The 115343-nt window shown below is 62.4% G+C and carries 82 protein-coding genes, 2 tRNA genes and 8 pseudogenes (1 of these 92 running past the window's edge); 61 read left to right on the forward strand and 31 right to left on the reverse strand.

The genetic code is table 11. The annotated features are described in order from the left end of the window. The 3 genes from M2343_RS15095 to M2343_RS15105 form a co-directional block, all read right to left on the reverse strand. Nucleotides 1–369, reverse strand: the 5' portion of a protein-coding gene (locus M2343_RS15095; RefSeq protein ID WP_264577264.1) for an MFS transporter. It extends 933 nt beyond the left edge of the window; the window shows 369 of its 1302 coding nt (coding positions 1–369); its start codon is at nucleotides 367–369; its stop codon lies beyond the left edge, outside the window. A 110-nt stretch (nucleotides 370–479) separates the two neighbouring features. Beyond that, the gene (locus M2343_RS15100) at nucleotides 480–845 is read right to left on the reverse strand and encodes a hypothetical protein (protein ID WP_264577265.1); all 366 of its coding nucleotides are present in this window, start codon (nucleotides 843–845) and stop codon (nucleotides 480–482) included. An 89-nt stretch (nucleotides 846–934) separates the two neighbouring features. Then, on the reverse strand, nucleotides 935–1765 hold the full coding sequence (locus M2343_RS15105; RefSeq protein ID WP_264577584.1) for an alpha/beta hydrolase: 831 nt from the start codon (nucleotides 1763–1765) through the stop codon (nucleotides 935–937). A gap of 368 nt (nucleotides 1766–2133) precedes the next feature. Here M2343_RS15105 and M2343_RS15110 point away from each other — a divergent pair, with 368 nt between their 5' ends. The 14 genes from M2343_RS15110 (at nucleotide 2134) to M2343_RS15175 (ending at nucleotide 15279) form a co-directional block, all read left to right on the forward strand. Then, entirely contained in the window at nucleotides 2134–3423 is a 1290-nt protein-coding gene (locus tag M2343_RS15110; protein ID WP_181558533.1) for an adenylosuccinate synthase, read from the forward strand. A 304-nt stretch (nucleotides 3424–3727) separates the two neighbouring features. Beyond that, nucleotides 3728–4390 (forward strand): ATP phosphoribosyltransferase, encoded by a 663-nt coding sequence (gene hisG, locus M2343_RS15115; RefSeq protein WP_264577266.1) that lies wholly within the window; start codon nucleotides 3728–3730, stop codon nucleotides 4388–4390. Next, entirely contained in the window at nucleotides 4380–5669 is a 1290-nt protein-coding gene (gene hisD, locus M2343_RS15120; protein ID WP_264571891.1) for a histidinol dehydrogenase, read from the forward strand. The genes hisG and hisD overlap by 11 nt, the downstream gene beginning before the upstream one ends. A gap of 81 nt (nucleotides 5670–5750) precedes the next feature. After that, nucleotides 5751–6200, forward strand: a complete 450-nt coding sequence (gene nusB / locus M2343_RS15125; protein WP_264571892.1) for a transcription antitermination factor NusB — start codon at nucleotides 5751–5753, stop codon at nucleotides 6198–6200. A gap of 1 nt (nucleotide 6201) precedes the next feature. Continuing rightward, the gene (thiL, locus tag M2343_RS15130; RefSeq protein ID WP_264577267.1) at nucleotides 6202–7122 is read left to right on the forward strand and encodes a thiamine-phosphate kinase; all 921 of its coding nucleotides are present in this window, start codon (nucleotides 6202–6204) and stop codon (nucleotides 7120–7122) included. A gap of 449 nt (nucleotides 7123–7571) precedes the next feature. Beyond that, nucleotides 7572–9683 (forward strand): sodium-translocating pyrophosphatase, encoded by a 2112-nt coding sequence (locus tag M2343_RS15135; RefSeq protein ID WP_264573750.1) that lies wholly within the window; start codon nucleotides 7572–7574, stop codon nucleotides 9681–9683. 139 nt (nucleotides 9684–9822) lie between these two features. Then, nucleotides 9823–10965, forward strand: coding sequence for an 8-amino-7-oxononanoate synthase (locus M2343_RS15140; protein WP_264577268.1), 1143 nt, complete (start codon nucleotides 9823–9825; stop codon nucleotides 10963–10965). After that, nucleotides 10962–11609, forward strand: coding sequence for a dethiobiotin synthase (bioD, locus tag M2343_RS15145; protein WP_181558540.1), 648 nt, complete (start codon nucleotides 10962–10964; stop codon nucleotides 11607–11609). The genes M2343_RS15140 and bioD overlap by 4 nt, the downstream gene beginning before the upstream one ends. After that, nucleotides 11606–12877 (forward strand): adenosylmethionine--8-amino-7-oxononanoate transaminase, encoded by a 1272-nt coding sequence (locus M2343_RS15150; RefSeq protein ID WP_264577269.1) that lies wholly within the window; start codon nucleotides 11606–11608, stop codon nucleotides 12875–12877. The genes bioD and M2343_RS15150 overlap by 4 nt, the downstream gene beginning before the upstream one ends. 79 nt (nucleotides 12878–12956) lie before the next feature. Further along, the gene (infA, locus tag M2343_RS15155) at nucleotides 12957–13208 is read left to right on the forward strand and encodes a translation initiation factor IF-1 (RefSeq protein WP_181558542.1); all 252 of its coding nucleotides are present in this window, start codon (nucleotides 12957–12959) and stop codon (nucleotides 13206–13208) included. 50 nt (nucleotides 13209–13258) lie between these two features. After that, nucleotides 13259–13831, forward strand: a complete 573-nt coding sequence (locus tag M2343_RS15160) for a Maf family protein (protein WP_264577270.1) — start codon at nucleotides 13259–13261, stop codon at nucleotides 13829–13831. Next, nucleotides 13818–14855 (forward strand): ribonuclease, encoded by a 1038-nt coding sequence (locus M2343_RS15165; RefSeq protein ID WP_264577585.1) that lies wholly within the window; start codon nucleotides 13818–13820, stop codon nucleotides 14853–14855. Before M2343_RS15160 ends, M2343_RS15165 begins: the two co-directional genes overlap by 14 nt. Then, nucleotides 14845–15045 (forward strand): DNA gyrase inhibitor YacG, encoded by a 201-nt coding sequence (locus M2343_RS15170; protein ID WP_264573745.1) that lies wholly within the window; start codon nucleotides 14845–14847, stop codon nucleotides 15043–15045. Before M2343_RS15165 ends, M2343_RS15170 begins: the two co-directional genes overlap by 11 nt. A 158-nt stretch (nucleotides 15046–15203) precedes the next feature. After that, a tRNA-Phe gene (locus M2343_RS15175) sits at nucleotides 15204–15279 on the forward strand. Between the two features lie 50 nt (nucleotides 15280–15329). Here M2343_RS15175 and M2343_RS15180 read toward each other — a convergent pair. The 4 genes from M2343_RS15180 to M2343_RS15195 form a co-directional block, all read right to left on the reverse strand. Beyond that, nucleotides 15330–16298 (reverse strand): hypothetical protein, encoded by a 969-nt coding sequence (locus tag M2343_RS15180; RefSeq protein ID WP_264577271.1) that lies wholly within the window; start codon nucleotides 16296–16298, stop codon nucleotides 15330–15332. Between the two features lie 96 nt (nucleotides 16299–16394). Then, complete coding sequence (locus M2343_RS15185) at nucleotides 16395–17585, reverse strand: PepSY-associated TM helix domain-containing protein (protein ID WP_264577272.1); 1191 nt, start codon at nucleotides 17583–17585, stop codon at nucleotides 16395–16397. Between the two features lie 8 nt (nucleotides 17586–17593). Further along, nucleotides 17594–19717, reverse strand: a complete 2124-nt coding sequence (locus tag M2343_RS15190) for a TonB-dependent siderophore receptor (RefSeq protein ID WP_264577273.1) — start codon at nucleotides 19715–19717, stop codon at nucleotides 17594–17596. 125 nt (nucleotides 19718–19842) lie between these two features. Next, the gene (locus tag M2343_RS15195) at nucleotides 19843–21231 is read right to left on the reverse strand and encodes a spinster family MFS transporter (protein ID WP_264577274.1); all 1389 of its coding nucleotides are present in this window, start codon (nucleotides 21229–21231) and stop codon (nucleotides 19843–19845) included. A 213-nt stretch (nucleotides 21232–21444) separates the two neighbouring features. Between M2343_RS15195 and M2343_RS15200 the strand changes: the two genes are divergently transcribed. Beyond that, nucleotides 21445–21990, forward strand: coding sequence for a MarR family winged helix-turn-helix transcriptional regulator (locus tag M2343_RS15200; RefSeq protein ID WP_264577275.1), 546 nt, complete (start codon nucleotides 21445–21447; stop codon nucleotides 21988–21990). Here the strand turns inward: M2343_RS15200 and M2343_RS15205 are convergent. The 3 genes from M2343_RS15205 to M2343_RS15215 form a co-directional block, all read right to left on the reverse strand. Further along, entirely contained in the window at nucleotides 21983–22468 is a 486-nt protein-coding gene (locus tag M2343_RS15205) for a DUF3237 domain-containing protein (RefSeq protein ID WP_181558549.1), read from the reverse strand. The genes M2343_RS15200 and M2343_RS15205 overlap by 8 nt on opposite strands. Before the next feature lie 77 nt (nucleotides 22469–22545). After that, a complete protein-coding gene (locus tag M2343_RS15210; protein WP_264577276.1) occupies nucleotides 22546–24207 on the reverse strand; it encodes an FAD-dependent oxidoreductase in 1662 nt (553 codons plus the stop codon). Between the two features lie 913 nt (nucleotides 24208–25120). Continuing rightward, entirely contained in the window at nucleotides 25121–25765 is a 645-nt protein-coding gene (locus tag M2343_RS15215) for a tyrosine-type recombinase/integrase (RefSeq protein ID WP_264577277.1), read from the reverse strand. Nucleotides 25766–25914: 149 nt separating this feature from the next. Here M2343_RS15215 and M2343_RS15220 point away from each other — a divergent pair, with 149 nt between their 5' ends. The 10 genes and pseudogenes from M2343_RS15220 (at nucleotide 25915) to M2343_RS15260 (ending at nucleotide 56918) form a co-directional block, all read left to right on the forward strand. After that, entirely contained in the window at nucleotides 25915–27222 is a 1308-nt protein-coding gene (locus M2343_RS15220) for an EAL domain-containing protein (RefSeq protein ID WP_264571907.1), read from the forward strand. A 226-nt stretch (nucleotides 27223–27448) separates the two neighbouring features. Continuing rightward, nucleotides 27449–28816, forward strand: a complete 1368-nt coding sequence (locus M2343_RS15225) for a TolC family protein (protein WP_264577278.1) — start codon at nucleotides 27449–27451, stop codon at nucleotides 28814–28816. A gap of 548 nt (nucleotides 28817–29364) precedes the next feature. Continuing rightward, nucleotides 29365–30138 (forward strand): annotated as a pseudogene (locus M2343_RS16735) (ABC transporter transmembrane domain-containing protein); the annotation flags it as partial. Nucleotides 30139–30375: 237 nt separating this feature from the next. Beyond that, nucleotides 30376–31071 (forward strand): annotated as a pseudogene (locus M2343_RS16740) (ATP-binding cassette domain-containing protein); the annotation flags it as partial. Further along, nucleotides 31068–32279, forward strand: a complete 1212-nt coding sequence (locus M2343_RS15235) for an HlyD family efflux transporter periplasmic adaptor subunit (protein WP_264577280.1) — start codon at nucleotides 31068–31070, stop codon at nucleotides 32277–32279. The pseudogene M2343_RS16740 and the gene M2343_RS15235, both read left to right, overlap by 4 nt. A gap of 55 nt (nucleotides 32280–32334) precedes the next feature. Further along, entirely contained in the window at nucleotides 32335–36705 is a 4371-nt protein-coding gene (locus M2343_RS15240) for a putative Ig domain-containing protein (protein ID WP_264577281.1), read from the forward strand. A 100-nt stretch (nucleotides 36706–36805) separates the two neighbouring features. Then, a complete protein-coding gene (locus M2343_RS15245) occupies nucleotides 36806–38926 on the forward strand; it encodes a putative Ig domain-containing protein (RefSeq protein ID WP_264577282.1) in 2121 nt (706 codons plus the stop codon). A gap of 100 nt (nucleotides 38927–39026) precedes the next feature. Then, the gene (locus M2343_RS15250) at nucleotides 39027–53849 is read left to right on the forward strand and encodes an Ig-like domain-containing protein (protein WP_264577283.1); all 14823 of its coding nucleotides are present in this window, start codon (nucleotides 39027–39029) and stop codon (nucleotides 53847–53849) included. Between the two features lie 12 nt (nucleotides 53850–53861). Further along, complete coding sequence (locus tag M2343_RS15255; protein ID WP_264577284.1) at nucleotides 53862–56291, forward strand: tetratricopeptide repeat protein; 2430 nt, start codon at nucleotides 53862–53864, stop codon at nucleotides 56289–56291. A 66-nt stretch (nucleotides 56292–56357) separates the two neighbouring features. After that, a complete protein-coding gene (locus M2343_RS15260; RefSeq protein WP_264577285.1) occupies nucleotides 56358–56918 on the forward strand; it encodes a helix-turn-helix domain-containing protein in 561 nt (186 codons plus the stop codon). An 89-nt stretch (nucleotides 56919–57007) separates the two neighbouring features. Here the strand turns inward: M2343_RS15260 and M2343_RS15265 are convergent, their stop codons facing one another. Together M2343_RS15265 and M2343_RS15270 are read right to left on the reverse strand one after the other, a co-directional pair. Then, nucleotides 57008–57682, reverse strand: coding sequence for a tyrosine-type recombinase/integrase (locus M2343_RS15265; RefSeq protein ID WP_264577286.1), 675 nt, complete (start codon nucleotides 57680–57682; stop codon nucleotides 57008–57010). A gap of 315 nt (nucleotides 57683–57997) precedes the next feature. Then, complete coding sequence (locus M2343_RS15270; protein WP_264603902.1) at nucleotides 57998–58636, reverse strand: ankyrin repeat domain-containing protein; 639 nt, start codon at nucleotides 58634–58636, stop codon at nucleotides 57998–58000. A 75-nt stretch (nucleotides 58637–58711) separates the two neighbouring features. Here M2343_RS15270 and M2343_RS15275 point away from each other — a divergent pair, with 75 nt between their 5' ends. The 3 genes from M2343_RS15275 to M2343_RS15285 are packed head-to-tail and all read left to right on the forward strand — an operon-like array spanning nucleotide 58712 to nucleotide 60475. Then, entirely contained in the window at nucleotides 58712–59359 is a 648-nt protein-coding gene (locus tag M2343_RS15275; RefSeq protein WP_413715150.1) for an SCO family protein, read from the forward strand. Then, complete coding sequence (locus tag M2343_RS15280) at nucleotides 59356–59781, forward strand: YcgN family cysteine cluster protein (protein ID WP_264577288.1); 426 nt, start codon at nucleotides 59356–59358, stop codon at nucleotides 59779–59781. Before M2343_RS15275 ends, M2343_RS15280 begins: the two co-directional genes overlap by 4 nt. After that, nucleotides 59762–60475 carry a M48 family metallopeptidase gene (locus M2343_RS15285; protein ID WP_264577289.1) on the forward strand — a complete coding sequence of 238 codons (714 nt, stop codon included), beginning with the start codon at nucleotides 59762–59764 and terminating at the stop codon, nucleotides 60473–60475. The genes M2343_RS15280 and M2343_RS15285 overlap by 20 nt, the downstream gene beginning before the upstream one ends. Before the next feature lie 80 nt (nucleotides 60476–60555). Here M2343_RS15285 and M2343_RS15290 read toward each other — a convergent pair whose 3' ends face one another. Both M2343_RS15290 and pdeM read right to left on the reverse strand, forming a co-directional pair. Continuing rightward, nucleotides 60556–63432, reverse strand: a complete 2877-nt coding sequence (locus M2343_RS15290; protein ID WP_264577290.1) for a TonB-dependent receptor — start codon at nucleotides 63430–63432, stop codon at nucleotides 60556–60558. Between the two features lie 138 nt (nucleotides 63433–63570). Next, nucleotides 63571–64296, reverse strand: a complete 726-nt coding sequence (gene pdeM, locus M2343_RS15295) for a ligase-associated DNA damage response endonuclease PdeM (protein ID WP_413716029.1) — start codon at nucleotides 64294–64296, stop codon at nucleotides 63571–63573. Nucleotides 64297–64414: 118 nt separating this feature from the next. Here pdeM and M2343_RS15300 point away from each other — a divergent pair, with 118 nt between their 5' ends. Then, a complete protein-coding gene (locus tag M2343_RS15300; protein ID WP_264577291.1) occupies nucleotides 64415–65263 on the forward strand; it encodes a rhodanese-related sulfurtransferase in 849 nt (282 codons plus the stop codon). Here the strand turns inward: M2343_RS15300 and M2343_RS15305 are convergent. From M2343_RS15305 to M2343_RS15330, 6 genes are all read right to left on the reverse strand, one after another. Continuing rightward, on the reverse strand, nucleotides 65219–66277 hold the full coding sequence (locus M2343_RS15305) for a retroviral-like aspartic protease family protein (RefSeq protein ID WP_264577292.1): 1059 nt from the start codon (nucleotides 66275–66277) through the stop codon (nucleotides 65219–65221). The genes M2343_RS15300 and M2343_RS15305 overlap by 45 nt on opposite strands. Nucleotides 66278–66355: 78 nt before the next feature. After that, on the reverse strand, nucleotides 66356–68779 hold the full coding sequence (locus M2343_RS15310; protein WP_264577293.1) for a ligase-associated DNA damage response DEXH box helicase: 2424 nt from the start codon (nucleotides 68777–68779) through the stop codon (nucleotides 66356–66358). A gap of 49 nt (nucleotides 68780–68828) precedes the next feature. Further along, nucleotides 68829–69032 (reverse strand): hypothetical protein, encoded by a 204-nt coding sequence (locus M2343_RS15315; protein WP_264571926.1) that lies wholly within the window; start codon nucleotides 69030–69032, stop codon nucleotides 68829–68831. A 276-nt stretch (nucleotides 69033–69308) separates the two neighbouring features. After that, the gene (pgmG, locus tag M2343_RS15320) at nucleotides 69309–70691 is read right to left on the reverse strand and encodes a phosphoglucomutase/phosphomannomutase PgmG (RefSeq protein ID WP_264577294.1); all 1383 of its coding nucleotides are present in this window, start codon (nucleotides 70689–70691) and stop codon (nucleotides 69309–69311) included. Between the two features lie 42 nt (nucleotides 70692–70733). Continuing rightward, nucleotides 70734–71162 carry a molecular chaperone DnaJ gene (locus M2343_RS15325; protein ID WP_264577295.1) on the reverse strand — a complete coding sequence of 143 codons (429 nt, stop codon included), beginning with the start codon at nucleotides 71160–71162 and terminating at the stop codon, nucleotides 70734–70736. Between the two features lie 3 nt (nucleotides 71163–71165). Further along, nucleotides 71166–71966 carry a division plane positioning ATPase MipZ gene (locus tag M2343_RS15330; protein WP_264577296.1) on the reverse strand — a complete coding sequence of 267 codons (801 nt, stop codon included), beginning with the start codon at nucleotides 71964–71966 and terminating at the stop codon, nucleotides 71166–71168. Between the two features lie 110 nt (nucleotides 71967–72076). On the opposite strand from M2343_RS15330, the gene panC reads away from it, so the two are divergent. Beyond that, a complete protein-coding gene (gene panC / locus M2343_RS15335) occupies nucleotides 72077–72919 on the forward strand; it encodes a pantoate--beta-alanine ligase (RefSeq protein WP_264577297.1) in 843 nt (280 codons plus the stop codon). 110 nt (nucleotides 72920–73029) lie between these two features. After that, entirely contained in the window at nucleotides 73030–73326 is a 297-nt protein-coding gene (locus M2343_RS15340; RefSeq protein WP_264577298.1) for a hypothetical protein, read from the forward strand. A gap of 6 nt (nucleotides 73327–73332) precedes the next feature. On the opposite strand, the gene M2343_RS15345 is transcribed toward M2343_RS15340, so the two are convergent. From M2343_RS15345 to M2343_RS15360, 4 genes are all read right to left on the reverse strand, one after another. After that, nucleotides 73333–74478, reverse strand: a complete 1146-nt coding sequence (locus M2343_RS15345; protein WP_264577299.1) for a GNAT family N-acetyltransferase — start codon at nucleotides 74476–74478, stop codon at nucleotides 73333–73335. 157 nt (nucleotides 74479–74635) lie between these two features. Further along, a complete protein-coding gene (locus M2343_RS15350) occupies nucleotides 74636–75103 on the reverse strand; it encodes a RidA family protein (RefSeq protein WP_264577300.1) in 468 nt (155 codons plus the stop codon). Nucleotides 75104–75145: 42 nt separating this feature from the next. Beyond that, nucleotides 75146–75784: an HAD family hydrolase gene (locus M2343_RS15355; protein ID WP_264577301.1), complete on the reverse strand. Its 639-nt coding sequence runs from the start codon at nucleotides 75782–75784 to the stop codon at nucleotides 75146–75148. Next, nucleotides 75781–76050 carry a DUF3572 domain-containing protein gene (locus tag M2343_RS15360; protein ID WP_264577302.1) on the reverse strand — a complete coding sequence of 90 codons (270 nt, stop codon included), beginning with the start codon at nucleotides 76048–76050 and terminating at the stop codon, nucleotides 75781–75783. Before M2343_RS15360 ends, M2343_RS15355 begins: the two co-directional genes overlap by 4 nt. 83 nt (nucleotides 76051–76133) lie before the next feature. Between M2343_RS15360 and M2343_RS15365 the strand changes: the two genes are divergently transcribed. Further along, entirely contained in the window at nucleotides 76134–76517 is a 384-nt protein-coding gene (locus tag M2343_RS15365; RefSeq protein WP_181558572.1) for a response regulator, read from the forward strand. Between the two features lie 124 nt (nucleotides 76518–76641). On the opposite strand, the gene rpmG is transcribed toward M2343_RS15365, so the two are convergent. Beyond that, the gene (gene rpmG, locus M2343_RS15370; RefSeq protein ID WP_181558573.1) at nucleotides 76642–76809 is read right to left on the reverse strand and encodes a 50S ribosomal protein L33; all 168 of its coding nucleotides are present in this window, start codon (nucleotides 76807–76809) and stop codon (nucleotides 76642–76644) included. A 278-nt stretch (nucleotides 76810–77087) separates the two neighbouring features. On the opposite strand from rpmG, the gene M2343_RS15375 reads away from it, so the two are divergent. Both M2343_RS15375 and M2343_RS15380 read left to right on the forward strand, forming a co-directional pair. Next, on the forward strand, nucleotides 77088–77405 hold the full coding sequence (locus M2343_RS15375; RefSeq protein WP_264577303.1) for a hypothetical protein: 318 nt from the start codon (nucleotides 77088–77090) through the stop codon (nucleotides 77403–77405). Between the two features lie 162 nt (nucleotides 77406–77567). After that, nucleotides 77568–78059, forward strand: coding sequence for a Dps family protein (locus tag M2343_RS15380; RefSeq protein ID WP_181558575.1), 492 nt, complete (start codon nucleotides 77568–77570; stop codon nucleotides 78057–78059). Nucleotides 78060–78163: 104 nt separating this feature from the next. On the opposite strand, the gene M2343_RS16695 is transcribed toward M2343_RS15380, so the two are convergent. Continuing rightward, nucleotides 78164–78979 (reverse strand): cold-shock protein, encoded by an 816-nt coding sequence (locus tag M2343_RS16695; RefSeq protein ID WP_319799413.1) that lies wholly within the window; start codon nucleotides 78977–78979, stop codon nucleotides 78164–78166. Between the two features lie 268 nt (nucleotides 78980–79247). Here M2343_RS16695 and M2343_RS15395 point away from each other — a divergent pair, with 268 nt between their 5' ends. From M2343_RS15395 to rpoN, 5 genes are all read left to right on the forward strand, one after another. Then, on the forward strand, nucleotides 79248–79865 hold the full coding sequence (locus tag M2343_RS15395; RefSeq protein ID WP_264577304.1) for a ribonuclease D: 618 nt from the start codon (nucleotides 79248–79250) through the stop codon (nucleotides 79863–79865). Then, the gene (gene lptC / locus M2343_RS15400) at nucleotides 79858–80547 is read left to right on the forward strand and encodes an LPS export ABC transporter periplasmic protein LptC (protein WP_181558578.1); all 690 of its coding nucleotides are present in this window, start codon (nucleotides 79858–79860) and stop codon (nucleotides 80545–80547) included. Before M2343_RS15395 ends, lptC begins: the two co-directional genes overlap by 8 nt. A gap of 11 nt (nucleotides 80548–80558) precedes the next feature. After that, nucleotides 80559–81101 (forward strand): LptA/OstA family protein, encoded by a 543-nt coding sequence (locus M2343_RS15405; RefSeq protein ID WP_264574928.1) that lies wholly within the window; start codon nucleotides 80559–80561, stop codon nucleotides 81099–81101. A 173-nt stretch (nucleotides 81102–81274) separates the two neighbouring features. After that, nucleotides 81275–82042 (forward strand): LPS export ABC transporter ATP-binding protein, encoded by a 768-nt coding sequence (lptB, locus tag M2343_RS15410; protein WP_264572359.1) that lies wholly within the window; start codon nucleotides 81275–81277, stop codon nucleotides 82040–82042. Nucleotides 82043–82083: 41 nt separating this feature from the next. Continuing rightward, the gene (gene rpoN / locus M2343_RS15415; protein WP_264577305.1) at nucleotides 82084–83583 is read left to right on the forward strand and encodes an RNA polymerase factor sigma-54; all 1500 of its coding nucleotides are present in this window, start codon (nucleotides 82084–82086) and stop codon (nucleotides 83581–83583) included. 9 nt (nucleotides 83584–83592) lie between these two features. Here rpoN and M2343_RS15420 read toward each other — a convergent pair whose 3' ends face one another. After that, on the reverse strand, nucleotides 83593–83778 hold the full coding sequence (locus M2343_RS15420) for a DUF1328 domain-containing protein (protein WP_264577306.1): 186 nt from the start codon (nucleotides 83776–83778) through the stop codon (nucleotides 83593–83595). Nucleotides 83779–84003: 225 nt separating this feature from the next. Here M2343_RS15420 and M2343_RS15425 point away from each other — a divergent pair. The 9 genes and pseudogenes from M2343_RS15425 (at nucleotide 84004) to M2343_RS15460 (ending at nucleotide 94554) form a co-directional block, all read left to right on the forward strand. Then, nucleotides 84004–84094, forward strand: a tRNA-Ser gene (locus M2343_RS15425). A gap of 154 nt (nucleotides 84095–84248) precedes the next feature. Next, nucleotides 84249–84539: an Arm DNA-binding domain-containing protein gene (locus M2343_RS15430; protein ID WP_264577307.1), complete on the forward strand. Its 291-nt coding sequence runs from the start codon at nucleotides 84249–84251 to the stop codon at nucleotides 84537–84539. 192 nt (nucleotides 84540–84731) lie between these two features. Then, nucleotides 84732–84908, forward strand: coding sequence for a phage integrase central domain-containing protein (locus tag M2343_RS16745; protein ID WP_413716055.1), 177 nt, complete (start codon nucleotides 84732–84734; stop codon nucleotides 84906–84908). A 61-nt stretch (nucleotides 84909–84969) separates the two neighbouring features. Continuing rightward, nucleotides 84970–86113: pseudogene (locus tag M2343_RS15435) on the forward strand (IS3 family transposase). 737 nt (nucleotides 86114–86850) lie between these two features. Beyond that, complete coding sequence (locus M2343_RS15440) at nucleotides 86851–88212, forward strand: glycosyltransferase family 2 protein (RefSeq protein WP_319799414.1); 1362 nt, start codon at nucleotides 86851–86853, stop codon at nucleotides 88210–88212. A 4-nt stretch (nucleotides 88213–88216) separates the two neighbouring features. Next, nucleotides 88217–89035, forward strand: coding sequence for a DUF5672 family protein (locus M2343_RS15445; RefSeq protein ID WP_264577309.1), 819 nt, complete (start codon nucleotides 88217–88219; stop codon nucleotides 89033–89035). A 3-nt stretch (nucleotides 89036–89038) separates the two neighbouring features. Continuing rightward, entirely contained in the window at nucleotides 89039–89989 is a 951-nt protein-coding gene (locus M2343_RS15450; protein WP_264577310.1) for a phytanoyl-CoA dioxygenase family protein, read from the forward strand. Between the two features lie 202 nt (nucleotides 89990–90191). Continuing rightward, the gene (locus M2343_RS15455; RefSeq protein WP_264577311.1) at nucleotides 90192–94103 is read left to right on the forward strand and encodes a rhamnan synthesis F family protein; all 3912 of its coding nucleotides are present in this window, start codon (nucleotides 90192–90194) and stop codon (nucleotides 94101–94103) included. A gap of 271 nt (nucleotides 94104–94374) precedes the next feature. Beyond that, nucleotides 94375–94554, forward strand: coding sequence for a hypothetical protein (locus M2343_RS15460; RefSeq protein ID WP_264577312.1), 180 nt, complete (start codon nucleotides 94375–94377; stop codon nucleotides 94552–94554). A 118-nt stretch (nucleotides 94555–94672) separates the two neighbouring features. Here M2343_RS15460 and M2343_RS15465 read toward each other — a convergent pair. After that, nucleotides 94673–95816, reverse strand: a pseudogene (locus M2343_RS15465) (IS3 family transposase). 64 nt (nucleotides 95817–95880) lie between these two features. Between M2343_RS15465 and M2343_RS15470 the strand changes: the two are divergent. From M2343_RS15470 to M2343_RS15510, 9 genes and pseudogenes are all read left to right on the forward strand, one after another. Then, nucleotides 95881–96003, forward strand: a pseudogene (locus M2343_RS15470) (IS5/IS1182 family transposase); the annotation flags it as partial. A gap of 83 nt (nucleotides 96004–96086) precedes the next feature. Beyond that, on the forward strand, nucleotides 96087–96503 hold the full coding sequence (locus tag M2343_RS15475) for a hypothetical protein (RefSeq protein ID WP_264577313.1): 417 nt from the start codon (nucleotides 96087–96089) through the stop codon (nucleotides 96501–96503). Nucleotides 96504–96574: 71 nt separating this feature from the next. Then, nucleotides 96575–97340, forward strand: a pseudogene (locus tag M2343_RS15480) (IS5 family transposase). A 216-nt stretch (nucleotides 97341–97556) separates the two neighbouring features. Next, nucleotides 97557–98324 carry a glucose-1-phosphate cytidylyltransferase gene (gene rfbF, locus M2343_RS15485; RefSeq protein ID WP_264577314.1) on the forward strand — a complete coding sequence of 256 codons (768 nt, stop codon included), beginning with the start codon at nucleotides 97557–97559 and terminating at the stop codon, nucleotides 98322–98324. Then, nucleotides 98324–99412, forward strand: coding sequence for a CDP-glucose 4,6-dehydratase (rfbG, locus tag M2343_RS15490; protein ID WP_264577315.1), 1089 nt, complete (start codon nucleotides 98324–98326; stop codon nucleotides 99410–99412). The genes rfbF and rfbG overlap by 1 nt, the downstream gene beginning before the upstream one ends. After that, nucleotides 99412–100650: a class I SAM-dependent methyltransferase gene (locus tag M2343_RS15495; RefSeq protein WP_264577316.1), complete on the forward strand. Its 1239-nt coding sequence runs from the start codon at nucleotides 99412–99414 to the stop codon at nucleotides 100648–100650. Before rfbG ends, M2343_RS15495 begins: the two co-directional genes overlap by 1 nt. Further along, nucleotides 100647–101177, forward strand: a complete 531-nt coding sequence (locus M2343_RS15500) for a dTDP-4-dehydrorhamnose 3,5-epimerase family protein (RefSeq protein WP_264577317.1) — start codon at nucleotides 100647–100649, stop codon at nucleotides 101175–101177. Before M2343_RS15495 ends, M2343_RS15500 begins: the two co-directional genes overlap by 4 nt. Beyond that, nucleotides 101174–102079 carry an NAD-dependent epimerase/dehydratase family protein gene (locus M2343_RS15505; RefSeq protein WP_264577318.1) on the forward strand — a complete coding sequence of 302 codons (906 nt, stop codon included), beginning with the start codon at nucleotides 101174–101176 and terminating at the stop codon, nucleotides 102077–102079. Before M2343_RS15500 ends, M2343_RS15505 begins: the two co-directional genes overlap by 4 nt. A 306-nt stretch (nucleotides 102080–102385) precedes the next feature. Next, the gene (locus M2343_RS15510) at nucleotides 102386–109138 is read left to right on the forward strand and encodes a glycosyltransferase (protein WP_264603903.1); all 6753 of its coding nucleotides are present in this window, start codon (nucleotides 102386–102388) and stop codon (nucleotides 109136–109138) included. A gap of 484 nt (nucleotides 109139–109622) precedes the next feature. Here M2343_RS15510 and M2343_RS15515 read toward each other — a convergent pair whose 3' ends face one another. Continuing rightward, nucleotides 109623–110570, reverse strand: a complete 948-nt coding sequence (locus M2343_RS15515; protein ID WP_264577320.1) for a polysaccharide biosynthesis/export family protein — start codon at nucleotides 110568–110570, stop codon at nucleotides 109623–109625. A gap of 353 nt (nucleotides 110571–110923) precedes the next feature. On the opposite strand from M2343_RS15515, the gene M2343_RS15520 reads away from it, so the two are divergent. The 3 genes from M2343_RS15520 to M2343_RS15530 all read left to right on the forward strand — a co-directional run bounded on the left by M2343_RS15520 (nucleotide 110924) and on the right by M2343_RS15530 (nucleotide 113531). Next, complete coding sequence (locus M2343_RS15520; protein WP_264577321.1) at nucleotides 110924–112087, forward strand: capsule biosynthesis protein; 1164 nt, start codon at nucleotides 110924–110926, stop codon at nucleotides 112085–112087. Between the two features lie 71 nt (nucleotides 112088–112158). Beyond that, nucleotides 112159–112887, forward strand: coding sequence for an ABC transporter permease (locus M2343_RS15525; protein ID WP_264577587.1), 729 nt, complete (start codon nucleotides 112159–112161; stop codon nucleotides 112885–112887). Further along, nucleotides 112884–113531, forward strand: a complete 648-nt coding sequence (locus M2343_RS15530; protein WP_264577322.1) for an ABC transporter ATP-binding protein — start codon at nucleotides 112884–112886, stop codon at nucleotides 113529–113531. The genes M2343_RS15525 and M2343_RS15530 overlap by 4 nt, the downstream gene beginning before the upstream one ends. A 76-nt stretch (nucleotides 113532–113607) precedes the next feature. Here M2343_RS15530 and M2343_RS15535 read toward each other — a convergent pair. Further along, a pseudogene (locus M2343_RS15535) lies at nucleotides 113608–113730 on the reverse strand (IS5/IS1182 family transposase); the annotation flags it as partial. A 64-nt stretch (nucleotides 113731–113794) separates the two neighbouring features. On the opposite strand from M2343_RS15535, the pseudogene M2343_RS15540 reads away from it, so the two are divergent. Then, nucleotides 113795–114454, forward strand: a pseudogene (locus M2343_RS15540) (IS5 family transposase). Nucleotides 114455–114558: 104 nt separating this feature from the next. On the opposite strand, the gene M2343_RS15545 reads toward M2343_RS15540, so the two are convergent. Next, on the reverse strand, nucleotides 114559–115335 hold the full coding sequence (locus M2343_RS15545; RefSeq protein WP_264577323.1) for a helix-turn-helix transcriptional regulator: 777 nt from the start codon (nucleotides 115333–115335) through the stop codon (nucleotides 114559–114561). Between the last annotated feature and the right edge of the window lie 8 nt (nucleotides 115336–115343).

The raw sequence follows: 115343 nt of genomic DNA on the forward strand, positions 1-115343 counted from the left end.
CACGTCCTGAATGGCGCCGCCGGAGAAGATCAGCACGCCGAGCACGGTGATGAGGCCGAGATCCTGCGGCCCCGGTGCGGCAATCGCGGCGACGGTGAGGCCGATCAGGATGACGGCCTGTGATCCGATCAGCCAGGCGCGTCGCCGCCCCATTGGCAGATAGGCGTAACGATCCATCAGCGCCGCGCCGATGAACTTGAAGCTCCACGGCAGATAGGCGGTCGCCACCAGCGAGGCGATGGCGGCAGGCGGCATCTGGTTAGAGGCAAGCCAGGCTGCCACCGCCGTCAGGAAAAGGCCGAGCGGCAGCCCTTGCGCCACATAGAAGGTCATCATGCTGCCGATGCGCAGCCGCTTGCTCTCGCTCAATATCAGGCTGATGACGCGTCCCCTGCGGCTTGATTGTCCGGCCGCTCAGGATGCTAGAGACTCATCGGCAAAGTGCAATGGCCTGGCTGACGACCCTGCCGGCAGGGCGGTCAGCGAGTGGGGCGCGACATGACCTGCGCATTGCCGTCCGGCTGGACCATGATGAGATGAGCATCACCCTGATCGCACTGGGCGCGCCAGGTGGGCACGCCGCCTTCCGGCTCGAGCCGCTCGACCTTCGTGACGTCGCGGCAGGAAATATCGGCATCGCGAATGGCGCGCAGGAAGACCGCCTGCTGCTGCGTTTCGGAGAGATTTTCGATGGCCGCGACATGGTCGATCGCGTTGGCGGCGTTGTCCATCGCATTGCGGGCCAGCGCGGCATTGTTGGCTGCGCCTGCGCTATTCTCTTGGCTGGCGCCGCCGCCACAGGCAGCGAGCGAGAGCGTGGCCAGGCCGATCAGGAAAACACGCATGGGTCTATCTCCGGGGCGTTCTTGCTGGGGCGGGCATGATAGGCCGGCGCAACCGCGATTGCGACCCTTATCGCCGGCTTATGGCGCGCTCAGCGCGCGAAGAGCGCCTTGAGCCACTTGTCGAGCACCGGCGTGGCGGGATAATCCGGGTCGCCCAGCCGACGATTGATTTCCATGTGGCCCTGCAGGCCTTTGCCCTCGAACCGGTCGATCTGCACCGGCGTTCCGGCCTTGCGCAGAGCTTCGGCCAGCGCGCGGGCCTGCGCGGTGCCATCCTCGCGGTCGACATGGAAGATGAGGAAGGCCGGCGCATTGGGTGCGGCGGCGTGCAGCGTCGGAGAGAGAGCCTTCTGCCGGGCCGGATCGTTGCCGAAGGCCTCCGTGTAGGTCTTGCCCATGATGCGCGGCCCGGACTTCATTTGCGCCGGCACGTCATATGCGGCGCCATCCAGCGCCACGATGCCGGCGGCTGCATCTGGTGCCAGACCGGCCTCGCGCAGATAGCGAGGGTCCGTGCCGACCAAAGCAACGAGATGCGCGCCCGCGCTATGCCCCATCAGCACGATCCGCCGGGGGTCGATGTTCAGCTTGTCCGCGTCGGCGATGACATAGGCGAGGGCGCTGGCGACATCCGCCGCTTGCTGCTCGACCGTCGCCTGCGGCACCAGCCGGTAGTCGATGGAGGCGAGCGCATAGCCCTGCGCCGTCAGATGCGCGACCTTGCGCTGGCCCGTAGCATTGGTCTTGTTGCCATGCTGCCATCCGCCGCCATGCACGAAGAGGACGAGTGGCACCGGCGCGGACTTCTGCCCAATAGCGGGCCAGAAGGCGAGGGTCTGCGCCGGGTCGCGTCCATAGGCCATCTCGCGCCCGTCCACCGTCTTGTCGGCTGCGATATCCTGCTGCATCCGCCCGGCCATGCGCTCGCGGATGCGGTCGCGCAGGCTTGCATCGGCGGGCAGGCTGGTGACGCCGACCGTGGCCGCGATTGCGGCGATGAGGGTGACGCCATGTAAATGAGAGCGAATCATGAGCCTGACTTTCGAAAACGCCAGGCCTTTTGATCGGGAACTTTGCCTTACAATGCGATGAACGGAAGTTTGCTGCTGGTGAATGGTCCCATCTCCTGACATGCCTGCTCGCCGCACCTGCCTTGACGGAAGGTCCATCGAGCGGCTAACGGGCGCCCCGGACCGGGTGCGATGGCGCGCCCGCTTTGATCCAGTCCGACCACCGAGTCCTGTCGAAGGGTGGTCGCGATCCGCCTGGCAGGCGGAGACGTGTATCCATGGCAAATGTAACCGTGATCGGCGCCCAGTGGGGCGATGAAGGCAAAGGCAAGATTGTCGATTGGCTGGCCAGCCGCGCCGATTGCGTCGTGCGCTTCCAGGGCGGTCACAATGCCGGGCACACGCTCGTCGTCGGCGAGCAGGTCTACAAGATCAGCCTCGTGCCTTCGGGCATCGTCACGGGTACGCTCTCCATCATCGGCAATGGCGTGGTGCTCGATCCCTGGGCGCTCAAGGCCGAGATCGAGAAGCTGCAGGGTCAGGGCGTGCATGTGACGCGCGACAATTTCGCCGTCGCCGACAATTGCCCGCTCATCCTGCCGATCCACCGCGACCTTGACGGCCTGCGCGAGACGGCCGCCGGCAAGGGCAAGATCGGCACCACGGGCCGTGGCATCGGCCCGGCTTATGAAGACAAGGTCGGCCGCCGTGCGATCCGGGTCTGCGATCTCGCTCATCTTGATTCGCTGGAGCCGCAGCTCGATCGGCTCTGCGCCCATCATGATGCGCTGCGCGCCGGCTTTGGCGAGCCCCCCATCGATCGGGCCAAGCTGATCGCCGATCTGCGCGAGATCGCGCCCTTCGTGCTGCAGTTCGCCGAGCCGGTGTGGAAGCGCCTGCGCGATGTGCGCAAGGGCGGCAAGCGCATCCTGTTCGAGGGCGCGCAAGGCGTTCTGCTCGACGTGGACCACGGCACCTACCCGTTCGTCACCAGCTCCAACACGGTGAGCGGCACGGTCGCCTCGGGCTCCGGCATGGGGCCGAGCGCGGCGGGCTTCGTGCTCGGGATCGTGAAGGCCTACACCACCCGCGTCGGCTCCGGCCCGTTCCCGACCGAGCTGGTGGACGAGACCGGCGAACGCCTCGGCCAGCGCGGCCATGAATTCGGCACCGTCACAGCCCGCAAACGCCGCTGCGGCTGGTTCGATGCGGTGCTGGTCCGCCAGACCTGCGCGCTTTCCGGCGTCACCGGCATTGCCCTCACCAAGATCGACGTGCTCGACGGGTTCGAGACGATCAAGATCTGCACCGGCTACCGGTTGAATGGCGAAATCATCGATTATCTGCCCGCGCACGCGGCCGATCAGGCAGCCGTTGAGCCAGTGTATGAAGAGATGGATGGCTGGGAAGGCACCACCGTCGGCGCCCGCTCCTGGGCGGACCTGCCGGCGCAGGCCATCAAATATATCCGCCGCATCGAAGAGCTGATCGAATGCCCGGTCGCCAGCGTCTCAACCTCGCCACAGCGTGAGGACACGATCCTGGTGCGCGATCCGTTCGAGGATTGAGGACAGGCGGGGCGCGCGTTGGCGCGCCAGCATGCTTTCGCAAGGAAAAAGGCGGATCGACGCCGGACGGAGCTTCCTGTCCGGCATCGGTCCGCCTTCGCGGTCTTCGGGTCAGAAGAGCAAATAGAGCAGGATGATGATGGGAATCGGGATCCCGATCAGCCACAGCAAGATGCCTTTACCCATGTCATCAGTCTCCTTCTTGTCTCCTTGACCAATGCCTCGCGCGCCAATCCGTTGCCTTGATGGGCGAATGCGGCCCGCAATTGCAGTTTCGCGCGTGAGGGCCTAAAGCGCGCCGGCTATGAGCCGCTCCATCACATTCGCCATTCCCAAGGGACGCATTCTCGAAGAGGCCCTGCCGCTGCTGGCGCGCGCGGGCATCGAGCCCGAGGCGGAATTCCACAAGAAGGAAAGCCGGGCGCTCCGGTTCGCGACCAATGTTGAGGGCCTGTCCATCATCCGCGTGCGCGCGTTCGATGTTGCGACCTTCGTTGCGCATGGCGCGGCCCAGGTCGGCATTGTGGGGTCGGACGTGATTGCAGAGTTCGGCTATTCCGAGCTTTATGCGCCGGTCGATCTCGATATCGGCCATTGCCGCCTGTCCATTGCCGAGCCGGCCGATGCGATCCCCGAGGTGCCGGGCGCGGCCAGCCACGTCCGCGTCGCGACCAAATATCCCCACCTCACCCGCGCGCATTATGAGGCGCTGGGGGTACAAGCCGAGTGTGTGAAGCTGAACGGCGCGATGGAACTCGCGCCCTCACTGGGGCTGGCGCGGCGGATCGTCGATCTCGTCTCGTCCGGCGCGACGCTCAAGGCCAATGGCCTCGTTGAAACCGCGAAGATCATGGACATTTCCGCGCGGCTCATCGTCAACCGGGCGGCGATGAAGATGCGCGCTGCCGAGCTGGTGCCAATGGTCGAGCGCTTCCGCGCTGCCGTGGAGGCCAGCCGTGCCGCTTGAGTTGGATGCCCGTGATGCGGGGTTCGCTGCGCAGTTCGAGGCGCTGGTCAACGCCCGGCGCGAGGCGGATGAGGATGTCGCACAGGCTGTGCGCGATATCGTCCGGCGCGTGCGAGGCGAGGGCGACGCAGCGCTGGCCGACCTGACCGCGCGGTTCGACCGCTTCGATCTTAATGCGCAGGGCTGGTCGATCAGCGCCGAACAATGCGCGCAGGCCTATGCGCAGATCGATGCGCCGCTGCGCGATGCGCTCAATCTCGCCGCTGAGCGGATCGCCACCTATCACGCAAAGCAGAAGCCGGAAGATGCCGGCTGGACCGATGAGGCCGGCGTGCGGCTCGGCGCGCGGTGGAACGCCGTGGAAGCGGCGGGCATCTATGTGCCGGGTGGGCTGGCTGCCTATCCCAGCTCGCTGCTGATGAATGCCATTCCAGCCAAGGTCGCCGGGGTCGAGCGCATCGTGATGATGTCGCCGACGCCGGGCGGGCAGCTCAATCCCGCCGTGCTGGCGGCAGCGCATATTGCGGGCGTGAGCGAAATCTGGCGCGTCGGCGGTGCGCAGGCGGTGGCGGCGCTGGCCTATGGCACGGCGCGGATCAAGCCGGTGGACGTCATCGTCGGGCCGGGCAATGCCTGGGTCGCAGAAGCCAAGAGGCAGGTTTACGGCGTGGTCGGCATCGACATGGTGGCGGGGCCGAGCGAGATCGTGGTCGTCGCGGACGGCAAGAACGATCCCGAATGGATCGCCGCTGATCTGCTCAGCCAGTCCGAGCATGATGAGACCAGCCAGTCGATCCTGTTCACTGACGATGCGGCCTTTGCCAAGGCCGTGGCTGCATCGGTCGAGGGCTGGCTCAATCGGCTCGAGACCGGCGCCCGGGCGCGGGTGAGCTGGACCAACAATGGCGCGATCATTCTGGTGCCGGACCTGGAGGCTGCGCTGCCGCTGGTCGACCGGCTGGCGCCCGAGCATCTCGAACTGGCCGTAGACGATCCGCAGCCGCTGTTCGACAAGGTGCGCCACGCCGGATCGGTGTTCATGGGCCGGATGACGCCCGAGGCAATCGGCGATTATGTCGCGGGGCCGAACCATGTGCTGCCGACCGGGCGGCGCGCGCGCTTCTCCTCCGGCCTCTCCGTGCTGGACTTCATGAAGCGCACCAGCTTCCTGCAACTCGATGCGCGCGCCATCGGCGCCATCGGCCCTGCGGCGCTGGCGCTGGCGCAGGCGGAAGGCCTGCCGGCCCACGCGGCCAGCGTGGCGGTGCGGCTGAAATAGACAGACCCGATGCAGGGGCGCGCGGAACGGGATGGTGAAATCCCGTATCCATCGCGCGCCCGAACCGATATGAAGGACGCAATGAAGCCAACGAAATCAAAGTCCCGCTCTGCGGCGCGGCTGGCGGCCGTGCAGGCGCTCTACCAGCAGGAGATGGAAAGCACGCCGCTGCCGCTGCTGCTCCATGAGTTCCATCAGCACCGCCTCGGCGCTACCATTGAGGACGTGACCTATCACCCCGCCGAACAGGCTTTCTTCGATGATGTGGTGAAGGGCGTGGATGCGCGCCGCGACGAGATCGACCAGCATATCATCGATCGGCTGGCCAAGGGCTGGTCGATGGAGCGCCTCGACAAGCCCATGCGGCAGATCCTGCGCGCCGGCACCTATGAGCTGCTCGCCCGCGCGGATGTGCCGACGGCCAGCGTCATCAGCGAATATGTCGATGTCGCCCACGCCTTCTACGACAAGCGCGAGGCCGGCTTCGTCAACGGTCTGCTCGACGGCATCGCCAAGAGCGTGCGCAGCTAAGATGAGCGCGGAGGCGGACCTTCTCCGCCGTCTGCGCGCCATGGCGAGCGACCCCGCGGCGCGCGGCCTGATGGACGATGTCGCGGTGATGCCCACCATGGGGCAGCAACTCGTCATCACCAGCGACACGATGGTCGAAGGCGTGCATTTCCGCGCCGACGATCCACCCGAGACGGTCGGCTGGAAGCTGGCGGCGGTCAACCTCTCCGATCTCGCCTCCAAGGGCGCGGTGCCTGTTGCCTGCCTGCTGAACTACGGGCTGACCGGTCAACCCGGCTGGAACGAGGGGTTCCTTGACGGGCTGGGGCGGGCGCTGCGCAGCTTCGGGATGCACCTCATCGGCGGCGATACCGTAAAGCTGCCGGCGGGTGCGCCGCGCGTGCTCAGCCTGACTGCCATGGGCGAGGTGCCCGCCCATGAACAGGTGCCGGCGCGCACCGGCGCACGACCGGGCGACCGCTTGTTCGTTTCCGGCCCGATCGGCGATGCAGGGGCTGGGCTCGCTCTGCTCGATGAGGGGTTGAAGGAGCCGGCGGAACTGATCCGTGCCTATCGCGTGCCCACGCCGCATATCACGCTCGGGCAGACGCTCTCGTCGCAGGCGCATGCGATGATGGACGTCTCCGACGGGTTGCTGATCGACGCGCAGCGCATGGCGCTGGCCAGCGATTGCGCGGTGGAAATCAATCAGGTGCCGCTGTCGGACGCCTATGTGTCGCTGCGCGGGAACGGCATCGAGGCGCGGCTGGCTGCTGCCACGGCCGGCGATGATTATGTGCTGCTCGTTGCCTTGCCCGGCACGCTGGCGCCGCCGCGCGGGCTGCTGGAGGTCGGGCGGTTCAAGCATGGCGAGGGGTTGACGCTGCGCCTTGATGGCAAGGCGGTGCCGTTGCCGGCGCGGCTGGGCTACGAGCACGGCTGATGGTCGCGCTCCAGGCTTCCGTTCCTGCTGAGTAGGCTCTGAGTAGCGCCGTGGCGCGTATCGAAGCGCCGTATCGAAGCATCGCGCCGCGAGCGGTCCTTCGATACGCCATTTCGGCAGGCTCAATGGCTACTCAGGACGAACGGATTAGGAGGTGGACGCGGCCGCTGGGCCGATTGCAAGGCCGATGCCCCGTTCGTGTCGAGCCCTTCGACTGCCCGCAGGGCGGGCGCTCAGGATAAACTTCAGCCGTAAGCTGAAGTCGAGACACCCCGCCCAGCGGGCGGCGCTTGCGGCATCTCGACTTCGCTCGATGCGAACGGACGCATAGTCCCGATCCCGCCCCCTCCTTTTAACCGCTTGACGGCACGGGAGAGCGCTTTACCTTCCGCTCCAAAGCCGAACATGGGCGGTCAACGCCCGGACACCGTCACAGGGGAGAACGCGATATGACCTCGGTCTTGATCGCCATTGGTTGCGGCCTGCTTGCCGTGATCTATGGTCTGGTGACCAGTCGCCAGGTGCTGAGCGCGCCGGCCGGTAGTGCCAGGATGCAGGAAATTGCGGGTGCCATTCAGGAAGGCGCCAAAGCCTATCTCGGGCGACAATATACCACCATCGCTATCGTCGGCGTCATCGTCGCCATCATTCTCTTCTTCACGCTCGGTCTGCTCTCCACCGTCTCGTTCCTGATCGGTGCGGTGCTCTCGGGCGTCGCCGGCTATGTCGGCATGAATATTTCCGTGCGGGCCAACGTCCGCACCGCGCAGGCTGCGAGCGAATCCCTGCAGGGCGGGCTGACGCTGGCCTTCCGGTCCGGCGCGGTTACCGGAATGCTGGTTGCCGGTCTCGGCCTGCTCTCGATCGCTGGGACGTTCTGGTATCTGACCGGTCCGGGCGGCCTCGCGCCCAATGATCGCTCGATCATCGCCGCGCTGACCGCGCTGGCTTTTGGCGCCTCGCTCATCTCCATCTTCGCGCGTCTGGGCGGCGGCATCTTCACCAAAGCGGCCGATGTGGGCGCCGATCTCGTCGGCAAGGTCGAGGCCGGCATTCCCGAGGACGATCCGCGCAATCCGGCGGTCATTGCGGACAATGTCGGCGACAATGTCGGCGACTGCGCCGGCATGGCCGCCGATCTGTTCGAGACCTATGTGGTGACGCTCGGCCTCACCATGGTCTCCATCGCGCTGCTGGTCGATGCGCCTTCTGCGCAACTCATGGCGCTGATGTCACTGCCGCTGGTCGTCGGCGGCATCTGCATCATCACCTCGATCATCGGCACCTATTTCGTGCGGCTGGGCAAGTCGCAGAACATCATGGGCGCGCTCTACAAGGGCTTCTGGGTGACGGCGGGCCTCTCGGTGCTCGGGATCTATTATGTCACCAACCGCGTGCTGGGCGACATGGATATGGCGATCGGCGCGGGGCTGGATGGCACCGGCGGCTATACCGGCATGGCGCTGTTCTGGTGCATGCTGATCGGCCTGATCGTCACCGGCCTGCTGGTGTGGATCACCGAATATTACACCGGCACCAACTATCGGCCGGTCAAGTCCATCGCCAAGGCGAGTGTCACCGGCCATGGCACCAATGTGATCCAGGGTCTGGCGATCAGCCTGGAATCGACGGCACTGCCCACGCTGGTCATCACCATCGCGGTGATCGCGACCTACCAGATCGCCGGGATCATCGGCGTGGCCTTCGCGGCCACATCGTTGCTCGCGCTGGCCGGCATGGTCGTCGCGCTCGATGCTTATGGTCCGGTGACCGACAATGCCGGCGGCATCGCGGAAATGGCGGGCTTGCCCGATGATGTGCGCCACCGCACCGATGCGCTCGATGCCGTGGGTAACACCACCAAGGCGGTGACCAAGGGCTATGCCATCGGTTCGGCGGCGTTGGCGGCGCTGGTGCTGTTCGGGGCGTACACAGCCGATCTCGAAATCTACTTCCCGGACATCGCGGTCGATTTCTCCCTGAGCAATCCCTACGTCATCGTGGGCCTGCTGCTGGGGGCGTTGCTGCCCTATCTGTTCGGCGCATTCGGCATGACTGCCGTGGGCCGGGCAGCGGGCGCGGTGGTCGAGGACGTGCGTGAGCAGTTCCGCAGCGATTCGGGCATCATGGCCGGCACGTCCCGGCCCAATTATGCCCGAACCGTGGACATCGTGACCAAGGCGGCGATCAAGGAAATGATCATTCCCTCGCTGCTGCCGGTGCTGACGCCCATTGCGGTCTACTTCATCATCACCGCCGTGGCCGGGCAGGCGCAGGGCTTCGCGGCGCTGGGCGCGCTGTTGCTTGGCGTGATCGTTTCTGGGCTGTTTGTCGCGATCTCGATGACGAGTGGCGGCGGCGCCTGGGACAATGCCAAGAAATATATCGAGGATGGCCATCATGGCGGCAAGGGCTCCGAGGCCCACAAGGCTGCCGTGACGGGCGACACGGTCGGCGATCCCTACAAGGATACGGCCGGCCCGGCGGTCAACCCGATGATCAAAATCACCAATATCGTGGCGCTGCTTCTGCTCGCCGCACTGGCGCACGGGGCGATGTAAAGATCCCGGCGCACATCCCGGAAACGGGAGAGGAGGAAAGCCCGTCCGGATCTTGTCCGGGCGGGCTTTTCACGTCTTGGCCGATGGGCCCTCTCCGCGATGCTGGCGAGCCGGAGGCGCCGACGCTATAGCGCCCGCCATGTCTTCTGCGCTTGCCTCCTTCCAGTCCCAGCTTGACGCTTTGGAGCGTCGCGCGCGCCGGCGGCGCCTTATGCCGCGCGCGGGCCATGATTTTGCATCTAACGACTATCTCGGCCTTGCTAGCGACCCGGCGATTGCGGCTGCGGTGGCCGATGCGCTGGCGCGGGGTGTGCCGGTCGGGTCGGGCGGGTCGCGGCTGCTGCGCGGCAATGCGCCGGAGCATGAGGCGCTGGAGGCGCAGGCCGCGCAGATATTCGGCAGCGAGGCGGCTTTGTTTCTGGCCAATGGCTTTGCCGCGAACATCGCCATTCTTGCCGGCCTGCCGGGGCCAGGCGATCTTGTCGTCGCGGATTCGCTCATTCATGCCAGTGCCCATGACGGGATGAAGCTCGGCAAGGCCCGCTCCGTGCTCGCGCAGCATAACGATGCCGACGCCTTTGCCGACTCCATTGCCGGCTGGCGGCGCGAGGGGGGCACTGGGCGGGTGTGGATCGTCGCCGAAACGCTCTATTCCATGGACGGTGACAGGGCGCCGGTCGATGACCTTGCTGCCGTCGCTGCGCGGCATGATGCGATGCTGGTGCTGGACGAGGCGCACGCCACCGCCGTTCACGGGCCGGGCGGGCGGGGCCTGGGCGCGCATCTTGAGCCGGCGGAAAATGTCATTGCGCTCCACACCTGCGGCAAGGGGCTGGGCGCGGAGGGGGCGCTGGTGACGGCCGCCCGGCCGATCATCGATCTGCTGGTCAATCGCGGGCGCAGCTTCGTCTTCTCGACGGCGCCATCGCCGCTGATGGCGGTTGCGGTGCAGGCCGCGCTGGCGCGCGGTCTGGAGGGCGACGATCTGCGCGCGCGCCTGAGCGATCTGATCGACCATGCTGCGCAGCATTTATGCGCGCCGCTGGGGCTTCCCGCGCCTGCCAGCCAGGTCCTGCCGATCGTGCTGGGGGACGATGCGCGGACGATGCAGGTTGCGGCCTTGCTGCAGCAGGCCGGGTTCGATGTGCGCGGTATTCGCCCGCCCACGGTGCCGCGCGGCACCGCGCGCCTGCGCGTGTCGCTCACGCTGAATGTCGATGAGCAGATCATCGCAGAACTGGGGGAAGCGTTGCAGCAAGCGCTCGGACAGGTGCCGGCATGAGCGGCGCCCTCATCGTCTCGGGCACAGATACCGGCATCGGCAAAACGGTGGTTGCGGCCGGTCTCGCTGCGGCTCTGGGCGCTTCCTACTGGAAGCCGATCCAGGCCGGCACGGCCGATGGCACGGACAGTTCGGATGCGGTGACGCTCGGCGTTGCGCCGGGCCAGTGCCTCCCGGAGGCGTATCGGCTCGCGCTCCCGGCCTCGCCGCATCTGGCCGCCGAGCGGGAGGGGCTTGTGCTGGACCCGTCCCGTCTAACCCTCCCACCTGCGCGTCCCCTGATCGTCGAGGGGGCCGGGGGCCTGATGGTGCCCGTCCGCCGCGATCCGTCGATGCTGATGATCGACCTGTTCGCGGGCTGGGGCGCGCCGGTGTTGCTCGTCGCGAGGACGGGGCTCGGCACGATCAACCACAGCCTGCTGAGCATCGAGGCGCTGAAAGCGCGGTCCATCGCCATTGCCGGGCTGATCTTCGTCGGGGAGGTACATCCTGATAATGAGGCGATCGTGCCGGCGCTGACGGGCGTGCGCAGCTTCGGCCGTCTGCCGATGCTGGACCCGCTCGATGCGGCGCATCTGCGGCAGGCCATGCACGCGCATATCGATCTGGCTGCCGTGCGGATGGCCCTGGGTGGGCCGTCATGACCTCCCCGGTCTGGCATCCCTTTACCCAGCATGGGCTTGGCGAGCCGATCCCGCAGATCGTCTCGGCCTGCGGCGCGTGGCTGACCTGCGATGACGGCCATCGGCTGCTCGACGGCATCTCAAGCTGGTGGGTCATCACCCACGGCCATTGCGAACCGCGCATCGCGGCGGCCATCGCGGCGCAGGCGGGCACGCTCGATCAGATGATCTTCGCGGGCTACACCCATCCGCAGGCGGAGGCGCTGGCCCGGTCGTTGGTGGCGCTGACCCCGCCCGGCCTCGACCATGTATTCTTCTCGGACAGTGGGTCGACGGCTGTCGAGGTGGCGCTCAAAATGGCGCTCGGCCATTGGCACAATCGCGGCGAGGCGCGGCACCGCCTGCTGGTGCTCGAGCATAGCTATCATGGCGACACGATCGGCACGATGTCGGTGGGCGAGCGCGGCGTGTTCAATCGTGCTTATGCGCCGCTGTTGTTCAACGTGGAGACGGTGCCCTTTCCCGCGCAAGGGCAGGTGCAGGCCAGTCTCGATGCACTGGAACGGCTGTGCCGGACGGGCGAGAAGCCCGCCGCGTTCATCGTCGAGCCGCTGGTGCTCGGGGCCGGCGGGATGCTCTTCTATCCACCCGAAACACTCCGCGCCTTTGCCGAAATTTGTGCGCAGCATGATGTGCTCTTCATCGTGGATGAAGTGATGACCGGCTGGGGCCGCACCGGCACGCTCTTTGCCTGCGAACAGGCCGGCGTGGCGCCGGATATCCTCTGCCTGGCGAAGGGGCTCACCGGAGGCGCAGTCCCATTGGCGGCGACGTTGGCCAGCGCAGCAATTTTCGAGTCGCACCGCAGCATGGACCGCGCGACGATGTTCTTTCACTCATCGAGTTTCACGGCCAACCCGGTCTGCTGCGCGGCGGCCAATGCCAATCTGGCGATCTGGCGAGACGAGGATGTGCCGGGGCGCATCGCCGCGCTGGGCTTGGCCCTTGATGAAGGGCTGGCAACGCTCGCCGGCCATGGCCGCCTGCACAACCCCCGGCGGATCGGTGCCATTGCGGCCATCGACATGGTGGTGCCCGATGGCGGCTATCTCTCGGACGTCGCCCCCCGCTTGCGGGCGCATGCGCTGGCGCAGGGGCTCTTGCTTCGGCCGCTCGGCAACACCATTTATCTCATGCCGCCTTATTGCACGACGCCGGCCGAGATTGCGCAGGCTTTCTCCGTCATTGCGGACGCGGTGGATACCCGCCCGAACTGGCACACGCGCTGAAATTCACCGGACGGCTCAATCGCTTCCCAATCCGCGCTTTTGCGGCTATGGGGCGCCATTCGCGAAAAACTGGAAGATTATGGCCAAAGAAGAACTCCTCGAGATGCGCGGGCAGGTGGTTGAACTGCTGCCCAACGCCATGTTCCGCGTCCGTCTGGAAAATGATCACGAAATCCTCGGTCACACCGCAGGCAAGATGCGCAAGAACCGCATCCGCGTGCTCGTCGGTGACGAAGTGTTGGTCGAGCTGACGCCCTATGACCTAACCAAGGGCCGGATCACCTATCGCTACATGCCCGGCCGCGGCGGCCCTGGCCCCGGCCAGCCCTGATCGGCAGCGCGGCGGCGCCTCCGCCCCGCGATAGCCGGACAGGCGACTCCATGCGCCTCATTCTCGCATCCGCCTCGCCGCGCCGACTGGACCTTCTCGCCCAGATCGGCGTGACGCCCGATGGCGTGGACCCTGCCGACATCGATGAAACGCCGCGCAAGACCGAACTGCCGGCGCCCTATGCCGCGCGCATGGCCGCGCAGAAGGGCGCGGCGGTGGCGGCACGTCATCCCGGCGCGCTGGTGCTGAGCGGCGATACGGTGGTGGCCTGCGGGCGGCGCATTCTGCCCAAGGCGGAGGATGAAGCCACGGCGCGCGCCTGCCTGACGCTGCTTTCCGGTCGGCGGCATCGCGTGCTGAGTGCGGTCACGCTGATCGATGCCGAGGGCAAGGCGCGCCACAAGCTCTCGACCAGCACCGTCACCTTCAAGCGCCTGCACCCGCAGGAGATCGACGCCTATCTCGCCAGCGGCGAGTGGGACGGCAAGGCTGGTGGCTACGCCATTCAGGGACGCGCGGCGGGACTGATCCGCGCCCTCTCCGGCAGTCCGTCCGGCGTGATTGGCCTGCCACTTTACGAAACGCGCACGCTCCTCCTTTCAGCAGGCTATTCTTGTGACTGATACACCCACGACGCTCCACTGGCTCTATGAAGAGGGCATTGGCGAGGCCCGCGCCGCGCTGGTGAGGGGCGGGCGGATCGTCGAGGCGCAGATCGAGCGGGAAGACAAGCGCGCCCGCGCTGGCGGCATTCATTCCGGGCGGCTGGTGCGCACGCTTATCGCCCGCAAGCGCGGCATCGTGCGGCTGGATAGCGGCGAGATGGTGCTGATCGAGCCGATCCCGCCCAAGGTGGCGGAAGGCGCGCCGGTGCGCGTCGAGGTGCTGCGTGAGGCCATAGCCGAGCCGGGTCTGGATGAAGCGCGGGAGAAGTTGGCCAAGGGACGCATCGCCCAGCCCGGCGTGCAGGCTGGCCACGGCCCGAGCCTGCTCCAGCGCTTGCAGGCGAGCGGCGTGCCCATCGTCCCGTGCCCCGCGCATGAGGCCGACCGGATGGAAGCGGCCGGCTGGAGCGAGTTGCTGGCCGAGGCGATGAGCGGTGAGGTCGGCGCCGAGGATGCCGCGTTGCGCATCTTCCCGACGCCGGCGATGACGCTCATCGATGTCGACGGCGCCGCGCCGCCCGCACAGCTTGGCCCCAAAGGCGCCAAGCTTGCCGCACAGGCGATTGCGCGCATGTGCATCACCGGTTCGATCGGCATCGATCTGCCGACGATGAACAATAAGGACGAGCGCCTGATTGCGGCGGCGCAGATCGACAAATATCTGCCCCAGCCGTTCGAGCGCACGGCGGTCAACGGCTTTGGCTTCGTGCAGATCATCCGCAAGCGCGAGCGGCCCTCGCTCATGGAACTGCTGCGCGCCGATCCGGTCCGCGCGGCGAGCATGGCGGCGCTGCGCGCGGCCGAGCGGCAGGAGACTGCTGGCGGCGGAGGCGGGCCGGTCGTGCTGACGGTGCCGGCTGCGGTGGCCAAGGATATCCGCACTCATCCGGACTGGATCAAGCTGCTGGAGCGCCGGCGCGGCGGGTCGCTGGACCTGCGCATCGACGACGCCCTGGCGCTGGGGGCGCACCATGCCCATTAAGAATGTCTGCCCCTTGTGCCGTCAGCCGAGCGTGCAGGAATTTCGCCCCTTCTGCTCGCGCGGCTGCCGCGACCGTGATCTGATCGGCTGGATGGACGAGGGCTATCGTGTCCCCGTCCGCACCGATGATGATGAGGATGGCGAAGGCGGCAGCGCCGGCCCTGCCAATGAGGACGGTTCGCGGGGCTGACCGGCGCGCAAGGCCCGCCAAATGCGGGCGGAATGCGCTTCTCCGTCTCCCGTCACGCTCTTGAGCGGAAAAGGTCGAAACGGGGCTGGACATGTCCCCGCGACCATGCTTATAGCGCACGCTCTTTCGCCGGGTCTTGCACCAGAGGCGATCCCCGTGCCCGGGTAGCTCAGTTGGTAGAGCATGCGACTGAAAATCGCAGTGTCGGCGGTTCGACTCCGTCCCCGGGCACCACTTTCCTCAGCATTTGAAAGTCTGGTGACCGTCGCAAGCGGGCGCCGGCGCTATTGCAGGTTCTTCTGCCGCACGACCCAGCGCGGGTTGCGGCACAGACCGCAATCGGCGCCGACGAACATGGCGCGCGCCTGTGGATCGCCCTTGAGGCGCCAGTCGAGCCAGGCGACGGCGACCTTGCCGAACTCGCCGCCATTCTTCTCCCAATAGGTGCCCTCATGCGGGGTCTGCTTGCGATAGGCGCGCAGGGCCGGGATGTTCGGCAGGTGGGCGAAGTCGTCATTCGCGTTGGGGAAGGCGACATCCATCTCATCGCCGCTGATATAGGCGACCGCACCGTGCAGCTTGGCCAGATCGGCCTTGACCAGCGCCTTGCCGCCGGCGGTGGCATTGAGGCCGGACTCGTCAGGGAACAGGCCCATATTCCACACGACGGTGGTGGTTACGCGCCTGTCGGCGCCCGCCTCGATCGCCTGCACGCCGCCGCAGGACATGCCCATCACTGCGATGTTCGCCGTGTCGATGCGGCCCTGATAGGGGCTGCCGGCGCGGCTGTTCTCGGCGATGGCCCAGTCGATGGCGGCAATCAGCTGCCGGGCCGATGTCGGGGCGGGCGGCGCCGTTGCCGGATCGGGCGGGCCCTGGTTGGGCGCAGGCTCGGGTCGCCAGCTTTGATCCTCCAGCGCGCCGATCTTGCCGTTCGACACCACGAGATAGCCGTGGGAGGCGACCTCGCTGAGGAACCAGCGGAACCACGTGCCCTTGTCCAGACAGCCGCCAACGCCCCACACGACGATGGGGAGCTTCTGCTTTGGCGGGGTGCGTCCACGCAGGGGATCGTAGATCGTGTGATCGGGGAGGCGCGCATCGGTGGACGGGGTCACCGGAAATGGGCCGGAGCCCAGCGGAGTCTCGTTCGACACTGCCTTTGGCAGGCCACTGGTCGCGCAGGCGCTGAGGCTGGCCACGCCGGCCAAAGCTATCATGCCCGAGAGGATGATTTTCCGAACAGCCTTCACCCGCAACGCCCTTGTCCTCACGATCTTCATAGGGCGCACAGTGCCGCGCGGGGCGGGCATTGGCTACATAAAATTGTTAGGCAATGCAGGTCGTCTTCAGCTTGCGCCGCCGATTGCTCCGGGCGTCAGCACTAGCGCCAGCAGGATGAGCGCGGTGGCGATATAGGCCCAGACGCCCATGCCGGCCCAGGCCGCGCGCAGGGCGCCGCCCTCCATGTCGTCGGCCTTCTGCAGCCGGCGGGCGTAGATGATTGTCCCGGTGACCGACAGGCCGGTCATCAGCACGCCGAACAGGAACCAGACGAGCTTGGTCGGCAGGCCGCCGAGGTCGCCAAAATGGAGCGGGTCGGCCATCTCCGAGATGCGCTGATGGACGTTGAGGTCGCGCCCATCCAGCAGGGCGGTCACGCGGCCGGTGGAGGGATCGACGGCGACGCCATTGGCGCGGTCCCGCACCAGCCAAGCCTGATCCTGCCCGAGGAAGATGACGCCATTGTCAGGGGTGAAGCGGATTTCCCTGATCGAGAGTGTCGGCTTGGCCGCATGGGCGACCGCGACCAGTCGATTCAGCGCGGCACCGGTCGGCGGCGGCGCAGTGGCGGCGGCGATCTCGGGCAGTTCCGGCACCGGCGCCCGACCGCCGAGCGTTTCGACCAGATACCAGAGCCCGGTTAGCGTGATGAGCGCGACGAACCACAGGCTCCACAGGCCGGCAAGGCGGTGCAGGTCGCCATGGAAGCGTCGTGAGTCCCCGCGTCTTGGCGCGCGGAAGAAGCCGCGCCACCATTTCTTGTACGTCACGATACCCGTGACCAGCGATGCCAGCAGCAGCAGCGAGAGCGCGCTGACGATGGGAATGCCGATCTTGGTCGGCAGCATGAGGTGGCGATGCACTTGCCGCAGGAAGCGGTGGACATTGGCCCAGCCCTGCGTGCCGGTCACCTGCGCCTCCCAGGGATCGACATAGACGCGGCGGGGCGAACCCTCGCCCATGTCCACCCACGCTTCCGCCGCGAACCACGGGTCGAGCGGAGCATGAACCATCTGCAGCCGCCCGTCCGGCTCCGCGCGGGCGGCCGCCTGCGCAATCGCACCCCAGCTTGCTACGGGCCCATCCTGCTGGGTGACGCGCATGGCTGGAGTCACCAGCCAGTCGATCTCATGCGCGAACACCGCCAGCGTGCCGGTCGCCAGAATGAAGGTCAGGAAAATCGATAGCTTCAACCCCGCCCAGCTATGGACACGCCACCAGATCGAGCGGGGTTTGGGTTGCCGGGCGGGTTTCATCGAGGGACTTAGAACTTGAACCGCAACTCGGCGAGGAAGGTGCGCGGCTCGCCCGGGAAGTGCCCGCTCTGCGCGCTGAAGCCCGAGGCGGCGTAGACCGTGTCGAAGATGTTATCCACCCGCAGCAGCACCTCTGCAAAGCCCAGCCCCTTGGTGATCGAGGCGTCGAAGATAGTGTAGGGCTTCACCGTCTGCCCCGATAGGCTGATGCGGCGCGAGACATGTTCGCCACCGAAAGCGAAGGCGGTGTCGATGACGGGCAGCTGATAGCGCGTCCAGAAGCCGACCTTGTGACGCGGGGCATTGGCGAACCGCGTGCCAAAGGCGTTGGTGATGGCTTGTTTCTCGGCTGTGCGGGTGATCCGGGCATCGTTATAGCCATAATTGACCAATAGCACCCAGTTCGGCGTGATGTCCGTTGCGAGGTCGATCTCGAAGCCCTTGCTGGTCACTTCGCCAATGGGGACAAGTTGATCAACGCCGTTCTTTGGCGGAAGGCCGGTGTCGACCTGCAGGATGTTACGCCGCACGATCCGATAAACAGCGGCATTGGCCTGAACCCGCCCGTCGAACAGCGCGGTCTTGATGCCGCCCTCGATTTGATTGCCGGTCACCGGTGCGAAGGGGCCACCTGCATTGGCATTCTGACTGGCGCCGCTCTGCGGCTCGAAACTTTCCGACCAACTCACATAGGTAGAAATGTCTGGACGAGGCTTGAAGATTACGCCTGTGCGGAAGGTGAGGGCGCTGTCTGTGTAAGATGATCGTTCCGTGTCGGTGCCCTTAGTGGTGGTCACCTTATCTTGGAACCAGTCGTAGCGCATCCCGCCAACCAGCAGGAATGCGTCGGTCAAGCTGATCTGGTCTTGAAAATAGGCGCCGCGCCGTTTCGAGCGTGTGTCGCTTATGTCGAAATTAAGCAGCGCGGCGCGGGCGGCGTCACCCTTGCCTGCGCCGTAGACCGGGTTCGAGAGGCTGAGGGAACTGATGCCGGTCTGCAGGATGCGGGAGTTGAGGATGTTCGTCTCGTTATACCAGTCGGCGCCTGCCTGGAGCTTATGTTCCATGCCGAACAGATCGACGCGCGCGGTGGCATTGGCCATGAAGGACAGGCCATCGACCGGGCGGATCTGGTCGCGGAACTCGCGCCGGACAAGATTGCCGGCGACGAGGCCCCGCGGCTCATGATATTGCTGGACCTCGCGCGCGGTGAAGTAGCGCACGCCGGCATCGAAGGTGACCCGCTCGCCGATCGCGGTTTGATAGCGCGCCTGATAGGCTTCGCTCGTCAGGTGCAGGAAGTCGGTCGGCTCATTGGCGTTCCAGCGAATATCGGTGAGGAAGTTGCCGGCATTATCGACGAGAACACCGCGCAGGCGATTGGCGCGCAGCTCATTGTCATAGATGGTCGCCTGAAGCGTCAGCTTGCCGCCTTCATTGGTCTTGATCGCGATGCCGGCGTCGGCAATCCGCGCCTTGTTCTGGGTGTTGAGCCGGTAAGGGTCCATGGACTCATAGAAGCCACCCACGCGATAGGTGACGATGCCCTCGGCATCGATCGGCCCGGTCGCCTCGGCGGAGATGCCGACGCGGTCGTAATTGCCGCCGGTCACGACCATGCGCAGCCCGCGCCTGTCGGACGGCGTCTTGGAGACATAGTTGATGATGCCGCCCGGCGAACCGGGGCCGAAGAACAGGCCGGATGGCCCCTTGAGCACTTCTACGCGCTCGATGTTGAACAGTTGCGGCACGGAAAAGCCGATGAACGGGTTGCCGCGCTGGCCATCGTAGAAGGACTGGTCCTGACGAAAGCCGCGGAAGGTGACGCCGGCATAGCTGAAGGCGCTCACGCCGGAGATGTTGCGATAGATGTCGGTCGCATCGCGCGCGCCCTGATCGGCAAACAGCTCGGACTTGATGACCTGCAGGGCCTGCGGGATGTTCATGGGGTCTTCGGCGGCCTTGCCGACCGTCGTCTCATCCGCGCGGTAGAGGCGCTGGACGCGGCCCGTCACGATGATCGTGTCTTCGCCACCCGCACCAGCCTCCGCCGGGGCGCCTTCCATCTGGGCCATAGCCGGGGCAGCGGACAGCGCGACGGACGCGAGCAGAACGGATCGGAAAAAAGACAAGACAGCCCCCTGAATGAATCGATAATGCGAGTAAGTCGCAACTATGTCGATTGTTCGGGCGATGCAATCCCTTGCCGGAAGAAAAGGAGGATTGCGCTCGGTTCAGGATTTAGGGCTACGTCCGATCAGGCCGATAGGCTGGCGTCCCGCTTCAGCGCGCAGGCCGCGCGCCAATAGTGGAAGGCAGCCAGCGCATAGAGCGCGATGCTTGCCAGCAGGGCGTGGCGCACACCCCAGGCCGAGGCTGTCGCGCAGGCGCCGGTGAGGCGGGCGTCTGTACAGACGCTCTTGAAGCCGGGCATTGCAAGACCCGCGAAGATGTCGCTCGCCAGGCCGATGATCGGCGGGCCGAGGCCAACGCCAACGAGTGTTGCAATGAAGAAATAGATGAAGGCCGCCGTCGTCCGCGCGTTGGGCGCGACGAGGTTCTGCAGGGCGACCAAGGTCGGCACCGAATAGAAGAACAGGAAGACACCGGCCACGGTCAGGCAGACGAGCGCCGGCAGCGGGCTGCCCAGCGAATAGCCGATCAGATAGAGCGGCACGCTGGTGGCGATGCCGCAAAAGGGCAGCAGCGCATACCAATGCTGTCCGCGCCGGGCGATGAAGTCGATCCCGACGCCGCCCAGCACCATGCCGGCCGTGGCCGCCGTGGACGAGATGATCGCCACATAGACGCCGGCCTGCGTGATCGACAGATCATGGACGCGCATGAAGAACGGGGCCGTGAAAGCGCCGCCAGCATAGAGCGCCATGCTGGAGAGGGCGAGGCCGATGAGCAGATTGCGGAACACCGCCTTGCGCGCCATCATGCTCATCACCTCTCCCATCGGCGGGGGTGGCGTCGCGGCCTTGCTGGTCGGCGGGGCGCCGTTGCTCAGGCCATCGCTTAGCCCGTCGCTCAGGCCTCTGGGCGGATCGCGCAGCAACAGGCGGAAAAGGAGGGCGACGATGAGGCCGGGGCCGCATACCGCGATCATCGCGGTCCGCCAGCCATGGTCCTTGGCGATCCACACCGCCGCCAGCGCACCGATGAACGAGCCGAGCGGGGAGCCCAGCCGCATCATGGTGATTGCAAAGCCGCGCTGATGCGGTGGGAAATGATCGCCGATGAGCGACGTGCTGGGTGCCTGCACGCCTGCCTCGCCGATGCCGACGCCGATCCGGCACAGGAAGAGCTGCCAGAAATTCGCGGATAGCCCGCACAGCGCGCTCATCAGCGAGAACAGCCCCACCGAGACGGAAATGATCGTGATCCGGTCGCGTCGTTCCGCAAGGCGCGCGATCGGCAAGCCCAGCGTCGAATAGAGAATGGCAAAGCCGAGCCCGCCCAGCAGCCCGAGCTGGAAATCGGTGAGGCCAAGATCCTCCTTGATCGGCTGGCCCAGCGTCTGCACGATCACCCGGTCGATATAGGCGAAGGCGGCGACCAGCATGATCAGCGCCAGCAGCATGGCGCGATAGCCGGGGCCATAATGTCGCTGTTGTGGAGGTGTCGAGGCGTCGTCGGTCATGGGGCCTGCGCAATAGGGGGTGGAACGAAGGGCGCTTGCCGGCGCGCAGACGGTATAGACCGGCCAGTCGGCGACGCAAGACTGTTGATGACTCAATGAATTGCTTTTGGCGCGCAATTGTTGCAGTGGTAGGGTTTCGCGACGTGGCTTGGGGGGGCGTAGCCCGCAGCTTGACCGCTGGGGCGTGGGCCGGGCAAGGGGGCAGCGATTGTAATGATGAGCGATGAGAAAGTGCAGTCGAAGGTGAGCGGTCGTAAAGCAGGCCCGGCGGACGAGGTCCAGCTCCCCGGCTGGAATCTTGATGAGCTGAACTATCCGACGTTCCGGATGACGCTGATCGCCAAGATCATGGATCGCCTGACCATTCGCAATCTCGCGGAGATTGAGGACATCACCTATGCGGAATGGCGGGTGATGGCGCGGCTCGCCACGATGCACCAGGGGGGAACGGTGCGGCAGGTGGCCGAGATGGCCTGGGTCGATCGGGCCGAAGTCAGCCGCGCCGTCAGCACCCTTGAAGAGAAGGGCTATACGCTGCGCATGGAGAACCCCCATGACCGGCGGGCGCCCATTCTCAAGATGACTCCCGTGGGGCTGGAGCGATACCGCGCGGCGCTGGCCGAACGGAAAGCCTTCCACGAACTGCTGACCGCGAAACTCTCCGACAAGGAGTGCGAGACGCTCAACCAGCTGCTCGCCAAGATCGGCGAGCAGCTGGTCGTGCTTTCGCAGCCGGTGTCGGCCGACGCGGTTAAATGATCGCGTAATAGCGGAACAGCGAATGGTCCGGCGCGTCGTCGGGCGTCAGTTTCGGGCGACGCTGCCCAACGCCGACGATCACGGTGCGGTTGAGCCAGCCATGCGGCCCGTCCGGCGCGCGGAAATAGGGCGTGCAGCGGAAGTAGGACGATGTCTTGGTGCCGTCCGGCAAGTCCAGCGGACCATGCACATAGCCAAGGTTGCGAATATAGATCAGCGCGCCGTCATCCGCCTCGATCATATAATGGGCATTGAGCTCCACCACCTTGTCGGTGCGGACCACCGGCCAGTCGGCGCCGCTATAATCGACCAGCTTGCCATTGAGGCGCGGCCCCTCGACGGTGCTGCCTTCGCCTACGGACGTGTAGCCGTGATTGGGGCCGCCCGCATGGATGGCGCCAGTCGCCCAGCGCTTGTCGAAATTGATGCGGATGTCGAAGACATGATCGTAGCGAAGGGCGAGGGGATCGTCAGTCATGGATGTCCTTGCGGCTTGTGTTGATAGATCAACTTATAGAGCAGGCGGGCGACAGTGCGACCCCTTAAGGTCGCGCTTCACGCTGCCACTCGTGCGCCGCGCAGCAGATCCACGAGCGAGGCTGCATCATCGATGGCATCGCCGCGCCATGCGACATGGCCGTCCGGCCGGGCCAGCAGCATGCGGTGCCGGTAAACCTCCGGCACGTTATCGAGCGCGCGATCCACGGTGAGGACTGTGAGCGGCATCCCGCAAACACGCGCCGCCGCAGCCAGCGGCTCGACGTCCGGCGCGGCCTCACCCTCGTCCTCAATGCAGATCAGCGTGTAGCCCGGCCCGCAGAGGTCGTAGAGCGAGCGCCCGTCCGCGAGGAAGAAATGCGGCACGCGGCACCCTGGCGCGGTCGACGGCGTATAATCGTGCATGGTGTAGGCCGGCGCGGCTTCGCCATCATAAGCGATGATCGGCGAAGCATCGTAGAAGTAGCCGTAGTTCAGCCCGGCGCAGGCATATTGCTGGACATTGAGCGCATAGGCAGCCGCGCCGACGGCCCGGCGCGCCGCCTCGCCTTCGGGCGTTTCGTCCTCGATCTCCGGCGGCAGGGTATTGCGCTCCTTGATGGCGCCGCTGGCATGGCCCATCGCAAAGCGGGAAACCTGTTCGGTAATGGGCTTGCGCTCTGCGACATAGGCGTCGAGGATTTCCTCGGGCGCCCAGCCCTGCAAGGTGGCGGCGAGCATCCAAGAGAGGTCCATGGCATCGGCAATGCCGGCGTTCATGCCATAGCCGGCATAAGGCACCCACAGATGCGCGGCATCGCCGGCGATGAAGACACGGCCTTGGCGGAAGCGGTTGGCGACCAGTCGCCGGCCGATCCAGTCCTCGTTGGAGAGTTGCGTGAAAGGGAAGTCCGGCCCGACGCCCAGGATGTGCCGAATGCACCGATCCCGGTCGACCTCCTCGAACGTCTCCTCATCGGGCCGCAGATAATTGTGGACGAGCCACCGCCGCTCGCCATCAATGGCGAGCACGGTCCCGGCGCGATCGGGATTGTAATTATAGTTCATCCACGCCGGACCACTGCCGAGCGCATCGAGAAGATCGGGCGCGTCGATCAGGGTGGATTGCACGCGCTGGACAACGGCATCGCCCTCAAGTTTTCCGCCGATCTGCTTGCGCACCGCTGAACTGCCCCCGTCGCAGCCGACCATGTAGCGGCAGCGGATTTCTCGGGGCGTACCGGTGGGCAGGTCGGTCAGCTGCGCGCGCACGTTTCCCCCCTCCTCCTGCACACTGTCAAACCGCGTCTCGTTGAGCAGCGTGATGTTCGGGTGCAGCGCGGCATGGGCAAAGAAGATCGGTTCGAAGAAGATCTGATTGACCCGATGCGGCGGTTCGGGGGTGGGCCACCAGCCATCCGGGCCGATCCTGTCCTGATAGCGGTTGCGCCGCGACGGGATGGGGATGCGCGCGAGCTCGGTGCCGGTCATCCGGGTGCGGAACACGATGTCATTGGGGTAATCATGCGGCAGGCCGACCGCGCGCACCTCCCGCGACAGGCCGAGGCGGCGCAGCGTCTCCATCGTGCGCGAGGACACATGGTTGCACTTCACGCTGGGTGGCTGACCGGCTGGGCGCATCTCGGCGACGACAACCTGGATCCCCCGCGACGCCAGGTCCAGCGCGAGCAGCAGTCCCACGGGCCCAGCGCCGATAATTAGAACTTCGGTGTCAGTCATCCGCCCCTCGTTGAGTAATCAACGAAACTGATAGCAGATGCGGAAGCGGGATCAATTTCTTTTTGTCCGTCTCTGCAGAGCGTTGCAGCGGGGTTGGCCGCAAAGGGCAAGTGGAGACGGGAACCTGACGCCCGCAGGGCCATTCAGGGGCCATCGAGCTTGGGGAAAGATCAGTCTGGCGACAGCGATTCAAGGGATTCGCCTCTCCAGCATCGTCATCTTCCTGACAGCGACGAGGGGACTCGGTTCCAGTTCCGTAGGCGGACGCGGCTTTGTCCGGCGGATGACGACCGAGAAGAGCTTGGCGTTAATTGCCCTCTCACATAAGCAGGGCGTCCGAAGAAATGGCCACGGACGTAAGGGAATCTTGGAAAGGCAGGAGATTGATGATTGAAAAAGGAAACGTTTAAAATAGTCAACAATAATGGTTATTATGCAATATTTAACCTATAATTAATTCTATTTAATTTTACTGGAAATTCCTGATTTGTTAGGAGTCTCGTGTATCCGACCTGCTTTTGACATACGGCGCTCGACATGCGGGACAGGCAGGGTTCATTTGAGCCGTGTCAGGCTCCAAATCTGCCGGTCGTTAAGGGTTTCTTGCAGTGCAGCATTGCTGGGTCGCACCATGCCGGTTTAAAGTCGGATGATGACAACATAAAACGGGTAAGGCATTGAAAATGAATAAAACTACACGTTACAAAATACTGAATACTGTATCTTCTGGCAACAGCTTCAACGAAATCCATTAAATTATTTAATTATCGATCTGCTTTTAACGTCGATTAAGCTCGAGCCAATAGCCGGCCCACGCCATCTTGCACTTTGAAAAATATAGAATATTTCCCGTTCCTGCCTTGACCGGCAAGGAGAAGGCCAAGAGCGCAAACGCCCTTAACCTTCTGCCCATTTATGACTGCAATGCGCTTCCGAGCGCGGTCGTCATCCCCTTCAGGCCAATCTGGCGCCGACTCCGCTGGCGTGGTCTGCTTCCCCACATGCGGCTCGCAATCTCCAGTTCCTCCCGCCCAACGGCGCCTGTGTAGATGGCGGTGGTGCTGATGTCGGTGTGCCCCATCCACTTCTGCACCATGTTCAACGGCACGCCCGAGTGGATGGCCGATACGCCAAATCCGTGTCGAAAACCCTTGGCCGTCGCCTGCATTCCCTTGATACCGACCGCCTGCATGATTGCGTTGACCTTTCGCCACGCTGTCATTCTCGACCATGTCCATAGCAGGCTGTCGTCCGCGCCACTGCCCCGGCCATGCACCTTGTGGATCAGCTTCACCAACTCCAGCGGAGCCGGAACGGCGCGGTAAATCCCCCTTTTTCGTTTCTTGAGGCTTTCGATGATGATGCATTGCGAGCGCAGATCGATGCTCCTGAGCGTAAGCGCCAGGGCCTCCGAGATCCGGCATCCTGTCACGGCGAGCACCATGCAGAAGGTGTAGGTCTCGGGCGCTTCGCGTGCGGCGTAAGCGAGCACGGCGGCCCGCTCTTCCTGGGTCAGATATTTGCGCTGCCCTTCATTGCCGTAAACCATGTTCAGCATCCTGCATCTCCCTCTTGGTGAGCCGCCGACGGGATCGCCATCCAGGCCTTTCCGCACTGCAAAAGGATGCAAAAACAGTCATTTGAAACAGTATTCAGTATTCTGTCACGGACTCAGAGGGGTTTGGGATGCTGGATATGGCGCAACGGATGGCAGACGATTTCGGGGTGCCGGTTAACCTTTCGATGGGGCCGGCACCCGAACTCGTGATGGTGGGGTTCAGGATCGATAACCTGTCCCACCTCGCCCAGGCTTATGGCGAAGCTGTGCGTGAAGGCGCGCGCGCTCTGCTGGCCGGTCTGCTCGGTGAGGTGCTCGGCGGTGACGGCGTCGTGATGCCGGTCTGCGATGATTTGATCCCGGCGGTGGTCTGGTCGCCGACGGCTTTTGGCCAAGCCTTCACCAACGCGGCATGTGCGGACTTCGCCCAGCGCTTTGCGGTCGCGGTCGCTGGCCGCCCGCTCATTCACGGCAATGCCGATCTGCGCCTGGCTGTCAGTGCAGCCTGGTCCCTGCTGCCGGATGTTCATTCCGATGCCGATCTTGGCGCAGCGCGGGACGATCTGGCGTGTCGCCTGACGACCCAGCGTTTCAACGGCAACCCGATCGATACGCAGGCCGACTGGGCGCAGCGTTACCGGGCCGACATGGCGCAGGCTGCGTCCCTGCTTTCGGCGCTGGCGAACGGGCGGCTGCTTCCGGTCTGGCAGCCGGTGCGCAGCGGCGCGCAGGGCGACGCTGTGCTCTATCATGAATGTCTGCTGCGGATGCTCGAGGATGGGCGTCAGGAGACGGCCGGCCCCGCCATCGGCGCTCTGGAGCGCTTGGGCATGGTTGGCGTGCTGGATCATTATGTGGTCTCGACGGTGATCGAGGAACTGCAGCGCGATCCCGACGTGTGCCTGGGCGCCAACATCTCCGCGCACAGCGCCTGTCCCGGTGGGTGGTGGGATGAGCTGATGCCGCGCCTGCGCGACATGCCGTCCGTCGCGCGCCGTCTGGTCATCGAGATCACCGAGACTGCGCATTATCCGGATATTGGCGAGGCCACATGCTTTGCGGCGCGGCTGCGCAAGCTCGGCGTGCGGGTTGCGCTGGACGATTTCGGCGTTGGCCATGCCTCGCTGCGTTCGCTGCTGGCGCTGCAGCCCGATATCATCAAGATCGACGCCTTCTTCCTGCGCCGGGCCGCCAGTTCCGAGCCGGATCGCGTCGCGCTGCATCATCTGATCGGCCTGGCCGGCAGCTTTGTCCGCGATGTCGTGGTCGAGGGCGTGGAAACGCGCGCGGAGGCCGATCTGGCCCTGCGCGCCGGCGCTGTGTGGTTGCAAGGCTATCACACGGGCTATCCCTCCGTCGTCCGCTCCTGGTCCGGTCCTATGGGCGGCACCAATGTGCTGACGCTGTTCGATCAGCCGCAAGCCGGCTGGTCCGAAACGCGGAGGGCGGTCGGATGAGCGGCCTTGCGGATGTTCGTGCCCGGACAGGCACGCCCCTCGGTGATCCGTGGGCCGCGTCGGAAGCGGTCCAGCCTTCGCTGGCGCGGGGCATTCTCATGGGTGCTCCGGTCAGTTTGCTGCTGTGGTGGCTTCTTCTTCAACTGGTTGTGCGGGTCGCTTCGTAGCTTTGGCGCGGGGTGGTTGGCGATGTCGGCACAAGATCAGGATATTCAGGGTGATTTCGATGTTTGAGGGGGTTGGGACGAGGCGCGCTGCGACGCTGTGTCGTGGTTTGCGCGGTCCCTCAGGACGCGCGGGCGGGCTGATCGGCTGCGCTGTGCTGGGGGCGGTGCTTGTTGCTCCGCTGACGGCCATTGCGCAGCAGGGCGATGTTCGCGCGCCGGCGGCCGTGGCCGCAGCGCCGGGCCCGGTCTCTGAGCCGTCCTCTTTGTCGCTGGATGATCTGATGGCGCAGGCGGCGCGGGCCAATCCGCAGGTATTGTCGCAGACCGATGGCGCGCGGGCTTCGGCTTATGAGGTGGCGAGCGCGCGCTGGGCGTATTTTCCCGAGCCGGCGTTCGAGAGCGAGCGGGGGCGGCGGGGCTATGTCGTCACCGGCACGCTGACGCAGCCGGTCTGGACCTTCGGGCGGATCGGCGCGAACGTCGATGCCGCCAAGGCGCGGCTCTCCTCGGCGGAAGCGGCGATCGACGCGACGCGCTACCAGATCGCGCTGCGGGTGATCGACAGCTATGGCCGGTTCGTGGCGGCGCGTCTGGGCGCGCAGGTCTATGCGGCCGATATTGCCCGGCTGGAAGCGCTGGAAGGCATGATGCGGCGGCGGGTGGCCACGGGCCTGTCCGCGCCGGTCGATCATAATCTGGTGCTCACCCGGCTGAGCCTCTCGCGCAACACGCTGACCAACTATCAGGCGATCGAGCAATCGGCCACTGAGGCGCTGAGCCAGCTGACCGGGCGGCCGATCGATCCGGCGCGGATCGCGTTCGACGTGGCGGCAGGCGATGAGCCGCTGGACGTGCGCAGCGAGGATCTGCTGGCGCGTACCATCGAGACCAACCCGGCGCTGCTGCGCGCCGAGCAGGAGATCGGGGTGGCGAAGGCCGAGGCGCGGGTGGCGTCCAGGGCGATGATGCCGACCATCTATGCGCGGGCCGAACAGCGCTTCTCGGACGATCGCTATTATGCCTCGGCGCTGCCTGACACGCGGGTCGTGGTCGGCGTGAAGTTCGCCTTCGGCTCCGGGCTCGCCTCGGTGGAGCGCATTCGGGCATCGCAGGCGCTGGAGAGCGCGGCGCGCAATGCCCGCGATGCCTATCGGGCGGATCTGACGGCGGAGGTCGCGGCCGATCTGGCGAGCTGGCGGGCGGCGCGCAGCCTGGTGCGCGAGTTGCAGGTCAGCCGGGGCGTGCAGCAGCAGACCTTCGAATCCTACAACCGGATGTTCCTGGCCGGCAAGCGCAGTTGGCTGGACGTTCTCAATGTCACCCGAGAGCAGACCGACATCGAGCGGAGCCTGAGCGATGCGCAGGTCCAGCTTTTGATCGCCCGCTACCGCTTGCGCCTCAAGGAAGGGGCCTTCCCATGGAACTGATTGCAGGGCCTTCACCGGCCGAGACTCCCGCCGGCGCGCCCGAGAGTGCGTCCGACGACGTCCTCTTCATGGGGCCGCCGCCCGCGACCCCCTTTGCCGATGGCGTGCTCTGGCTGGGCGGGCGCCTGGCGACGGCGCTGGAGTGCCAGGGCGGCCTCACGCGGCGCGACGGTCGCCGCATCCGCGCGCTGTTCAGTGCTGGCGCATCGGGGGCAGGCGCTCCGGGCGAGGAAAGCCGCATTGCGGCGCGCGCGGCGCTGGCGCTGTGCGAGACGCTGCGGCTCAAGCTCTCGCGCTGGCGGCGCGAACCGCATGAGGCGGACCTGCCGATGATCGCGCTGGTGCCAGGCGCCGGCTATCGCATGGTGCTGAGCCTGAGCAACGACGGCACCTGGCTGTGCGAGGGGCCGCAGGGTCGCGAGCGGATGGCGGCATGGCCCGAAGGCACGATGTTCGCCGGCGTCACCCCGCGTGGCGAGATCGCCCATGCGCGCACCGCCAAGGGCGTGTTCGAGGCGATCATGGCCGTCGACAAATCCTGGGTGGTGATGGCGGCGCTGGCCTCGACGCTGGCGAGCATTCTGGTGCTGGCGACCTCGCTTTACTCGATGCAGGTCTATGACCGGGTGATCGGGCAGGGCGGCGTCTCGACGCTGATCGTGCTGACGGTCGGCACGGCGATCGCCATCGGCATCGAGTTTGCGCTCAAGCTGGCGCGTTCGGCCATTGTCGACAAGGCGGTGCATCGCATCGATCTGGAGGCGGCGATGAGCGTCTTCCAGCGGATGCTCTCGACCCGGCTCGACCAATATCCGCCGAGCGTGGGCACGTTCGCGGCGCAGGTGCGCGGCTATGAGGGGGTGCGGGCGTTCATCGTCGCGCGCAAGCTCTATCTGTTCACCGACGTGCCGTTCGCCTTGTTCTTCCTGGCGGTCATCTTCCTCATCGGCGGGCCGTTCGTGGCGGCAGTGCCGGCTCTGGCGTTCGTGGTGGCGGTGGCTGCCGGACTGCGCTCGCGTCGGGCGATCGAGGCGCACAGCGCGCGGGAAAATCTGGTCGGCAACCAGCGCTACGGCCTGCTGGTCGAGACCATCCAGGGCGCCGAGTTTTTGAAGGCGAGCGGCGGCGAATGGCAGATGCGCAACCGCTGGAACGACCTTTCGCGGCGGACCGCCGACGAGATGACCGAGATCCGTCATCTCAACGAGACGGCCGGCTATATCTCGGGCCTGGTCCAGCAGATCAGCTATGTCAGCATGGTGGCGACCGGCGCCTATCTCGCCGCGACGACCACCAGCCTGACCGTCGGCGCGATCATTGCCTGCTCGATCGTCTCGGGCCGGGTGCTGACCCCCGTCAACGCCATTCCGGGGCTGCTGGTGCAAGGCGCCAATGCCAAGGTCGCGCTTGACAATCTCGAGCGGCTTTACGCTTCGGAGCAGGACAATGACGGCATCGATGCACCGCTGGTGCCCGATGCGATCCAGGGCCGGGTCGAGGTCGCCAATCTGGAGTTCGCCTGGGCCTCGCAGCCTGCCCCGCTCAAGCTGCCGGCGCTGACCATCGCGCCGGGCGAGCGGGTCGGCATTTTGGGCGCGGTGGGATCGGGCAAGAGCACGTTGCTCAAGCTGCTCGCCGGGCTGGTCAAGCCCGAGCGGGGGCATGTGCTGCTCGACGGGCTCGATCTGCAGCATATCGCCAGCGAGCGGCGGGCCGAGCTGATCGGCTATCTGCCCCAGCAGGCGCGGATGATCAGCGGCACGCTGCGCGACAACCTCACCATGGGCCTGCCTTATGTGAGCGATGAGGAGCTGGTCGCGGCGATCCAGGCGACAGGTCTCGCCGGCTTCCTCGCCGGGCGTCCCGAGGGCGTGCATCTGCGCATTGCCGAAGGCGGTGGGGGCCTCTCGGGCGGTCAGCGCCAGCTCATTGGCCTGACGCGCCTGCTGCTCGCCCGCCCGCAGGTGTGGCTGCTCGATGAGCCGACCTCCTCGATGGACGATGGCACCGAAGAGCGCTGCCTCTCGGCCCTGCGCGCCGCGGTTCAGCCCGGCCAGACGCTGGTGCTGGTCACCCACAAGCTGCGCCTCCTCGAGCTCATCGACCGGCTGATCGTGCTGACCCCGCAGGGCATCGCTCTGGATGGCCCGCGCGACGCGGTGATCGAGCGGCTGCGCCAGGGTCCGGCGGCACAACAGGGTCCGGCTGCACAACCGGGCGCACAAGCTGAGCATCACAAGGGAAGCGTGGCATGAAGATGGAAGATCCAAGGGCGATGCGCGCGGGCCTGGGCGGCGTGCGCCAGCAACTGGCCCGGCTTCCGCTGGGGCCGGGGGGCTGGTTCATCGTGATCACTGGCCTTGGCATTGTGGCGCTGCTGATCTGGGCAAGCGTCTCGCAGATCGACCAGCTGGCCCGCGCCCGGGGGCAGGTGATCGCGCTGGCCCGCACGCAGGTCATCCAGGCGGCGGACAGCGGCGTGCTGGCGGAGATGAAGGTCGAGGAAGGGCAGATGGTCCGCAAGGGTCAGCTGCTGGCCCTCATGGACCAGAGCCGCGCCTCGGCGGCCTATGACGACAGCCGCAACAAGGTGGCCGCGCTCAAGGCGACGCTCGCCCGGCTGCGGGCCGAGGTTTACGGGCAGGCGCTGGTGTTCCCGCCCGAGCTGGAGGCCTATCCGGCGTTCCGCAGGAACCAGACCGATCTGTTCAACCGGCGCCGCCAGGCGCTCAACGAGGGCATTGGCGCGCTGGTCCAGAGCCGGCGGCTCGTCCAGGCCGAGCTCGATATCACGCAGCCGCTGCTGGCGGCGGGCGATGTCGGGCAGGCCGAGGTGATCCGCCTCAAGCGCGCGGTCGCCGAGCTCGACGGGCAGATCGTCAATGCTCGCAACAAATACTTCCAGGACGCCCAGGCCGAGATGACCAAGGCCGAGGAGGATCTTGCCACGCAGGAAGAGGCGCTGCGCGAGCGCTCGGCGGTGTTCGGCTTTACCGAGCTGCGCGCGCCGCATGACGGGCAGATCCGCAAGATCAACGTGACCACGCTGGGCGCCTCGGTGCGGCCGGGCGATGCGATCATCGAGATGCTGCCCACGACCAGCGAACTGATCGTCGAGGCCAAGTTCAGCCCGGCCGATCTTGGCTCGGTCAAGGTCGGCCAGTCCGCGCAGGTCAAGCTCGATGCCTATGATCCCAGCATCTACGGCAGCCTTGCCGGCGAGGTCGTCTACATCAGCCCCGATGCGCTGAGCGAGCCCGGGCCGCAGGGCAGCGAGCACTTCTATTACCGCGTCCACATCCGCCTGAAGGGCCACGGCGCGGGTAACGCGGGCAGCAAGCCCATCCAGGTCAGCCCCGGCATGACCGCCACCGTGGAAGTGCGCACCCACAAGCGTTCGGTGCTCACCTACCTCACCAAACCCATCACCAAAACCGTCGATGAGGCGCTCGGCGAGCGCTGACCTCAACCGCACACAGCTTTGAAGACACAGCTTGGAATACAGGGAGCCAAATGACATGACCAACAAGAGCGAGACGCAGGCCCAGATGCAGGCAGAGATGCCGGCCCAGATGCAGGCAGAGCTTCCGGCAAACGCAGCCGTTCCGGCCGAGCAGGCCCCGGCTATGGCCCAAGCTGCCGCACCGGCTCCCTCCGCCGCCGGTCATGCACCTGTGGCGCCCGCGACCTCACACGCGACCCTTGCCGCGCACAGCGCCACGCCCAAGAAGGTGAAGGCCAGGACGCACAAGAAGGACGACGAGGACGAAGCCGCCCAAAATGGCGACCAGAAGGATGCCGACACTGCGCAGGCCGACGCGGACCAGCCCGAAAGTGCCGTGCAGGCCTCGGCTGCCGGCGGACAGGGTCATGTCGGTGAAGGCCAGTGGGCCGATCGCGTCTATGCCCAGGGTGCTGCGGGTGCCGGCGCTGGCGGCGGATCGGGCAGCTTCTTCTCCACGCCCGCTTTTTATGTGCTAGGCGCTGCCGGTGCGATCGGCGCCGGGTTCGCGATCTTCGGCGGCGGCAGCGATGAGGCGAGCATCGCTGCGCCCAAGCTCGCGCTGAAGACCGATACCGGCGCTTCGGCGACCGACTACATCACCCAGGACGGCACGATCAACGTCACCGCCATCACCGGCACCAACGCCTGGGAATACTCCACCAATGGCGGCTCGACCTGGACCGCCGGCACCGGCACCAGCTTCACGCTGGCCGAGGGCAGCTACGCCGCCGGCGCTGTGCAGGTTCGCCAGAAGGACGCGACCAGCGGCAAGACCAGCGAGGCCGGCAAGATCGCCAACGCCATCACGGTCGACAAGACCGCCGCCGCCGCACCGGTCATCAACGCGGTCGCCGGTGACGATCTGGTCAACCAGGCCGAAACCCAGGCCCCGGTCAGCGTCTCGGGCACCGCCGAGGCCGGCACCAGCATCACGGTCACCTGGGGCACCACCACCAAGACGGTCACCACCGCCGCCAACGGCACCTGGACCACCAGCTTTGCTGCCAACGAACTGCCCGCCGATGGCGCCACCAGCATCACCGCCAAGGCAACCGACGCCGCAGGCAACATCTCCGCAACAGGCTCACGCCCCGTTACGGTCGACAGCAGCAACTACATCACCGGCACGGTCGCAGCAGGCCCGGTGATCGCCGGCATCGAGATCAAGGCCTATAAGGCCGATGGCACGCTGCTCGGTTCTGCGGTCACGGATGCCAGTGGCGCGTTCCGCGTGGCGTTCAAGGGCTATACTGGCCTCGTGCTGGTCGCCGCAACGGACCCGACGACAAATGCGCAGGGCTATCTCAACGAAGCCACTGGCACTCAGGCCGATATCGATGTGATGCTCCGCGCCGTTGCCACGGTGACGGCGGGCCAGGATGTCGTGATCAACATCAGCCCGTTTACGGAAGTCTCCACGCGTCTCATGTCGTCGGGGCTTGCCGCCAGTGGCGCCACCAACCTTGCCAATCTCTCCGCGGATGTCGCGGCGAAGGCCAATGCGACCGTCGGAACCCTATTCACCGACAATGTCGACACGCCGTTGACCGCGCAACTGATGAAGCTGGTCATCGACAGCACCGGGGCGAACACTGCCGCCTCCGCGAACGTTTACGGCGTCTACCTCGCCGCGCTTCAGGGCTGGGCGCATAGTGAAGGCCTCACGCTGGACCAGGCGATCCAGCAAATCGTAGATGCCATCACCTCCACCGCCAAGGGTGCCAACACGACGCTGGCCGATCTGGGACAGGCTCAGGGCCAGCTGCTCGCCGACATTCTGATCCAGGGTTTTCACGATGTCACCCAGGCCAACCCGGCCTTGGCCAATGCCTCGCTGCCGCAGGCCCAATTGCAGCAGCTCGGCATGATCAACGACACGACCGGGCCGGCATTCAGCGGCGGCAGCACGGTCAGCGTGTCCGTCCTCGAAACGGCGGCCCCCGGTACGCTGCTCTACACCGCCACGGCCTCCGATCCCTCCGGCAAGACGAGCTATTCGATCGCCTGGGGCAGCGGTCCCGCGCCCTTTGCCGCCTATGATATCGCAGATTTCTTCACCATCGATCCACAGACCGGCGTGATCAAGACGGTCCAGACCCTCGATTATGAGGATCGCGCCAGCTGGTCGATCGAGGTCACAGCGACCGACTTCTGGGGCAATCAGAGCGTCCAGGCCGTCACCGTGAACGTCGGCAATGTCAACGAAGCGCCGGTTCTGGATCATCCGCTCGCCGATCAAGTCGCCACGGCCAATCAGCCGTTCAGCTACATCATCCCCAGCGACGCCTTTTACGATGTCGACGGCGATACGCTGACCTACGCTGCGCAGCTTGTCGATGCGCAAGGCAATGTCTCGGCCCTGCCGAGCTGGCTGACGTTCAATGCGCAGACCGGCACCCTCAGCTCCACGGCCGCCCAGGCGCTGACCGACCCGATCACGATCCGCGTGACAGCGTCCGATGGCAGCCTCACCGCCACTGACGATTTTACCCTGTCGATCGCGAGCGCCCCAGTCGTGACGGAAATCGTCGCGAACAAGGCGGTTGCGATGGGAGCGAGCACCGTGACGTTCACGGTCACGCTCAGCGAGGGTGTCACCTATCCGTCGAGCCCTGTTCCCGAGGTTGTGCTGCGGTTCGTTGCGACCAACACATATCTTGCGACAGCCACTTTGGACGGAGCCGCCACGGCCGCGTTGAACGACCCCACGAAGCTGGTGTTCACGGCTCAAGTGCCGGTGACGGACACCACGGAAGTGCGAATCCTGGCACTGAACTTCACGGACGTGACGGGTCTGGTGTCCGGCGAGCCGGTCTCTTCGGACTCAGGTCAGCTCGTGACCTACGGGGCGCTGCCGTTCGTTGTCGACAGCACGGCGCCTGCCCTCACCAGCGCGACGCTCACCGTGAACGAGAACGCCACTGCGGTGGGGACCCTCTCCGCCAGCGAAGCGGTGAGTTGGGCCCTGGCGCCCGGCGGCGATGCTGGCCTGTTCACGCTGAGTTCTTCAGGGGCGCTGAGCTTTGCCGCACCGCGCGATTACGAGACGCAGGCCCACAGCTACACCATCAACGTCAACATGACGGACCTGGCGGGCAACATGACGTCGCAGGCCGTCACGGTAAACCTGGCCAACGTCAATGAAGCGCCGGTCGTCGCGCATCCGCTCGCAGATCAGGCGACCGTGCAGGGGCAAGCGTTCAGCTACACCGTGCCGTCCAACAGCTTCTCGGACGTCGACGCTGGCACGACCCTGACCTACACGGCTCAGCTGGTGGGCAGCGGCGGCGCCCTGTCGGCCTTGCCGTCCTGGCTGACCTTCAATGCGGCGACCCACACATTCTCCTCGACGTCCGCGCCGGCGCTCGCCAGCCCGATCACGGTGCGGGTGACCGCGTCCGACGGCAGCCTGTCGGTCTCGGACGATTTCACCGTCTCGCAGGCCTCTGTGCCGGTCTTCTCCACCAACCTGAATGGCGTCACCAATCTGGATGTGCGGTCCGACGTGGTCTTCAACGCGAGCGAGAATATCGCACTGACGACGGTCGACGGCACGTACACGATCAAGCTGGTCAATGATGCCAACAGCGGATCGAAGACGGGCTATTCCGGCACACTCGGGGAATCCGTCGACAACACGCAGACGCTGGTCGTCACTGTCAGCGGCGGGGTGGCTTCCGCCAAGTGGAACGGCGCGACGGTCAACGTCAACGACGTACTCTCCGTCTCTGGCAACAAGCTGATCATCGATCCGGTCTACGACCTCGATTTCTCGAACAATTACCATGTCGAGATCGGCGCGGGACTGTTCATCGGGCAGACCTCTGGCCTTGGCAACGCGGCGGTGGCGAGCGGTGCGACCTTCGCGACCGTCACGCCCAACACCACCGGTTCGGGGGCAGCGCTGGTCTCGGGCGGAGCGGCCTCGCAGATCATGCATGCAGACGGCACGCTGGCCGCCAGCCATAAGTGGGTGGGGATCGATAACGTCGGCAACACGGCGGTTGCTTCGGCCACGTCCATCGGCAGCCTCTCTGCCGCGGGCTATGCGCTGGTGGTCAGTGACCGCGACGCCTCCGCTGACATCGGCACCTGGGACTTCTGGGTCCGGGCGACCGACTTCGGTGCCGACGATCTGGTGTATCTCGATAATCAGCAGAACGGCACTGCGGGCTGGGATTTGTCTACCACATCCTTTGCCAGTGGCGATTCGCCCAATGACAACGATACGCGCGTCGGCTTCGGCACTTACAACGTGACGGCGCCGTTCCCGAACAGCAGCCAGTCGTACATCGACCTCGATATTGGTGGTGAATGGCGTGAAACGCCTGACGCGGTTCAGACTTATTTCCAATCTGCGACACCACTTTTCGTAGGCGGATGAATATCCATCAGGGTCGGATGAGCATCCGGCCCTGAACAGTGGGACCTGTGGGATAATCGAAAGACGAAATATTCAATTTTACTTTCGTAGGGGGCAAAAAATGGCCACGACTTCAAAATATATCATTATGAGCACTGCAGCCGATAATTCCAACATTATCGACTTCGGCCTGAATTACGGTACGCTGTCGCTGGACGGGCAGGAGATGCAGTTTCTCGGTTCGGCTCTGGTCGATGCCGTCTTCGTCCGACCGGGCGCGACTTATTCCCTCAGCATGGGTGCGGGCGCAGATCGCATATATTTTGAAGGGGCACTGGCCGACTATACGCTTACCAGATCTGGCGCGACGCTCACGCTGACGCGGACGGCTCAGGGCAAAGTGGAGACGGTCAGCCTCGCCGGCGCTAACTCCGCGACGACCCCTGATGTGCTGGTGTTCTCGGATGGCAGCGTGGCGGCCAATGCGGTGTACAATCATGTCTCGAAGGGTGACCCATTGCCGGTGCCGTCCGGCGAGACATCTGTCGCGCCGAGCGGACCGGCCGCGCCGGCGGCAGTCCTGTCCGCGACGGTCAAGGTCGTGTCTTTCGACGGGACCGGCGAGACGATTGCGCTGTCCAAACCGGGTATGAAATTTCAGGTGCTGGGCAATGCCGGCGTCGATGTTGTTTACGTCTCTGATGGTGCGACGGTCGATGCCTCGGCGCTCGGAAACAGCACCGATATTGTCTACATGCGTGGTCACTGGGCCGATTACACCAAAGTGGTCTCGGGCTCGAAGATGACCTTGACGCGGACCGTTGGCGGTCAGCTCGAAACAGTTGTCGTCTCGGCCGCCGGCAATGCGCTCAACGATCTCCTCGTCTTTGCTGACGGCGCCGTGCGCTCACAGGTTGCCGGCACGGCTGTGAAGGCGGACGCCAACGTCGCGATTGCGGCTATCTCCGGCTACGACGCAACGACGATTACGCCCGGTCTCAACGAGGCGCCGGTGCTTGCAGAGGCACTTGTCGATCAGATGACGGTCGAGGGGCAGGCGTTCACTTACAGCATCGCGGCCGGAAGTTTCACGGACCCGGATGGCGATGCGCTGACCTACACGGCGCAGCTGGTCGATGCGCAGGGCAATCTTTCCGCATTGCCGTCCTGGCTGAGCTTCGATGGCGCCACCGGCACCTTCTCGTCCACGTCCGCGCCGGCACTGGCCAGTCCGATCACCGTTCGCGTCACGGCCTCGGATGGGAGCCTGTCGGCATCCGACGACTTCACCATCGAAGCGCATCCTGTGCCGCTCCTTTCGACCAATGTCGATGGCGTGACCAACCTTGATGTGCGGTCCGACCTCGCCTTCACCTCGAGCGAGGACATCGCTCTGACCGCTGTCGACGGCGTTTATGAGATCAAGATCGTCAACGATGCCAACACGTCCGCTAAGGCGGGATATTCCGGCTCGTTGGGTGAAGCGATCGACAACACACAAACGTTGGTCGTCACCGTCGTCGACGGCGAGGTCTCGGCGACCTGGAACGGTGCGGCCGTTGCCATTGCGGATGTCCTCACCATTTCGGGCGACAAGCTGATCATCAATCCCAAATATGATCTCGATTTCTCGAACAATTATCATGTCGAGATCGACGCGGGCCTGCTCGTTAGCGCGACCTCGGGTCTCGGCAATGCGGCCTTGCTCAGCGGCGCGACCTTCTCGACCGTCACGCCCAACACCAGCGGCACCGGAGCCGCGCTCGTTACCGGCGCTGCGGCTTCGCAGACCATGGTGGCGGATGGCTCTCTGACCGCAGGCCACAAATGGGTCGGCCTCGACGGTATTGGCAACACGGCGGTCTCGGCTGCCACGTCGATCGGTAGCCTTGCCGCGGATGGTTATGCGCTGATTGTGACGGACAGGGACGATTCGAGCGTGGTCGGTACCTGGGACTTTTGGGTCCGCGCGACCAATTTTGGCGCTGACGATCTCGTCTATCTGGACAACCAGCACAACGGAACGAGTGGGTGGGATCTGGCAAGCACCTCGTTCGGAAGCGGCGATGCCGCCAACCCGAATGACACGCGCGTCGACTTCGGCACCTACAGCGCAACTGCGCCATTCCCAAACAGTAGTCAGGCCTGGATCGATCTCGATATCGGTGGCGAGTGGCAAGATTCGCCGGCCGCTGCGCAGGCTTTCCTACAGTCACAAACAGCTCTTTTTGTAGGCGGTTAAATCATGCCGGGCCAGATCGAAATCTGGCCCGCCTTAACGCGTTTCCTCGAGAACATTTTCTAGCAGAATTTTTTGAAATTCTCTTCCGGAGTCAAAGGTCATGGCAATCACGTCGAAATATATCATCATGAACACCACCAATGGTGGCAACTTCATCGATTTCGAGCTGAATTACGGAACGTTGTCTCTGGATGGGCAGGAAATTCAGTTTCTGGGCTCCTCTTTTGTGGACGCCATCTTCATCCGTCCCGGCGCGACCTATTCGCTGAGCACAGGTGCGGGCGCGGACCGCATCTATTTTGAAGGATCGCTGGCGGATTATACGGTAACGCGGACCGGTGCGACGCTGACCCTGTCGCGCACGGTCGAAGGTAAGGTCGAGACGGTCAATCTCGCCAGTGCCAACTCGGCCACGACGCCCGACGCGCTGATTTTCGCGGACGGCACGGTCGCGACCAACGCGCTGTACAATTATGTGTCGAAGGGCGACCCGCTCCCGGTGCCGTCCGGCGAGACCTCGACCGCGCCGACCGGCGCTGCGGCGCCGGGCGCGGACCTGTCCGCCACCGTCAAGGTCGTGTCCTTCGATGCCAACGGTGAAACCATTTCCCTCTCCAAGCCGGGCGTGACTTTCCAGATTCTCGGTAACAACGGTGTTGATGTCGTCTATGTGGCAGATGGGACGACCATCGATGCATCGGCGCTGGGTGGCGGCACGGACGTCATCTATTTCCGCGGCCGGTGGAGCGATTACACCAAGACGGTGAGCGGCTCGCGTATGACGCTCACCCGCGCGGTGGGCGATGACGTCGAGACCGTGACGGTGTCGGCAGCGGGCAACACGCTGAACGATCTGCTCGTCTTCGCCGATGGTGCCGTGCGCTCGCAGGTGGCGGGCACAGCGGTCAAAGCCAATGCCACCGTCGCCCTCGCCGACCTGTCCGGCTACGATCCCGCCACGGTGACACCCGGCCTCAACGTGGCGATCCAGTCCATCGCCCAGCCGGCCGCGCCGAGCTGGTTCAAGGTCGGTGACACGCTCAGCCTCACGCTCAATTTCTCGCAGCCGGTCGTGCTGGCCGAAGGCAAGACCGTCACGGTCGTGGCGTTGATCGGCGGGCAGGAAGTGCTGCTGACGGCAACCGGCACCAGCGCAACGGCGGCTGGCGTGCGCGGGCTGGAGTTCACAGCGGCGCTGGCCGGCAATCTCTATGATGGCGACGGCATCACGCTCAAGGCGGACAGCCTCGCGCTCGGCACTGCCACGACCGACGATTTCAAGGGCGAGGGCGGCCTGCCCGTCGTGCTGACGTCACCGGCGATTCAGGCGCCCAATATCCGCGTCGATACCGGCGCGCCGGATGCCGCGGCCCTCAACCTTGTCGGGAATGCGGTCAAGGGCGTCGACGCGGCGCTCTCTGCGGATGGCGTGTTCTCGCTGACGGCTGAAAACCAAGCCACCGTGCAGATCGAATTCCGCAGCGCCAACGGCGTGATCGTGCGGACCGTCACCGGCACAGGCGCCGCGCAGGCGATCACGCTCAGCGCCGCCGATCTGGCCGAGCTGGGCGATGGCCCGGTGCAGGTCTCCGTGCAGGTCACCGATGCCGCTGGCAATGTGTCCGCGCAGAGCGACCTCAGCTTCACCATTGACGGCGAGGCGCCGGGCGCACCGGTGCTGTCTCTGGGCACGGGCGTCGGCACGGGCGCGACGGCGGCGGAAGCCACGTCGGCCAACGGCGTGGTCCTGGTGACTGCCGAGGCCGGATCCAGCGTGGCGGTGACGTTCACCAACGGCGCCAACAGCATCACCAAGCAACTGAGCGCCGACGGGACGGCGCAGCCTGTCGTGCTGACGGCAGAAGATCTTGCGACGCTGGGCGATGGCGAGATTGCCGTGTCGGTCACGGCGACCGATTCTGCGGGCAATGTTTCGGCGGCGACGCCGGTTGCCTTCACGCTCGATACCGTCGCGCCCAGCGCGATGGTGGCCAGCGCGGATGCGCAGAGCGGGATTATCGCGATCACCGGTCAGGAAGCCGGATCGACCATCGAATACAGCATCGATGGCGGCCAGAGCTGGAGCCAGAGCTTCGCGGCGCGGGCCGGCACCAATGCCGTTCAGGTGCGCGAGGTGGACGCTGCGGGCAATGCCTCGGCGCCGCAGTCGCTGAGCTTCGATCTGGTGACGGCGCTGCCCGTTCTGTCGGTCGGGCTGACGCAGGATAGCGGCCTTTCGGCCATTGACGGGCTGACCAGCAATGGCAGCCTGCAGGTTTCCGGCGTGAGCGCGGGCGCCACGGTGGAGTACAGCATCGATGGTGGGCAGAGCTGGACCAGCGCCTTTACGGCGGTGGAAGGGCTCAACCATGTCCACGTTCGCCAGGTGAACGGTGCGGATCTCTCCCCGCCCGTGCTGCTGGTGTTCACGCTCGATACGGTCGCGCCGGAGGCGCCCGCGATCACTGTCGCTGCGAATGTTGCGAACGGCGCGACCGCTGCGGAAGCGCTCTATTCCGGCGGCGCCGTGCAAGTGGCGGCCGAAATCGGCACGTCCGTCGCGGTGACCTTCGCGACCGCGCAAGGCAGCGTGGTGAAGACCGTCTCTGGCATCGGCGCCGCGCAGGCCGTCGTTCTCGATGCTGCGGATCTCGCCATTCTGGGTGATGGCGAGGTGGCGGTCTCCGCTGTCGCGACCGATGCATCCGGCAATGCCTCGGTCATCGCGACCAGCGCATTCACGCTCGACACCACAGCACCGGGCGAACCGCTGCTCGACCTGATCGGCGATGCGCAGAAAACAGCCGCAGAAGCAACCGGCGCCGAGGGCGCCATGGCGGTGACGGCGGATGTCGGCAACAGCGTGCGGCTGGTGTTCAGCGGCGTCAGCGGTACGGTGACGAAGCTCGTGCAGGGCACGGGCTCGGCGGTCGCAGTCAGCCTGACGCAGGCCGAGCTGACCACGCTCGGCAACGGCACTGTCGCCGTTTCGGCCACGGCCAAGGATGGCGCCGGCAATGTGTCGGCAGCGTCCGCGCTGAGCTTCGCTCTGGACACGGGTCTGCCCGATGCGCTCGTCGTCGAAGGCAATGAATATACCGGAATCCTCAGCATCACCGGCCAGGAGCCGGGTGCGCTGATCGAGTTCAGCGTCGATGGTGGCGCGACGTGGAGCAAGAGCTTCACGGCCAATCCGGGCCCCAATTCGGTGATGGTGCGCCAGACCGACGTCGCCGGCAACATCTCGCCGGCGACGCTGGAGGAGTTCACGCTCGATCCCTCGATCACCCTGACGTCGCTGTCCCTCTCGCTCGGCAATGATACCGGCGTCTCGAACACGGATGGCGTGACCTACGACGCCAGTCTGGTCGTCGAGGGCCAGGAGAGCGACACCGCGCTGCAATACAGCCTCGATGGCGGCGAAAGCTGGAGCGACGACATCGGCAATCTGGACGGGGCGACCCTGCTGGCTGTCCGGCAGTTCAACGCCGTAAGCGGCAAGTTCTCCGCCGCGTCGATGATGAGCCTGACGGTCGACACAGCGCCGCCTGCCGCGCCGACGGTCACGCTGGGCGCGGGCGTCGCCGATGGCGCTTCGCTGGAAGAAGGCACATCGAGCGGCGGTATCGTGCGCGTCACTGCGGAAGCCGGGTCCACCGTGGTGGTGACCTTCACCGGCGCCGACGGCGTCGTGGAAAAGACGATGACCGGCACCGGTGCCCCGAAGGCGGTTCTCCTCTCGGCTGCCGAACTGGCCCAGATCGGGGATGGTCCGGTCGCGGTCACGGCCGTGGCCAGCGATGCAGCCGGCAACACCTCCCTGAACGGTACGGCCAGCTTCACCCTGATGACGGCGCTGCCTGACTCGCCGCTGCTGCAAATCGTGGGGAGCGAGACCAAGTCGCTGGCCGACGCCCTGTCGACCGACGGCGTGCTGACGGTGACAGCCGCAGCGGGCCTCGGCGTCCGCCTCGTCTTCACCGGCGTGAGCGGCACGGTCGTCAAGGTCATTGCCGCAGCGAGCGGCGGTGAGGACATCATTGCGATGACGTCCGGCGATCTCGTGACGCTGGGCGATGGTCCCATCCTCGTGACCGCGCTTGCGCTGGACGTGGCCGGCAACGCTTCGGCGCCCGCCACGCTCGACTTTAGTCTGGATGCGGTGCCGCCCGCGGCGCCGCTGCTCACGCTCGGCGTGGGGGTAGAAAATGGCGGCGCGACCTCAGCCGAGGCCAGCGCCGGCGCCGTGCTGGTGAAGGCCGATACCGGCACCATCGTCACACTCACCTTCACCCATGGCAGCAATGAGGTTGTGAAGGCCATCACCGCCAACGGCGCCTCGCAGGTGATCCATCTCACGGCTGGCGACATGGCCCGGCTCGGCGATGGACAGGTCCAGGTGACGGCTGTCGCCACGGATGTCGCCGGCAACCAGTCCGATCCGGCGCAGGCGGCCTTCATTCTCGACACGGCCGTGCCGGTTGCTGGCCTCACGCTGGTCGGCGGCAGCACCAAGTCTTCGGCTGACGCGCTCTCGGTCGACGGCGTCGTGCTTGCCGCTGCCGAAAACGGCGCGGCGATCAAGGTGACGTTCAACGGCTATTCGGGCCGCACGGAAACGGTCAATCTGATCGGCACCGGCACGGCACAGGCCGTGACGCTGACGGCAGCCCAGATCGCGGCCTTGGGTGACGGCGTCGTCCAGGTCTCGATGGTCGTCACTGATCTGGCGGGCAATCAGTCCTCGCTCGAAAGCCTGACGTTCAATCTCGACGCTGGCGCGCCGGAAGCGCCGACGTTGACGTTGGCCACTGCCGCTGCGAACGGCGCGACGGAAGCGGAAGCGACGGCCCCCACCGGGATTCTCACGCTCTCGGCCGAACCCGGTGCCGTCGTCTCGGTGACCTTCAGCGGGTCTGTCGGCAGCGTGACCAGAACGCTGGTCAGCGATGGCGCACCCAAGACGATTGTCCTCACCGCGCTGGAACTGCAGACGATCGGTGACGGCGCCGTGGCCGTGTCCGCCGTCGCCAGCGATGCCAGCGGCAATGTCTCCACCCCGGCGACGTCCAGCTTCACGCTGGACCGGCAGGCGCCTCTTGCGCCCACTCTCGCCCTTGGTGCCGGCGTTGCCGGCGGTGCGACGCAGGCCGAAGCGCTCGCCAGCACCGGTGTAGTCACCGTGCGTGCGGAAGGCGGGTCGGCCATCACGGTCACCTTCGCCGGGTCGCAAGGCACGGTCTCGAAGCAACTGGTTGCCACGGGTGCGGTTCAGGCGGTGACTCTCACTGCGGCTGATCTCACCACGCTGGGGGATGGCGCTATCTCTGTGACCGCGACCGCGACGGACGCGGCAGGCAATGCCTCGCCTGTGGGCACACCGCTCGAGTTCGCGCTGGATCGGGTGGCGCCCAGTGCGCCGACCCTGGCGCTCGGCACCGGCATCGCAGACGGTGCGTCGGCAGCGGAAGCGTCGTCGCAGGGGGGCGTGGCTCTGGTCACCGCCACGGCCGGGCTGACGGTGAGCGTCACGTTCAAGAATGGCAGCAACCAGATCGTCAAGGAAGTGGCGGCCACGGGCGCGGCGCAGGCGGTGGTCCTGACCGAAAACGACCTGGCGACGCTGGGCAGCGGCACGATCTCGGTCAGTGCCCTGGCCCGCGACGAGGCGGGCAACGCCTCAACGGCCGCTACGTCCAGCTTCACGCTGGACACGGTTGCCCCGGCGGCTCCGCTGGTCTCGCTGATCGGCGCTTCGGCCAAGACCAGCACCCAGGCTGCCAATGTGCTCGGCGTCGCTCAGGTGACGGCGGAGAATGGCTCGGCTGTCACGGTGACGTTTACTAATGGCATCAACAGCGTGGCCAAGACGCTGACCGGGACGGGAGCGGCGCAATCCGTTGTGCTGACGGCCGGTGACGTCGCATCGCTCGGCAGCGGGACCATTGCCGTGTCCGTCACCGCGATCGACGCAGTGGGGAACATCTCGCAGTCCGGCAATGCGACCTTCGTCATCGACAACACGCCGCCTGCTGCCCCCGTCATTGCGCTGGGTGCGGGCGTGGCGGATACCGCCTCGCTGGCGGAAGCCACGGCGAGCACGGGCGTCGTAACCGTCGCGGCTGAGGACGGCGCGACGGTGACTGTCACATTCACCCGCAGCGGCAATACCGTGACCAAGACGGTCACTGGCACCGGCACGGCAAAGGCTGTGGTCTTGACGGCCAGCGATCTGGCGGCGCTCGGCGACGGGACGATCTCCGTCTCCGCCATCGCCAAGGATGTGGCCGGCAACACCTCCGCTGCCGCCACACCGGCAAGCTTCGTGCTGGATCGAACGCCGCCCACGGCGCCGGTGCTGGCGCTTGGCGCCGGCGTCTCCAATGGCGCGACGCTTGCCGAGGCCAAGGCCGCCACGGGCGTGGTGACCGTCACGGCGGAAACTGGCGCTGCCGTCACCGTGACCTTCACCAATGGCGTGAACAGCGTCACCAAGACGCTGACCGGCACGGGCTCGGCCCAGGCTGTCACGCTGACCGCCGCCAATCTGGCGACGCTCGGCAACGGCACCATCTCGGTGTCCGCAGTGGCCCGTGACACGGTCGGCAATGACTCGGCGGCGACGAGCCGGACCTTCACGCTCGACATGACCCCGCCCAACAATCCGACGCTGACGGTGGTTGGCTCTACGGAGAAGTCCGCGGCGGCAGCAAGCAGCTCGGCGGGGGCCGTGACGGTTTCGGCCGAACTCGGCTCGGCTGTGACCGTGACGTTCACCAATGGCGCCAATGTCGTGACCAAGACCATGACCGGCACCGGTGCCCCGCAGATCGTGACGCTGAGCACGACCGATCTGGCGACACTGGGCGACGGCTCCATCTACGTCGCGGCAACCGCGACCGACACGGCAGGCAACGTCTCCGCCGGCGGCGGTTCGGTGCAGTTCACGCTGGATCGGGTCGCGCCGAATGCGCCCACGCTCACGCTGGCTGCGGCCATTGCCGACGGTGCATCCATGTCCGAGGCGCTCGCCGAAACGGGCGTCGCGACCGTCATGGCCGATGCTGGCTCGCTGGTCACCGTGACCTTCGTCAACGGCTCCAACAGCCTTGTGAAGAATGTGGTCGCCACCGGTCTCACCCAGGCCGTCACGCTGACGCAGGCGGATCTGACGGTGCTGGGCAATGGCACGATCTCGGTGTCGGCGGTCGCCACGGACGCGGTTGGCAATGAATCCGCCGAAGCCAGCCGCACCTTCCTGCTCGACATGACGCCGCCCAACCCGTCCGTCCTCGCGCTGGTGGGCTCGCCCGCCAAAACGACGGCGCAGGCAACCGGGGCCGGGGGTGTCGTCAAGGTCACCACGGAACCGGGCGCCACGGCAACGATCAAGTTCACCAGCACGGCCGGCACGATCACGAAGACGCTGGTCGGCACCGGCGTGGCGCAGACGGTCCTTCTCTCTGCTGCTGACGCGTCTGCTCTGGGTAACGGCACGGTGAATGTGTCCGTGCAGGTACAGGACTCGGTCGGCAATCTCTCGACCGCTGCCACGACCAGCTTCACCATCGACGATGTCGCGCCAAATGCGCCTGTCATCGTGCTGGGCACCGGCGTGGCCGACATCGCCTCGGCGGCGGAAGCCACGGCGGCCACCGGTGTCGTCACGGTGCAGTCGGAAGCCGGCGCCGCCATCACGGTGACCTTCACCAATGGCAGCAAGAGCGTCACCAAGGCGCTGACCGGCACGGGATCGGCGCAGGCCGTGGTGCTGAGCGCCGCTGATCTTGCGACGCTGGGAGATGGCACGATCGCCGTCAGTGCCAGCGCCAAGGATGCTGCCGGGAACACATCGCCCGCAAGCACCAGCAGCTTCACGCTGGACAGCGTCGCGCCGGTTTCGCCCACCCTTGTGCTCGGTACGGGCATGAGCGACGGGGCCACGCTGGCGGAAGCCAGAGCGGCGACCGGCGCCGTGCTCGTGACCGCGGAAGCTGGCACGACGGTCACGGTGAGGTTCACCAACGGCAGTGCGAGCGTCGAAAAGTCGATCGTGGCCGCCAGCGGTCCGAACCCGGTGACGCTCTCGGCATCGGATCTCACGTTGCTCGGCAACGGCACGATTTCGGTTTCCGCCGTAACCAAGGATGCGGTGGGCAACGCCTCGACGCCGGTGACGGCCAGCTTCACGCTGGATATGGTCGCCCCGACATCGCCGACGCTGGCGCTGCTGGGCGACGCCACCAAGTCGTCCACCGGCGCCGCCTCGCCGTCTGGCGTGGTGACGGTGACGGCGGAAGCCGGTGCGGTCGTGAAGGTCACCTTCGCGCGTGGCAGCAACACGGTCGTGAAGACCCTCACCGGAACTGGGACCGCACAAAGCGTCGCGCTCTCAGCGGCCGAAGTGGTCGCCCTGGGCGATGGCACCGTGGCCATCACGGCCGTGGCGACGGACCCGGCGGGCAACGCCTCGTCCATTGCCTCGGGCGTGCAGTTCACGCTGGACCGTGCAGCGCCGGGTGCGCCCACGATCAGCCTAGGTACGGGTGTCGCGGACATCGCTTCAGCGGCGGAGGCCACGGCGGCAAGCGGCGTGATCAGCATCACCGGCGAAATCGGCTCCAGCATCTCCGTGGTGTTCTCCAACGGCTCGAACAGTATCGTGAAGACGCTGACGGCGACTGGCTCGCCTCAGGCTGTCGTGCTGACCACGGCTGATCTGCAGGCGCTGGGTGATGGCACGATTGCCGTCACCGCGCAGGCGAAGGATCCGGCGGGCAACGAGTCGGCCGAAACGGCCAGCAGCTTCGTGCTCGACCGGACGCCACCGGCGACGCCGACCATGACCCTCTCGGACGGCATCGCCGGTGGCGCTACCGCCCTTGAGGCGCTGGCGAGCACGGGTGTGGTCAAGGTGACGGCGGAGGCCAATGCGCTGGTCACGGTCGTCTTCACCGCCGGGGCCAACAGCGTCACCAAGACGTTCACCGGCAATGGCCTCACCCAGACGGTGTCGCTGACGGCGAACGATCTGGTGAAGCTGGGCAATGGCGCGGTATCGGTCTCCAGCTTCGTGACGGACGCGGTCGGCAACCAGTCGGCCGCCGCCACCAGCACGTTCACCATCGATACCGTGGCGCCGACCGGCCCCACGCTGCTGCTCTCGGGCACGGCATCGAAGAACGCGGAGCTTGCGGTCGGCACGGTCGCGACGGTCACGGCCGAACAGGGTGCGACCGTCACCGTGACGTTCGTCCAGGGTACGGTGGAAATCACCAAGACGCTGGTGGGCACGGGCGCGGCGCAAGACGTCGTTCTCACGGCGACCGACGTGGCTGCCTTTGCGGACGGTGCCATCACCTTCTCGGCTGTGGCGCGGGATCCTGCCGGCAACGCCTCCGTGGCTTCGGCAACCCGTCAGTTCACGCTCGATCGGGTGGCGCCCGCCGCGCCCGTCATCGCGCTCGGAGCGGGGGTTGCGGACGGCGCTTCTTCTGCGGAGGCGATAGCAGCGGGTGGCGTGGTCACTGTGAGCGGTGAGAATGGCGGCACAATCCAGGCTGTGTTCATCGGTAACAGCGGCTCTGTGACCAAGACGGTTGCCGCCGACGGTACGGCCAAGCCAATCGTGCTGACCACTGCCGATCTCGTGACACTGGGCAACGGGAATGTCCTCGTTTCGGCGCAGGTGACAGACGCCGCGGGCAACGTCACCAGCGCCGATCCACTGACCTTCCTGCTCGATACCATCGCGCCGACCGCGCCGGTTATCACCCTGCCGTCTTATTTCACGGGCGGTGCTTCGAGCGCCGAGGCGTTGAATGCCGCAGGTGCCGTCACTGTGACGGCCGAGGCCGGTTCGGTGGTCACTGTGACGTTCGCCGGCACACTTGGCCCTGTGGTGCGGACGGTGATCGGCACCGGCTCGGCACAGGCGGTGATGCTCGATGCGTCTCAGCTCACCACGCTGGGCAACGGCACTGTCACCGTCACGGCGACAGCGACCGACGCCGTGGGCAACATCTCGGCGACCAGCGCCAGCAGCACCTTCGTACTCGATACCGTCAATCCGACTGTCGTTCTAAGCGCCGGTAGTGGTGCAAACACCAACAGTGCCACGGTGCAGTCCTCGGAACTCGGTACGGTCTATATCGTCAATACGGCGATGATCCCGACGGTGACGAAACTAGAGGACATTACTGGCATCGACGGGAAATATTGGAACTCCGTCAACATAACCACCGCAAACAGTAACACGACCATGCAAATGCTCGGCTTGGCTAGCGGAAGTTATAAGGCCTATTCGGTCGATAATGCCGGTAACATCTCTGCGGTTAGCGCGAACACCTACACGGTGAATGCCGTGGTTGAGGCCGGCGCCGTCTTTCAAGCGTCGAATTCGATAGGTTTTGGCTTCTTCGGTTCGTCGACCAACGAGTTCGTCGGTAACTCAATCGATTATGCCGGCGATGTGAACGGCGATGGCTATGGCGACTTCATCGTGGGCTCTACGGCAACGGGCAACTGGGCCCGTGCCTATGTCGTCTTCGGCGGCCCGACCAATCTGAGTGGGCCGTACAATGTCAGTTCGCTCATAGCCAGCAACAACACGCTGGGCTTCTACATCAGTGCGTCTCAATATGCTGAATATGCAGGCCATACCGTGTCCAATGCCGGCGACGTCAATGGCGACGGCCTGAACGATCTTCTGGTCGGCGCCTACGGCCGCGACAATACCAATGACCTGGCCGGCGGTGCCTATATCGTTTATGGCAAGACCGGCGGAACCTTCGTCGATCTCGCGCAGCTCCCCGGTGCGGTCGGCGCGACAAAATCGAATGGCTTTGTTCTGATCGGCAGCAACGCGGATGGTCGCGCAGGCTTCTCAGTCTCTGTTGCAGGCGATATTAACGGCGATGGCTACGCCGATTTTGTTGTCGGTGCCTTCGCGCAGGACGGAACGGCGACTGACACGGGGCGAGCTTACGTCGTTTATGGTCGTTCCAATAACAGCACGATCCAGCTTTCAGACCTTAGTGCGGCCAGCAACACGCTGGGCTTCATGATCGAAGGGTCGAGTGGGGGTGACCAGTTGGGATATACGGTCAGCGACGCGGGAGACGTCAATGGCGACGGCCTGAGCGATTTCATCGTTTCATCTTTTACGGCCGATACCCCCGGCAACAATTCCGGCGCGGCCTATGTCGTCTTCGGCCAGACGGGCACCAGCGGCGCCACCCTGAACGTGTCTGCCCTGACGGCTGCCACGAACACTCGAGGCTTCATGATCAGCGGGTCCAGTGCAGGCGATAATTTGGGCTTTTCCATCGCGGGTTCCGGCGACATCAATGGTGACGGCCTGTCCGATCTGGCCTTTGCCGCCGCTTATGCGGATACGTCTGCATCGAATGTAGGCAAGTTCTACGTAGTCTTCGGCAAGTCGGACGGAGCTGGCGTTGGCGCCAGTGCCCTGTCCGTAGCCGGCAACACGCTTGGCTTCGTCATTAATGGGTCCAGCACTGACGATAATGCGACCAGCATCTCGGTGATCGGCGACATGAACGGCGACGGGCTGGCCGATCTGCTGATCGGCTCAAGCGTTTCCGATTCGAACGGCGGCACAGATGCAGGCAAGGCCTATGTCGTCTTCGGTAAGACGGACAGCAGCGCCGTGGACCTTTCCGCCCTCTCGGTGGCCGGCAATACGCAAGGTTTTGCGATCAATGGCACGGGTCAGGTGAGTGCGTTTTTGGGCAAGTCCGTGTCGGCGGGCGATCTCAATGGCGACGGCTTGGTCGATCTGATGATTGGCGCAAACTATTACGACTATTGGAATACCGAGGGTGGCGGCGTCTTCGTCATCTATGGCTCGACCTCGGGCGTATTTTCCAACGCTGCCAAGGTCAGCCAGATGGGAACCTCAGGCGCCGACACGCTGATTGGCACGTCCGGCAACGACTCGCTTGTGGGTGCCGTAGGCAACGACGTGCTGCGCGGTAACGGCGGCGCGGACGTGCTGTATGGCGGTGCGGGCAATGACCGGATCATCATCAACGCGGACAATGTCGCCAAGCTGGGGGTCTCGGGCGCGAGCATCCAGGGCGGCCTCGGCACCGATACGCTGGCACTGGACGGAGCGGGCATCACGCTCGATCTCACCACGCTGAAGGATGCTTTCGTCAAGGGCATCGAGAAGATCGACCTCACTGGCTCGGGCAACAATACGCTCAAGCTGAACCTGACGGACGTGCTCAACCTGCACGATCCGGAGGAGAGCGCGTTCAACGAGTTCGAGGCGCTCACCGGCAAGGTCGGCAAGCAGCAGATGATGGTCGATGGTAACAGCGGCGATGCCCTGCAGCTCGTCGGTAGCTGGCTCGACAGCGGTGTGGACGTGCAGGACGGCACCCGCAGCTACAGCGTCTACAACTATGCCGGGGCTGCGGTGCAGTTGCTGGTGGACAATCAGGTCACCGTGACGGTGCAGGACAATGCTGCCCCTGCGCCGAGCTTTGCGGACACGAGCGTCAGCGGCACCGGCACGGACGTGGCCGTCGTCCGCTCGACGGAAGTGGGCACGCTCTATCTGGTGAACACCACGGCTATTCCCACGGTCACCACGCTGGCGGATATCACCGGCAAGGACAGCAAATACTGGAACTCGGTCGCCATTACGACTGCCGATACCAACACCAACCTCAGCCTGCTCGGCTTGGCCAGCGGGACGTACAAGGCCTATGCGGTCGACGGGTTGGGCAATCTCTCCTCGCCGAGCGCCAACAGCTTCACCGTGACGCCCGTCATCCAGGCGAGCGCGATCATGCAGGCTAGCAACTCGGTGGGCTATATGATCGCCGGTTCCAGCGGCACCGAGTCCTTCGCTGCATCGGTCAGCGCTGCGGGTGATGTGAACGGAGACGACTATGCCGACTTCGTGGTTTCGGTCGGCGGAGCTAACCAGACCGCCTCGAAATCCTATGTCGTCTTTGGCGGACCCAACAACATCTACGGCAGCGTGATCGACAGCATATACAATGTCGCAACTGGAACGGCGGGCTTCGCCATTCTGGCCTCGTCGGCGAGCGATTATCTTGCCAATGCGGTTAGTGCGGGCGATGTGAACGGCGACGGGCTTGGCGATCTGATCGTCGGTGCCACCGGCGTGGATAATGTGAATACGCTCTCGGGCGCTGCGTACATCGTCTATGGCAAGACTGGGGGCGCAACGGTCGCCGTATCGAGCCTGTCCACGGCCGTGTCCGCGGGCTTCCAGCTGCTGGGTGGAACCTCGAGTGAATATGTCGGCTCATCGGTTTCTGCCGCTGGCGACATCAATGGCGATGGTTATGCCGATCTGTTGGTGGGTGCGCTTGGAACAGGCGCAAGCACGCAGGGACGCGTGTATGTCGTCTATGGCCGGTCCAACAACAGCAGCCTCAGTCTCTCGGCGCTCACGGCCGCGACCAACACGCTCGGTTTCATCATCGATGGCTCAAGCGCCAACGATCAGTTGGGCATGAGGGTGAACGGCCTTGGCGATGTGAACGGGGACGGCTTGGCCGACTTCCTGGTTGGCTCGGCAATCATCGACCCGAATGGTGTGGGTGATGCCGGCGGGGGCTATGTGGTCTTCGGACGGACGGGGACCAGTGGAGCACCGCTTAACCTTACAGCGCTGACCGCAGCGACCAACACGCTCGGTTTCGCGATTAGCGGCTCGAGTTTGGGTGACAATACCGTGCAATGGACTGCTGCCGGCGACATCAATGGCGACGGTCTGTCAGATATTGTGGTCCAGGCGCGCGTGGGGGACACCCCCTCCGCCACCGACGCAGGCAGAACCTACGTGCTGTTCGGCAAGACCAGCGGCGCAGGGGTGAATGTCAGCCAGCTTACGGCCGCCGGGAACACGCTCGGGTTCGTCATCAACGGCTCAAGCGCGTATGATTATCATAACCGGGTGTCGGTGATCGGCGATATGAATGGCGACGGTCTGGCTGACCTCGCAATAGGATCGTGGCAGGCGGATACCAGCCTCGGGGTTGACGCGGGCAAGGTCTATGTCGTCTTCGGCAAGACCGACAGCAGCCCAGTGGATCTGTCCGCACTGAGCGTTGCCGGAAATACCCAAGGGTTCGTCATCGAGGGCAATCAGGCCGGTACGCTCACCTTCGGCGCGGTGGCCGGCAGCGATCTCAATGGCGACGGCCTGGCCGACCTGATCATCGGCAGCAGCAATGCGGATGTGAATGGCCTGACCGATAACGGTGCTGCCTTCGTCGTCTATGGTTCGACTTCGGGTGTCTTCTCGACCAGCAAGGTCAGCCAGATGGGGACCGCCGCGGCCGATACGCTCACCGGCACCACGGGCAACGACTCCCTCATTGGCGGGGCTGGTAACGACATCCTCTACGGTAAGGGCGGCATCGACGTGCTCTATGGCGGCACGGGCAATGACCGGATCGTGCTCGATGCGGACAATGTCGCCAAGCTTGGCCAGTCCGGGTCCAGCATTCAGGGTGGGCAGGGCATCGATACGCTGGCGCTGGAAGGGACAGGCATCATCACCCTCAACCTCACCACCCTGAAGGACGGTGTAATCAAGGGCATCGAGAAGATCGACATCACCGGTGCGAGCAACAATACCCTGAAGCTGAACCTGACCGATGTGCTCAACCTGCATGATACGGACGAAAGCGCGTTCAACGCGTTCCAATCCATCACCGGCGCGACTGGGAAACAGCAGTTGATGATCGACGGCGATGCCGGAGACTCGGTGCAACTGGTCGGAGCCGGCCTGTGGGTGGACAGCGGCCAGGACTATACCGACGGCGGTGTCAGCTACAGCCTGTACAACTACAACGGGGCTGCGGTTCAGTTGTTGATCGACAACGCGGTCACCACGACCGTTCTCGCAGCCTGAGGTCGCAGGTCCATGTTCCAGGGGCAGCGACCCGATCCGGAGCAGGCGGTCAAGGCCCAGTCGCGTGGCGACTGGGCCAGGGCGGCCGAGCTTTATGAAGACCTGCTTGCCGAGCAGCCGGACGATCCGGTGTTGCTCGGCAACCATGGCCAGGTGCTGCGCAAGCTTGGCCGGGATGACGAGGCGCTGGTGCAATATGGCCGGGCGATCGAGAGCCCGGACGCGCCGGCGGCGGTCTGGTTCAACTATGGCAATGTGCTCTACGACAAGAGCAAGTGGGAGAAGGCGCAGGCCGCCTTCGAGCAGGCGCTGGCGCTGGAGCGGGCGGATGGCCCGGCCGTCGTGCCCGCGACCATCCAGCTCGCCCGCTGCGCGGTGCGGCAGGGCGAGTATGAGGAAGCGCGGCGACTGTTCAGCGATGTGCTGCGCCGCGACCCCGATAATTTCACGGCGTGGCTGGAGGCGGGCAATGTCTGCCGCCACCATGGCACGCTGGACGAAGCGCTCGATTTCTACCGCCGTGCGGCCGAGGCAGCGCCCTCGCGCTATGGCGCGCATCTGAGCGTCGCGCGGGCGCTCGAACAGGTCGGGCGGGAGGATGAGGCGGTGCTGGCCTGGCTCAAGGCGCTGGATTGTGCGGGGCCGGACGATCAGGCCGATATCCACCACCGCATGGGGCTCGGCCGGGCAGAGCGAGGCGAGTGGCACCGCGCGGTCGAGGGCTTCCGCCATGCGCTGACGGCAGCGAGCGATTTCCACGCCGCGCGGATCGATCTGGCCGATGCGCTCATGCAAATGGGCGCCACTGAGCAGGCCGAGCCGCTGTTCGCCCAGCTGGAAGCGACGGACCTCGACGAAGACGATGAGATCAGATTTGCCGGCACGCTGATGAAGCACAATCAGTTCGACCGGTGCGACGCGGTGCTCCGCGCGCGGATCGAGAAGGATCCGGAAAACTGGCGGGGCCATTTCAATCTCGGCAAGGTGCTCATCGAAGGGATGCGCACCGAGGAGGCCGAGGCCTGCTTTGACCGGGTAGACGACCTTGCCGGCGACGATGCGCCTGACCTGCGGGCGATGCGCGGCTCGATTGCCGGCAAGCGCGGCGATGTCGACACCGCGCGCGATATCTATACCGAGCTGGGCGAGGAAGAAGGCCCGGAATCGCCGTTCCGTGGCTCGGCGGCGATGGCGGCGCTCTACAGCGAGACGATGACGGCGGAGGAGACCCGCGACTTCCATCAGGCCCTGTTCGCACCGCTGGCCGAGGGTGCGAGGGCGGCGACCTCGTTTGCCAACGATCGCTCGATCGGGGCCGGCGCTGCCGATGCCGCCGGGCGCAGCCGGCGCCTGCGCATCGGCTATGTCACGGGCGACATGCATGGCGAGCATCCGGTCAGCCTGTTCATGCGGCCGGTGCTGGCGCGGCATGATCGCGAGGCGTTCGAGATCACGGTCTATTCGCTCAGCCCGCTCACCGACGACATGACCCGCCGCGCGCGCGGCCATGTCGATCGCTGGCGCGATGCGGCGAGTATCAGCAACACGCGCCTCGCGCAGATGATCGAGGACGACGGCATCGACGTGCTGATCGACCTCATTGGCCACACCGGCCGCAATCGCGCGCCGCTGTTCGGCCGCCGGGCGGCGCCGGTGCAGGCGATGTTCCTGGGCTATCCCTCGACCACCGGCATTCCCAACATGGATTGGCTGATCAGCGATCCGGTGACCTCACCGAGCGACCATGCCCATCTCTACACCGAGCGGCTCGAGCATGTGCCGGGCTTCGTGTTCTGCTACGCGCCCGAGCGGGAGTTTCCATTCCCCGATTATGGCAAGACGCATCTGGAGCGCCCGCTCACCTTCGGGTCGTTCAACAACGTCTCCAAGCTGACGCCATACACCATTCGCCTGTGGGCCAAGGCGATCGTCGCCACGCCCGGCTCGCGGCTGGTGCTCAAGGGACCGAGCTTCCTGGATTCCGTGGCGGTGAACCGCTTTGGCGACCTGTTCGTGGAGGCCGGCGTTGCTGCTGACCGGCTGGAATTCCGGGGGCCATCGAGCCTCGATGAGATGATGGCCGAATATGCCGACATCGACATCGCGCTGGACTGCTTCCCATACAATGGCGGCACGACCAGCTGTCAGGCGCTGTGGATGGGCACCCCGGTGATCACGCTGGCGGGCGAGAGCTTCGTCCAGCGCATGGGCGCGGGGCTGATGAGCGCCATCGGCCGGCCCGAATGGGTGGCGCAGGACGAGGACGCATTCGTCCAAATCGCCGCTTCGCTGGCCTCCGACCGCGCCGCGCTGCTGGAGGAAAAGCGCAGCCTGCGCACGCGCTTCGCCGCATCGCCGGCCGGCGACATCGATCGATACACGCGCGAGCTGGAAGACGCTTATCGCCGCATGTGGAGAGATTTCGCGGCCGGGGGGGCATGACCCGCGAAGAGTTGAAACCGGGGAGACGAATGGAGCGGCCTCGCGCTTCATGCTGGGGGCAGGGTTATGACCATATTCGATAGTGACTTCGAGAGCGTGGGGGCGGCCGTACCGCGATCGGCCGCCGGAATCGCGCTGATGGTGCGGCGGCTGGGAACGATGGAATCTGCCTATGCGCGGCTGATCTGGTCGCGCGCGCTGGCGGAAGCCATCGAGAAGATGGAGCATGCCTCTGCGGCCGACCTGATCGACAGCCGGACGGGAGAAGGCGATGGCCGCCGTTCCGCACGACAGGGCGACACGCAGATCATGCGTATGCTGCAGGCCCATATGAACCTGCGCAGCCCCAGCGCCGTGCGCCTGCTCCTGTGGCTGATGGCCAATCCTGATGTGTTCCACGCGCCGCACGAACTGCGGGCGAGCCTGGGATTTGCGGAAAGCTCGATCAAGGTGTTCGTGTCCGAGCTGCGCAAGGCGTTTCGCAACAAGAATATGCCGGACCCGATCGTCTCCTTCTATCGGCGCGGCTATTGCGTACCGGCCGATTGTGCGGCGCTGATCAAGGACGTCATCTCCCGCCTCGCCCTTGAGGAGACGAGCCTGGGACGGATCAAGAGTCCGTCCTGAGGGGACATGCATCGCACGGGGGTGCGACGGGGCGGTTGCCGCACCACCCCAACCCCTCCTCTGAAGAGGAGGGGCTAAGATTGTGGTGTTCAGAAGAAATAATGCTCGGATGCCGCCGGGCTGGCATTGCGCCGGGCTGCTGCCGATCCGGCATTGCGGTGGTTGGCGGATGGGACGCGGCGCTGCGCCAGGTCGCCGGCGCGGATGCGGCTCCAGATTCGCTCGACGATCTCGCGCTCCTCGGGGCCGACCGCCACGGCATAGATGCTCGTGGTTTCGATATTGGCGTGGCCGAGCCATGACTGCACGAGATTGAGCGGCGCGCCAGCTCCGAGCGCGGCGACGGCAAAGCCATGGCGCAGGCCGCGCGGGCAGGCTTGCGGACCTTTGATATGCGTCCGGTCCATATGCTCGTGGACGTGGCGCCAGGCGGTGGTGCGGGACCAGCGCCACAGGGGGGCGGCGCGATCATTGCCGGCAATATCGGTAAGCAGGCGCACCAGCCCCGGTGAGATCGGCACGCGGCGGAAAATGCCTCTCTTCCGTTTCTTGAGGCTTTCGAAGATGACGACACAGGCGGTGGGGTCGATCCGCCCTAAGGTCAGGCAGAGCGCCTCCGAAATGCGGCACCCGGTTTCGGCGAGCAAGCGGCAGAAGGCATGGACGGAAGGCGGGGCAGTCTTTGCACTATCGAGGAAGCAGCTCATTTCGGATCGGTTCAAATATTTTCGGCAGCCATATTCGTCGAATACAGACCAGTTCATCGATTTCGTCCCCCGTTGATGATCATACTAATCTGGAACAGTTCCGTCATGATTTGGAGCATGACGGATGCTGCTCAAATTATCGTTCCGTTAACCATCAAGTAACAAATCTGGACTTGGGCGGAAGGTCCCGCCGATCCGAAATGGATGCAATAACACTTGATCTGCGGACGGGATGCGCGCGGCCGCGTCGCGCGGCCAAAGCCGTGCGGTGAAGCATCCAATATGGCGTAATATCCCAACAGCCTGTCGATCCGGTCCCGCTTGCGATGCGGGCCGGGCCAGGCAGTCTGGCTTGTGAGCGTCAGGGGTGGCCTAGAGGCGCGGGCCTTGCACGGCGCCGCTGACCTTGGGCTTTTCCGCGCTGTTGAGCAGATCGATCAGGCCGCTCATCGGCGCGCCGGCCTTTGCGTAATCGAGCGCCGACATGCCGGCGAGTCGGTCGCGGCGCAGCGGGTCGGCACCGTTGGTGACGAGCAGCCGCACCATCTCCATATCGCGCATCTGCACCGCGCGGATCAGCGGGGTTTCGCCGCTGCTGTTGGTCTGGTTGGGATCGGCCTTGTGGGCGAGCAGCAGCTGTGCGCCTTCTACGAAGCGGCGTTCCACGGCGAGCATCAGGGGCGTGCGGCCGTTATTGTCGGTCAGGTCTGCGCGCGCGCCCTTGGAGAGCAGATAATTGGTCATCATCACGCTGCGCTGGCCGACCACGATCAGCAATGCGGTCTCGCCGCTGGTGCGATCCTTGGTGTTGATCGGAGTGACGCCAGGAGTTTCGAGCACTTCGGCAATCTTGGCGGTATCGCCTTTGCGCACCGCCTCGAGGAAGCGGTAGCTGTCGGAGAATTGCGCCATGGCGGGCTGTGCCGTCACCGCGCCGATCAGCGGCGCCAGCGCGAGCGCCAGTGGGCTGCCCATGCGGACCAACATTCCCCTGCGCCGTTCGATCTTCACCCTGTGCCCCCTTCGCCTTGCGTTCGTCTCAAGCAGTTGCCTTGGCTCCAATAGCAGGGCATGGCTGGCCCTGTCATGAATAAAGCCTGCAAAAAAATCCTCGCGCTTTCCATCGGCTTGGCGCTGGCCGCCTGCCAGGGCCAGAGCGGCGGCAACCAGGCCGGCGGCAGTGAGTCGCTCCCTGCCGAGGGCAATCTCGTCGGCGCCCGGATCGGCGGCGATTTCACGCTGACCGACCAGAATGGCAAGAGCGTGCGCTGGGCGGATTTCCAGGGCAAGTACCGCCTCGTCTATTTCGGCTACACCTTCTGCCCGGATGTGTGCCCGCTGGACCTCAACCGGATCATGCTCGGCTACCGGATGCTGGAGAAGGACCATCCCGAGGTTGCGGCCAAGATCCAGCCGATCTTCATCACCGTCGATCCCGAGCGTGACACCGTCGATGTGGTGAAAGGCTATGTCGCGCATTTCCATCCCCGGCTCATCGGCCTCACGGGCACGCCCGAGCAGATCGAGAAGGTGAAAACGGACTTCGTGGTGGTCGCCAGCAAAGAGGGCGATCAGGCCGCCAAGCAGGATTATCTCGTCAACCACACCCGCACGCCATTCCTATTCGGGCCGGATGGCAAGCCCATCGCGCTCGTGCCGGTCGAGGAACTGGCTTCCGCGGATGAGACGGTGGCCAAGGGCGTGCACGATTTCCTCGTCCACTATGTCCGATGAGCTTCTGGGAACAGCCTCTCGAAACGCTTGATCGCGCGCAGTGGGAAGCGCTGTGCGACGGCTGCGGCAAATGCTGCCTGCACAAGGTGGAGGATGCCGATACCGGGCGGATCTACGCCACCAATGTCGCCTGCCGACTGCTGGATCGGGATACCGCCCAGTGCAGCAATTACCGCCAGCGCCGCGCGTTCGTGCCTGATTGCCTGCGGCTGAGCCGGGCCAATCTGCAGGAGATCGAGTGGCTGCCGCAGACCTGCGCCTATCGCCTGCGCGCCCATGACGAGCCTCTGCCGGACTGGCATTATCTGATCTGCGGGGATCGAGAGGCGGTGCATCGCGCCGGCCAGAGCATTCGCGGCTGGACGATCTCCGAGACGATCGCGGGCGATCTGGAAAATCACATTGTCGACCGCGCGCTCTGAGCACAGGCTGACGCTGGCGGACGGGGCGGCGCTGTCCGTCGTCGTGATGCGCCATGGGCGGGCGCGGCGGATGAAGCTGCGGTTCGATGAGCTGGGTGACCGTGCCCTGCTGACCATTCCCCCGCGTGCCTCCCTGCCGCGCGCCTTGGACTGGGTCCGGGCACAAGGGGAGTGGATCGAGGGGCAGCGGGGCCGCAATGGCGGGCTTGTCACGCTGGCCGATGGCGCGCTCGTGCCCTTTGAAGGCACGCCGCTGCGCATTGTCGCGACCGGCGCGCGTACCCGGCAGGTGCGGGCAGAGCAAGGCAAGCTACTGGTGGGCGGACCGGTCGATCTGGCGGGTGCACGGGCGCTGCGCTGGCTCAAAACGCAGGCGCGCATGGCACTGACGACCGAAACGCAGGCCCTCGCGACCCGGCACGGCCTGCCGCTGCGTCAGGTGGCAATTGGCGATCCCCGCGCGCGTTGGGGCAGTTGCTCGGTGGATGGCAATATCCGCTACAGTTGGCGGCTGATTCTGGCGCCGGCGCATGTGCGGCTGGCCACCGTGGCGCATGAAGTGGCGCATCTGGAGCATATGCACCACGGCCCCGAATTCCATGCGCTGGTGCGCGCGATTTCACCGGTGTGCCCGGATGCGGCCCGCGCCTGGCTGCGCGCTGAAGGGCGTAGCCTGCATCGCTATACCGCCTGAGCGACCGCGTTCTTGATCTGTGAAAAACGTCGAAGGGCGCGGCTCGCACCGCGCCCTTCCGTCGTCCTGGCTATGCCCGCTCAGAAGCGGCTGCGCACCGTGATGCCATAAGTGCGCGGCTCGGCGAGATAGGCCGAGAAGAGCTGGTTCGACATGGCGCCGAACCGACCCAGTTGCGCGCGGGACTGGTGATTGGGGCTGGAGCTTTGCAGCGGGCTGTTGAAGGCGACTTGGCTATAGTCGCTATCGAACAGATTCTGCGCCCACAGCTCGATGGCCCAGGCCTGCCCCGGGCCGCGCAGGCCGATGCGGGCATTGGTGACAATGTAGCCGTCCTGCGCCTTTTCCGGATAGAGGTCCGAGCCGGTGTTATAATCGCCGGTGATCCGGTTATCGACATAGACGAGGCCGCTGAAGCCGCCGGCCAGCTCCGGTGTCCAGGCAATGCTGCTGGTCGCCACCCAGCGCGGCGCGTTGCTGTTATCCTGCCCTTCGAGCAGGAACAATGCGGGATCGAGCGGCACCGAGCCATCCGCATTGCCGACAAGCTGGTCGGCAAACTTGGCGCGGGTATAGGTCACGCCCGCCGTGGCCCGCAGCGAGCGAACCGGCTGGACATAGGCCTCGATCTCGACGCCCTGGCTGATGAGGCCGGGCTTGGTCTCGGCGCAGGTGCCGTTCGCGGCCTTGGCGCCATCGCAGCCATTGATGTTCTGGACGACGAAGCTGGTGCCGTTGAAGGTGTTGAGCTGGAAGTTGCTGAACGCCTGCCGGAAGGCGGCGAGGTTGAAGCCCCATTCGCGGCGCGCATATTTGAGGCCGATCTCGTAAGCGTCGACCGTCTCCGCGCCGAAGGCGAGGCTCGCCGCATCGGCATTGCTGCGCGGCGAGAAGTAGGTGATCGGCGCGATGCCGGTGCCCACGCCCGTATTGCCCAGCTCGAACCGGTCCAGATTGTAACCGCCAGCCTTATAGCCACGCGAATAGCCGCCATAGACCATCAGGCCGCCGCCGACCTTGTAAGACAGAACGGCAGTTCCGGAGAATTTACCCTCGGTCTGCCGGTCCTGCAGGTCGAGCGCGTTGAGGCCGGTGCTGGCATTGCCCAAGCAGCCGAGCGTCAGGATGCCGCCGGCCAGTTGCGCGGCCGAGCCGAGCGCCGGATTGGTCGCGATGCCCGGCAGGGCGGAGGCCTGCAACGCGGCGCAGGTCGCGTTGTTATTGTTGAGATCGCCCGAGAAGCGCTTGGTCTCGCGCGTGTAACGCACGCCCAGGGTCAGATCGAGCGCATCGGTCAGGTGGATGATGTTGTGGGTGAACAGCGCCCAGTTCTCGCTGCGCTGATAATAGCGGCTGTCGGTATCGCCGGCCCCGTTGGGGATGGTCGCCAGCGCGGTAAGGCCGGTACCGAGGCCGCCCGAGATCGCGCCCGCCTGCGCTGTTGCCGTCGCATTGGCCACCGTTGGCGAGGCACCCTGGCCGATCGCCCGGGCGTAGATGGAGGCATAGAGGCCAGCATTCAGACTGGCTTGCGTTGCGCTGATCAGGTTGCCCACGTCCGGCGTGAGCGCGTTGCCGTCGATCGGCGCAGCGCACAGGCTGAGCTGGGCGGGTGAGAGGTTGCTGGCGGCGCCGGTGCCGGCCATCAGGCGGCAGGCTGCGAAGCGGCCATAATCAGCGCCGAAGCGGATGTTGTCGCGCAGGGTCAGCTTCTCATTGGCGTAATAGCCGCCCACCAGCCAGTCGAGCATGCCGCCCAGCGCCGAACCCTGCAGGCGCAGTTCCTGCGTGAAGGTGCGGAACTGGCGGAAGGTGCCCGGGTCGCGATAGAGCAGGTCGGCGGTCGAATAGTCATAATCGCCATAGTCGGATGACTTGTAGTCGCGATAGGCAGTGATGCTGGTCAGCTTGGCATTGCCGAAATCATAATTGATCTCGCCCGAGAGGCCCCAATCCTCCAGCTTGCTCACATAGTCCCGGCCCGGCGTGATGCTGATGTTCCGCTGATAGGGATTCTGGGCATAGGGCGTGGGGCCATTGGGGAAGCGCGTGCCGAGCGCGCTCAGGATCGTGACGATGCGGTTGGTGGCGTTCTGCGTATAATTGGTGGGCGAGCTGCCCACCTCCTCGCCGGTGTCGATATAGACGGCGCCGCAGCAGCTTTCGTCGCGGTTGGTGTAGTCGCCGATCAGCCGGACGGAGAGCGCATCCGAGGGCTCGAAGAGCAATTGCCCGCGCAGGAAATAGCGGTTGCGGTCATTGGTGTCGCCGATCTTGGCGCCCGAGCCGTCCACGATGTTCAGGAACCCGTCGCGCCGCGAATAGACGCCGTCGATGCTGGCGGCGATCGTCTCGCTGAGCGGGCCGGTGATCCGCCCGGCGAGCCGCCACGCTTCATAATTGCCGAAGCTGGCTTCCGCGCTGCCGCCCCATTGGAATTCCGGCGCCTTGCTGACGATATTGAGCAGACCGGCCGAGGCATTGCGCCCGAACAGCGTGCCTTGCGGGCCGCGCAGCACTTCCACCCGCTCGATCTCGCCGAGATCGGTCAAGCCCGCGCCCGTGCGGGAGCGATACACGCCGTCGATGAACACCGCGACGGAGCTTTCCAGACCCGGATTGTCGCCCACCGTGCCGACACCACGGATGCGCGCGGCGCCATTGGCTTCCGATCCGGTGGAGGAGACGAGCAGCGAGGGCGCAAGCTGGTTGAGCTGGCGAATGTCATTCGCGCCGCTGTTCTGCAGCGATTGGGCGGTCACCGCCGAGACGGCGATCGGCACATCCGAGAGCGGGCTGGCCCGCCGCGTAGCCGTGACGATGATTTCGCCCATATTGCTTTCGTCGCCGCTCTGCGCGGTCGCATCGCTGGCGTCCTGAGCAAAGGCGGGGGTCGCAAGGGCGCATAGCAGTGCGGCAACACTGGCAGACGCAATGAGGGATGGCTTGGGCATCATTCGCTCTCCTGCACGTTTGTCCGGTCCGGCATTTGTGCCGGTTATTCGAGAGCATATGCCAATAGCCATAGGGCGCAACTCCCTCATTTCCGGGATTCATCGGTTTGTTGCATAAGGGTTACAGTCGGCGTAGGCCGCTTATCGCCAAAGAGCGAAACGCAGCAGCCGATCCTCCAACGCGATAAGCGCTTCGCTGTTCCGGCCGACAAGAGAGGCGATTGCCGGTGACGCTGCGTCAAGGCCGCCGGTGAATGCCCCGAAGGCAGGCACGATGATCTTGCTGCCGCCCTTCACGAAGCAGCGCCGCGAGATGTGCCGCCCGCGCAGGCTCATCCGCAACTTGGGATGAAAATGTCCGGAAATTTCCGGTCGCACCTCTCCGGGCATCGCTTCATGGCGCAAAATGACGTCATCCACGAGCGCTTCTGCCCGATTTTCACCCCCCAGCGGCGAATCAACGCCCGAGGCGCCGAGGGGATCGTGATTGCCGGTGATCCAGGTCCAGCGATAGGTGGCGGTCAACTGGGCGATCCGCTCACGCGTCTCGCCGCTCATCCGTTCATGCGCGCCGCCATCGTGGAAGCTGTCCCCCAGGCACCAGATCTCGCGCGGCCCGGTGAGGGCGATCACGTCCGCCAGCGCGTCCAGCGTGGCGCGGCTATCATAAGGCGGCAGCATCTGGCCGCGCCGGGCGAACGCGCTGGCCTTCTCGAAATGAAGATCGGCAACGATCAGCGCGGCCCGCTCCTGCCAGAACAGGGCGCCCTGCGGCAAAGCCTGCCAGCTTTGGCCGGCAAAGCTGAAGGACGGGCCACAGCCTGCCGCGCGCGGCATGGGATGATCGATGAGTGGGGACGACCTCATGGCCCTGCTATGCCGTCGCAGCGGGCGGGGCGCAATCGGGCAGTTGAACAAAAGTGGAACTTTTGCGATGGCCCGCAGGCTCTGGCTCTCCCTGCTCGGCTGGTGTAGGCGCGCGCGCATGTCGCACGAACCCGCATCCCTGCTGACCGTCGCCGCCTTCTACCGCTTCGCGCCCTTGCCCCACCCGGAGGCGCTGGCGACCGACCTGCGCGCGCTGGGCGCGACGCTGGGTCTCTCCGGCTCCATCATCCTGGCGCAGGAGGGCATGAACGGCACTATCGCGGGGTCGGCCGAAGCAGTGGAGCGCCTGTTCGCGCGACTGCGCGCCGAGCCGGGCTTCGCGCCCCTGGCGCCGCGCCTGCACAGCACGGAGCGGCATCCGTTCGCGCGCTGGAAAGTGAAGGTGAAGCCCGAGATTGTCACTATGGGCCGGCCCGGTGTCGATGCGGCGCAGGGCGCGGGCACGCATGTCCCGCCGGCGCAGTGGAACGCGCTGATCAGCGATCCGGACACGATCCTCATCGACACCCGCAACGATTATGAGGTGGCGCTGGGGCGGTTCGCCGGCGCTGTCGATCCCATGACGGCGAGCTTCGGCGACTTCCCGGACTGGTTCGATGCGCGGGCGGCGCAGTGGCGCGCGGAAGGGCGCAAGCCCCGGATCGCCATGTATTGCACCGGCGGCATACGCTGCGAGAAGTCGACGGCTTATGCCCGCGCGCAGGGTTTCGAGGAGGTCTATCACCTCAAGGGCGGCATCCTTGCCTATCTCGCGGAAGTGGAGGAGGCCGCCAGCCTGTGGGACGGCGCCTGCTTCCTGTTCGATGAGCGCGTCGGAATCACCCATGGCGAGCGGGTCGTCCCGGCCGCGCTGTGCCCGGCCTGCGGGCAACCGCTTGCCGGAGGCGCGGATGAGGGCGGCTCAGCGCCCGCTTGCGTCCGCTGCACCGGTATCGGCGAAATCTAGCCTGCCCCGTTGCCGGGCATCGCCGCCGGCGAGGTGGAAATCGACATGCCGCTGGCCGAAATCGATCGCGATTCGGTCGAACAGGCGCAGCATTCCCATGCCGAGCAGCATGGCGGGCCGCTCGCCCAGACCAAGCTCGGTAAAGGGCGCGGCATCCAGGAACAGCATCGGCACATTGTCGAGCGTCGCGTCGCCGATGGTGAGTAGGCGGACGACGGCGAACTGGGCCGGCACATCGACACCGGTGACGCTGGTCAGCACAGTGGGCGTTGGCGGCACGACCAGCCGCTTGGCCTTGAGGCTGCGGAACAGCGCCATATTGCCGACGCTCTGCTCGGCGCCGGTGTCCAGAATCACGTCTACCTTACGCCCGTCCACCCGCGAGTTCATCAGGATCAGCTGGCCGTAGCGGCTGCGCGCGCGCACCACGATGGCGTCCTTCTCGTCACGCACGGCGGATGAACGTCGGCTGCGGCTGACTTCCATGCGGCGCTGGTTGAAGTCGAGGATGAGGCGCTTGTCCGCGAGGCTGTCCAGCCCGATGATCCCCAGGCTCCCCATGTCCGCGCGAGCGATAGTGAGCGCGGCGAGCGAACTGACCGCATGATCGCCAAAGCGCAAATTGCTCAATTGAACGGATGAGACCGTGACGCGCCCAGCCATGCTGATGATTTCGACCGGTCGGAGCGGCGGCAGCATCAGCCGCGTTGCCAGCTCCGTGGCGATGATGGTGCGCTGGGAGCCGGTGTCGATCATGAACGGATAAGGGCCGCGCTCGCCGATCCGCACCGGCATGGTCATCCGCATCCCCGGATCGCCGCCGATAGGCATGACCGGCTCGTTGAGGTCGAAGGTGCTGGGATCGACCGGTATCTCAGGGCCACGCGGCGCGATGACGAAATGCTCGTTTGCGCTCGGGATCTGGCTCGCGATGCCGAATGGCCCGGTCAAAGCCGCAGCGGCCGTGATTACAGCCTTTGCCAGGGTCAGCCGAAGCGTCGAGCCGAAAACCATCCCCAAGGTCTCCCAAGACGCGCAGCTTATCACGATTTTGCGGTCCCGCCAAAAGGATCGAGGCGGGCGCGGGCGACGCTAGCTGGGTGGCGCGTCGGGCGTCATGGCAATGCGGGCGAGCGATTCGGCTTCCGCGAGCAGGCTGTCGTCGGTCTGCGGGCCAGCCACATGCTCGCGCCCGATCATGATCAGCACCGGCACGGCCAGCGGGCTCACCCGGTCGAGCGGCTTGTGCAGCATGGTGGCGCTGGCCCGGTCGATCAGCTCGCCGAGCCTTCCGACATCGGTCATGCGCGCGCGGGCATCGGCCCAGGCGGCCTTGAGCAGCAGATGTTCCGGCTCATAGCGGCGCAGCACATCGTAGATGAGGTCGGTCGAGAAGCTGACCTGCCGCCCGGTCTTGCGCGCGCCCGGCTGCTGGCGTTCGATGAGACCGGAGATCACCGCGACGTCGCGAAAGGCCCGCTTGAGCAGGCTGCTTTCCTCGACCCAGGCGATGAACTCGCGGTCGAGAATGTCGGCGGAAAACAGCGGTCGAGGGTCTGTGACCGGCTCCAGGCCGTAGACGGCCAGCGCATAATCGTTGGACACGAAGCCGACGGGCTTGAGGCCGCGCTCTTCCATGCGGCGGGTGAGCAGCATGCCGAGCGACTGGTGCGCGTTCCACCCCTCGAAGCTGTAGACCACCATATGGTGCAGCCCCTCATGCGGGAAGGTCTCGACCAACAACTGCTCGGGCTGCGGAAGGACGGAGCGGACCGCCTGCATCGCCAGCCATTCATGAACGTCGGGCGGAAAGCGGTTCCATTGCGTCGGATCGGCCAGGAAAGCGCGCACGCGGCCGGCCAGATGCGTCGACATCGCCATGCGCGTGCCGCCCCAGCTGGGAATGCGGGCCTGCTGGGATGTCGCCTTGACGAACAGCTCGGCCTCGGTCTGGCGGACCAGCTCCAGTGAGAGGCCGGAAAAGAAGAAGCGATCGCCCGGGCTGAGCGTCGCGGCAAAGCTCTCCTCCACCGTGCCGAGCTTGCGACCGTTGCTGAAGCGCACATCGAGCGCGGGCTGGTCCACGATGATGCCGGCGTTAAGCCGATGCTGCTGGGCAAGGCGGGGATGGGCAATGCGCCAGAGGCCTTCGGGCGCGCGGACGAGGCGCTGGAACCGGTCATAGGCGCGCAGGGCATAGCCACCGGTGGAGACGAACTGGAGAATGTCCTCAAGCTGGGCCGCGTCCAGCCAGTCATAAGGCGTGGCGGTGCGGATTTCGGCAAGTAACGCGGCAGGATCGAGCGGGCCGGCGCAGGCGAGTCCCATGATGTGCTGGGCCAGCACATCGCGCGCGCCGGGGCGGAAATCGTCGGCATCGCGCTCGCCGCTCATCACGGCATCCCAGGCAGCCTGTGCCTCCAGATATTCGAAGCGATTGCCTGGGATGACGATCGCCTTGCTCGGCTCATCCATCCGGTGATTGGCGCGACCGATGCGCTGGAGCAGGCGCGAGCTGCCTTTCGGCGCGCCCATCTGGATCACGCAGTCGATATCGCCCCAGTCGATGCCAAGATCGAGGCTGGCGGTGGCGACAAGGCCGCGCAGCTTGCCGGCCGCCATCGCGGCCTCCACCTTGCGGCGCGCCTCGCGGGAGAGGCTGCCATGGTGGATGCCGATCGGCAGGGTATCCTCATTCTCCGCCCACAATTCCTGAAAGATGAGTTCAGCGAGGCCGCGCGTGTTGCAGAACACCAGCGTCATGCGGTGCTGGCGGATGATGTCGATCACCTGCCCCGCCGCATATTTGCCGCTATGGCCGGACCAGGGCACGCGGTCCTGTGGCATCAGGATCGTGAGGTCCGGCGTGGCGCCCGGCTCGCCTTCGACCAGCGCCACTTCTTCCTGCGCGCCGGCGGGCGCCAGCCACCGTCGATACGCATCGGGGTCGCCTACGGTTGCTGACAGGCCGACGCGGCGAAGGCCGGGGGCGATGCTTTGCAGGCGGGCGAGGGACAGGGCGAGCAGATCACCGCGCTTGCCGCTCGCAAAGGCATGGATCTCATCGATGATGACGGTTTGAAGGGACGCGAAGATCAGGTCCGTATCGGGGTAGGTCAGCAGCAGGGAGAGCGATTCGGGCGTGGTCAGCAGGATATGGGGCGGCTTGGCCCGCTGCCGGGCCTTGCGATCGGACGGCGTATCGCCACTGCGCGTCTCGATGCGGATGGGCAGGCCCATCTCGCTGACGGGCGTGAGCAGGTTGCGCTGCACATCCACGGCCAGCGCCTTGAGGGGGGAGATATAGAGGCTGTGCAGGCCTTCTGCCGACGCCTCCGCGAGGTCGGCCAGCGTGGGCAGGAAGCCGGCGAGCGTTTTGCCGGCTCCTGTGGGCGCGACGAGTAGAGCATGGCGCCCCTCCTGCGCTGCCTCCAGCATCGCCTGTTGATGGCGACGGACGGACCAGCCCCGCCGGTCGAACCATCCCGTGATGAGGGGCGGCAGGGATGGTGTCATGTGCGCGCGCGAGGCCATGCCTTCAATGTGGATGCCCCGCCATGCTTACTCAAGCCCGCGTGGAATAGGGCTCCTTACCATCCCGGCGCTTGTCTTCACGGTCGAGACTGTCGCGCAGGTCCTTCGCGGCGCGGTCGCTTCGCGCTTCGTCGCCCGGCTTGGTGTCGCGCTTGTTGCGCCAGATTGCGTAGACCAGCACCGCGGCGAACAGGACTGGCCCGACAACGGTCATGAGGCTCCAGAGACTGCCCATGTTTCTCTCCTATTTTCCAAACCCATCAAACGCATGGGCGCTGCCTGAGTTTCGCGGCTGGCCGCGCAGCCGGTTCGGCGCGCCTCGCTGCGTGGCGGATGGCGGGCGGTAAGCAAAAAAAAGGCCGCCCCGAAGGACGGCCTGGAAGTTTTAGGAGAGGATGCCTGAAAGGCAGGAACTGTATGCGTTACATACGAATTTCCTGCAATTGCGAAATGAAGAGTGTTGATTGCGCAATTTGCAATCGACCTCTTCAGTCTACGCATCTGGTTGACGTTAATGTCCGGCGGAGGGACCACGCTCCAGACCAGAAAGTGCAAGCTGTTCATCGACTTGCGCCAGCAGGCGGTCCAGCGCGTCGGCGTCGCGTGCCTCGGCGCGGGCGACCAGAACATCCTGTGTGTTGGATGCACGCAGAAGCCACCAGCCGTCCGGCGTGGTGACGCGTGTGCCATCCGTGGCATCGATCGTCGCACCGGATTCGGCGAGTCGGCGCAGCACTTCCTCGATCACCGCGAATTTGCGGCTCTCATCGACCTGGAAACGCAGCTCCGGGGTGTTGACCATGGCCGGCATCGCGCCGCGCAGTTGCGTGACACTGCGCCCCAGCGTGCTGGCCGCCCGAATCAGGCGAACGGCGGCATAAAGGGCGTCGTCGAAACCATAATATTCGTGCTTGAAGAAGATGTGCCCGCTCATCTCGCCGGCCAGCGGGCTGCCCGTCTCCTTCATCTTGGATTTGACGAGGCTGTGGCCGGTCTTCCACATCAGCGGCTTACCGCCCAGTTCCGCCACCCGGTCGAACAGCGCCTGGCTGGCCTTCACATCGGCGATGATCGTGGCGCCGGGTTCAGCGGCGAGCACCGGTTCGGCGAGAATGGCAAGCAACTGGTCGCCCCAGATTATGCGCCCCTCGCCATCGATGGCGCCGATCCGGTCGCCGTCGCCGTCGAAAGCGAGGCCGAAATCGAGGCCCTTCTCCGCGACCAGCGCGCGCAGGTCGATGAGGTTCTTCTCCTCGGTGGGATCGGGGTGGTGATTCGGGAAATGTCCGTCGACATCGGTGAACAGCGTGTGGTGCTCGCCGGGCAGAAGCTTCACCAGCCTGTCGATCACCGGGCCGGCGGCGCCGTTGCCCGCATCCCAGCCGATCTTGTAGGCTTGGCCGTCGAAGCCTTCCATCAACCGGGCGACATAGCGGTCGAGAATGTCGACCTGCTCGCTGCCGGCGCGGCCCTCGACCCAGTCGCCCGCGGCCGCCATCGTGCCCAGGCTCTGGATGTCCTTGCCGAAGAAGGGGCCTTTCTGGAGCACCATCTTGAAGCCATTGTAATTGGCCGGGTTGTGGCTGCCGGTGATCTGGATGCCGCCGTCCACATCCAGCACCGCCTCGGCATAATAAAGCATCGGCGTCGGGCCGAGACCGATGCGGACCGCGTGAATGCCGCTGTCATTGAGGCCGCGCACCAGCGCTTCTTCCAGCATCGGCGAGGAGAGGCGCCCGTCATAGCCGACCGCGACGGATCGTCCGCCCAGCCGCGCGACACGCGTGCCGAAGCCCCGGCCGATGGCATAGGCATCCGCCTCACCCAGCGTCTCATCGATGATGCCGCGAATGTCATATTCGCGCAGCGTGGTCGGATGGAATTGATGCGTCATGAAATGTCCTGGAGTTCGTCGAGCGATAGCGAACCGACTAGCTTATGTTTCTTGCGATTTTAGCAACGTATCACGCGCAGCATTGATCCGCGCGGCGAGGCCGGGCGATCCACCGGCGTCCGGATGATTCCTGGCGATGAGCTTGCGATGCGCGGCGATGATCTCGTCGCGGCTGGCATTGATCGATACGCCAAGCAGGTCGGCCGCTTCCGCGCGGCTGAGATCGCGCGCAGTCAGCGGAGCGGGAGAGGGCGCGCGTCCGCCTGCCAGACTGTCCCCAAAGCGCAGCCACAGGCCGGAGACGGTCGCGACCAGCGCGCCTGTCACCGCCATGCCCTTGGTCATCATGATCGTGCCGATCAGCGTGCCGGCGATGCCCAGCCACGCCGCCGGCACCTTGCGCCCGCTCTTGCGCAGGCGATACCAGAACCAGAAGCCCAGCCCGCCCAGTGCGACAGCGAGCAGCAGCATGCCTTAAGCGGCGCTTTTTTTCTGGGGCGCCCCGCCGAGCATCGGCAGCGCAAGGCCGGCGATCATCTCGCGCAGTTCCTGCCGGGCCGCCAGATGGCTGACGCCCAGCTCACCGAGATGGCCGCGATCGAGCAAAGTCAGGCCCGAAGGGAAGAGTTCGCGGAAGATCACGCGCTCGGACAGGCCGGGAATGACGCGAAAGCCCACGCGGCGGGCAAGTTCGGCAAGTGCATCGCCGACGCGCTTCTGGTTGCGCGCTTCCATGTGATGCAGACGGTTACGCAGCACCACCCAGTCGATCGAGGCGCCGTCGGCCTTCGCGCGGGTCTTGCGGGTTTCCCACATCAGCTCCGAGTAGAAGCTCAGGCGCTTGACCTTGAAATTCTCAGGATCGACCTGCCCGATGAGGTCGAAATCGACGAAGCTGTCGTTCATCGGCGTGACAAGCGTGTTCGCCGCTGCCGCCGCATAACGCGCCATCGGATCATCGCGGCCGGGCGTGTCGATGATGACGACCTGCGCCTGGCTGGCGGCCTTGGCGATGGCCTCGTTCAGGCCCGCCGTGCTGTCGCCATCATAAACGGCGTAGCTGGGCGAGGGCAGGTCCACCTCACGACGGCGCGCGGTCGCCTCGCGATTCTCGAGGTAGCGAGCAGAGGTGCGCTGCCGGTGATCGAGGTCGATCAGGGCCACGGACACGTCCTGCGCGGCCAGCGCGACGGCGGTGTGGACGCAGGTGGTAGATTTGCCTGTGCCACCCTTTTCATTGGCAAAGACGATAAGATGCGGCGCGGCGCTGGACATGGGCTGGGTCGAAACTCTTCCTGGGTGGTTACGGCCTCTTGACCGTCCGGTCAGGACAAGCGAAGCCAGCCCCGACCTTCTCCGCCGGCCTTATCGGAGCCTCGTGCCGCGTGCAAATCTTCCGTGACCTTCCCTCGCTCAGAACCGGTCTCGCCTCGCTGCGGGCAGATCCGGGCCGCATTGCCTTCGTCCCCACCATGGGCGCGCTCCACGCCGGCCACATGGCGCTGATCGCGGAAGCGCGGCGTCGCGCGAGCCATGTCGTCGCGTCGATCTTCGTCAATCCCACCCAGTTTGGCCCCAATGAAGATCTGTCGGCCTATCCGCGCCGCGAGGAGAGCGATGCCGCGATGCTGGCGCAGGCGGGCGTGGCCGCCCTGTGGCTGCCGGACGTCGCGACCATGTACCCTGCCGGCTTCACCAGCCATGTGAATGTCGATGGCCTCTCCGCCCGGCTGGATGGCGAATGGCGCCCCGGCCATTTCGAGGGCGTGGCGACGGTCGTCACTAAGCTCTTCAATCAGGTCCGGCCGGACATCGCCTGTTTTGGCGAGAAGGATTATCAGCAGCTTGCCATCATCCGGCGGATGACGCGCGACCTCGATCTGGGAGTCGAGATCGTCGGCGTCGAGACGCAGCGTGACCATGACGGCCTCGCCCTCTCGTCTCGCAACGCCTATCTCACTGCCGACCAGCGCGCGCGCGCGGCGGCCTTGCCGGAGACGTTGGTGGGCGCAGGGGAGGGCATCAGCGCCGGCGAGGATGTCGCCGCGGTGCAGGCCTGGGCGATCCGCTATCTGCTCGATTCGGGCTTCGATTCGGTCGATTATTTCCTGCTCAGCGATGCTGACACGCTGGAGCCGATGACCCGGCTGGACCGGCCCGCGCGCCTGCTGGTGGCGGCGCGGATCGGCAGCACGCGCCTGATCGACAATATCCCCATCCACCCCTGAAGACATGCCCGAGCAAATCCGGGCGCAAACATCCCTTCTGTCGCGTTAACCATTTTGCAAGAGCTGGCGTGCTTGGTTGCGGTATCGCGAACCTGTTTGTGGGGGAATTCGTGGGTACGAGCATGAACAATGCCAAGGTCCTGATCGAAAGCCGCACGCGCGCCGCGCTCGGCAATGCGCAGGCCTGTTTCGATCTCGGCGTGGCTTATAGCTGCGGCACCGGCGGCGTGTCGGTGGATCTCGTCGAAGCGCATCGCTGGTTCAATCTGGCGGCTCAGGCCGGCAGCCGCGAGGCGCAGACCTGCCGCGCTGAAATTGCCGAGGAAATGACCGCGCGGGAAATCGCCGAGGCCCAGCGCCTTGCCCGCGCTTTGACGATCGAGACCAGTCAGCGCGTCGCGGCCTGATCGGCTTTAGCCCGCGTCTCCGCCCTTGCGGAACGGCGCGCGTTCATCCAGCCATTCGCGTTCATCCGCGACGGCGGCGGCCTCACGCTGGACGAAGTCGGCCACGGCGCGCCTGAAATCGGGATGCGGGATGTAATGCGCTGAATAGGTCGGCACCGGTCGATAGCCGCGCGAGAGCTTGTGCTCGCCCTGTGCGCCGGCTTCGACGCGGGCAAGGCCCCGCGCGATGGCGGCGTCGATCGCCTGATAATAGCATAGCTCGAAGTGGAGGAACGCCACCTCCTCGTTGCAACCCCAGTAACGCCCGTACAGCGCATCGCCGCCGATGAGGTTGAGCGCCCCGGCAATCGGCCGTCCGTTGCGATAGGCGAAAATCAGCAGGACCCGGTCCGCCATGCGCGCGCCGAGCAGCGAGAAGAAGGCGCGGGTGAGATAGGGGCGGCCCCATTTGCGGCTGCCGGTATCCTGGTAGAAATCCCAGAAGGCATCCCAATGTTGCTCCTCGATGGCGTCGCCGGTCAGGTGCCGGATGTCCAGCCCGGCCTGCGCCTTGGCGCGCTCCTTGCGCAGATCCTTGCGGTGGCGGCTGGAGAGGCGGGCGAGAAAATCATCGAAGCTGGCATAGCCCTCATTGGCCCAGTGGAACTGGCTTCCTTGCCGGATGAGCCACCCCGCCGCGCGGTAGAGCGCGCATTCCTCTGGCGTGATGAAGGTCGCGTGGGCGGAGGACAGCTCATTCTGGTCGACCACCGCCTCAATGCCGGCGATCAGCGAGGGGCCTTTACCGGCGTCGCGCAGCAGCAGGCGCGGGCCCGGCACCGGGGAGAAGGGCGCGGCGATCTGCAGCTTGGGATAATATTGCCCGCCCGCACGCTCCCAAGCGTCCGCCCAGCCATGGTCGAACACATATTCGCCCTGACTATGGCCCTTGAGATAGGCCGGCGCTGCGGCGATCAGCGTGCCGCTGCCGTCCTGAATGGTGATCGGCGCTGGCGACCAGCCCGTGCCGGGGCCGACGCTGCCCGATTCTTCCAGGATGGAGAGGAAGTCGTGGCTGACGAAGGGATTATCCGGGCCGGCGCAAGCGTCCCACTGCGCCTTGTCCAGCGCCGTGACAGATTGGGTGAGGTGGACGGTCAGCGCGTCGCTCATGAGGACGGCGCCTCTCGGTGCGCCAGTGAGGGCGGAGAGCGAAACGGAGCGACGTCGTGCAGCACGTGCCGAACATGGGGCGTCTGGCGCGAAATTGCCAGTGCCCGCAGGTCCATCGCGCCCAAGGCCGCCAACATGCCGGCTGGGCGCGGTAAGCTCAGTCGCGAATCTGCACGATGGCGTCGATTTCCACCGATGCATCCAGCGGCAGCACTGGTACGCTCACGGCGCTGCGGGCGTGGCGGCCGGCATCGCCGAAAATGCGGACCATCATCTCCGAGGCACCATTGGCGACCTTGGGCTGATCGGTGAACTCAGCGGTGCTTGCGACAAAGGCGCCGAGCTTCACGATGCGCTCGACCCGGTCGAGATCGCCGCCCAGCGCCGCTTTCATCTGCGCCACCAGCATCAGGGCGCAGCGTTCTGCAGCCGCGACGCCCCACTCGAGATTGCGCTCGCCGCCGATCTTGCCTTTCATCAGGGCGCCATCCGCTGCGAACGGCAGCTGGCCACTGATGTGCAGCAGGTTGCCGGTCTGCACCGAGGCCACATAAGCGGCGACAGGAGCGGCGGCTTGCGGAAGGGAGATATTCTCCGCGGCGAGGTGTTGGTCGATCTTGCTCATGGGCGGAGCCAGAGCATGAGCCCGCAGATGCGTCAAGACCGGCTAGGACAACGCCCCGGTGGCAATCGCGTCATACTCGTCGATGCGGGCCATGATCCATGCCTCGGCACGGTCCCAGTCGTCGATCCGCTCATGCGCCTCGCGCACCGGCTCGACGTGGGGGGCGAACTCGGGCTCGCCGACCATGTGCAGCCGCCAGCATTCCGGCACGTCCCGCGCCACGGAAACATGATTGGCACCCAGATCGTCGATGAAGATGCTCAGGCCCGGCTTGCGCTCGTCCAGCAGCTTGCGCACCGCCGGCCCCTTGCCGCCGCGATTGCCGATCACCGGATAGGGGAGGCCGTGCGCATGGATCTGGTCTGCGCGGGCCTGCGCGCGCTCCTCGCCGATGTTGGTGACGATCACGATGTCCGCCCGCTGTGCGATTCGGGCCATCGCCTCCACCGCGCCGCGAATCGGCGTCTGGCGATACATCTCCGTCTCGAAAAAGGCGCCTAGCAACGTCCAGACCAGTTCGCGCTCGATCAGGTCGCCGCTGGTCTTGTGGCGCAGCGCGCGCTCGAAGCCGCCGGAGAAGCTGAAGTCGATGCCGTGCTGCTCTTCCAGCCAGGACCGGAAGGGGACGACCATGTGCATCAGCACTTCGTCGCAATCGCTGATGATGAGCGGACGGCTCATCGGCCGAGCCGCTCGCGTGCGGCGACGAGATCGGCCGGTGCGACCGCCAGCGCCTCCGCGCAGGCCAGCAGGTCCGGCTCGTGATTGATGACGAAATCCATCAGCGCACCCAGCGTGGCGGGATCGGTCAGGGCCTGCCGCAGCGCATCCGGCTCCAGCCCGGTGAGGCTGAGCATCCGTTCGGCACGGACCGAATCAGCCACAATCCATCCCACGAGGCGCAGCGCTATGGTTTCATCATCTTGAGGGATCGGATAGGTCCGCATTGTTCACCTGTATGCCGGGCAGCGGGAGGTTCTCCCCTGCGCGGCTGCAAAAATGGCTTCGTCCATCGGCATAAGGACTGTTCGTGTCAAAACGCATATTGGTTGTCGAGGACAATGAGCTCAACATGAAGCTGTTTTGCGACCTGCTCCGCGCGCATGGGCATGAGACAGAGCCGGTGCGGGACGGGCGGGAGGCCTTCGCCCGCGCATCCGCCTTTCAGCCCGATCTCATCATCACGGATATCCAGTTGCCGCATGTGAACGGTCTGGACCTCATCGCCTCCTTCCGCGCGGACGCGGCTCTGGCAGAGACGCCGATCATGGCGGTGACGGCCTATGCCGCCCCGGGCGATGAAGCACGGATTCGGGAGGCAGGCGCGAATGCCTATGTCTCCAAGCCGATCTCGGTGCTCATGTTCATGAATGTCGTCAACGGACTCATCGCGCCGACTGCGCTCGCGAGCTGAGCCTACCCGCGCGCCATCGCCCTACTTCATCGTCACGCGGCCGCACGCAAAAAGGCCCGGATCGCGCGATCCGAGCCTGAAGCGTCATGCACAAGCGAGCGGACCGACAGGCCCGCCGCGGCACTTACTTAATCTTGGCTTCCTTGAACTCGACGTGCTTGCGCACGACGGGATCATATTTGCGGAAGGTGAACTTCTCGGTCTGCGTGCGGGGGTTCTTCTTGGTCACGTAGAAGAAGCCCGTGTCAGCGGTGCTGACCAGCTTGATCTTCACTGTGGCGGGCTTCGCCATGGCCAATTCCTCAAATAATTGAGCGACCTCCCTGCAGGCAGGTGCGGTGCGCTGACATACATGCAAAAGACGGGCTCCGCCTCTGGCGAGACCCGTTCGGCGGCGGCCAATGCGGGAAAAGCCGGCCCTTGTCAAGGGAAGGAGTCGCCGCAGTCGCCGCTCTTCGCTGCAAAACCGAAGCTTAACGATGGGCGCTTATGGTGCCGTTGTCACAAGCCTGACTCGCGAGGCTGGCAAGAACCGATTCGCGATGGACAAGGCGGGATGGGAGAATCGGGATGTATCAAGGCTCGGACCGTCTGGTTCGCGATCAGATGCTTGGCCGCATCGAGGCACTGGAGGGGGCTTGCACGGGCCTGTCCCTCTTCTCCCTGTGCGAGCGGCTGGAAGATTTGCGGCTGTTCGCGCGCCGGCATGACTTTGCCGCGGTGGAAGGACTGGCCAGCCTGCTGGAGTCGGTGGTGGCCTATAACGGCCACCGCCAGGTCGCGCAGACCTATCTCACGCTCATGCGGGACGCTGCCAAGGGTGATTCGGCTGCGCCCCAGACTGCGCGCGTCTACCTTGCCGCGGCCGCCCTGCGGGGGTGTCGCTGATCGCTTCATTGCGCCGGCGCATAAGTGTTGATTGATTTCGTCGATCAATCTGTGCGGGCCTATCTGTTCGTCATTCCGAGTTCCATCTGGCATAAGCGGGGCGTGGGGAACGTTCGACGTTCCGAAATTTACGTCAGACACATCAACCATTGGAGGCCTTTCATGACAGACAAAGCGCTCAAGACGCCCACGGACCTGAAGGGAAATGCCATCAAGGCCGTCGCCGACGCGCTGAACGGCCTGCTGGCGGATAGCTATGCGCTTTACCTCAAGACCAAGAATTTCCACTGGCATGTCTCCGGCCCGCATTTCCGCGATTATCACCTGATGTTCGACGAACAGGCGGCCGAGATTCTTGCGACGACGGATCTGATCGCCGAGCGGATTCGCAAGACCGGCAACACTGCGCTGCGCTCCATTGGCGACATCGCCCGCAAGCAGAGCATTCAGGATAACAATGACGACTTCGTCTCCGCTGCGGACATGCTGGCGGAGCTGCGGGCCGACAATATGGCGCTGGTGGAATCGCTGCGTGCCGCCAAGGAACTGGCCGAGGCCGCCGGCGACAATGCAACCGACGGGCTGATCGACGACTGGACCGATCAGGCCGAGCAGCGGGCGTGGTTCCTGTTCGAAACGAGCCGCAACGGCTGATCCATTTGGACCGAGCCATCGCCGCGCTGCAGTTGTGGCGATGGACACACAAAAAGGGCCGGGATTTTCATCCCGGCCCTTTTTCTTGCGAAGTGAGTCGCCTGTTACTCGGACTTGGGCTCGAGATTCACGGCGGCGTATTTGCCACGACGGTCGACTTCCAGTTCGAAGTCCAGACGGTCGCCTTCCTGCAGCGAAACCATGCCGGCACGCTCGACAGCACTGATGTGCACGAACGCATCGGGCTGGCCGTCATCGCGCTGGATGAAACCGAAGCCCTTCATGGCGTTGAAGAACTTCACCGTGCCGCTGGCCCGCTCACCCGTGAGCTGACGCGACGGTCCGCCACGCTGCTCGGCCGGCGCGCGGTCTGCAGCGCGCTCGGGAACCGGGAGCGGCTCGCCGTCGATCACCAGATCGGTTGCGGAAATCTTGCCGCCACGGTCCACCAGCGTGAACTTGAGCTGCTGCCCTTCGGCGAGGCCGGTCAGGCCAGCCTGCTCGACAGCGCTGATGTGCACGAACACGTCTTCCGCGCCATCGTCACGGACGATGAAGCCGAAGCCCTTCTGGGCATTGAAGAACTTGACCGTGCCGGAGCCTTCGCCAACGACCTGCGCGGGCATGCCGCCACGACCGCCGCCGCCACCACCGCCACGGAAGCCGCCGCCACCGCCGCCGCCGCTGCGGAAACCGCCGCCGCCACCGCCGCGGTCACCGAAACCGCCGCCACCGCCGCCGCCGCCGAAGCCGCCGCGATCGCCAAAACCGCCGCCGCCGCCGAAGCCGCCGCGATCACCGCCGCCGCGAGGTCCACCGTAACTGCTGCCACCATATTCCGGAAAGGCGTCGAACTGGGGTTCTCCGAAGCTGTCCCGCTTGTCCCTGCCGCGACCGCGGCGCCCTCTATCAAAACTCATGCCCTGTTAATCACTTTCGCTCGTCCACTCTCGATCCGCACCCATGCCGGACGACATGCACAGGGACTCGACCAAGGCCACACTCGGCCAAGCATCGCTATAGCGGCCTTTTTCGCAAAGCGCGAATGATTTTGGCGCAATTGCCGCGCTGAACGTCGATCCCGCTCGCGGGCGACATCGGCCCGATCCGCAGCGTTGGGGAGGCGCTCTGCCGTCTTGCCTTTTTCGGAGGTTTCCCTGGCCCAGTCATGCAGCTAAGAGGAGCGGCATGACCGTTTATTTTCATGAAGAAGACCTGCCTGCCGATGTGCTCGCGCCGGGCGCCGTTGCCATCGATACCGAGACGATGGGCCTGATCACCTCGCGCGACCGCCTGTGCGTCGTGCAGATCAGCGATGGGCAGGGCGATGAGCATCTCGTCCGCTTCTCGCCGGGCAGCAGCTATGCTGCGCCAAATCTGCGGGCGGTGATCGCCGATCCCACGCGACTCAAGCTCTTCCACTTCGGCCGCTTCGATATCGCGGCGCTTCAGCATTATCTCGGCGTGCTGGCAGCGCCGGTCTACTGCACCAAGATCGCCTCGCGCATGGTGCGCACCTATACCGATCGCCACGGCCTCAAGGAGCTGGTCCGCGAGCTTCTGGGCATGGACATCAGCAAGCAGCAGCAGAGTTCCGACTGGGGCGGCCCGGTGCTGAGCGAGGCGCAGCGCGATTATGCCGCGTCCGACGTGCGTTTTCTCCACCAGTTGAAGGCGGAGCTGGATATAAGGCTGGAGCGGGAAGGGCGCACCGCGCTCGCCCAGGCCTGTTTCGATTTCCTGCCACACCGGGCACTGCTGGATCTCGCCGGCTGGCCGGAGACAGATATTTTCGCCCATGCGTAAAGGGCGTGCCCTGCGCGGGACGTCCGGGTCCGAGGACGAGCTGGCGCCATCGGCGCTGGCACGGGCCGAGCACAGCCGGCTGCAGCGCTGGGCCGCGCCCGGCGGCAGCCACGACCGGCTGGTGACCCTGCTCAAGCGGGTATTGCCGATCTCTGCCGGCGTGCTGGGCGCCTTCCTGCTGGCGGCGCCGTTCACCCACCAGACCGAGGTCAGCTTCGTGCTCGACAAGAACAAGGTCGATGTTGCGAGCGAGCGGTTGAAGGTGACCGAGGCGCTGTATCGCGGCGAAGATGGCGAGGGCCGGCCCTTCTCGCTGCGTGCCGGCTCTGCGCTGCAAAAGACCTCGCGCGATCCGATCGTGCAGCTCAACGAGCTGGAGGCACGGCTGCAGATGGAAGGCGGCGGCGCCGTCGTCACCGCGCGGCAAGGCAATTACAACATCGAGAATGAGACGGTCGCGGTCAACGGGCCGATCCAGTTCCAGAGCGCCAATGGCTATCGGCTGACCACGCGCGATGTGGACATTCGCCTGCAGGAGCGGGACTTGCGCAGCCGCGGTGATGTCGAGGGGCGGATGCCGACCGGCACGTTCCGCGCCGATCATCTCAAGGCCGATCTGGAGGGGCGCACCGTCACGCTGGAGGGCAACGCCCGCTTGCGCATGGAGCAGGTCGGGCGCTAAGGGCAATGTCGATGCGCAGACCCTTCCTTCTTGTCGCTGCCGGCGCCCTGGCCGGGTCCACTCTGGTCGCGATTGCCGGCGTTGCCGATGCGCAGGTTCTGCGGGGGCACAATACGCGCGCGCCGGTTGATTTCTCGGCGGACCGCATCGAGGTGCAGGATCGCGCCGACCGCGTCGTCGTCTCCGGCAATGTGCAGGTGACACAGGCCGGCATGACCATGACGGCGCAGCGCCTCACCGTGGCCTATCACAACACCGGCGGCATCGAGATCGACCGGCTCGACGCCTCGGGTGGCGTCGTGGTGACGCGCGGCAACGAGCGGGCCAGCGGCTCGGTCGCCATTTACGATCTCAATCGCCGGCTGATCACAATGATCGGCAATGTGCAGCTCAATCAGGGCGGCAACCGCCTCACCGGCTCGCGCCTCGTCATCGATCTGGCCAGTGGCCGCTCGACGGTGGATGGCTCTGCCGCTGGCGGCGCGCCGGGCACCACCCAGTCGGGTGGTCGCGTCTCCGGCACGTTCCAGGTTCGCCAGAGCGGCGATCAGTAGGAAAAGGCCGGACGCGGCGCCAAAAAGCTTGCCTTTTTCGCTGCCTTGAACGATTCGGTCTCCATGCAATTTTCCTGCCAGATCGTGGAAGCTGCGGAGGAACGTCGGTTCGACAGGGCCGGCGATCAGGATGATCTGGAAATGAGGACAAGGCGATGAGTGAGGCAGACACGATGCGCGATCCCGCAGTCGCGGACGACACCGCCGGCGCGGCAGAGGATCATCGGCTGCAGGTCATTTCCATCGCCAAGAGCTACGACAAGCGCACCGTCCTCGCCGATGTCAGCCTTGAGGTCGGCCATGGCGAAGTCGTCGGGCTGCTCGGGCCGAACGGCGCAGGCAAGACGACCTGCTTCTATTCCATCATGGGGCTGGTGAAGCCCGATTCGGGCCGCATCCTGCTGGAAGGCACCGATATCACCGGCCTGCCCATGTATCGTCGCGCGATCCTGGGTCTGGGCTACCTCCCGCAGGAAACCTCCATCTTTCGCGGCATGACCGTGGAGCAGAACATTCTCTCGGTGCTGGAACTGGCCGAGCCGGACAAGGCGGCGCGGGCACAGAAGCTGGAGACGCTGCTGGAGGAGTTCGGCCTCGCCCGCCTGCGCGCGAGTTCTGCCATGGCGCTCTCCGGCGGTGAGCGGCGGCGCTGCGAAATCGCGCGGGCGCTGGCGGCCAATCCGTCCATCGTGCTGCTCGATGAGCCCTTCGCCGGCATCGACCCGCTCTCCATCGCGGACATTCGCGATCTGGTGAAGGATCTCAAGACGCGCGGCATCGGCGTGCTCATCACCGATCACAATGTCCGCGAGACGCTGGAGATCGTCGATCGCGCCTGCATCATCTACGATGGCAAGGTGTTGTTTGCCGGTAGCCCCGCCGAACTGGTCGCCAATGCCGATGTCCGCCGCCTCTATCTGGGCGAGAGTTTCTCGCTGTGATGGCGGGCCGGTCGCGGACGGGCTGAGGGGCAGCACCACCCATGGCGATGGCGCCTCGCCTCGATCTTCGGCAAAGCCAGTCGCTGGTGATGACGCCGCAGCTCCAGCAGGCGATCAAGCTGCTGGCGCTGTCCAATCTGGAGCTTGAGGCATTCATCGGCGGCGAGCTGGAGCGCAATCCGCTGCTGGAAGCCGGCACGGACATCGCGCTGCCCGCGCGGGAGCAGGCCGAGCTTCCGGACGGCGTAGAACCGCAATCGGGGCCCGACGCTCCGGCCGACGTGCTGATCGGCAAGGGCAGCGGCGAGGCGGACGGGCCGCTGGATGTCGATCACGGCGCCGAGACCTTCATCGATGATGGCCCAAGCGACCGCGCGCTGCCGGGCGGGGCGGACACTGGCCGGACATCCGGCGACTTCGGTAGTGAAGGCCCGGACTTCGACAGTTTCGCCGCGCCCGAGCAAGGGCTTTACGAGCATCTGATGCATCAGGCCGGCGCAGCGCTCTCCGGCCGGGCACTGATGATCGCCGAGCAGCTGATCGGCCAGATCGACGATGCCGGCTATCTGGAAGCGGACCTGCTGGAGACCGCCTACCGGCTGGGCGTTCCGCTGGCAGAAGTGGAGGTGGTGCTGGCCGTCATCCAGGGGTTCGATCCCGCCGGCATCGCGGCGCGGAGCCTCAGCGAATGCATCGCGCTGCAAGCCAAAGAGGCGGATCGCTACGACCCCGCCATGGCAACGCTGATCGCCAATCTCGACATTCTCGCCAAGGGCCAGATCGCGCATCTGCGCCGGATTTGCGGGGTGGATGAGGAGGATATGGCGGACATGATCCGCGAGCTGCGCGGCTATGACCCAAAGCCCGGGCTGCGCTACGCCAATGATCGGCCTGCCGCCGTGGTGCCGGATGTGCTCATCGCGCCTGCGGGTAATGGCTGGTCCGTGGAGATCAACGGTGCGACGCTGCCGCGCATCCTCGTCAATCGCCGCTATCATCACCAATTGGCGAGCGGCGCGCGGGACAAGACGTCCAAGGCTTGGGTGTCGGATTGCCTTGCCAGCGCCAACTGGCTCATCAAGGCGCTCGACCAGCGCCAGCGCACCATCCTACGGGTGACCGAGGAAATCCTGCGGCGGCAGGAGGGCTTCTTCCGCCATGGCGTCGCGCATCTGCGTCCGCTCACTCTGCGCGTGGTCGCCGAGGCGGTGGGGCTGCACGAGTCCACGATCAGCCGGGTAACGAGCAACAAATATCTGTCTTGCCCGCGCGGGACCTATGAACTCAAATTCTTCTTCACCAGCGCAATCGCCGCGGCCGATGGCGGCGAGGCAGCCTCTGCCGAGGCGGTGAAGAGCCACATCAAACAGTTGATCGCGGATGAGCCGCCAAATGCGATCCTCTCTGACGACTCCCTGGTCGATCTGCTACGTGAGCGCGGCTTCGACATCGCGCGGCGCACGGTGGCCAAATATCGTGAGGCCATCGGGCTGGGGTCGTCCGTCCAGCGCCGCCGGCAGAAAGCCCTGGGCGGGCGATAACCGCGCCGCTTAGTCGAGCACGCGGGACATACGGCGGCCAGCAAGGATGCCGAGCGCCAGGAAGATCCCGAACAGCGCAAGGGCAATGAAGAACAGCACCTTCGCAATCCCGACGAACGCTCCCGCGACGCCGCCAAAGCCCATCAGGGCGGCCGCACCGGCGATAAGCAGGCTAAGGATGGCAAGACGGATCATGACGGGCTCCTGTGGCTGACAGGGGTTTTAACGTCTCGCGCCCGGCGGCGGTTCCCGGCTGGGCGGGGGAGGACGAGACGCGCGCGGCTCTCCCTACGCAAATCTGCCAAACCCGGCCAGCCGGGGTGCCCATCGGCGGGCGGCATTGCTTCGTCACTGTTGATGCGCGAAGGCACCTTGCGAAACCCGTGCGACCTCGCTAGGGCGCACGGCTCCAGTGCATGCGGAGCGGTGGCCGAGTGGTCGAAGGCGCTCGCCTGGAAAGTGAGTATACGTCAAAAGCGTATCGAGGGTTCGAATCCCTCCCGCTCCGCCAGACCTTGGATATCGACGGTCTTTCACGAACAACCATGGTCCCAGCAATGCGCTGAATTCCGCGCGTTCTGGCGAACCTAGCATCCGTCGGTATTCGCTTGGGAACGCGTTAGACCGCCGCTCATTTTATAACCAGTTTAATGGTTTGATCCGCCATGATGCCTATCACAGCGCAATGGCTTATGCGCACGCGGAACAAGCTTAACGCCAAACAGGTGGAGAGACTCACCAAGCCCGGCATTTATTCTAAAGCGGGCGGATTGTACTTGCGCGTGCGCAACTCCGGCACACGCTCTTGGCTGTACGTGCACTGGCTCAATGGTCGGCGTCGAGAATTGGGACTAGGCTCACTGCTCGATATTTCGCTCGCTAAAGCACATGAGAAGGCCGCGCAGGCTCGGGCGCTCTATCTCGATGCTATCGGCCGACCGCTGAACGTCGAGTAGCGCGCGCGGACAGCAAACCGGCTGTTACCTTTGGCGCTTTCGCTATGGAACTGCTCGATTAGATCGAGGAGGGACTTAAGAACCGAAGTATCGTCAGCAGTGGCGGAACACGCTAACCAGAAATGCCGCTCCGATGTTTAAAATTCCCATCGCCGATGTGAAGGGGGAGCATGTGCTTGACGTGTTAAGCCGATCTGGCTCTCAAAAGCTGAGACAGCCTCCAGACTACGTGGTCGCATTGAGCGCGTGCTGGACGCTGCCAAGGCGCAAGGGCTCCGGGAGGGGGATAATCGCGCGCATAGTAAAGGACATCTCGATCTGTTGCTACCCAAACGGAGCAAAACCGAAGTGCGGCATCATGCCGCTTGACGTGCTGTCCTGAAATGTGACCGATTTTGAGTAGAGTCCGACGCGAAGGAGTCGGACGAAGATGAAGCGCAGCAGGTTCGGCGAAGAGCAGATCATCGCGATCTTGAAGAGCAGGAGGCCGGGATGGCGACGGCGGACGTGTGTCGCCGCCACGGGATCAGTTCGGCAACGGTCTACAAGTGGAAGTCAAAGTGTGGCGGCCTGGAGGCGTCCGAGGCCAGGCGACTGCGCGCTCGAAGACGAGAACGCGAAGCTGAAGAAGCTGCTGGCCGAGGCGATGCTGGACAACGTGGTGCTGAAGGATCTGGCATCAAAAAAATGGTAACGCCCGGCGCTAAGCTGGAAGCCGTCGCGCATGCTCGTGAGTATCACGGGCTGAGCGAGCGTCGGGCGTGCAACCTGGTTGGCGTGAGCCGCCGGGTGATCCGGTATCGGTCGTTACGGCCGGATGATGGTCCGTTGCGGCAGAGGCTGCGCGAGCTAGCGGCTGAGCGTCGCCGGTTCAGCTACCGACGCCTCGGTTACCTGCTGGCTCGCGAGGGCATGACGCCCAACCACAAGAAGCTGCTTCGGGTCTATCGCGAGGAGAACCTGCGGGTCCGACGCCGCGGTGGCCGCAAGCGCGCCTTGGTGCCAGAGCGTTGATGGTGCTGCCGGACGGGCCGAACCAGCGTTGGTCGCTGGACTTCGTCTCCGATACCCTGACGTGCAGCCAGCGGTTCCGTATCCTGTGCGTGGTCGACGACTACACGGGGGAATGCTTGGCGCTGGTGGCTGACACGTCGCTATCGGGCGTGCGGGTCGCGAGGATCTGACGCGGCTGATCGGGATGCGCGGCAAGCGACATACGGTGGTCAGCGACAACGGCACCGAGCTGACCTCGTCGGCCATCCTGCGCTGATCGCAAGAGCGGCGGGTCGAGTGGCATTACATCGCCCCGGGGAAGCCAATGCAGAACGGCTTCGTCGAGAGCTTCAACAGTCGCTTGCGCAACGAATGCCTAAACGAGACGCTGTTTACGTCGCTGCCGCATGCCCGCTTCGTGCTCGATGCCTGGCGGCACGACTACAACCATGTCAGGCCGCACTCGAAACTGGGCGGGAGAACCCCGCGATAAAGCCGGCCAACCTGTCCGGGGGCATGCCCCCGGACAGGTTGGCATCACCTCAACCCATCACCATGAAGGAGCCGGACCCCACCTATGACCGGTAACAATCAGGGGAGCACGTCAAAGCCTATTTTTTTGCAGAAGCGGCCGGAAATCCAAGTCTTTTATAGGAAACGACTATTTTTCCCTTGGAGGACGTGAAGGTGACATCAGCTTTTACCGTAGCGTCTAAGACCAAGTGGCACATCGCCCCTTGCGGCTATAGGAAAAGTTTCGAAAGGCTATAGATGGCGGATATTTCTATATAAGTACAATTACTTGGTCGCTTACGAATGTTTTCGATTATGGGCGTTGGAGAAGGAAGCCGTCGAGTCGGCCCTTCGGCCAAATTTGGCTCGTAGTTGTATGGCGGCGTGGGTTTCGTCCACAAATGCCGAGCCATAAGCGCCCTGCGGAAGGGAGCTTCTTGCCATTTCGCCGGTGGACTAAAAAAGCCTCCTGCACCCATTAGGGAATATGATAGGCCCTATTGCTCTATTTTTGTACGCCGCTACCAAACCAACGATGCGATTGAACCGGAAAATGAAATGTTGGACTAAGGCTGTCGAATGGCAGCTGTTATTAGCAGTTCATTTTGACGCTTTGCGTACTGCCCCGAGGGCATACCTAACCGCAATTGGGTGGCGATTACGCGGCAAAAGGTTGCGTTCGCGCGGGCAGCTCGCGTTACTGCTAAGCTGTTCACCAAGATTATATAAACTCTGGTCACTGCGGCACAACGTCGGGGCAAATTGCAACAAGATCGAAACCGAAGTCGGGCCGCCGATCGTAGCCTTGCTCGATATACGGGCCGAACAAGATGGGCTTGATGACACTATCCGTAGCTTGACTGCGCAAGGCGTGCCAGCATTTCTGATCGGCACAACTGCCTCTCCAACCCTATTTGAGGCGGCTGCGGAAATCGACTGGGACGGAAACCCATGGATAATGCCTATTGCTCCAGGCGACATAATTTGCCCTCAAGCGATAGGAGCCTATCGTGCAGCAGTGGTAGGTCTGACAAAAGATGTAGTACAACTTATCTATGCCGACGATGATTTGGTGGATAGAAATGGTGGGCGCCATACACCGCATTTCAAACCAGACTGGAACAGTGAATTATTCCTCCACTTCGACTATCTAACGCGTTCTTGCATCATCCGCACATCGCACGAGGAATTGATGGCAATTTCCAGCGCCCGAGACTGGGAAAAGCAACTCGTCGTGCGAGCCACGAGGCGGGCCGCACCATTGCATTTGCGCCAAATGCTGCACCACCGCCGTAGTCGTCTCAATCCGCGCGTTCCAATGGCGCCCCGGCCCCTCGCTAGTAACCCGCCGCTCGTCACGATTATAATTCCTACGCGTAATCGCGTTGAACTGCTTCGAATCTGCTTGGAAGGGGTAGCTGCTACCCAATATTCCAATCTTGAAGTGATCGTCGTCGATAATGACAGCGACGATCCCGAGACATTGTCCTACCTTGATGCACTAGACCCGACTAATGTTCGAGTGATGCGTCATAGCGGTGCTTTCAATTACTCGGCGATCAACAACCGCGCAGCGCGGGAAGCGCGAGGGCAGCTGCTATGCCTGCTCAACAATGATATCGAGATTCTAGATCCAAATTGGCTAGCAACGATGGTCATACAAGCACAGCGCGAAGACGTCGGTGCAGTGGGCGCAAAGCTGTTGTATCCGGATGGACGAATCCAGCATGCAGGCGTCGTCATAGGCGTCGGTAATGCGGCAGGTCACGCCCATCGCTACTTATTTTCAGAAGAAGAAGGTTATTTCCATCGCCATTCTTTACCACAATTCACGACTGCCGTTACGGCAGCTTGCTTGGTTGTAGACCGAGATAAGTTTTTCGCGATAGGCGGTCTTGACGAACGAAACTTTGCAGTTGCCTTCAATGATGTGGATTTGTGCTTACGGCTGAATCAACGGGGCTGGCAATCTTTTTACGAGCCGCGCGCAACGTTGATCCACCACGAATCAATATCACGCGGTCGGGACGAGGATCCAATAGGCACAGCGCGGTATGCTGGGGAATTGGCTGCTCTGCAAAGGTTATGGGGAACGGACAGCGTTATTGATCCATTTCACCATCCTGAGCTTCAGCGGGCAAGTGAACGTTTTGTGTTAGCGGTCTGATAACATGGAAAACATTTTTGTGTCGCGGCTTGTTTTACCCCAAGTCACGTTGTGCGCCGCTACATCCGTTAATGTAGCGGCGACGTTGCGCGCGCTTGAGGCGAGCTTGGACAAAGTTGAATTCGCCGAATGCAAGTTGTTCACCGACGCGCCGGTGAAGGCCGATCACCCCGGCATCACGGTCGTACATATCGGTCCGCTATGTTCTACTGAGGCCTATTCTGATTTTGTGCTGTCACACATGGTCGACCATATTGAAACTTCACATTGTCTAATTTCGCAATGGGATGGTCATGTCCTTAACGCGCAGCGGTGGCGACCTGAGTTTTTAGAATACGACTATATTGGTGCGCGTTGGCCACAGTTCGCCGACGGCCATGATGTTGGCAATGGTGGCTTTTCGTTGCGCAGCCGACGTCTAATGGAAGCATGCCGCGAACCGGGATTCAACGCATCTCATGTTGAAGATATTGCGATTGGACGGACCAACCGTAAGTGGCTGGAGGACATGGGACTTTGTTTTGCTCCCCCGCAGCTTGCCGACGTCTTCGCTACAGAGCGAGCTGGTGATCTGAAGAAGAGTTTTGGCTATCATGGCGTGTGGCACATGCCTCGGGCCATTGGCGTCAGAGCATTCTGGCAAATGTATCGCGATCTCGATAACAAAGGTACTGTCAGGGCAGATTTTGTAACCATCCTAAAGGAAGTCGGGAACGGAGCAGGGGGTGCCCAACGCGTGACCCAGATGATCTTTGATTACATGATTGGAGGGTTTGGAAGACCAGCAGTCCCACATCCACCTAAGACCTGTGAAAAGGCATAAACATTGAAGAATCCACTGCCTGGATTGCCGTTGGTTGAATCCCCCCTTTTCTCCTCACTCTCTTCTTCGCAGGGCTGGAGCCCTGAGGAAGAAAGGATTGCTATTAGCCTTCATGAAAAAGGCTATGCCATATTCGATTTTGCCGATGCAAACATCGACGCGCGGATTGATCGCATTAAGCAGAACCTAGGGCCGCGCTTCGGCATCGACTTTGCCGATCCGCAAAGTGACAAGACGGTCGGTGAAAGGCGTATCCAAGATGCCTGGAAATTCGATGAGGATGTCTACGCCATCGCGGCTAATGAAAAAGTTATTAGTCTTCTTAGCAAGCTTTACGGACGCACTGCATTTCCGTTTCAGACACTGAATTTCCCGGTCGGGACCCAGCAAGACGCCCATTCGGATTCGGTGCACTTTTCCAGCTTGCCCGAGCGCTTCATGTGCGGGGTATGGTTAGCTATGGAAGATATCGGCCCCGACGCCGGTCCACTCTTCTATCACCCCGCGTCGCACCGTTGGCCGATCATGACGAATGCGCTTATTGGGCGCCGGGGCGAGGGTGGAAAGCTGCGGTCGGCGCAGGACCCATATGGGCCAGCGTGGCGGGCGTTGTGCGATGCTCACGGCACGCAAGAAGAAATATTCCTGGCGCGGAAAGGGCAGGCGCTCATTTGGTGCGCAAACCTCTTGCACGGAGGTGCTCCTCAGAATGATCCGCGCCTCACTCGCTGGTCGCAGGTGACACACTATTATTTCGATGACTGTATATATTACACGCCCGCCTATTCGGATGAGGTGTTAGCAAAGTTTTGCCTCCGAAATCCGACGGCGATCAATGATGGGTCGACCCGGCGAAGCTGCTATCTCGGCGAGTTCGTGCCAGAGCGTCCCTCATCTAGAGAAATTGGCCTAACCACGCTTTTCCGCCGGTTTCTTAGACGCTGGATTAGTTGAAGTTCCTCGCTAGAATACAACTGCCTATAACGAAATTTAGCTTTTATGTTTATCCGTTAATGACAATAATTACACTGCTAAGGCGCTGGACGTTAAAATTGAAAGGCCGCCTAGGGATTTATGTCGACATAATCTGTACCTTTCTCATATTCTAGTTTCAGTAAACTTATTTAGCTAAAAATAGTTCATTTGAGGCTACAGGATGAGTAGAATTAAAAAGTTTTTCAGTTCATTTTCTTTTTTCTGTAATCTATTAAAGAGACATCAAAAAAGAAAGTCTTTTAATAGGGCTCAGGAAATAATTTGCACAAGTTCAAATCAAAAAAGCGGACTTTTTGATGCAGATTGGTATGAAAAGACCTATCCCGATGTCGTGGCTGCAGGGCAATCAGCGTTTTTTCATTACATGCACGACGGGTATAAAGAGGGGCGCGATCCAGGGCCTGGATTTGACACCCGGTTCTATTTAACTACCTATCCTGATGTTGGCAGGTCAGAGATTAATCCGCTTCTGCATTATATTTTACACGGTCGTGCCGAAGGCCGGAAATGCACGAGGTCTGGATATCATTATGTGAGGCAACCGGCAGGCCTGCGTCATGTGATCGTGAAGGAATTGACCCTTGCTCGAGATCGCGATGCGGCAATCCTTGTCACCCATGCACCGGCTGGTCGGCTAAAGCCCCATATTTTGCCATATATGGAGCAGCTTTCTAGAACGGGGCTGTCTGTTGTTCTTGTCGCCATTGTGGACCGTCCATTAGAGCTGCTTGACAAGGAAGTGGCGGCAGCTGCTGGTGTTATCGTGCGTGACAATGCCGGATATGATTTCGGCGCTTGGGCGCATGCCTTTCAGCTATTCCCGACGCTGTTCGGGGCAAGCTTGCTCGTGATGACGAATGACAGCGTGATCCCTACAGCTGATGTCGACGTCTTCGGGGCTATGATGGCCCGCGTACGAGCGTGCCCGGCTGACGTCGTGGCGCTGACGGCTAGTCACGAATATGGCTGGCATGTGCAGAGCTATTTCCTAGGGTTCAAACCCAAAGCGCTGAGTTCTTGGGAGTTCCAGCATTTCATTCGTGATCTGCGCAGGATTGACGATAAGGATGAGGTTATCCGAACTTATGAAGTACCATTCGCCGCGAAAATGCAGGCGGCCGGTTTGGTTGTACGAGCATTATACGTGGGGTCTTTTTCAGCAAATCCTACCTTCTTCAGTTGGCGTGAACTGATCGAGCAGGGCTTTCCATTCATCAAACTCCTTATGCTGCGTGATAAGTTTGCGGAATTCACTGACCAGCCAGAAGTTCTTGAGGAAGTTCGCAATCAATGGCCGGTTGTCCTAAAACAGGCGGGCTTCGACATAGAGCTTGTTCGATCGGTGCTGCGGGCCGCCGAAATATCATCCGTACCGGAGGGGCTTAACGGGGATTTGCTGGTCAATGTCCGAGAATACAATGCGATAACGTGCGATCATCCGCTTCGCATCTCCTTTTTCGGCCCTTGGAATTATGAGAATGGTCTTGGCGCAGCGAGCCGCGAAATTATTAATGCGCTCCGGCACATCGATGCAGACATTAATGCCTATCCCATCATGAAGCCTTTCCATGTTCACCGACTTGTATGCCCCTCGATTGAGACGACTGATTTCACCGGCCGCCCGGACATCGCAATTGTTCATCTTAACCCCGATTCTTGGAACGTCCTTACGGCCGAGCAACGCGATATCATTCGGTCGGCGAAGCAGCGAATTGGATATTGGGTTTGGGAAACCGACAAACTACCGGCGAGCTGGCAGCAAGAATTGCATTCAGTTGATCGGATTTGGGCACCGAGCACCTATTGTGCGGATATTTTCCGCAGCGAAGTAGATATCCCGGTCGATGTCGTTCCACATCCCGTTCGCGTACCGACAAGGATTGCGTCCGACCGCAATACCACGCTGCGCCGGTTCGGGATCGATCCTGACCTCAAGGTGATCCTCTATATCTTCGATGGCGCCAGCTATCTGGTCCGCAAAAACCCCGAGGGATTGATACGCGCGTTTGCAACATCGGGCTTAGTTGCGCAGGGTTGGACACTAGTTCTCAAAATAAAGCATCTTCATGATCGTCCGGAAGCGGGCGACGCGTTAGTCAGGCTTGCGGACGGCACTCCCGGCGTGCGCATACTTGAGGTTTCGCTTTATTCCGATGAGGTCACCAGCCTAATTGCAGCGGCAGATATCTACGCATCGCCACATTGTTCCGAAGGCTTCGGACTGACGGTCGCCGAAGCCATGGCGTTGAGCAAGCTGGTTGTTGTAACGGATTATGCAGGCACACGCGATTTTGTAAATGAAGAATGCGGCTATCCCGTTGTGGCAGAGATGTGGACGCTGGACCAGAACTACGGCCACTATCTTGCTGGCCATAGTTGGGCAAAGGTAAACGAGGATGCATTCGCTGCAGCGCTCTTGAAAGCGGCGAAGGCAATCATGTCCGGAGATCATACCATTGGCGAGGCGGCGAAGGCTAACGTCGCCCGTCTTCTATCCTACGAAGCCGTGGCTGATACCATCAAAGAGAGCTTTGCCCACGCAATTAAAAACTCAAGTGTCAAAGAGACAATAGCCCAACCGCAAAGAGGAGTAGCAAATCCTCCGTCGCCGCCTGAGATTAATCCCAATTTTTCATCTGCGGAGAGATTTTGCGATTTTTCCAGTTCCCCAGGGCTCGTCGTCGTTCCACTGGAGGATGATCTGTCTTGGAATGGCTCCGCATTGCCGAGCGGCAGTCCGAACGATTGGATCCTATTTGCCCCCCGCAATGCCCGTGTTTCTCCTGACACACGCCACTTTGTCATGACTTCCTCCACGAACCGGCCCGATGTTTCGCTCTTTTACGCGGATGACGTTGCAGTCGGAGAAGATATGATAAACCGCTTGAATTTTAAGCCGGACTTCAATCGTACACTTCTTATATCGCAAGATTACATCGGAGCGCCTGTCGCAGTGCGCCGGAAGATGCTGACCGATGTGGGCGGCCTAGATCGAACACACGGCACCGCTGTACTTTATGATTTGATATTACGCATGGACGAGGCAGGGTGCGCTATTGCCAGGATCCCGGAGGTCCTGATCGGCTATGAAGGAAAGCGTCCTGTGGCCCACGTCATCGCGCGCCGCGCAGTCCTCATGGCTCGCAGGGCCTCAACGGATATCAGTTTCGTTGAAGGGGAGGCGCCTGGGTTGTTGCTACAGCGTCGCCGCTTTGTGGGCAAGGACTATCCTCCCGTTACGATCGTAATACCCACTCGGCAAACGTACCGACCAAACCAAACAGAAATGTTTATCGAATCGTTGTTGGCACACATCCCCAGCGCCGCATGGCCTATGGATCGCATTACAGTGATCGTGGGTGATGATGTAGTGGGGGAACCTGATTGGGCTCGACAGTCATGGCCGTTCATCCTGAAGCGGATCGAGACGCCGCGGGCGGTTGGCGAACCGTTTAATTATTCTGCCAAGATGAACAGGCTGTGGCGTAAGGCAAGCGACGAATATATCATCTTCCTGAACGATGATGTTATTCCTACCACACCTGACTGGTTACAGGCTCTTTTAAGCTTCGCGGTCGACGAGAGTGTCGGTGGAGTCGGTGCCCGTCTTTATTTTGATGACGGGAGTATTCAGCATGCCGGTATGTTCCCATCTTTTCGCACGGCCGTTCATGCGTGGCTTGGATGGCCAGTGGAAGCAAAGACGTATAATGATTGGGCCGTCGCCCAGCGGGAGTGGTCAATGGTGACCGGCGCGGTCTTTGCAACCCGACTGTCAATCCTCAAACAGTTAAACGGTTTCGACGAACGCTTTAGTCTAGAATTCAATGATATTGATCTGTGCTTGCGCATCCGTAATTTGGGATATCGCATAGTGTATAATCCGGATGCTCAATTTACCCATACCGAAAAGGCGTCACGCGGAGAGACCATGCCACCCGGCCCTGAAGTGTCACTATTCTTATCGCGATGGTCGCGTTGGCTCGATAACGATCCGGCTTCGCATCCGAGCCTTTCGAAGGGCCGGCTCGACTTGGCTGCCGAGCCGAAGGTTGATGCTTGGTATCTTTGACAATACATGTGGGTCGACGGACTGCGCTGCACAAGCAGGGCGCCGTCTCGCTTTCCCTCTTGCGTTATTGTAGGGCGATTGAAGCGATTGTGTGCTGAATTGCTCAAATACAGTGGCTTCCCGACAGGTGACGCATTTTGCTCGATCGGGGTATGGAGACCATATGGCAATATGTTTGGGGTGCGATAAATTAGGCCGTGAACCCATTAACCGTTGGCGGTGGATCGCCGACGTGCCAACCGTCATTCATGGATGAGCAGGCGAACCGAGTTTGGCAGGTGTGACCGTCAACAAGCGGCTGTTTCACGTTGGCATCCTGGATAAATGGGATGCTGCTGTGCGGCGGCGGGATCGAAATGAGATGATGGTCCTGCTTGAGCTGGTGGAAGACACGGAACCTCAGTTGACCGTCGATACCGTCCTAGCCAACCCAAGGGCGTATGGCTTCTGACGGGGAGGTTTCCCTCGTGACGATTATCTGATTCAGCGTCGGTATGAGCCGATACGATCTGACTGACTTCGAATGGCGCGTGATCGAGCCGCTGACGTGCTCCCCTGATTGTTACCGGTCATAGGTGGGGTCCGGCTCCTTCATGGTGATGGGTTGAGGTGATGCCAACCTGTCCGGGGGCATGCCCCCGGACAGGTTGGCCGGCTTTATCGCGGGGTTCTCCCGCCCAGTTTCGAGTGCGGCCTGACATGGTTGTAGTCGTGCCGCCAGGCATCGAGCACGAAGCGGGCATGCGGCAGCGACGTAAACAGCGTCTCGTTTAGGCATTCGTTGCGCAAGCGACTGTTGAAGCTCTCGACGAAGCCGTTCTGCATTGGCTTCCCCGGGGCGATGTAATGCCACTCGACCCGCCGCTCTTGCGATCAGCGCAGGATGGCCGACGAGGTCAGCTCGGTGCCGTTGTCGCTGACCACCGTATGTCGCTTGCCGCGCATCCCGATCAGCCGCGTCAGATCCTCGCGACCCGCACGCCCGATAGCGACGTGTCAGCCACCAGCGCCAAGCATTCCCCCGTGTAGTCGTCGACCACGCACAGGATACGGAACCGCTGGCTGCACGTCAGGGTATCGGAGACGAAGTCCAGCGACCAACGCTGGTTCGGCCCGTCCGGCAGCACCATCAACGCTCTGGCACCAAGGCGCGCTTGCGGCCACCGCGGCGTCGGACCCGCAGGTTCTCCTCGCGATAGACCCGAAGCAGCTTCTTGTGGTTGGGCGTCATGCCCTCGCGAGCCAGCAGGTAACCGAGGCGTCGGTAGCTGAACCGGCGACGCTCAGCCGCTAGCTCGCGCAGCCTCTGCCGCAACGGACCATCATCCGGCCGTAACGACCGATACCGGATCACCCGGCGGCTCACGCCAACCAGGTTGCACGCCCGACGCTCGCTCAGCCCGTGATACTCACGAGCATGCGCGACGGCTTCCAGCTTAGCGCCGGGCGTTACCATTTTTTTGATGCCAGATCCTTCAGCACCACGTTGTCCAGCATCGCCTCGGCCAGCAGCTTCTTCAGCTTCGCGTTCTCGTCTTCGAGCGCGCAGTCGCCTGGCCTCGGACGCCTCCAGGCCGCCACACTTTGACTTCCACTTGTAGACCGTTGCCGAACTGATCCCGTGGCGGCGACACACGTCCGCCGTCGCCATCCCGGCCTCCTGCTCTTCAAGATCGCGATGATCTGCTCTTCGCCGAACCTGCTGCGCTTCATCTTCGTCCGACTCCTTCGCGTCGGACTCTACTCAAAATCGGTCACATTTCAGGACAGCACGTCATCCAAGCTGAAGCACTTCCGCCGTGTCGCCACTCGTTATGACAAGCTTGCCGCCAACTTCCTCGCCATGGTCCACCTCGCTTCGATGCGGCTGTGGCTACGTGCTTATGAGTCCACGGTCTAGGCCGTGAACTCATAAATTGAATGATTTAGATCGGCAGCGCATCCCTCATTGCGCTATACTGTCGATCCTGCAATCGTCTCGGTATGAGCAAACTGACAATCGAACTTGGTGGTGGATTGAGGGGGCTGCCGCTCGGTTCGTCGAGGGGCAGCGTGCGCGCCTTCTTTGGGAATGGCCACCAGCCGTTCAAACGCTCGGCGGATAGCGAGGAAGCAGATTATTGGTCGAAAGAGGGCGTGTTTGCATACTATGATGATGCAGAGCTGCTGGAAGCGTTAGAGTTTTCAAAGCCCAGCGATCCTACCTTGCAGGGGGAATCCCTCACGACCGTGATGATGGGCGAAGCCATAGATTATTTGCTTATGCTCGATCCCGAACTTCGTCTCGAACCCGGCGGGGCGACCTCGAGCAAGGTGGGCGTGGGCGTTTGGTCATCCACTGGAGAGCCTGATCAGCCTGTCATGTCCGTGATCACATTCGGACCCGGATATTACGGCTAAGCGGGCAGTTGCCGGTGCGCGAGTGTCGGCTCGCGCTTTCGTATCGAGCTGAACTCTGATTCAAGCTCTGTATGAGCCGATATGATCTGACTGACTTCGAGTGGCGCGTGATCGAGCCGCTTCTGCCCAACAACCCCGAGGCGTGCCGCGTGTCGATGACCGGCGTGTGCTCAATGGCATCTTTTGGGTTTTGCGGTCTGGTGCACCGTGGCGCGACCTGCCCGAACGCTATGGCCCGCGCACTACCTGCTACAACCGCTTCGTGCGATGGCGGAAGGCGGGCGTCTGGGACCGGATGATGGACGCCATCACCGCCGCCAATTACGGCGACATCCAGATGATCGACAGCACGTCCGTTCGCGCCCACCAACAGGCCGCGACGGCAAAAAGGGGGATCGAGATCATTGTCTCGGTCGCTCCCGAGGCGGGCTCACGACCAAAATCCACGCGGTCGTTGATGCGCAAGGCCTCCCGATCCGGCTCGGCCTGACCGCTGGGCAGGCACATGATGGCCAAGTCGCGGACAATCTGCTCAACCAGCTTTAGCCCCACACGATCGTGCTCGCCGACAAAGCCTACGATGCTGATCGCATCCGCACGCTGATCGAGGAACAGGGCGCCACGCCCAATATCCCGCCCAAATCCAATCGAAAGTGGAAGCCTTGCTTCAGCAAGCGGCTCTATCGTGAGCGCAATCTGATCGAGCGCTTCTTCTCCAAACTCAAACACTTCCGCCGCGTTGCCACCCGCTACGATAAGTTGGCGGATAACTTCCTTGCCATGGTCCAGCTCGCATCAATGCGCCTGTGGCTCCGCGCTTATGAGTCTACGGCCTAATACTTCTGCCGAGATGGCACTGAGCAGCCTAACCCGATTAGCCTCCACGGATGTTTGCGTCGATCGAGAATACCATTTGAAACAGAATGATATTTCAGATGGAAGAGAGATATTTCAGATGGAAGAGAGTTGCATCGTAGGCTCCTGGCTTTAAAGAGGCATCAAGTTCACACCACTGAAAAATCAAGTGCACATCGAATCTGAGGCGGTATTAATATGAAAGTAGTTTTGCTGGCAGGAGGATTAGGTACTCGATTGTCGGAAGAAACATCAATAAGGCCAAAGCCTATGGTAGAAATTGGTGGACTACCAATACTTTGGCATATTATGAAAATCTATTCTACAGCCGGATTGAATGATTTTATCATATGCCTTGGCTATAAGGGGTACTATGTGAAAGAGTACTTTGCCAACTATTTTTTGCACATGGCAGATGTGACGATTGATCTTACCCGCAACGGCTTGGATATCCATCATTCACGAGCTGAGAAATGGAAAATAACACTGGTCGACACCGGCGCCGATACAATGACTGGCGGACGGATTAAGCGCGTTGCAGATCATATAGGCGATGATAATTTTTGCATGACCTATGGTGACGGACTAGCAGATATCGACATCCGCAAACTGATTGATTTCCATGTTGCAGGTGATTGCGAGGCGACTGTAACTGCTGTACGTCCACCGGGCCGGTTTGGTGCTCTGGACATCGCTGATGGCAGAGTGCGCGGCTTCATCGAAAAGCCGCAGGGCGACGGCAGTTGGATTAATGGCGGGTTCTTCGTCCTCGCTCCGAGCGTGATCGAGCGAATCGAAGGCGATGCCACGACTTGGGAGCGCGACCCGTTGGAGGGGCTGGCCAGTGATGGGCAGCTGTCGGCATATCGGCATGAAGGGTTCTGGCAACCGATGGACACATTGCGAGATAAGCATCACCTTGAGGATCTGTGGCAGAGCGGTAATGCTCCATGGAAAACTTGGTGATGGCAGTCCAGTTCCCGTCGTCTACTTTTTGGCGCGGCAAGCGGGTGCTGCTGACGGGGCACACTGGGTTCAAAGGTGGATGGGCTGCAATGTGGCTCGAGCTGCTCGGTGCCGATGTTTACGGCCTAGCGCTCGAGCCCGTTGCGGCGCCCGGCGGCGAGGCGCTGTGGTCCGCCATCGGTTACCCCGGCGACCGGATCGGTTTCGCTGACATTCGAGATGCCGCAGCAGTTGAGGCAGCTTTCATCGAAGCACGACCCGACGTGGTTTTGCATATGGCGGCGCAGGCATTGGTCCATGCATCGTACGGCGATCCAGTGTCAACATTCGAGACCAATGTCATCGGCCTGGTTAATGTGCTTGAGGCGGCGCGACGCAGTCCAGGCTTACGTGCGATCGTTAACGTCACTAGTGACAAGTGCTACGAGAATACGGAGCAAGTCTGGGCATATCGCGAAACGGAACCAATGGGGGGGGCCGACCCCTATAGTGCTAGCAAGGGCTGCGCTGAACTGGTCACCGCATCCTATCGCCGCTCGTTCTTCAACCGACCGGATGGACCATTGTTAGCATCTGCCCGCGCAGGTAATGTAATCGGCGGCGGAGACTGGTCCCCAGACCGCCTTGTCCCTGATTCCATACGCTCATTTTCTCAAAAGACGGATGTCCTCATCCGTAATCCTCTTTCGACCCGGCCATGGCAGCATGTGCTTGAGCCGATCACGGGTTATCTGATGCTGGCTCAAGCGCTGGTCGAGCATGGCGCGCAAGCCGCGCAGGGTTGGAATTTCGGTCCTCCCGATGACGATGCCTGGCCGGTTGGCAGAGTTGTCGATGTACTGGCCAAAGCTTGGGGTGATGGGGTCGGCTGGGTCCAAGATAATGCCGTACATCCTCATGAGGCGATGTTGCTGCGCGTCGATGCTAGTAAAGCACGCCTCGGATTAGGCTGGCGGCCGAGGTTGCCGATAGCGGATGGGTTGGCTTGGACTGTGGACTGGTACAAGTCGGTTGCAGCGGGGCAATCCGCGCGCAGCATCACAATTAATCATATCGGGGCCTACGAAGCCCTTACCGGAGCTGTCTAATGGATCCTACTTGTCGTTTCTGTAATGCGCCGCTCGAGGTGTCGTTTGCCGATCTCGGTATGTCTCCAATTTCAAACGACTACATTGCACCACAACATTCCGCGGCGATGGAGCCGTTCTATCCGTTGCATGCCTATGTCTGCGGCAACTGTTGGCTTGTGCAGTTGATCGATTTTGAAAAGGCCGAGAACATGTTCTCGGATGACTATGCCTATTTTTCGTCCTATTCCCAATCGTGGCTGGCCCATGCCGAAAAATATGCAGTGAAGATGATTTCGGCCGAGCGGCTGGGAACAGAAAGTTTGGTCGTTGAGATCGCTTCAAACGACGGTTACCTGCTACAGTACTTCAAACGATCGGGCATACCCGTCTTGGGGATTGAGCCAACGGCCAATACTGCGCGCGTCGCTTTAGAGGAGCGGGGGATCGAGAGTGATGTCGCTTTCTTCGGGCGGGTAACGGCTGAGCGTTTGCGAGATAAGGGTATTCAGGCGGATGTGATGGCTGCCAATAACGTGTTGGCGCATGTTCCCGACATCAATGATTTCATTTCGGGCTACCCAATTCTGCTAAAGCATGGTGGTGTCGCCAACATCGAGTTTCCGCATCTTTTGCGTCTGATCGAACAGCGCCAGTTTGATACGATCTATCACGAACATTTCAGTTACTTATCATTTACTGTCGTAAGGCGCATGTTCGCAGAGCACGGTATGCGCGTTTACGATGTTGAAGAACTGCAGACACATGGCGGTTCTTTGCGCGTATATATTGCCCATAACGACGATGTGACTCGCCTTGACACCCCTGCTATTGCAGCAATGCTACAGGCGGAAAAAGCTGCTGGTTTAACGGACTTGGACACATATAGACACTTTTCCGCCGCCGTGGTCGATACCAAGCTCGCCTTGCTCGAATTCCTGGTCGCGGCGAAGCGAAACGGAAAAACCGTTGCGGCTTATGGCGCGCCAGCCAAAGGTAATACGCTGCTAAATTATTGTGGTGTTAAGGCTGATCTTGTCGCATTCACAGTTGATCGCAGTCCACATAAGGCCGGTAAGTTGCTTCCTGGAACGCGGATACCGATTTATACTCCGGACCGCATCGACAGCGAAAAGCCTGATTACCTCCTTATCTTGCCATGGAATTTACGTGACGAAATCATGGAGCAGATGGCCCACGTCCGGGGTTGGGGATGCGCATTCGTCACGCCCATCCCGACGGTTCATATCCATCGATGATTTTCACTCCCCTTTTTATAGCTGGAGTTTGGCGGGTCGACCTATCTCCCGTGTTCGACGAACGTGGTTATTTTGCGCGCACCTTTTGTGAGGCGGAGTTCGCTGCCCACGGGCTGTCTGAGAGATTTGAACAGTCGAGCTTGTCGCGCAACTTGTTGGCCGGGACATTACGCGGGATGCATTACCAAGCAGCTCCCCACGCAGAAGCGAAGTTCGTTCGCTGCGTGCGCGGTGCGCTTATGGATGTAGTAGTTGATGTTCGCCCGGGCTCTCCTACCTGTGGGAAATGGGTCGCCGAAAGACTAACGGCTGATAGCGGTACGGGCCTATATATCGCGCCCGGCCTGGCGCACGGTTTCCAGACGCTCGTTGATGACACCGACATGCTGTACCAGATCACGCCCGCATTTCGTGCCGGCTTCGGCTCAGGTGTGCGCTGGAACGATCCGGCATTCGGAATTGATTGGCCTTTGCCAAATCCCATTCTGTCTGACCGTGACGCGGCATATCCCGACTGGTCAGAATGAAAATCCTCGTTACTGGATCCAGCGGCTTTGTCGGGCGTCAGGTGATCAATCAACTCATAGGACGAGACGTTGCAGTAGTAGGCAGCAGTCGTACAGCGGTGGAGCTCATCGGTGCGGAGCATGTGGCAACGGACCTTACTATGCCAGGAGCGGCGGCGGCACTGATCGAACAGGTGCGACCATCACACCTCCTGCATTTGGCTTGGAATGCAGTGCCGGGCAAATTCTGGAATGCAGCGGATAATTTGGACTGGTGTGCCGCCAGCGTGGAACTGGTTCGCGCTTTCCACGCCGCCGGTGGCAAACGGGCGGTGCTAGCCGGGAGCTGTGCCGAGTATGATTGGACATGTGACGGTCGACTTGATGAACACATCTCACCAATCAACCCGGCAACTTTGTATGGCGTTTCTAAAGACGCGTTGCGCCGAATGGTACTGCGTGATGCCGAGCAGCATGGGCATTCAGTAGCCTGGGGAAGGATTTTCTGGTTGTATGGTCCCAATGAGGGGCCGGGCCGACTGGTTTCGGACGTTGCTACGGCACTATGTTGCGGCCGCGTGCCAGAGGTTAGCGAAGGTCGGCAGCGGCGTGATTTCTTGCATGTTGCAGATGTTGCAAGCGCCTTCGTGGCAGCACTCAACAGCGATTACCAAGGGGTATTCAACATATGTTCGGGCTCGGCTGTAGAAGTACGCGACGTCGTCCGTTGCGTGGCAGAAGCCCTAAACCGGCCTGAAAATATACGGTTCGGGGCAAGGCCGACTAATCTGAACGAACCGCCGCTGCTATATGGCTCCGTTGACCGGCTGCACGGTGACATCGGTTTCCGCCCATTCTTCAATCTACACGATGGTCTAGCGAATACCGCTCAATGGTGGATTCAAAACTCCACAGCGGTATGAAATATATTAGGCATCCATCTCGATCATCTTTTATTCTTGTCAGGAAAATGCTGAATGTCGCTCAATCGCTCGCATAAGAGCACTGCCCGCCTGGCAAAGCGTTTATCAAAACGTAGCAGAATGTTCGCACAGACGCCCCTGTTCGATGCCAAGTGGTATCTGCAGCACAATCCTGATGTCGCCGCGGCTGGTATAAATCCGCTGTTACACTATCTTGAATACGGCGCCTCCGAAGGTCGCGAGCCAGGTCCGCTATTCAGTAGCGCTTGGTACCTGGAGCAATATCCTGATGTTGTTGCGGCCGGCATGGGTGCCTTACAGCATTATATCGAACATGGGATAGATGAAGGGCGCGACCCGAACGGGTGGTTCGACACACTATGGTATTTTGATCATAACCCAGATGTCAAAATCGCAGGTATAAATGGTTATTTGCACTATTTGAAGCATGGAGCCAAAGAAGGGCGCAATCCCAGTCCTTTATTCTATACGGACTGGTATATTGACCAAAATCCTGATTTAGTGGCGATGGCGATCAATCCGCTTGTCCATTTCTTGACGTACGGTATCGCAGCAGGGTCGGCGCCAAGTCCATTCTTCTCGACAGAGAGGTTAGCCGATTATCATATAATCAAGCGGGCAGGCATCTTTGACCGCGAGTTTTATTTAGCGCGTTTTCCGGATGTTTCGCTTAATGGCTTTGATCCGTTGGTTCACTTCGTCCAGTGCGGCGCTTTCGAACGACGCGATCCACATCCCGACTTCGGCATCAGGCGCTACGTCGCCAAAAACCCGTCCGGTGGGCTGCCCGGCATCAATCCGTTAGTTCATTATATTCAGAGCGGGAACAAAGAAGGGCTGACGGTCGACCCAGCACCGCGCTTCTCCCAGAACCAAATGTTGTGGGCGCCACCACGTGGCCAAGCTTGGCGAAATAGCTTCGAGCGACGGTTAGGAGCACGTCTCTCGGCGCGCCGACGAGAGGTAGAAGGGTCGATTTTTGGCGGCACCGCTCCAACTTTTTCCATCATTACGACTGTCTATGACACCGCACCTGATTTTCTTTTTGACTTGGCCGATACTGTGGAGGCACAACTTTTCACGGATTTTGAATGGGTAATCCTCGACAACGGCTCAACCGACCTTGCAACGCGATCGGCAATCCAAGCAATTGCTGATCGTGATCCGCGCTTCCACTTATTCCGCACCGAACGGAATCTGCATATTATTGGTGGAAACCGCTTCGTGTTCGAACGTGCCATCGGTCACTATATCGTGCCGATCGATTCTGACGATTTGCTTTATCCGGACTCACTAGCGTTGATCGCTGACGTTCTGCGCAGCGATACCGCTAAGCCACCTGTGCTGATCTACAGCGACGAACAAAAGGTTGATGAAAGAGGCGAGCCACTGGAACTCATCTGGCGGTGCGATTACTCTATGTCACAAGCCATGCAAACCGCCCCGGCAGCGCATTTGCTTGTTTTTGCTCGCGCAGCCGGGGTGCAGGCAGAGGTATATAGCGATGATTACGCGCTCGGATCTCATGACTGGGATACATTACTTCGTCTTACCGAAAATGGCGCCGATGTCATTCATGTTCCCGAAGTACTTTATGGCTGGCGCGTCCATGCTCAATCAACCGCCGGTGATGCTGCTGCGAAGGATTACATCTTAGATTCTCAGCGTGAGGTAGTCCTTTCCAGCTTGCGGCGTCGAGGTTTGACTGATCGTTTCGAGATCGAACCCTTGTTTGCCGATGTGCCGGGCTGGTATCGTACAAAGCGTGTTTACAAGCAGTTACCAGAAATTGACCTCGATTTTGTAGTGCCGTTTGACGCGAACGACCTTGGCGCGACGGCACACAATGTGAGAAAGCTAAGTAAAACGTCGGCATGGCGTCGCGTAGTGTACCCGGTCACTCTAGAGGAAAAGATTGTACGATTGCGCACTACTGCGAGTATCGACAAGATTATCGATGAGTGGATCGCAGTCGAGACGCAATCTGAGCTTGTCGATGCTATCAACCAGGTCCGGCTAGGCAGCTTTGCCAAGGCGATAATTACATCAGTCGCTGAGCTTCAGAAGCCCGAAGCGTTGATAGAGGCGGTTGGAGTGCTCGAACTCGATCCTCGCGCCGGGATAATCGGTGGGCCGCTCGTTCATAAAGATGGAGGACTGCAAAATATCGGGCTGATGGCCGGGTTGGATGGGTTTGTCGGGACCCCATTCTATGGGTGGCCAATCGACTCTTGCCCACCGCATTTAATTAAAGTCCGTCGTCCTGTTGTGGCCTTCCCAGCTATGGGGCTTTGTATTAGGGCAGACCTCCTCCGTTCCGGAGCAAAGCTCAATGATGTCGACTATTGCGATGCGCAGGCTGGGCTGGAATTAAGCCTAGCCGGTGCACAACTGGGGTATACTACAATACTCGACGACTGCCTGAGTGCCGTGGTCTCACATGATCTGCGGCAGTTTGTCGGTTCCGGAACGCCATGGCGCAGCAAGATGGTTGCAGCGGGTCGAGACTTGCTGTCACGTCGGTGTTTCTCGACACACTTGACCTCAGTTGGGACGCGTTTCGGCAGCCTTGCCGATCAAACTGAGCCCGCATCGTCGCCAATGTTGGCGATAAGCCCGGCAATACCGCTGAATCTAGCAGTCAGCCCAGACCTTAGTACCCTCCCCTCCATTAATGTGCTGTTGCCCGCGGTGCGAAAGGAAAGTTTGTCAGGGGGCCCCAACACTGCGCTCAACATCGCATATCGGCTCGCGGCAATCGGTCACCGTGTTCGAATAATTGCGACCGATCTGCCACCAGGGTCCGATGTCGACGTCGTTTGGGAATTGATGATGAACCTCAGCGGGACTGCAGAGCGGTTGGCACATGTGGAAATCGTCGATGGGTCGGATCGTAGCCGTCCAATGATGATCGGCAGTAACGACATATTTTTTGCGACCGCATGGTGGACAGCGGTGATGGCGCACGTGGCTTCACCGCTCGTGGGTGACAAGCCCTTTCTTTATTTAATTCAGGATTTTGAACCACTCTTTTACGCCGCGTCGAGCCATTACGCGCTCGCGCTTGAAACTTACGATTTCCCACACATTCCCGTGATTAACACACATCTCCTCCGCGATTTTTTGATTGGAAACGCGATCGGTAGGTTTGCGCAATCCGCCCACGCAGAAGGCGCGTTAGCTTTTGAACCAGCACTTGATCGCGCGGTATTTTATCCGCCCAACCTGTCGCCACGGCCGCTGACTACGGTTAGGTCGAAATCGAAAGCCAAGAACCAACCTAGTTCACAGAAAAAGCGCCGACTGCTGTTCTACGCACGTCCTTCAATCGGTGCACGCAACTTGTTCGAGATTGGACTTGCAGCGTTAACTGCAGCTGTCGATCAACATATCTTCGATCCGGACACATGGGATATCATCGGGATGGGCGAGGAGTTTGTTCCACGCTCGCTCGGCCAAGGTGCTATGCTGGAATGTGCACCATGGCTCGGCTTTAATAGCTATGCGGAGCAAATGCGCGGCTCCGACATTCTACTATCATTGATGCTGTCTCCGCATCCTAGTTATCCGCCACTTGAGATGGCAAGTTGTGGCGGTATCGTCGTGACGAACAACTACGCCAACAAGACCGCTGATCGGCTTGCGGAGATATCGGCTAATATCATTGCTGCCGAACCGAACGTCTCCGCAATTGTTTCGGCGCTACAGAAGGCTGTGATGCGCTTGGATGATATGGAGGCGCGCCATACGGCCTCGAAGCTTGACCTGCCGGCAAGTTGGGATGAGGCGTTCGCCGAGATCATCCCCTCGATATCGCAACGCATGATTGAACAAGGGGTCAGCAACAATTTAGTTGACGGCAAACCTGTTGATGAACCCACTCGCCTGCGCTTGCCGTCAGCCGAGCCGGGAAGTGCGTATGCTGCCTTTCTTACAGCAGCCGCCGCGCGGCGCGCGCGGTTCAACGTGGGGATCGCCGATCCATGCCTATTTACCTTCGTGACAACCGTTTGGAACACAGCGCCGGCATATCTAGACGTGCTGGCAAAGAGTTTGGAGCGACAGCTAGGAGGTACGAATTTCAAGTGGTTCATCCTCGATAATGGATCCACCCGAGCCGACACACGCGACATGCTCGAACTGATCGCGCGCCGCCCATATGTCCAGTTAGACAGGGTTGAGGAGAATCTGGGCATTATAGCTGGTATGCGTTATTGTATTGAGCGGGCGGATGGCCGGTATATTCTGCCGCTCGATTCAGACGATTATCTTTTCCCTGACTGTGTCCGCACCCTTGCATGGTATGTACAGAAGCATGACTATCCCGCGCTGCTGTATACGGACGAGGACAAATTGGTCGGCGAACAATTGTCGATGCCGTTCCAAAAGCCGGATTTCGATCCAGTGCTTTTCTCAGTCCAGTGCTACATCGCACATCTCTGCGTAATTGATCGCGAGTTAGCCCTTGGCTTGGGCGCCTACTCGGATCGCCGACCAGAGGGCAGCCATGACTGGGATACGTTCACCCGTTTCCACAATGCTGGCTACGTACCGGTTCACGTTCCCCATATTCTCTATAGTTGGCGGCTGCATGCTCAATCGACAGCCGGGGGCAATATGGAAACCAAGCCGGTTGTATTCGATTCTCAGCGCGCCGTTCTTGAAAGGATGCGTGCTGGAATGTCCGTGGGAGATAAATTTTCACTTGAGCCGAGCCCGTTGTTCGGTCGGACGCCCGATTGGTGGTGGAAGCGCAAGCACATCGACAGTCGACCGATTACTACTATTGCAGTGCACACAGGAACGCGTTCATCGAAAGCGGTGAATCCGCGCATCGCAGATGGGATCGATCATCGTACCGTTGAGATGGCGATAGAAGATGGGCTCGCTAGGTTACAAAAACTTGTAGCAGAAGCTGTAGCGGATGCACGTCTTGTCCATTTGCTGTTTGCCGAAACATATCCGGATGATGACGAATGGGCATGGGAAGCGATCGGTCAACTTGAACTTCATCCCGATGGGGTGGCGGTTGGCGGACGATTACATGACAAAACAACCATAGTCGATGGCGGCCAATTTCTCGGCTTCGGGAGCGGTTGCGACTCACCGGACCGAGGACGCGCGATAGCAGATCCTGGCTATGCTGCCCAGTTATGGAAGCAGCGATCGGTCAGTGCGGTTTCTGTACAGCACGCCGTTTTTGACGCATCCTTTCTGAATGAGGCGCTGGAGCGGGCAATATTTTTCGATGCGCCGATCGCGCACCTTTCCGCCTGGATCGGCGGTTGCGCTGCGAAGACCGGGCGCCGAGTAATTTATTCACCATTTTTTAGCGCCCAAACCGATTTTGACCTAACCGATCAAGTTTCGCCGCGAGATAAAGGAGTATTCCTCTCGGCTCATGCCGAATTGATGCCAGAGCGTCGCTTACGATCACCCAACTTCGGCATTCGGTCCGCAGATGCTTATGAACCTTGCCTCGCCGCGTCCTATAGTGTTCCTAACGGCGTAGAACTGCCGAGTTACGGCGACCGGTCAATGCGCTATTCGAGGGCCACAGGGTCGGAGAAGCGCGGGAATGTGCCGACCTTTTCCATACTTACGACACTATATAGTCAAACTGACGATACTTTCTTTGCACGCACCGCAGCGAGCGTGATCGACCAAACGTTCATAGATTTCGAATGGGTGATTCTCGCACATGGCCCGGTTCCAGCGGCAGTCAATCGCATCCTTGACGAACTTGTCGCTGATGACAGAGTGCGCGTGCTCCGCCTCGCTGATAACCTTGGGATCGTTGGCGGGATGCGCTACGTATTAGAAGCTGCATACGGCCAATATATTGTACCGCTCGATGGCGACGATCTTCTGACGGTCAATGCGCTGGCTGCCTTTGCAACGGCTATACACGAAGCAAAAACTGCACCCGGCCTGCTTTACAGCGACGAAGATATCGTCATTGGGAACGCCATCCAGCTGCCCTATTGCCGTCCTAGCTGGGATCCGGTGCTTGACCTCGAAAATTCGTGGGTCTGGCACCTTGTCGCAATGGACCGCATGACGGCTTTAGAACTGAATGTTTATAGCGATGTCGGTGCCGAATATTGCCATGACTGGGACAGTGTTGATCGCTTAGCAGCAGCAGGGGTGCACTTCATCCATGTCCCGCAAGTTCTATGCCACTGGCGGCATCATGAGCGCAGCACATCCAATTCCGACGCTGCGAATACGGTGTCGTCCGCTTCGGTTCGCCATGTACTGACTCGCAAGATAGCACGACTTGGGATGGCAGATAAGGCTATTCCATCGCCCTATCCGATCTGGCGTGGGGCTGAAGAATGGTGGATCAAGCGATTGCCGGTCAATCTGCCACCCCTAATTGCGGTCACATCCTCCGCTGACGAAAGCCCGAGCGGCTTTAGCTCAATCATGCTAGACAACGCGTGCGATCTCGATGCGATTGCGACCATCGCTAAGGCCATGTCTTCCGACGCGATCGTCGCTCTACTTGATAACCATCTAGTGTTTGGCGACATCACAGCACTTGAAGTGGTGAAACTCTTCGATTTTGTCGACGATCTGGTTGTTGTTTGCGGCCCTATTATTGCCGACGCAAAAATACTGTCTGCTGGCGTTTCAATCGATTCATTTGGTCGGTTGAATGCGCCGCTTGACGGCCAAACTGAAAATTACGCCGGTCCCTATGCCTTAGCTCTAAAGCCACACTGCATTGCCGCCCCACCCTCGCAGGCCTTCTTTGTGCGTGCATCATTCCTTGTTCAAGCATTGGCAGCCGTCCCAGGACCCATCAGTAGATCCGAACTGGGATTGTGGTTAGGTGCTTATGCGGCAGCCAAGGGAAAACGCGTAGGCTATTCACCGCTGCTTCGATCCCACACAGAAAGAAACTTGTCGTCTGATTGGGACCCAATATCGACACAGCTTGCTTGGCAGTCATTTTGTACACAAGCGGGTTATTCTGCAACCGGCGGCGTACAGTCTGTTGGCGGATATGTGCCCGTACGCTGGAAACCATAACTGACAATTATAAGTAGACGGTACGAAGTTTAATGCCCGCCGCAGCGGACCAGTGGTCAGAAACGTTTTACCGTGTTCGTCCAAGCAGGCGGGTGGCCGCGTTTTTCTCACGAGTACACCAAGTCCCATAATCAGAACGCTCGAGCCGATTGCAGAAAGCCGATGGACAGACGCGCCAAGGTTGATTCTGACGCGCTCCCCTGATTGTTACCAGTCAGGGGCAGGGGCGGCCTCCTGCTCTTTCAAGATCGCGATGATCTGCTCTTCGCTGAACCTGCTGCGCTTCATCTTCGTCCGACTCCTTCGCGTCGGGCTCTACCCAAAATCGCTCACATTTCAGGAAGCACGTCAAAATCTATGCTTGACGTCGCAGCAAAATACCGCTGCCCCTCACGGATCTGACGAGGCGTGAAAAGTGTCACATCGGCGATGTCACAAACCCGAATTTCCGTATTACCTCGAAAGTGCGATACCACCTTTCGTATCAGTTGCTATTCTGGACGGTTTGTACCGCGCTGGTAACTGTCAGAATCGGCGAAAAAAGCTGACTGATGAGTTGGATCAACTTACTTGGCTGATTGGCTGCGGCATTTCCGAAATACAGCACATCCTTATCCTGCATTGTAAAACGCTGGGCCACGAAGTATGCGCCCGTTTTCATCATATTAAGATGGTATACGATCGGTACTTCTGTGCCCTCGCTATCGCGCACATAACGGAAGACAAATATCGCTGCGGGATTTCCAACGCCGGGATTGACACCACCAGAGGTTGCGACAGCTTCAGCGAGGGACACTGAAGAGCGGCTAAAGGGCACCTGCTCTACACGTCCAGGTGCACCTAAGACGGAATAAGTGCGAGGATTATTGATCAAAATCACCCGGTCGCCCGGATAGGCCCGAACGTCCAATGCAGGGTTGTCGACGAGGTCATTCACCCGAATATCAACAGTGTTACCAGCGCGTGTTACCCGCAGCGTTAAATCCTTGGCGCTTCCACGATAGCCACCAGCAAGGGCGACTACGTCGGATAAGGTTTCCCTATTAGTTTGTAGCACCAGGCGGCCCGGCTTCGCTACTTCGCCGCCAACAATGATCGAATTGGTGATGGCTTGGCTAAGGGTGATCAATACCTGTGGGTTCTGCGACATGCCCCGCAAGGAATTTCGGACCATCGATTCAACCTCACCAATCGTCAGCCCGGCCACATGGAGAGTGTCAGCATAAGGAATGGAGATATCACCCAAATCGTTGACGCGTGTTGGCGGCAGTTTTTGAACCTGTACGCCGGGCGTTGCCGCCGCTGCGCCGCCAGCGTTTCCTGAGAAGAGGGTAACCCCTGCTTCGTAAATACTAATGTCCAGTACATCGCCGGGTCCAACTCTATCGGTAGGTGGCGGGGCCATATCTGGCAACAAAGAGGCAGGCCTCATACTTACGCGTCCGTCGGGTAGGTCCGCCACACTGTTAATCTGGACGAGTTGGATCGAAGGCCCCTCCTGCGGTGACGTCGCTGATTTCACGATCTGTCCACCGGTGGGACCACTTGAAGGAAGAGTGGCGCAACCCGCCAAACTCGCTAATAGGCCTAGATAAGCAAAATTCTTGGCTTGCATCGATCATTGTCTCGGAGGGCTGAAGATGTGCTGGTGCCCTGCCTTAGCATCGTGAGCGAAGCAAGGACATCCTCTTGCAATTAAATCGTCGTCTTGATCCGGCTTGCACGCCAATCCATGTTGGCCTAGCGCAAGATCCTTGAGTTTCCAATAAGGCCCTGCAAAGATATATGAACGCTAACCCCTCGTTTCCGGTAGAGGCCGATGCATTGAGCAAGCGTGCCTCCTGGTCGCAATGGCTCAGAAAGCGGCGTTGGTTCCTCCTGATGGTCGCCCTGCCCACCTTGTTGGCAGCTCTCTACTACGGCCTGATCGCATCGGACATTTTCATCTCCGAATCTCGCTTCGTCATCAAAAGCCCGGACCAAAAACGGTCTCAGATGTCGACACTGGCCAATCTGATGCAGACGACGGGTATTTCCGGTGGGCAGGCGCAGACCAGCGAGGTGCTGACCTTTGTCCATTCTCGCGACGCGCTCCAGGCGCTAGAAAAAAAAATCGACATTCGCGATAAATATTCGACACCACAGGCTGATTTCATTAGCCGCTTTCCCTCGCCCTTTGCCGACAATAGCTTCGAAAACCTATTCAAGTATTACAGTCAAGTAGTCGATGCACGCATAGACATGGAAACGGGAACTGCTACGATCAAGGTAGAGGCCTTCACCCCGCAAGACGCCTATGTTATCAATCGCGAACTGCTCGACCTTAGCGAAGCGCTTGTTAATAGACTCAACAGTCGCGTGCAGAGCAAGGGCATCATTGAGGCGCAGAAACAAGTCGAACTGGCGACTCAGAGGGCTAAGAACGCACGGATCGCCTTATCACAATTTCGGAACACCCAGGAACTCATAGATCCGGCCAAGCAGGCAGGCGGCGTACTGGAGATCGCCAACACAATGATAGGTCAGCGCGCTGCGTTACAAGCGCAGCTTGACTCAATGGCGCGCCTGACACCCAACAACCCGTCGATCCCCGCCATTCGCAGCCGCATCAATGCTATTTCGGTGCAGATCGCTTCGCAAGACAGTCGCGTCGTGGGTAATAGTAGCGGAATTGCGTCTAAGCTAGGTGGTTACGAGGATCTCCTCGTGGAGCAGGAGTTCGCGACGGACAGCTTGACTGCTGCCAATGCCGCCCTTGTCCAGGCCCGGGCTGAATCACAGCGTCAGCAATTCTATCTTGAACGAATTGTCGATCCCAATATCCCCGACAAGCCGCTTTTACCCAAGCGCTTCCTGAATGTCCTCATCGTATTTGCGGCGGCCTTGTGCCTCTATTTCATTGCGTGGATGATCATGATCGGCGTCCTTGAACATGCACCGGAAGACTGAGTGTGGCAAAGAGCAGCCTGCATCGTTTGCAAAATAGTTGGGCCGTTCAGGTCCGCGTTATACATGCTTTGATGATTCGGGAATTGATCACCCGCTTTGGACGAGAAAATATTGGCTTCCTTTGGATCATGGCGGAGCCTCTGCTATTTGCCGGCCTAGTGGGACTTCTATGGCACTTCACTCATGGTGCCACAGAGCATGGAATCAGCGTAATTGCATTTGTAGCCACAGGCTATATTCCGATCACCTTGTTCCGGCATGGTGTGGCGCGCAGCATGGCTTGCTTCACGGTTAACCAGAGTTTGCTGTATCACCGCCAAATTAAGATGGTTGATTTCATCCTGGCGCGATTCATAATTGAAATACTCGGCGGAATGATGGCCTACCTTTTCATGGCCGTCGTTCTTATTGCTTTTGGCGCATTTCCTATTCCAGCAGATTTAGGCCTCCTGATCGCGGGGTGGTTGCTTTATGCTTATTTCTGCTTTGCCGTGTGTCTCATCATTGCTCCACTTTCGGAAATTTCTGAGGCCATGGAAAAATTCATTCCTGTCACAACCTATATCATGATCCCTTTTTCCGGCCTGTTTTATATGGTTTCGTGGGTTACGCCAGCTGCAAGAGAGTTTCTCCTTTTTTCACCCTTTGTTAACGGGATGGAGATGATGCGAAAGGGGATTTGGGGCGACGACGTCACGGCTTATTATTCCGTCTGGAATCCAATCATTTGCGCTACTATTGGGACTATGATTGGCTTTATCCTTTGTCGTCGCGTGCGTCGCACGTTTAATGTCGAATGATTATTTGTAACAACCTCACGAAGTATTATTCCCACGGTAGCAGGCAAAAGCTTGTTTTGGACGGTGTCAATTTAACTATCGACCGAGGCGACCGCGTTGGCCTTCTTGGCCGAAACGGCGCCGGAAAGACCACACTAATTAAATTGATCGGTGGGGTGGAAATGCCGACCTCCGGTAAGGTAATTCGACATATGTCGGTATCTTGGCCGCTGGGTTTTGCTGGTGGCTTCCAAGGTAGCCTGACCGGTTTCGACAACGCCCGCTTTGTCGCTCGCATATATAAGAGAGAATATGCGGAAGTTCGACGATTCGTGGAGGACTTTACTGAGTTGGGCAACCAGTTGCGTATGCCCTTGAAGACTTATTCTTCCGGTATGCGGGCGCGCCTAGCCTTCGCCCTATCCTTGGCTATCGAATTCGATTGTTATCTAATCGATGAAATCATTCTCGTTGGCGATCAAAACTTTCAACAAAAATGTCGGATTGAAATGTTTGAAAAGCGTCATGATAGGTCGATGTTGGTGGCATCACATAGTCCCGAATTCATCCAAACCTTTTGCAATAAGGCTATAATAATTCATCAAGGGAATGCCACTATGATTGACGATGTTAATGAGGCGGTCGAGCAATACGCCAGGCTATAATCAACCATTGGTCGGAAGGCTGAGCAACAAACTGCTTCAACGAATCGTCTTGGAAATTCGCTTAAGGGTGCCCTATCTAGACCGTGGACTCATAAGCACGTAGCCACAGCCGCATCGAAGCGAGGTGGACCATGGCGAGGAAGTTGGCGGCAAGCTTGTCATAACGAGTGGCGACACGGCGGAAGTGCTTCAGCTTGGATGACGTGCTGTCCTGAAATGTGACCGATTTTGAGTAGAGTCCGACGCGAAGGAGTCGGACGAAGATGAAGCGCAGCAGGTTCGGCGAAGAGCAGATCATCGCGATCTTGAAGAGCAGGAGGCCGGGATGGCGACGGCGGACGTGTGTCGCCGCCACGGGATCAGTTCGGCAACGGTCTACAAGTGGAAGTCAAAGTGTGGCGGCCTGGAGGCGTCCGAGGCCAGGCGACTGCGCGCTCGAAGACGAGAACGCGAAGCTGAAGAAGCTGCTGGCCGAGGCGATGCTGGACAATTGTCTCGGTCGCTCCCGAGGCGGGCTTACGACCAAAATCCACGTGGTCGTCGATGCGCAAGGGCTCCCGATCCGGCTCGGCCTGCCAGCGGGACAGGCGCATGACGGACAGATCGCCGATAAGCTGCTCGATCAACTCCGGCCGCACACCATCGTGCTGGCCGACAAGGCCTTCTATGCCGACCGCATCCGCGCGCTGATCGAAGATCAGGGCGCCACGCCCAACATCCCGCCCGAAACTAACCTGCGCTGGAAGCCGTGCTTCAGCAAGCGCCTTTACCGCGAGCGGAACTTGATTGAGCGGTTCTTCTCCAAGCTGGAGCACTTCCGCCATGTCGCCACCCGCTATGACAAGCTTGCCGCCAACTTCCTTGCCATGGTCCACCTCGCTTCGATGCGGCTGTGGCTACGTGCTTATGAGTCTACGGCCTAGTATATGCCTTCCGGAGCATCACTGTCGTTTCAAGATTCAGCGCGCGACAACAGACGTCCGCGTAATTCTCCGCCAGCCTTTCGCAGCGCCGTTCCTCAACCAGATCAATGCGTTGCCAGCGCACACAATTCCGGCACGCTGCTGATCCCCAGTCGCTGGTAGGCGCGCTTTCGGTAGGTCATGACGCTCGTTTTCGCGATACCCAGATCCAGCGCTGTCGCCTCGACCGACATGCCGGCGGTTGCGCGGGCGCAGACTTGCCGCTCGCGCCGTGTCAGATTTGGGAAGAGGTGCCGCAGTCGGCTTTCGATGTGCTGGACGGAGGAGAAGCAGGAAAGGGCGCGCCTGCGGTTGAGAGGCAGCATCGGCAGCGCCAAGCGGGCGAGGCCGACCAGTGCATCCAGCTCGCCGTCCGTAAAGAGGCCGGTGGAGCGATGGCGCGCGACATTGATGACGCGCCAGGCCTGTGGTCCGCGCTGGATGATCGAGACGCGCTCAACGATGCCGGCTTGATCGAAGAAGCGCCTGCGGAACTCATTGGAGCTGATGTCCGGCGGCCGGATGCGCTGGATGGCAAGGTCGCTCACGCATGGCGCTGCGCTATAGGCGTCGCATACCGGGTCGATATTGTGATAATGCTGGCTGTAGGCCGGCAGCATTGCTTCCACGCGTGGCTCGCCGAAGAAATATTGCAGTTCGCTGGTTTCTCTGCCCGTCGCCTCGAACAAGTAAATTCTGCGCGCCCCACCGGTGACCGTCATCACCGAATCATGGACGGCGGTGCCGAACTGGTCGGTCCCGGCGGTTTCCAGCAAGCGTTCATAGATGGCACCCATGGAGACGGGGGCGCGCCATTCCTCGATCTTGCGGATGTAGGACATTCAGCTCT

It is taken from the genome of Sphingobium sp. B8D3B (genome assembly GCF_025961875.1).
Taxonomy (GTDB): Bacteria; Pseudomonadota; Alphaproteobacteria; order Sphingomonadales; family Sphingomonadaceae; genus Sphingobium.

Excerpts from the sequence above, each read along its gene's own strand:
- infA (WP_181558542.1), top strand. The coding sequence starts at position 12,957 with ATGGCCAAAGAAGAACTCCTCGAGATGCGCGGGCAGGTGGTTGAACTG.
- M2343_RS15515 (WP_264577320.1), bottom strand. The coding sequence starts at position 110,570 with ATGAGGCCTGCCTCTTTGTTGCCAGATATGGCCCCGCCACCTACCGAT.
- M2343_RS15375 (WP_264577303.1), top strand. The coding sequence starts at position 77,088 with ATGTATCAAGGCTCGGACCGTCTGGTTCGCGATCAGATGCTTGGCCGC.
- M2343_RS15185 (WP_264577272.1), bottom strand. The coding sequence starts at position 17,585 with ATGAAACCCGCCCGGCAACCCAAACCCCGCTCGATCTGGTGGCGTGTC.
- M2343_RS15220 (WP_264571907.1), top strand. The coding sequence starts at position 25,915 with ATGGCAGACGATTTCGGGGTGCCGGTTAACCTTTCGATGGGGCCGGCA.
- M2343_RS16695 (WP_319799413.1), bottom strand. The coding sequence starts at position 78,979 with ATGAGTTTTGATAGAGGGCGCCGCGGTCGCGGCAGGGACAAGCGGGAC.
- M2343_RS15395 (WP_264577304.1), top strand. The coding sequence starts at position 79,248 with ATGACCGTTTATTTTCATGAAGAAGACCTGCCTGCCGATGTGCTCGCG.
- rfbG (WP_264577315.1), top strand. The coding sequence starts at position 98,324 with ATGGCAGTCCAGTTCCCGTCGTCTACTTTTTGGCGCGGCAAGCGGGTG.
- M2343_RS15545 (WP_264577323.1), bottom strand. The coding sequence starts at position 115,335 with ATGTCCTACATCCGCAAGATCGAGGAATGGCGCGCCCCCGTCTCCATG.
- M2343_RS15290 (WP_264577290.1), bottom strand. The coding sequence starts at position 63,432 with ATGATGCCCAAGCCATCCCTCATTGCGTCTGCCAGTGTTGCCGCACTG.
- pgmG (WP_264577294.1), bottom strand. The coding sequence starts at position 70,691 with ATGACGCATCAATTCCATCCGACCACGCTGCGCGAATATGACATTCGC.
- M2343_RS15445 (WP_264577309.1), top strand. The coding sequence starts at position 88,217 with ATGGAAAACATTTTTGTGTCGCGGCTTGTTTTACCCCAAGTCACGTTG.
- M2343_RS15225 (WP_264577278.1), top strand. The coding sequence starts at position 27,449 with ATGTTTGAGGGGGTTGGGACGAGGCGCGCTGCGACGCTGTGTCGTGGT.
- rpoN (WP_264577305.1), top strand. The coding sequence starts at position 82,084 with ATGGCGATGGCGCCTCGCCTCGATCTTCGGCAAAGCCAGTCGCTGGTG.
- M2343_RS15135 (WP_264573750.1), top strand. The coding sequence starts at position 7,572 with ATGACCTCGGTCTTGATCGCCATTGGTTGCGGCCTGCTTGCCGTGATC.
- M2343_RS15160 (WP_264577270.1), top strand. The coding sequence starts at position 13,259 with ATGCGCCTCATTCTCGCATCCGCCTCGCCGCGCCGACTGGACCTTCTC.
- M2343_RS15500 (WP_264577317.1), top strand. The coding sequence starts at position 100,647 with ATGATTTTCACTCCCCTTTTTATAGCTGGAGTTTGGCGGGTCGACCTA.
- bioD (WP_181558540.1), top strand. The coding sequence starts at position 10,962 with ATGAGCGGCGCCCTCATCGTCTCGGGCACAGATACCGGCATCGGCAAA.
- M2343_RS15495 (WP_264577316.1), top strand. The coding sequence starts at position 99,412 with ATGGATCCTACTTGTCGTTTCTGTAATGCGCCGCTCGAGGTGTCGTTT.
- lptC (WP_181558578.1), top strand. The coding sequence starts at position 79,858 with ATGCGTAAAGGGCGTGCCCTGCGCGGGACGTCCGGGTCCGAGGACGAG.
- M2343_RS15250 (WP_264577283.1), top strand. The coding sequence starts at position 39,027 with ATGGCAATCACGTCGAAATATATCATCATGAACACCACCAATGGTGGC.
- M2343_RS15205 (WP_181558549.1), bottom strand. The coding sequence starts at position 22,468 with ATGACTGACGATCCCCTCGCCCTTCGCTACGATCATGTCTTCGACATC.
- M2343_RS15105 (WP_264577584.1), bottom strand. The coding sequence starts at position 1,765 with ATGGCCGGGCGGATGCAGCAGGATATCGCAGCCGACAAGACGGTGGAC.
- M2343_RS15420 (WP_264577306.1), bottom strand. The coding sequence starts at position 83,778 with ATGATCCGTCTTGCCATCCTTAGCCTGCTTATCGCCGGTGCGGCCGCC.
- M2343_RS15380 (WP_181558575.1), top strand. The coding sequence starts at position 77,568 with ATGACAGACAAAGCGCTCAAGACGCCCACGGACCTGAAGGGAAATGCC.
- M2343_RS15300 (WP_264577291.1), top strand. The coding sequence starts at position 64,415 with ATGTCGCACGAACCCGCATCCCTGCTGACCGTCGCCGCCTTCTACCGC.
- M2343_RS15140 (WP_264577268.1), top strand. The coding sequence starts at position 9,823 with ATGTCTTCTGCGCTTGCCTCCTTCCAGTCCCAGCTTGACGCTTTGGAG.
- M2343_RS15355 (WP_264577301.1), bottom strand. The coding sequence starts at position 75,784 with ATGAGCCGTCCGCTCATCATCAGCGATTGCGACGAAGTGCTGATGCAC.
- M2343_RS15360 (WP_264577302.1), bottom strand. The coding sequence starts at position 76,050 with ATGCGGACCTATCCGATCCCTCAAGATGATGAAACCATAGCGCTGCGC.
- M2343_RS15260 (WP_264577285.1), top strand. The coding sequence starts at position 56,358 with ATGACCATATTCGATAGTGACTTCGAGAGCGTGGGGGCGGCCGTACCG.
- M2343_RS15195 (WP_264577274.1), bottom strand. The coding sequence starts at position 21,231 with ATGACCGACGACGCCTCGACACCTCCACAACAGCGACATTATGGCCCC.
- lptB (WP_264572359.1), top strand. The coding sequence starts at position 81,275 with ATGCGCGATCCCGCAGTCGCGGACGACACCGCCGGCGCGGCAGAGGAT.
- M2343_RS15235 (WP_264577280.1), top strand. The coding sequence starts at position 31,068 with ATGAAGATGGAAGATCCAAGGGCGATGCGCGCGGGCCTGGGCGGCGTG.
- M2343_RS15475 (WP_264577313.1), top strand. The coding sequence starts at position 96,087 with ATGAGCAAACTGACAATCGAACTTGGTGGTGGATTGAGGGGGCTGCCG.
- M2343_RS15330 (WP_264577296.1), bottom strand. The coding sequence starts at position 71,966 with ATGTCCAGCGCCGCGCCGCATCTTATCGTCTTTGCCAATGAAAAGGGT.
- M2343_RS15200 (WP_264577275.1), top strand. The coding sequence starts at position 21,445 with ATGATGAGCGATGAGAAAGTGCAGTCGAAGGTGAGCGGTCGTAAAGCA.
- M2343_RS15210 (WP_264577276.1), bottom strand. The coding sequence starts at position 24,207 with ATGACTGACACCGAAGTTCTAATTATCGGCGCTGGGCCCGTGGGACTG.
- M2343_RS15170 (WP_264573745.1), top strand. The coding sequence starts at position 14,845 with ATGCCCATTAAGAATGTCTGCCCCTTGTGCCGTCAGCCGAGCGTGCAG.
- M2343_RS15325 (WP_264577295.1), bottom strand. The coding sequence starts at position 71,162 with ATGCTGCTGCTCGCTGTCGCACTGGGCGGGCTGGGCTTCTGGTTCTGG.
- M2343_RS15310 (WP_264577293.1), bottom strand. The coding sequence starts at position 68,779 with ATGACACCATCCCTGCCGCCCCTCATCACGGGATGGTTCGACCGGCGG.
- M2343_RS15240 (WP_264577281.1), top strand. The coding sequence starts at position 32,335 with ATGACCAACAAGAGCGAGACGCAGGCCCAGATGCAGGCAGAGATGCCG.
- M2343_RS15305 (WP_264577292.1), bottom strand. The coding sequence starts at position 66,277 with ATGGTTTTCGGCTCGACGCTTCGGCTGACCCTGGCAAAGGCTGTAATC.
- M2343_RS15150 (WP_264577269.1), top strand. The coding sequence starts at position 11,606 with ATGACCTCCCCGGTCTGGCATCCCTTTACCCAGCATGGGCTTGGCGAG.
- M2343_RS15265 (WP_264577286.1), bottom strand. The coding sequence starts at position 57,682 with ATGAACTGGTCTGTATTCGACGAATATGGCTGCCGAAAATATTTGAAC.
- M2343_RS15530 (WP_264577322.1), top strand. The coding sequence starts at position 112,884 with ATGATTATTTGTAACAACCTCACGAAGTATTATTCCCACGGTAGCAGG.
- M2343_RS15455 (WP_264577311.1), top strand. The coding sequence starts at position 90,192 with ATGAGTAGAATTAAAAAGTTTTTCAGTTCATTTTCTTTTTTCTGTAAT.
- M2343_RS15505 (WP_264577318.1), top strand. The coding sequence starts at position 101,174 with ATGAAAATCCTCGTTACTGGATCCAGCGGCTTTGTCGGGCGTCAGGTG.
- M2343_RS15525 (WP_264577587.1), top strand. The coding sequence starts at position 112,159 with ATGATTCGGGAATTGATCACCCGCTTTGGACGAGAAAATATTGGCTTC.
- M2343_RS15520 (WP_264577321.1), top strand. The coding sequence starts at position 110,924 with ATGAACGCTAACCCCTCGTTTCCGGTAGAGGCCGATGCATTGAGCAAG.
- rpmG (WP_181558573.1), bottom strand. The coding sequence starts at position 76,809 with ATGGCGAAGCCCGCCACAGTGAAGATCAAGCTGGTCAGCACCGCTGAC.
- M2343_RS15350 (WP_264577300.1), bottom strand. The coding sequence starts at position 75,103 with ATGAGCAAGATCGACCAACACCTCGCCGCGGAGAATATCTCCCTTCCG.
- M2343_RS15510 (WP_264603903.1), top strand. The coding sequence starts at position 102,386 with ATGGGTGCCTTACAGCATTATATCGAACATGGGATAGATGAAGGGCGC.
- M2343_RS15215 (WP_264577277.1), bottom strand. The coding sequence starts at position 25,765 with ATGCTGAACATGGTTTACGGCAATGAAGGGCAGCGCAAATATCTGACC.
- M2343_RS15100 (WP_264577265.1), bottom strand. The coding sequence starts at position 845 with ATGCGTGTTTTCCTGATCGGCCTGGCCACGCTCTCGCTCGCTGCCTGT.
- pdeM (WP_413716029.1), bottom strand. The coding sequence starts at position 64,296 with ATGAGGTCGTCCCCACTCATCGATCATCCCATGCCGCGCGCGGCAGGC.
- M2343_RS15430 (WP_264577307.1), top strand. The coding sequence starts at position 84,249 with ATGATGCCTATCACAGCGCAATGGCTTATGCGCACGCGGAACAAGCTT.
- rfbF (WP_264577314.1), top strand. The coding sequence starts at position 97,557 with ATGAAAGTAGTTTTGCTGGCAGGAGGATTAGGTACTCGATTGTCGGAA.
- M2343_RS15275 (WP_413715150.1), top strand. The coding sequence starts at position 58,712 with ATGAATAAAGCCTGCAAAAAAATCCTCGCGCTTTCCATCGGCTTGGCG.
- M2343_RS15245 (WP_264577282.1), top strand. The coding sequence starts at position 36,806 with ATGGCCACGACTTCAAAATATATCATTATGAGCACTGCAGCCGATAAT.
- M2343_RS15315 (WP_264571926.1), bottom strand. The coding sequence starts at position 69,032 with ATGGGCAGTCTCTGGAGCCTCATGACCGTTGTCGGGCCAGTCCTGTTC.
- M2343_RS15110 (WP_181558533.1), top strand. The coding sequence starts at position 2,134 with ATGGCAAATGTAACCGTGATCGGCGCCCAGTGGGGCGATGAAGGCAAA.
- M2343_RS15405 (WP_264574928.1), top strand. The coding sequence starts at position 80,559 with ATGCGCAGACCCTTCCTTCTTGTCGCTGCCGGCGCCCTGGCCGGGTCC.
- M2343_RS15345 (WP_264577299.1), bottom strand. The coding sequence starts at position 74,478 with ATGAGCGACGCGCTGACCGTCCACCTCACCCAATCTGTCACGGCGCTG.
- thiL (WP_264577267.1), top strand. The coding sequence starts at position 6,202 with ATGAGCGCGGAGGCGGACCTTCTCCGCCGTCTGCGCGCCATGGCGAGC.
- nusB (WP_264571892.1), top strand. The coding sequence starts at position 5,751 with ATGAAGCCAACGAAATCAAAGTCCCGCTCTGCGGCGCGGCTGGCGGCC.
- M2343_RS15280 (WP_264577288.1), top strand. The coding sequence starts at position 59,356 with ATGAGCTTCTGGGAACAGCCTCTCGAAACGCTTGATCGCGCGCAGTGG.
- M2343_RS15255 (WP_264577284.1), top strand. The coding sequence starts at position 53,862 with ATGTTCCAGGGGCAGCGACCCGATCCGGAGCAGGCGGTCAAGGCCCAG.
- hisG (WP_264577266.1), top strand. The coding sequence starts at position 3,728 with ATGAGCCGCTCCATCACATTCGCCATTCCCAAGGGACGCATTCTCGAA.